Raw genomic sequence first — 115343 nt, 5'->3', positions numbered from 1 at the left:
GCCAGGATCTCGGATCATCCTCAAGCAGCGGAACAGGAGTCCCGGAGGCTGGATGAACTTCGGGCGGGATCGGACGCCCCGCGACTTTGCCGGGGCCCTGCCGCCCGGGGTCGGGTCGGGTCGGGTCAGCCGGCCCGGGCCGGGCGCCAGCGGGCGGCGGGGACGATGCGGCGGCCCGCCGCCGCCGTCGCGGCCCGGGGCGCGGGCGACCGGACGGGGCGGGCCCGCTCCGCGGCGGCGTACGCCTCGACGGCCAGCGCCCGGGCGGCCTCGGCGGCCAGCTCGGCGTCGCGCCAGGCAGCCCGCTCCCGGGCCGCCGCCGCCCGGTGGCCGGCCCGCCTCCCGTCCCGCACCGCCCGGGCCAGCACGACCTCCTGCTGGACCGGGTGCAGCCGGGGGTCCCAGCCGCCCCGGTGCGCGAAGACGTCGCAGAGCTGCCGGATGGACAGCTCGCCGCGCAGGTGGGCGGCCGTCGCGGCGTGGTGCAGCCAGCGCTCCCGGGCGGCGTACTCGGCGGGGGTTCGGGGGGTGCGCGGAGCCGGCAGGGACCCCGCGCCGGAGAAGCGCCGCGCGGCGGTCTCCGCCTCGTCGTACGCCTGCCAGGCCCGATCGAGGGCGGCCTGGGCGGTCAGCCACGCCTCGCGCCGCCGGCGGGCGGTCCGGGCGGCGCCAGCGGCGGCCACCCCCACCTCCTCGGCGTACCGACGCAGGTCGGTGGCCTCGTCGATGACCGGGTCGACGGCGGGCGGGGCGGGGTCGACCGCCGGCCGGTCCCGCTGCGGGCGGGCGACCAGGGCGGTGAGCACGCCGAGTGCCACCACGAGCAGCACCGACCAGATGGCGGCGGCCAGCGGCACCTCGACGAGGAACTGGTAGAGAACGATGTCCATGGTCGGCACCTCACGGAGGGCGGATGCGGGAAGCGGGCTCCGCGCGCCACCGGGCGGGGCGCGGGGGCGCCACCGGGCCGGGCGGACGGGTGCGGTGGTGAGGTTCGCGAGGGGGCGGTGTCGCGGGCGGGTCAGCCGCGCGGCGGCGCGCGGGACCCGGCGGTCGTCGGGGCGGGGCCGACGGGCATCCGGTACGCCGGGGCCGGGTCGACCACGGACCGGCCCGCCGGGCCGGCCGGGACCGCGCCGGAGTACGCGGGGGCGGCCGGGATGCCGGCGGCGACGGACAGGGTGCCGGTGGCGGCGGACAGGGTGCTGGCGGCGGCCCGGTCGGGGCCCGCCGCACACACCCCGGCTGCCAGAACGGGGCAGTGGTCGGACGCCCCGATGGCGGACGTGCTGCCGACCAGGGACCAGGCTGGCACGGGGCCGGCGTCGGGGGCCCCGATGACGGGCAGGCTGCCGGTCAGGGACCAGGCCGGGGCGTGGCCGCCCGGGGCGTCGGCGGGCGGCGCCGGGTCGAACGACAGCGATCCGGCGCCCAGCGAGAAGGCGACCGCGACGGCCAGGCTCGTGAGCATCCGGGCGGTCCAGCGCGCGACCCACCACAGGGGACAGACCGGCGCGACGGAGAGCACCCGCTCACGCTACCGAAGCCGGCGGCGGGGCGCATCGCTGGCGGGGCGTGTCGCGACGTCCCGATCGTCCGGCTCTCCCCGGCCCACCGGCCCGCCCGTCGCGGGCCCGTTGGCGGCACCCCGGCGGGCGGCGCGGGGACGGCCGGTCAGCGCCGCTCGGGCACGGCGACGTACTCGCGGGGGCGCTCCGGCCCGGGAGCGGCCGTCGTCGCCGGCGTGGGCGGCCCCGGCGGGTCGCCGGGGACGGTCCCGCGGCCGGGAGCCGGCGGGCGGGGTCGGCGGGGCGGCCCGAGCCGGCGGGTCAGCGGCATCTCGACCCACCGGTGCAGCAGCGCGGCCAGCCCCAGGTTCACCAGCAGGAAGCCGACCACGGCCAGCGGCCCCCACCAGCCGGGCAGCCCCACGCCGAGCCGGTCGGCCAGCCGCAGCACGGTGACCATGACGAAGACGTGCACCAGGTAGAAGGCGAAGGAGACCTCGCCGAGCCAGACCATCGGCCGGGACCGCCACGGCGTCCGCGCGCCGCGCACGTCCGCGTCGGCGGCGGCGGCGATGACCAGCAGGTACGCCGCCGCGAGCAGGGCCGTCCACAGCTCGGCGCGGATCCACTGCGAGGCGACGACCCAGGTCGCCACGAAGATCACGCTGGCCGCGGTGAGGCCGGGACCCCGCCAGCGCCCTCGGCGCAGCAACTCGGCGGCGGCGACGCCCATCCAGAACTCCAGGGACCGTACGACGGGGAAGACCTGGGTGAACCACCAGGTGCTCTCCTGCGGCACCAGGCGCTGACCGGGCCAGAGCGCCACGATCAGCAGCGGCACCGCGATCACCACCGCCCACAGCGCCCCGGGCCGCGCCCGGCGGACCAACGGCAGCGCGAACGGCAGGCAGAAGTAGAAGAACAGTTCGCAGGAGAGCGACCAGCTCACCGAGTTGACGCTGTAGAAGTAGCCGGGGGTCGGGTCCCAGGCCTGGAGCAGCAGGAGGTTCTCCACCGCGGCGCGGGGGTTGACCGGGTCGGCGAAGACCCACACGCCGGTCAGCAGCACCACACCCCACATCAGCAGGTGGTTGGGGTAGATCTTGGCGAGCCGGCGGCGCCAGAAGTCGCGTCGGCGGTCCCCGTCGCGGGCCGACCAGACCAACACGAAGCCGCTGAGGATGAAGAAGAACTCCACCCCGGACAGGCCCAGGGTGAACAGCCGGTCGATGACGGCCTGGTAGTCGGGCTCGGCGACGATCCGCATGGTGCCGACGTGGTACCCGAAGACCAGCAGGGCGGCGATCCAGCGCAGCCCGGTCAGCGAGGGCAGCCGGCTCGCCGGGCGGGCCGGCGGCTCGGATCGTACGACGGTCGGTGCGCTGGTCATGCCGGCGGCCCGTCCGTCCGCAGGGTCACCAGCACCGCGCCTCCTCGCCTCGTGTCGCCTCGGGCGGCCGCGCCGCTTCGTCGTGACAGGCCGGCGGGTGCCGCCCGCCGGGCACCCTACCCGCTGGGGCCGCCCGGCCCCCGCATCGGCGGTCGCCGGGGGACGCGAATGCCAGGAGCGGGCCTCCGATGGCCTACCATCGCGGTCTCGGAACCAACCGGCGTGCCCCGGCCTCGTCGGGCCACGCCGGGTCGGCGCCCACCGGCGCACCCCTGACGGGGCTGACACGACGAGAAGGACGGCACCGATGCACCAGCGGATCCTGCTCCGGGCCAAGAAGGGCCCGTTCGACGTCTACTCGCCGGAGGAGACATTCGAGCGCAACTGGATCGGCGACAACACCGGCAACCTCGTGTTCAGCCACTCGGCGCACAAGATCCTCCAGACCTCGACAGCGCAGATCACCCCGTCGGAGTTCCGGGCCAACCCGCGCGAGGCGGACGAGATCAGCGAGCGGTACGACGTCTTCGTGGTGCCGCTGGCGAACGCGTTCCGGCGCAGCTACGCCGCCCGGCTGGGCACCCTGACCCGGCTCATCGAGCGGCTGAAGATCCCGGTGGTGGTGCTGGGCGTCGGCGTGCAGACCGACGTCAAGGGCGACCGGGAGTACCTGCGACCGATCGACGAACCGGTGAAGGCGTTCGTGAAGGCGGTGCTCGACCGGTCGCACAGCATCGGCGTTCGCGGCGAGATCACCGAGGGGTATCTGCGTACCCTCGGCTTCTCCGCGGTCGACGTGATCGGCTGCCCGTCGATGTTCCTGCACGGCGACAGTCTGCGGGTGGAGAAGCGGAAGGCGACGCTCACCGTCGAGGACCGGGTGGCGCTGACCGTCTCGCCGTACGTCAAGTCGATGGCGAAGGTGATCAGCTCGCACCACCAGCGCTACCCGAACCTGCGCTACCTCCCGCAGGACCTCAAGACCCTCGGCACCCTGCTCTACGGCGACCTGCCCGAGGAGCGCGGCAAGACGGCCGCCATCCCGATCCACACCTCGCACCCGCTCTTCGTCGAGGACAAGGTGCGGATGTTCGTCGACCCGTGGACCTGGATGGACTACCTGTCCGGGTTCGACTTCAACTTCGGCACCCGCATCCACGGCACCATCACCGCGCTGATCGCCGGCACCCCGGGCTACCTGTTCGCGCACGACTCGCGCACGCTGGAGCTGGCCCGGTACTTCGACATCCCGCACCGGATCATGACGGACGTGCCGGCCGACGTGGACGCCGTCGCGCTCTACGACGAGGCGGACTACACCGCGCTGAACAACGGGCACAAGGCCCGATTCGACACGATGATGTCGTTCCTGGCGCGGCACGACCTCGGCCACACCTTCGCCGACGGCGACAGCGCGGCTCGCTTCGACCGGCAGGTCGCCGAGACGAGCTTCCCCCCGGCGGTCCGCGCCCAGACGGCCACCGACCCCGGCGAGCTGATCGCCCGGATCCAGTGGCTGCGCGACCGGAACCAGGAACTCGGGGAGAGCGTCGAGGAGCTGAACGCCCAGCGGCTGCGGACCCGGGTGCGGGCGGCGGTGGGCGGTCGGATGCGCAGGATGCTCAACCGCTGACCCTCCCGCTCGTACAGGCGTACGAAAGCGGCGTTAGGATGGGCGCATGTACGGTGCCGCCTACCAGCCGTCGATGCTCGACCTCACCACCGACGGGCCCGTGCTCGGCCGGCTCGCCGGTCGGCTGCGCCGGCACCGGCTCGACCGGGGCGCGTGGGTGGACCACCTGCCCGGCTGGGTCCTCGGCTCCGACCGGGTGCTGGACACCCTGCTCGCCGAGGTGCCGTGGCGGGCCGAGCGCCGCACGATGTACGACGCCGAGGTCGCCGTGCCCCGGCTGCTCTGCTGGTACGCCGCCCACCGGCCACTCCCCCACCCGGTGCTCACCGCCGCACGGGCCGCCCTGACCGCGCACTACGCGCCCGAGCTGGGCGAGCCGTTCGTGACGGCCGGAATGTGCCTCTACCGGGACGGGCGGGACAGCGTCGCCTGGCACGGCGACACCCAGGGCCGCTCCGCGCACACCGACACGATGGTGGCCATCGTCTCGTTCGGCTCGCCCCGGCCGCTGCTGCTACGCCCGCGCGGGGGCGGCGCGGGCCTGCGCTTCCCGCTCGGGCACGGCGACCTGGTGGTGATGGGCGGGTCCTGCCAGCGCACCTGGGAACACGCGATCCCGAAGACCAGCCGGCCCGTCGGGCCCCGGGTCAGCGTCCAGTTCCGTCCCGCCGGCGTCGCCTGACCCGCCGGGGCGCCCGACACCGTTCCGCCGGCACCGTTCCGCCGGTGCCCACTCCGCCCGGGTCCACCGGCCGAGCGGGAAGCGGAGACAACCCGGTCGGTTCCACCGCGACGGCCGTTCGGGCCAGGGCCCGCAGGACCGTGCGGCCGGAGACGATCCTGCGGGCGCACGGATCGGCGGGGCGGACCGAAAACGTAACGTGGTCGTCCACTTTCGGGTAACCACGGACTTCCAGGGCCGTGCTAGCTTGGCCGCGACCGTCACTCTCCGCATTGCTCTGGAGCTCTACGTACTCGTTGGACGCCCGACCACGCTAGACGCTGCGTTCGCTGGCCGAATGCGGCGTCGTCGGCGAGGTACTGGTCTCCGACAACGGCTCCACCGACGGCTCTCAGGAACTCGCCGAGCGGGCCGGCGCCCGGGTGGTGCACGCCCCCATCCGGGGCTACGGGGGTGCCCTGCTCAACGGCATCGACCAGGCCCGTGGGCGCTACATCATCATGGCCGATGGCGACGACTCGTACGCGCTGTCGGATCTCGGCCCCTTCATCGAGAAGCTACGCGCCGGGCACGACGTGGTGATGGGCAACCGGTTCCGGGGTGGGATCGCCCCCGGCGCCATGCCGCCCCTGCACCGCTGGCTGGGCAACCCGGCGCTGAGCTGGCTCGGGCGGATGCTGTTCGGGCTGTCCGGCGTACGGGACTTCCACTGCGGCATGCGCGGCTTCGACGCCGAGCGGATCCGCGCCCTCGGCCTCTGCATGCCGGGCATGGAGTTCGCCTCCGAGCTGGTGGTCCGCGCGTCGCTGGCCGGCTACGACATCGTCGAGGTGCCGACCACCCTGTCCCCCGACGGCCGGTCCCGCCCGCCGCACCTGCGCACCTGGCGGGACGGGTGGCGGCACCTGCGCTTCCTGCTGGTGTTCGCCCCGCGCAAGACCCTGGTCCGGCCGGGTGGCGCGCTGGCCCTGCTCGGGCTGGTCGGGGTGGGGGCGCTCACGCCCGGCCCGCTGGCTCTCGGCCCGATCAGGCTCGACGTCGCCTCTCTGGTCTACGCGTGCCTGATGGTGCTGGTCGGGGCTCAGCTCATGCTCTTCGGCGGCCTCGCCGAGATCTACGGACGGCAGGAGGGGCTGGCCCCGCCGCGCGCCTCGGACCGGTGGATCCGCCTGCTGCGGCTGGAGACCAGCGCCACCGTCGGCCTGCTGCTGCTCGCCGCGGGCGGGGCCGGCACCGGCGCGGCCGTCTGGTACTGGGGGCTCGACGGGTTCGGCGACCTGAACCCGCTCGCGACCCTCCGGGTGGTGCTGCCGTCGGCCACCGCCATCGCGCTCGGCGTGGTGGTGCTCTTCTCCGGGCTGGTCGGCAGCCTGCTCACGCTCCGCCCGACGCATCCGACGCCGGCCGTGGTGCGGCAGCCCCGCCGGGAGCCGGAGCTGCCCGCCACCGGCAGCTCCGACCAGCACGACGCCGCGACGGACTCGGTGCTCGCCGGGTAGCCGATCCCGGGCCGGCCTCCGGCGGCGGGGGCAGCGTGCCGCCGCCGGAGGCCGGCCTGCTAGAAACAACTCCCAGGGTCGTCCACGCCCCCGTCAGCACCTCGACGCGAAGGGCGCACCATGACCCAAACCCCCACCGAGCCGCGCTCCCGCTGGTCCCCGTGGTCCCTGCACGGCGACGGCCGGTCCGTCCGCCCCGGCGACGTGGTCCACCCCGACGAGCGGCTCTCCTGGCCGCGCACCCTCGGGATCGGCGTGCAGCACGTGGTGGCGATGTTCGGCGCCACCTTCACCGTGCCGCTGATCACCGGCTTCCCGCCGAGCACCACGATCTTCTTCTCCGGCATCGGCACCCTGCTCTTCCTGCTGCTCACCGGCAACCGGCTGCCGTCGTACCTGGGGTCGTCGTTCGCGTTCATCGCCCCGGTGCTGGCCGCGAAGGCCGGCGGGGACATCGGCCCCGCGCTCGGCGGGATCGTGGTGGCCGGCGTCGCGCTGGCCGTGGTCGGCGTGGTCGTGCAACTGGCCGGGGCGCGCTGGATCGACGCGCTGATGCCTCCGGTGGTCACCGGCGCGATCGTCGCCCTGATCGGGCTGAACCTCGCCCCGGTCGCCTGGGACGGCGACGGCAGCGGCACCGGAGTCAAGGCACAGCCGCTGATCGCGGTGATCACCCTGGCGGTGATCCTGCTCGCCACGGTGGCGTTCCGGGGCTTCCTGGCCCGGCTGTCCATCCTGCTCGGCGTGGTGGTCGGCTGGCTGCTGGCCGCCGTCCTCGGCGAGTTGGACCCGAAGGCCGTCGACGGGCTGCGCGAGGCGGCCTGGGTCGGCCTGCCCGACTTCCACGCACCGCAGTTCAGCCTGCGCGCGGTCGTGCTGGTGATCCCGGTGATCCTGGTGCTGATCGCGGAGAACGCCGGGCACGTCAAGGCGGTCGCCGCGATGACCGGCCGCAACCTGGACCGGGACATGGGCCGGGCGTTCCTCGGCGACGGCCTGGCCACCATGCTCGCCGGCTCCGGCGGCGGCTCCGGCACCACCACGTACGCGGAGAACATCGGCGTGATGGCGGCGACCCGGGTGTACTCGACCGCCGCGTACTGGGTGGCCGGGGTGGCGGCGGTGCTGCTCGGGCTCAGCCCCAAGTTCGGCGCGCTGATCCTCACCGTGCCGGCGGGGGTGCTCGGCGGCGCGACCACCGTCCTGTACGGCCTGATCGCCGTGCTCGGCGCCCGGATCTGGATCGAGAGCCGGGTCGACTTCCACAACCCGGTCAACCTGATGACCGCCGCCGTGGCCCTCATCGTCGGGGCGGCGAACTACACCCTCACCGCCGGCGACCTGTCGTTCAACGGCATCGCCCTCGGCACCGCTGCCGCCCTGGTCATCTACCACGGCATGCGCCTGATCGCCCACCTCCGAGGCACCACCCCGAAGCCCCACCAAACCCCCGAACCCGAACTCTGACCCCACCCCGCCCGCCCCTCCCCCTGCCAGGTTGATCAAGAGGTTTGCGTCGCCCGAGGAGCTTGGGCTGACGCAAACCTCTTGATCGACGCGGACTTGCGGGAGTGGAGGGGGTGGGACTAGTCGCGTTCGATCTGGTGGCCGATTGTTGAGGGGCCGAGCATGACGGCGAAGCCGCTGCCGTCGCGGCGGGGGTCGGACGGGGGCAGGTCGACCGGGTCGCCGGTCGCCGTCGCCCCGACCGGGCGCGGGCCGATCCAGGCCACCACCAGGTCCGTCTCGCCCCTGAGGAACCGCTGCGCGCGCACCCCGCCGGTCGCCCGCCCCTTGGCCGGGTACGCCCCGAACGGCGTCACCTTCACCGTCGCGCCCGTGGAGGTGACCACCATCGGCTCGCCGTGCCCCGGGTCGTCGGTGTGGATCGCCCCGAAGAAGACCACCCTGGCCTCCGCCGGCAGGTTGATACCGGCCATTCCGCCACCCTTGGGCCCCTGCGGGCGGACCAGCGACGCGGCGAAGCGCAGCAGCGACGCCTCGGAGGAGACGAAGGCGAGGGTCTCGGTGCCGTCGGCGAGCCAGCTAGCCCCGACCACCTCGTCGCCCTCGCGCAGGCCGATCACCTCAAACTCGTCCGAGCGGACCGGCCAGTCCGGCGAGCACACCTTCACCACGCCCTGCCGGGTGCCCAACGCCAGCCCCGGCGACCCCTCGGCCGGCGCACCGAGCGGGGCCAGGCCGACCACCGTCTCGCCGGGCTCCAGCGGCACCAGCTCGGCGGCGGACATGCCGCCGCGCAGCGACACCGTGCCCGCCTGCTCGGGGAGCACCGGCAGCGGCAGCACGTCGACCTTGAACGCCCGGCCCGCGCTGGTCACCAGCAGCACCCGGCCCCGGGCCGTGGAGTGCACGACCGCGCGTACCGCGTCGTGCTTGACCCGGCCGCTGCGCCGGCGCCCCTCGGATGCCTCCTCCGACTCGGCCGCGGTCCGGGCGACCAGCCCGGCGGCGGAGAGGATCACCTGGCACGGGTCGTCGGCCACCTCGAGAGGACCGGCCGGCGCGGACGCGGCCAGCACCTCCTTGAGGTCGCCGTCGACCAGGGTGGTGCGCCGATCGGCGCCGAACTGCTTCACCACGGCGGCCAGCTCGTCGGAGACGACCTTCCGCAGCACCTTCTCGTCGTCGAGGATGGTGGAGAGCTGGGCGATCTCCTTGCGGAGCTGCTCCTGCTCGGCCTCCAGCTCGATCCGGTCGAACTTCGTCAGCCGGCGCAGCGGGGTGTCCAGGATGTAGCCAGCCTGGATCTCGGAGAGCTTGAACTGGCGCATCAGGCCGTCCTTGGCGGCCTGGGCGTCGTCGCTGCCCCGGATCAGCCGGACCACCTTGTCGATGTCCAGCAGCGCGATGAGCAGGCCGTCGACCAGGTGCAGCCGCTCCTCGCGCTTGCGCCGGCGGTACGCGCTGCGCCGCGTCACCACCTCGTAGCGGTGCCGAAGGAAGACCTCCAGCAGCGCCTTCAGCCCGAGGGTCCGCGGCTGGCCGTCCACCAGCACCAGGTTGTTGACGCCGAAGGACTGCTCCAGCGGGGTGAGCCGGTAGAGATCGGCCAGCAGCGCCTGCGGATTCACCCCGACCTTGCACTCGATCACGAGCCGGGTGCCGTTCTCCCGGTCGGTGAGGTCCTTGACGTCGGCGATGCCGGTCAGCCGCTTGGTCTTGTTGACCTCGTTGGTGATCGCGGCGATGACCTTCTCCGCGCCCACGCCGTAGGGCAGCTCGACAACGGTGATCGCCTGCCGGCCCCGGCTGCCCTCCAGGGGGCCGATCTCCACCCGGCCGCGCATCCGGACCACGCCGCGCCCGGTCTCGTACGCCCGGCGCACCTCGTCCAGGCCAAGCAGCACGCCGCCGGTCGGCAGATCCGGCCCGGGGACGAACTCCATCAGCTTGTCGAGGTCGGCGTCCGGGTGGTTGATCAGCCACCGGGCGGCGGAGACGACCTCGCCCAGGTTGTGCGGGATCATGTTGGTGGCCATCCCGACCGCGATCCCGGACGCCCCGTTGACCAGCAGGTTCGGGAACGCGGCCGGCAGCACGGTCGGTTGGGTGAGCGAACCGTCGTAGTTCGGCTCGACGTCGACCGTGTCCTCGCCCAGCTCGCCGACGAGCAGCATCGCCTCCCGGGACATCCGGGCTTCGGTGTTGTGGTTGACGAAGCCGCCGGCGAGGAACGAGTGATCGGCCGTGTCGACCCGGACCGAGTAGACTTCGGCCGGCTCGCAGCTCACCACCTCGGTGACTCTCTCGAAGCGATAACCCGAGTCCATGATCGGCAGGATCGTCGTGAGGACCTCTGTCTGCTTGATCCGGTCGATGATGCGCAGACGTTCGGTCTCCCAGCGCTCGACCCGATCGAAGTTGTGCTTGGTCAGCCACTTCCGGCCGCTGCCCCGCCGATCGAAGTCCAGCGCGCCGCGAACATAGTCGCCGACGAACGGGACGTGGTCCTTGCTGAGGCGGTGCGGACGCAACGGCGAGTGGACCAGCAGCTTCTCCAGCTTCGCCTGCTTGGTGCGAAGGAAGCCGACCCGATGCGCGAACGCCCTGATGTTCCGCAGACCCGAGACAACCAGTCGGTGCTCGATGGAACCGCTCGAACGGGTGTACTTGCGCCGGCAGGCGATGACACCGAACTCCGCCAGCAGTTCCTGCACTTCCCGCACGAGTCGCTCGCTGTAGCTGGTGTATTGGATGGTGAAGCTCTCATTCGCCACCCGGACACCGCCGTCGCCCTCGAAGAGAGCCATGAGGAAGGCCCGCTTCACGCCCCATCCGCCGGTCCAGACGAATTGCGGGACGAACTTGTCCCGTGCCTGGTGGCCGATGAACTCGCCCAGTGGACCCGCCCGGAAGGCATCCATCCCCCCGGCGTGCTCCTGGACATCCAACTCCCAGATGCGCTTGCGGTCGCGGCGGGTGTGCCGTTCACTCACGTAACGCTGGCCGCCCACGATCTGGTCGTAGGCGTGCAGCACCTCGTCGAAGAAGTGCTCGTCGGTGTTGTTGAAACCAGCCCTGGAATCGCTCGCCCACCCCTCTGACGCCCAGGCGCCACCGAGCACACCGAGCATGTACTCCCTCGCCGTGGGAACCACCTGCGACCAGGCGTTCCGCGCGATACAAACGACCGCGCCGGGGGTGATCTCCTCGAGTCGCCGCCACTGGAACAGCGGCACGCCAAGCGGAGCCTCGAGACAGAGCACCAGATGATTCTCGCTTCCGCGCAGCGAGAAGCCCGAATCGGTACCGATGCGAATGGTGGAGTGCACACCGGAATTGAAGACCTTGGTCACCTGGACGGCTTTCCCGTCCTTGTCGAGGACCTCGAAGTCGACGTCCGCCTCGCTGTCCGGCGCAAGGTCGACGAGATCGGCGATCTGAGGGCTCGATCCGTCCGGCAGACGAATCCGGGTCTCGCCCGTGACGCAGTAGCGCGCGGCGGCCGGGCCGTCGTCGGGAGATCCGAAGTTGCCGTGCCCGTCGATGAGCGGGGCGTTGAGCGAGAAGTCCTGGGCCAGCCGGACCATCGCGTCGTAGATCGCGGTGTCGCCGTGCGGGTGGTACCGGCCCATCACGTCGCCGACCACCCGGGCCGACTTCACGTGCGCCCGGTCGGGGCGGTGACCCGCCTCGTGCATCGAGTAGAGGATGCGCCGGTGCACGGGCTTGAGGCCGTCCCGGGCGTCCGGCAGGGCGCGGGAGTGGATCACCGAGAAGGCGTACTCCAGGTAGGAGTCGGAGACCTCGGTGACCAGCGGATTGTCGAAGACCCGCGCGCCGGCCTGATCGAAGGCGGCAAGGTCGGCCCGGGGACCGGTGTTCTTACGGCGTGCCATGGTTCAGCTCTCTCCTCGGCGGGCCACGGTCGGGCGGCGCTGCCCCCGGGGGGCAACGGTCTGGCGGCGGGCGGCCCTCATGCGTCGATCGCGTCGCGGTCGACCCGGTCGGCGGACTCGATCAGCCAGTTGCGGCGCGGCTCGACCTTCTCCCCCATCAGCAGCTCCAGGATCCGCTCGGCGGCGTCGACGTCGTCGAGGGTGATCCGGCGGACCGCCCGGGTGGCCGGGTTCATCGTGGTGTCCCACAGCTCGTCGGCGTTCATCTCGCCGAGGCCCTTGAACCGGGGGATCGGGGTGACGATCTGCTTGCCGGCCTTCTCCAGCTTGCGGACCAACGCCTCCATCTCCGCCTGGGTGTAGGTGTAGGTAGTCTGCGGGTTGCGCCCCTTTGTGGTGATCTTGTGCAGTGGCGGCATCGCGGCGTAGAGCCGGCCGGCCTCGATCAGCGGGCGCATGTACCGGGCGAAGAGCGTGATCAGCAGGGTGCGGATGTGCGCGCCGTCCACGTCGGCATCGGCCATGATCAGCACCCGGCCGTACCGCAGCGTGGACAGGTCGAAGGTGCGGCCGGAGCCGGCGCCGAGCACCTGGACGATCGCCGCGCACTCGACGTTGTCGAGGACCTGCTGGAGGTTGGCCTTCTGCACGTTGAGGATCTTGCCGCGGATCGGAAGAAGCGCCTGGTACTCGGCGGATCGGGCGAGCCGGCCTGTTCCGAGGGCGCTGTCCCCCTCCACGATGAACAATTCACTTCTGTCGATGCCTGTCGCGCGGCAGTCGACCAGCTTCGGGGGCATGGACGCGCCCTCCAGGGCGGTCTTGCGGCGGGCGGCGTCCTTCTGCTGCTTCTGGGTCAGCCGGACCCGGGCCGCGTCCACGATCTTCTGGAGCACCGTGCGGGCCTCGGCCTTGTTGCGGCGGTCCTCCAGCCACGCCTTCAGGTGCGCCTCGATCAGCCCCTGGAGCACCTTGGTGATGCCGGCGGTGGACAGCTCGTCCTTGGTCTGCGAGGTGAACTGCGGCTCGGGGATCCGCACGTGCACCACGGCCGTCATCCCCTCCAGGACGTCGTCCAGGGTGGGCGCGTCCTCCTTGGGCCTGAGCAGGCCCCGGGCGCTGCGGGCCGCGTCGGCGAGGGTGCGGGCCATGGCGCGCTCGAAGCCCTTGCGGTGGGTGCCGCCGTGGGCGTTGCGGATGGTGTTGGTGAAGCACTCGACGGTGCGTTCGTAGCCGGTGCCCCAGCGGAACGCCACCTCGACCTCGGCGCGTCGCTGCACGTTGGACTGCATGACGCCGTTGGCGTCGGCCGCGTTCTCCCGGTAGGTGCCCTCGCCGGTGACCAGCAGGGTCCCGGAGACCGGCCGGTCGCCGGCCGGGGCGAGGAACTCCACCATGTCGGTCAGGCCGGCGGGGAAGTGGAACGTCTCCTCGACCGGCTCCTCACGGGTGAGGTCGCGCAGCAGGTAAGTCACGCCGGGGACGAGGAACGCGGTGTTGCGCAGCTTGAGCCGGACCGCCTCGGCGTCCAGCGTGGCGCCGGTCTCGAAGTATCGGGCGTCGTGCCAGTAGCGGATCGAGGTGCCGGTCCGCGCGCCGCGCTTCATCGCGCCGGCGACCTGGAGGCCCGGGCCGGCGGTGAACGTGGCGTCGGGGCCGGGGCCGTCGAAGGCCCCCGGCACGCCGTGCCGGAACGACATGCTGTGCACCTTGCCGTCGCGGCGGACCGTGACGTCGAAGCGCCGGGACAGGGCGTTGACGGCGGAGGCGCCGACGCCGTGCAGGCCGCCGGAGGTCTTGTAGCCGGAGCCGCCGAACTTGCCGCCGGCGTGCAGCCGGGTGAGCACCAGCTCGACGCCCGAGATGCCGGACTTGGCGTGCACGTCGGTGGGAATGCCCCGGCCGTCGTCGTCGACCTGCACCGAGCCGTCGGCGTGCAGGATCACCTCGACGCGGGTGGCATGACCCGCGACGCCCTCGTCGGTGGAGTTGTCGAGGATCTCGTTGACGAGGTGACCCACGCCACGGCTGTCGGTGGAGCCGATGTACATGCCGGGGCGTTTGCGGACGGCGTCCAGGCCCTCCAGGTGTGTCAGGTCGTCGGCCCCGTAGAGCATCTCAGGCTGTGCGGTCAACTTGGTCGTACTCCCAGGTCTCGGCGGTGTGGTGCCGCTCACCGGCTCGATCACATCGCGCGGCGCGCCGCAGCGAGCCTAACCGGGAGGTGGGACAGGACGTAGGCACCCCGCAGTGTGCGGGTCTCCCCGCCGCCTGCGGTCGCCCTGCCAACCGGGCGGCCCGGAGAACGCCCACCTCTGCGGCAACGCCACCGATCCCGGAATTCATCCCGGGCGGCCACCCCCGACGACACACCCGCGCCACAACCCGGCCCCCACCCGGCGGTGCCGGACACCCCGGCCCGAATCCCTGCGGGGACGCCCCGGACGTTGACGGTCGTCACTCGCCCGTGATGTGATCACCGCCTCATAGAAACTTTCATATTTCCATGGATTGATGGAGGACGCGTATGTCCGTGTTCCGTCGTACCGCGCTCGCGGTGGTGCTGACCGTCGCGGCGGCGGCGCTGTCGGCCGCCGTCGCGCCGCCCGCCCCGGCGGTGGCCGCCCTCCCCACCGCCGCCGTGGCGCTCGGCGACAGCTTCATCAGCGGCGAGGGGGCCGGGGCCTACTCCCCGGTCGTCGACGTCAACGGCCTCAGCCAGGGCTTCCCCGGCTGGACCGCGCCGAACAGCAACGCCTACTTCTGCCACCGGTCCCCCAACGCCTCGCTGTTCCAGGCCAACCTGCCGGGCATCCAGGACCGGTTCAACCTGGCCTGCTCGGGCGGGCAGCCGTACGACATCGGCAACGCGTCGGTCAACCGGACCAAGGGGCGCTCGGTCGCCTCCCAGCTCGACCAGCTCCGCGCGGTGGGCCAGACCCACGACATCGACCTGGTGCTGGTGGGCCTGGGCTCGAACAACAGCTCGTTCACCTTCGGCAGCGTGGCGGAGAAGTGCGCCAACCGGTTCATCGCCGACGCGTGGACCGGCTGGTGGGAGTTCTGGGCGTACCTCGGCGGGCCGGTGCCGCAGGAGCCGTGCAGCGACGCCGACCTGGCCACCGCGGCGCAGCTGAGCGCCGCGACCGCGGAGACCACGGCCGCCGTACGACAGATCCTCACCACCCTCGACCAGATCGACGCCGACGGCCAGCACCGGATCGTGTTCCAGGACTACACCAACCCGCTGCCGTTCGACCTCGCCTCGAACTACTGGGAGGAGGACGGCCGCCAGGACGACCGGGACAAGTTCCGGGACCTCGGCGCCGAGCGGTACGCGGCCGGCTGCCCGATCCACCGGGCCAGCCTGCGGCCCGGGCACAACTTCTCCGCCGGGCTGGGCACCCTGGTCAGCTCGGTGCGGACCACGCTGGCCAGCGAGTTCCCCGCCGCCGACCTGGTCTACCTCAACGTGCAGCGGGCGTTCGACGGCGCCCGGCTCTGCGAGCAGCCGACCAGCCCGTCCGGCTCGCTCGCCACGCCGATCCGGCTCCAGGACGGCGCGACCGGCACCTTCGTCACGAGTCTCGCCGGCAAGGACAAGATCGCCATCCAGCGGATCGCCAACACCTGCGTGAGCTACTTCCAGACGTGCCAGGAGTCGTGGCACCCCAACGTGGCCGGGCACCAGGTGCTGGGCCGCTGCCTGGCCGGGGCCGCCTCCACCACCGCCCGCGCGGTGGCCTGCGTCCGCGCCGGGGACGGGACGATCAGCGTCGGCTGACCGCCCGCCGCCGGCGAGAAGGGGCCCTCGTTGCCGGGGGCCCCTTCGTCAGCTCCGGCCGAGGGTGAGCAGGAGGGGGCCGGTCGGGCCGTCGACCAGGTCACCGAGCCGCGTCTCGTCGAGGACGGCGAGGAACGCCTCCTGCGCGCGGCGCAGCTGGCCACGCAGCCGGCAGCCGGCGACCAGGGGGCAGGCGGGCTGCTCGCAGGAGACCACCTCGTCGTCGCCCTCGAAGGCCCGCACGACCGCGCCGACGGTGAGCTCGCCGGCCGCCTCGGCGATGGCCACCCCGCCGGAGCGGCCCCGGATGGTCACCAGCACCCCGATCCTCTGCAGCCGCTGCACCACCTTGGCGACGTGGCTGCGCGGCAGCGCGAGCTGTTCGGCCAGCTCGTCCACCGTCGTACGGGCCTGGGAGGCGGCGGTCAGCATGGCGATCCGCAGGGCCATGTCGGTGGACCGGTTGAGCTTCACGCACCGACCCTAGCCACCGCGGACGCGCCGTGCCCCGGGCCGGACGACCCGCCCCCGGTGTGATCCGGGCGACTACGCAACCGGGACTTTCGACCCTGAAGAGGTATTTGAGATTCCTGTTTATTGGGCACGTCGTCGACGAAGGCGGGCGACACCGGACGACCGCAGGAGGACATGTCATGCTCACGGAGTCATCAGCGGCGGTGGTGCGGGCGACCCTGCCCGCCGTGCAGGCACACGGCGAGGCGATCACCGGCCGGTTCTACCGGCGGATGTTCGACGCCCATCCGGAACTGCTGGACCTGTTCAACCGGGGCAACCAGGCCACCGGGCAGCAGAAGGCCGCGCTGGCCGCCGCCGTCGTCGCGTACGCGGAGCACCTGGTCGGCGCCAGCGACGCGCCGTGGGGGCCGATCCTGGACCGGATCGCCCACAAGCACGTCTCGCTCGGCATCACCCCGGCGCAGTACACCGTCGTGGGCCGGCACCTGCTCGCCGCCGTCGGCGAGGTGCTCGGCGACGCGGTAACCCCGGAGGTCGCCGCGGCCTGGGACGAGACGTACTGGCTGCTGGCCTGCGAACTGATCGCCCGGGAAGCCCGGCTCTACCAGGGCGCCGGAGTGGCCGAGGGGCAGCCGGTCTGGCGGGCCTGGCGGGTTGCCGAGCGGGTCCGGGAGACCGCCGACGTCGTGTCGTTCGGCCTGGAGCCGGCCGACGGCGGCCCGGTGCCGGAGTTCGTCCCCGGCCAGTACGTCTCCGTCGCGGTCGACCTCGACGGCGGCCGGGGGCAGCAGATCCGGCAGTACAGCCTCTCCGGCCGGCCCGGCGCGGCGCGGTGGCGGATCACCGTGAAGCGGGTACGCGGCACCGCCGACGCGCCCGACGGCATGGTCTCCACGTTCCTGCACGAGCGGGTGGCCGTCGGCGACACGCTGCGACTCAGCCCGCCGTTCGGCGAGGTGAGCGCCGTGGCCGGGGACGGGCCGCTGGTGCTGGTCAGCGCCGGCATCGGGCTCACCCCCGCGATGTCCGCGCTGGAGCACCTCGCGGCCACCGCGCCGCAGCGGCCGGTGACGCTGGTGCACGCCGACCGGGCCGGCACCGCGCACGTGCTCCGCGACGAGCTGCCCCGGCTGCACCAGGCCCTGCCCAACCTGTCCACCGCGCTCTGGTACGAGAACACCGACGCCTCCGACGGGCCGTTCGCCGAACTGCCGGTGCGGGTCAGCCCGGGGCGCGTCGACCCGGAGCTGATCCCGCTCACCCCCGACGCCCACATCCACCTGTGCGGCCCGCTGCCCTTCATGAACCTGGTCCGCAGCACCCTGCTGCGCCGCGGCGTCCCCAGCGACCGGATCGCCTACGAGGTCTTCGGCCCCGGCATGCTCCGCGACGGGGCCTGACCCACCGCCGGCACCGCCCGCGCACCGGCGGTGCCGGCAGGGGTGGTGCCTCAGCCGGGGCGCTGGTCAACGGGCCGGCGGCGAGGCTGGGCGGGGGTGGGGCCGATCGGGCGGTTCACCCTCCGGATGCCCTCACGGATGACGAACAGCTCGCGCCGGGCGAGCGCGTCGCCCTTCTCATCCAGCTGGTAGCCGTCCAACCAGACCCAACCCTCGTAGGTGATCAGGTCGGTCCGAACCTTGATCAGCCGGAAGAAGATCGGTCGGATGAACTGAACGCTACAGACGCGAGTTACCTGGAGGACGTCGCCGGCCCTGAGTCCGATCATCGACGGGAACTGAGCCGTCGCCATGCCGTGATCCGGGCCCTGGCCGCCTGGACGAGAGGACACCAGCCGCTCGGGCTACAGGCGGAACAGCGGCGGTGTCGGTGCCATTCGAGCGTGCGCCAGGCGGCCAAGATCGACAGGGGCAGCCGACGTGCACTCACCTTGCCCTCGCCCGGCCCCGGCGCGCGACCGATCCGGCGGCACCGAATGCGCCCGCCGCACGGGCGGAGTCGAGTCGACCCTTGTCCCTCCAGAGCCAGACGACACAGGAGTCCCACCGAAAGTCCTGGTGCGGCTTCACGAGTTCGAGGTGCCGGGCGTCTCGCAACCTCATTTGTGCCTCCCTCAGGCCTGCCGAGTGCGGTCCACTGCGGCACCCCGCCCCACCGAGCCCAGCTCCACCAGGGCGGGGGTACCGCGTGATCGATCAGACACCGCCTGCTACCATCTTGTCAATCTGTAAGTGGCAAACGTAAACAGTGTGTCGTGCCTACGTTCAGGCTGTGAAGCGACCACGTCTGTACGGGCCTGGCGAGCTGGTCGCCCTGTTCGGCGTGTCCCGGCAGCGGGTCCTACAGATCACTCGTCGGCCCGGCTTCCCGGAACCCCTCGCCCGCCTGGTCGGGATGAACGTCTGGGACGCGGACGAGGTCGACGAGTGGGCCCGACACAACCGCCCACCCCGGCCGCCGGCGGACGAAGAAGAGCAGGGCTGACGACCGATCCCTCGTGGCCGCCCGCAAACGGAGAGGGCCGAGGGCGGGTGCCGCCCGCTACACCCGGGCCTCGTCAGCCTTCCGGTGAATCAGTCGTCGGCCTGGCCGTCCCCCACCCGCACTGACACTCCGGCGTCGCCACTGTGGACGGCGGCGGCGCGGCCTCCCCGGCTCCGGTGACCTGCTCGTCGACCGGTCGGGGCGCGACGGCGGGTCGACCCGAGGAGGTTAGGGGGCGAAGCCGAGGGTAGGGACCTGTCGTGCGCGTCCACGGACCCGGCCGGCTCGACAGGTCCCCGCCGACCGGGACGGGCGGATGGAGGAGGAAGAATGCGGATCGCGATGATCTCGGAGCACGCCAGCCCGCTCGCCGTCCTGCGCGGGGAGAGCAGCGGCGGGCAGGACACGCACGTGGCGGAGCTGGCGGCGGCCCTGGTCGACCGGGGCCACGAGGTGCACGTCTACACCCGCCGCGACGCCCCCACCCTGCCCGAGACGGTGGCCACCCCGGACGGCTACGAGGTGCTGCACGTGCCGGCCGGACCGCCGCGCCTGCTGCCCGGCGACGAGCTGCTGCCGCACACCGGCGAGTTCGGCCGGTGGCTGGCCGGGCACTGGCGCGACGCCTGGCTGCCCGACGTCGCGCACGCCCACTTCTGGCGCAGCGGGCTCGCCGCCGTGCACGCCGGGCGGCGCACCGGGGTGCCGGTGGTGCTGACCTACCACGCCCTCGGCACGGCGCAGCGGGGCACCCGGGACATCGGCCCACCGGGCCGGACCGGCTACGAGCGCGCGCTCGGCCGGGCTGCCGACCGGGTGGTCGTGCAGTCTCAGGACGAAATCGGTGAGCTGGTCCGCCTCGGGGTGCCCCGGTCCCGGATGTCCCTGGTGCCCGCCGGGGTCAACGAGCGGATCTTCCGCCCGGACGGCCCGGTCGCCCCGCGTGACCCGGCCCGTCCCCGGGTGCTGACCGTGGGGCGGCTGACGGAGAGCATGGGTTTCGAGGAGGTCGTCCGGGCCATGCCCGCGGTGCCGGAGGCCGAGTGCGTGATCGTCGGCGGCCCGCCGGCCGAGAAGCTGCCCACCGACGGCTCCGCCCGGCGCCTGACCGCGCTCGCCCGGTCCTGCGGGGTGGCCGACCGGGTCAAGCTGGTCGGCGGGGTGCCGCGCGAGGAGCTGGCCAGCTGGTACCGCTCGGCCGACCTGCTGGTCGCCGCCCCCTGGCACGAGCCGTTCGGCCTGACCGCCCTGGAGGGCATGGCCTGCGGCGTCCCGGTGGTCGGCACCGACGTGGGCGGCATCGCCGACACCGTCATCGACGGGCTCACCGGCGACCTGGTGCCGCCGCGCGACTCCCGGGCGCTGGGCACCGCGATCCGCCGTCTGCTCGGCGACAACGTGCGGCGCTTCGCGTACGCCACGGCGGCGCTGGACCGGATCCGCAGCCGGTACTCGTGGCGGCGCTGCGCCGAGCAGCTCAACCTCGTGTACGAGGCGGTTGCCACCGTCGCCCGGCCGGCCACGGCGGCGGCCTGACGACCGGCGGCCCGCTCACCGCCCACCCCTTACTACCCGCCGGTAGCTTACGGCCGTAGGCTGGTCCGGTGAGCGCGACCGAGGAGTACACGCAGGAGTTCGTCGACGTCGACGGCGCCCGACTCGGGGTGCAGGTGTATCCCGAGCCCGACGGCACGGCGGACGCCCCGGTGGTGGTGATCTGGCCCGCGATGGGGGTGCGGGCCCGCTACTACCGGCCGTTCGCCGCCGAGCTGCGGGCAGCCGGTCTCGCCGTGGTCGTCGCCGACCTGCGCGGCACCGGCGCGAGCACCCCACCCCCGAGCCGGGCCTGCCGGTACGGCTACGTGGAACTGGCCGCCGACGTCGGCGCGGTGCTCGCGGCGCTGAAGCCGAGGCTGGACGGGCGGCCCACGATCCTGCTCGGGCACTCCCTCGGCGGCCAGGCCGCCCTGCTGCACCTGGCCCTGCACGGCACGGACGCCGTGGACGGGCTGGCCCTGGTCGCCGTCGGCGTGCCGTACTGGCGCGGGTATCCGGGTCCCCGCCGGTACGGGGTGTTGCCGTACACCCAGGGGATCGCCGCGACCGCCCGGCTGCTCGGCGTCTGGCCGGGCTGGGGTTTCGGCGGCCGGCAGGCACGCGGGGTGATCCGGGACTGGGCGCACACCGCCCGCACCGGCCGCTTCCCCGCGCTCGACGGGGTGGACGCCGAGGCGGCGCTGCGCTCGCTGGACATCCCGGTCCTCGCGGTGAGCGTGGACGACGACCAGTACACCCCGCACGCCACCGTGGACCACCTCTGCGACAAGCTCGCCGCGGCCACCGTCGCGCGCGAGCGCTACACGACCGCGCAGGCCGGCACCCCACTCGACCACTTCGTCTGGGTACGCGCCAGCGCACCGGTGGCCGCCCGGGTGGCCGCCTTCGCCGCCGGGCTCCCCCACCGGGACTGACCCCGCCCGAGGATCGACCCGGCCACGGCGCGTACATGCGGGATCGGCGGGTATGCCGCACCGCCCGTACGGTGAAAGGGGATCAGATGTCCGAACGGCACACCGCACTGCGTTCGATGCACGACCTGGGCCTGGCGGCCTGGTTCGGCGGCTCCCTGATGGGGGCGCTCGGCGTCAACGGCGCGGCGGCACAGATCAGCGACTCGACCCAGCGACTTCCGGTGGCCTCGGCCGGGTGGGCCAGGTGGACCCCGGTCAACGCGGCGGCGATCGGCGCGCACCTCATCGGCGGCGTCGGCGAACTGGTGACCGAGAGCCCCCGGGTGCTCGCCCAGTCCGGGGTGGCCCGGATGAGCACGGTGAAGACGGCCCTGACGGTCGGCGCGCTCGCGGTCACCGGGTACAGCCGGCTGCTCGGGATGCGGTTGCAGAAGGCGGGCGGCCCGTCCGTCGAGGGGACGACCGAGCCGAACCCGCAGACGCCGACCGACGTGGCCTCCTACCAGCGGCAACTGAAGCTGCTCCAGTGGGCCGTCCCGGCGATCACCGGCGCGATGGTGGTGGTCACGGCGTACATGGGTGAGCAGCAGAAGCCGGGGCAGGTCCTCCGGGGCCTGCTCGGGCGCGCGGGCGGGCTGGCCAGCGCGCCCAGGGCGCTGGGGAAGGTGGCCGCCATGGGCGCGGCCAGGCGGCACATGGCCATGTCCGGCCGCTGACCGCCGCGCCGCCCGTGCCCGACCGGACCGGTGGGGCATGAGCGGCGCGCAGGCGGGCAATCAGCGCCCGTAGCACCGACCCGACCAGCGAGGTGGCCATGACGAGCAGGGACGGATCGACGACCGGCGGGGAGGAGCGCGGACCGGGGTCCGCCGCCCCGTTCGGCACCAGCGACGGGTTCGACGCCGGCCCGCCGTGGGGCGCCGGTGAGGACTCCCCGATGGACGAGGGCAGCGAGGAGACCGCCGTCCCGGAGGGGAGCCTCGGCGACCGGCGGGCCGGCGCACCCGCCGAACCCACCCCGCCGGCGGGGCGACACGGGTTCGGCAACGTCGAGGAAAGGCCGGTCGCCGAGGCCGGTCCGGGGGCACCGCCCGACCCGGCGCCGTCGCGGCGAGTGTTCCCGAACGACAGCGCCGGCGGGGACCTGCCGGACAACGCGCTCGAAGAGGCGACGGGGATGCACCCGGAGGGGATCAACCGGCGCGGCTGACCGGTACTTGTCCTGCTTGTCGCCGCCGGCCCAGGCGGCGCTGTGGCCGTGGAAGCGGACCACGGCCGGGTCGGCGGTGGTGACCAGGATCGGCGGCACCGACGAGACGAACCCCTGCGGCATGTCCACGCAGACATAGGAGAGGTCGTGCTCGCGCAGCAGGGCCAGCGTGCGCAGGACGGCGTCCTCGGTGAACCACGAGCCGTGCCGCAGCTCCACGCTCACCCGCCACGGCCGCAGCCGCTCGGCCAGGGCCAGGATGCGTCGCTCGGCCGCGGCGCTGCGGGCCAGCCATGGCGGGAACTGGAGCAGCACCGCGCGGAGCCGGTCGGCCGCCGCGATCGGCTCCAGCGCCGCCCGGAACCGGCCCCACAGCTCGTCGTACGCCCCGGCGGGCAGGTCCCGCCACCGGATCCGGGACGGGCCGCCGGCCGGCCGCAGGTCCCGGGGCAGCGCCGCGACCGGGGTGGGGTGGCCGGTGAAGAGGCTGAACGCCTTGACGTCGAAGGTGAACCCGGGCGGGGTGGCGGCCACCCAACCGGCGGTCGTCTCCGGCGTCGGCACCGCGTAGGACGACGTGTCCACCTCGACCAACCCGAACCGCTCGGCGTGGTGGCCGAGGCGGCCGGCGGGGGTGTCGGCCTCTCCTTCACCGACGTTGCCTGAGGGAGGGAAGGGGAGGCGGCGGACTGTAAGGATGCCGACCCGGCCGGACGGGTGGCGCCCATGGCCGCCCGCCCGTTTGTTCGGGCGGTGAAGGGGCAGGTCACAGGGGCAATGCCCGACGCGGAGAAACGGGAGACACGGATGCGCGCGCTGCGGTTGCCGGCATGGAAGTCCGAACCCGAGGTGGTCGAGGTGCCCGAGCCCACGCCGGGCCCGGGCCAGGTGGTGGTGAAGATCGGCGGTGCCGGCGCCTGCCACTCCGACCTGCACCTGATGGACGATTTCGAGGCCGGCTCGGTCCCCTGGAACCCGCCGTTCACCCTCGGCCACGAGAACGCGGGCTGGGTGCACGCCCTCGGCGCCGGGGTGACCGGCCTGGAGGTCGGCCAGCCGGTGGCCGTCTACGGCCCGTGGGGCTGCGGCACCTGCGCCCGCTGCCGGGTCGGCGTGGATCCGTACTGCGAGAACCCGGCCGGGGCGCCCGTGCCGGGCGGGGGCGGCGGGCTCGGCCTCGACGGCGGGATGGCCGAGTACGAGCTGGTCCCGGACGCCCGGCACGTCGTGCCGCTGCCCGAGGGTCTCGACCCGGTGGATGCTGCGCCGCTGACGGACGCCGGCCTCACCCCGTACCACGCCATCCGGCGGTCGTGGCACAAGCTGCCGCCGGACAGCACCGCCGTGGTGATCGGCGTCGGCGGTCTCGGGCACGTCGGCGTGCAGATCCTCAAGGCCACCACGGCGGCCCGGGTGATCGCGGTGGACACCCGCGCCGACGCGCTGAAGCTCGCCGAGGAGTACGGGGCCGACCTGACGCTGCGATCCGGCGACCAGACCGCCGAGGAGATCAGGAAGGCCACCCCCGGCGGCCGGGGCGCCGACGTGGTCCTGGACTTCGTCGGCGCGGACGCCACGCTGGCGCTCGGCGCGGCCGCCGCCCGCACCGTCGGGGACCTCACCATCGTCGGGATCGGCGGCGGCACGCTGCCGGTCTCGTTCTTCTCCGTGCCCTACGAGGTCAGCATCCAGAGCACGTACTGGGGCAGCCGGCCCGAGCTGATCGAGGTGCTCGACCTCGGCGCCCGCGGGCTGATCAAGCCGAAGGTCACCACCTTCGGGCTGGACGACGCGGTCGACGCGTACCGGCAGATGCGGGACGGGTCCCTGGAGGGCCGCGCAGTCGTCGTGCCGTGACCGGCGGTGGGGGCCCGCCCACGACGCGCGGCCCCGACCGGTCAGTCAGTCCGCCCCGAGCAGGCCTCGCACGTACGCGGCCTGGCCGACGTGTTGCAGGTCGTCCTCGACGACGCTGACCAGCCGGACCCCGAGGGTCACCGGCGGGTCCCACGCCTCGTCGACCACCCGGTCCAGGTCCTTCGGCCGCAGCCCGGCGAGGAGCCCCCGGGTCCGCTCGGCGACCGCGTCGAAGTAGTCGAGCAGCGCCTGGGCGTTGTCCGGCCGGACGGTGGCGACCTGCTCCGGGGTGTGCCCGAAGCCGATGTCGTCCGGGTCGGGGGGCAGCCCGAACCGGCCGGCCCAGTCCCCGCCGACCCACACCTGCTCCGCGTCGAGCAGGTCGGCGACGTGGTGGTCCTGGACCCTCGTCAGGTGCCACACCAGCCACCCCACCGGGTTCGCGCCGGGCGCCGGTGCCCGGCGCAGCTGCTCCGGCGACAGTCCGTCGACGGCGCCGCGGACCAGCCCGGGCAGCCGGCCGTATGCCTCGGTCAGCACATCACTCACGTCCACCCGGTCCTCCTCGACGTTGGGCTTTCCCGGCGCAGTACCGCGTCAGCGGGCCGCCAAACCTCGGGCCCTAGGGTGATCGGCGTGGTCGCGGCACTGGAGCTGTATCTGGACACCGACGCAACCCGGCGCATCCGGGTGCTGTGGGACGCCCTGGAGTCCGAGGGGGTGCAGAGCATGCGCTCCCTGCTGGAGCAGCGGCACCGGCCGCACCTGTCGCTGGCGGTGGCCCCCCGGCTGGACCCGGAGCTGGTCGTCGCCGCCCTCGCCGACACGGTGGTGGCGGCGCCGCTGCGGCTGACGTTCCAGCACGCCGGGCAGTTCGTCGGGCGGGTGCTGTGGCTCGGGCCGACCCCCACCGCCGAGCTGCTGGCCCACCACGCGCTCGTGCACGGCCGGCTCGCCGAGGCCGGCGTCGGGCTGGCCGAGCACTACCGGCCGGGGCACTGGGTGCCGCACTGCACGCTGTCCATGCGGGTGCCCAACGCCCTGCTGGCCGCCGCGGTGCGGCGCTGCCTGGAGGTGCTGCCGCTGGAGGCCACCGTGGTCGGCGCGGCGGTCACCGACCACGCCCGGGGCATCTGCCGACCGCTGCCCTGACCGGCACGGAGGGTCTGCCATCATCGTCACGATGCCCGCCAACCCGTCCGCGCCGACCGCCGACACCGCAGGCGCCCCGGTGCGGGGCAGCGTGCTCGAAGCGGTGCTGGAACGCGTCACCTACGCCAACGAGGAGACCGGGTACACCATCGCCCGGGTCGCCACCGACCGCTCCGGCGACGACCTGCTCACCGTCGTCGGCCCGCTGCCCGGCGCGCAGCCCGGGGAGCGGCTGCGGCTGGTCGGCCGATGGGGGTCGCACCCGCGCTACGGGCGGCAGTTCGAGGTGCAGCACTGCACCACCGTGCTGCCCGCGACGGTGCAGGGCATCGAACGCTACCTGGGCTCGGGACTGATCAAGGGAATCGGCCCGAAGATGGCGGCCCGGATCGTGGCCGCCTTCGGCGTGGACACCCTGCGGGTCATCGAGGAGGAACCCGGCCGGCTGGCCGAGGTGCACGGCCTCGGCAGGAAGCGCACCGCGGCGATCGGCGCGGCGTGGCAGGAGCAGAAGGCCATCAAGGAGGTGATGATCTTCCTCCAGGGCGTCGGCGTGTCCACCTCGCACGCCGTGCGCATCTTCAAGCAGTACGGCGACTCGTCGATCGCGGTGGTGCGCGACGACCCGTACCGGCTGGCCGCCGACGTGTGGGGCATCGGGTTCCGGACGGCCGACAGCATCGCCAAGGCCGTGGGCATCCCGCACGACAGCCCCCAGCGGGTGCGCGCCGGCATCCGCTACACCCTCTCCGAGGCCGCCGACGGCGGGCACTGCTACCTGCCCGAGCCGAACCTGGTCGCCGACGCCGCCGCGATCCTGGAGGTGCCGGCGGAGCTGGTCGCCGCCGGCCTGGCCGACCTGGTGTCCACCGAGGACGGCGTGGTCCGCGAGGCGGTGCCGAACCCGAGCAGCGAGGGCGCCGTCATCCCGGCGGTCTACCTGATGCCGTTCCACCGGGCCGAGTCGGCGCTCGCGGCGAGCCTGGTCCGGCTGCTGCGCGACCCGGTGGACCGGATGCCGGCCTTCGCCGACGTGGACTGGCCCAGGGCGCTGGTCTGGCTGCGGGCCCGCACGGGGGCCGAGCTGGCGGCGGAGCAGGAGCAGGCCGTACGGCTGGCGCTGACCTCCCGGGTGGCCGTGCTGACCGGCGGTCCCGGCTGCGGCAAGTCGTTCACCGTACGGTCGATCATCGAGCTGGCCGCCGCGAAGAAGGCGAAGATCGTGCTGGCCGCGCCCACCGGCCGGGCGGCGAAGCGGCTCACCGAGCTGACCGGCCACCCGGCCACCACCGTGCACCGGCTGCTCCAGCTCCGCCCCGGCGGGGACGCCACCTTCGACCGGGACAACCCGGTCGACGCCGACCTGATGGTGGTCGACGAGGCGTCCATGCTCGACCTGATCCTCGCCAACAAGCTGGTCAAGGCGGTCCCGCCCGGCGCGCACCTGCTGCTCGTCGGCGACGTCGACCAGTTGCCCTCGGTCGGCGCGGGCGAGGTGCTGCGCGACGTGCTGGCCGCCGACACCGTGCCCCGGGTCCGCCTCACCCGCATCTTCCGGCAGGCGCAGGAGTCCGGGGTGGTGGTCAACGCGCACCGGATCAACGCCGGCCGGGCCCCGGTGTTCGGCGAGCACCCCGACTTCTTCCTGTTCCCCAGCGACGAACCGGAGGTCACCGCCGAGCAGGTGGTCGACATCGTGGCCCGGCGGATCCCGCGCCGGTTCGGCCTGCGCCCCCGCGACGTGCAGGTGCTCACCCCGATGCTGCGTGGCCCGGCCGGCGCCGGCAACCTGAACACCCTGTTGCAGCAGGCGATCGCCCCGCACCGCGAGGGCGCCCCGGAGCGGCGGCACGGCGGCCGGGTGTTCCGGATCGGCGACAAGGTGATCCAGGTCCGCAACAACTACGACAAGGGCACCGCCGGGGTGTTCAACGGCACGGTGGGGGTGGTCACCGCCCTGGACCTGGACGACCAGACGCTGACCGTACGCACCGACGAGGACGAGGACGTGGGCTACGAGTTCCACGAGCTCGACGAGTTGCAACACGCGTACGCCATCACGGTGCACCGGTCGCAGGGCAGCGAGTATCCCGCCGTGGTGGTGCCGGTGACCATGAGCGCGTACACGATGTTGCAACGGAATCTGCTCTACACCGCGGTCACCCGGGCCCGGAAGTTGGTGGTGCTGGCCGGGTCGCGCAAGGCGCTCGCCATCGCGGTGCGTACCGCGGGCACCGGCCGGCGGCACACCGCCCTCACCCACCGGCTCTCCCCCGACCGGCCCTGAGCCGGGCCCCGGCCGGTTCGGTGGCCGACCGCGCCGGGCCGCCACCCGGTTCAGCGGGTCGCCGACGACCGCCCGGCGCTGCCTTCCGCTACTCGGCGATCCTGGTGCGGCCGGTCCAGCGGTAGACCACGGGCAGCTCGTCGGCGACGTGGACGGAGTCCCGTTCGAAGTGCTCGTACCCGCCGTAGTGGCTTACCTTGATCTTGTCCTCCACCGGGGAGATCCGGTGGCTGCGCTGCTCGGCGGGGAAGTTGTTCGGGCCGCCCTCCAGCACCACGTCGATGATGCTGGCGGCGTCCCCGCCGATGGGCGCCCGCGCGGACCAGGCGCTCAGGTCGTCATCGTTGACGATGCGGCCCGCCGTTCGGACACCGGTGGCGGAATCGGAAGAATCTGTCATCGCACGACCTCCGTCGCTTGTCGCTCCGCCCCGGACGCGTGAGACGTCGGTGCGGAGCGGGTATCCAGCGGGGGCGCCACCCCCCGCCCTGGTGACCAGCCTCGTCTAGGTAGAAAGTAATCCAGGTCACACTCACCGGACACCCTTAACGACCCCTAGCCAGGGCCCCCGTAGCGGCATCCACCGTCATGGGGGGTAAGTGCGGTAGCTGCGGCTTGATCGATCGATCGCGCCGAGAACCCTGACCATGTTTTGGGCCCTGGCCGACGTGGGTCGGCGGGTGAGGTGGGACAGGGGGCCGGCCGGCCGGCCGTCCGGCCGTCCGTCCGAGCGGCTGGGGTGCCGGGCGGGTAGTGCCACCTCGCCCCCTTTGCTCTGCTGCCGCCACCGCAACACCAGCACCGCCGTGCAACGACCAGCACCGCCGCGCGGCCCCAGCCCAGCACCAGTACCAGTACCAGCGTCGCGCAGCCGCTTGGCGTCGGGTGTCGGCACGAGAGTCGGCAGAACCGTAACGCTCCGCGAGCGTTGCACCGGGGGCAGCAGAGCAAAGGCGGCGCTGCGGGGTTGCCCGCCGGTCGGCGACGACGTCAGCGTCCACGTTCCCGCCCGGCGTGTCGTCTCACAAATCTGCAAACGATCACGCCACGACAGGCGCAGACGGGACGGGCCCTCCCCGCCACCCGGGCGGGAAGGGCCCTCGCATCCCGCTCGTCACTCCCAGCGGAAGAAGCGGGTGGCCAGCACGGATCCGAGCACCGCGGTGGCCGCCAGGACGAGGAGCTGCGACAGCGCCGGGCTGTCGCCGGCCCACGAGGCGGCGATGGTGTCCACCGTGGCGCCCAGCGGCGAGTAGTCGCCGATCCGGGCCAGCACGGTCGGCATCTGGTCGCGGGGCAGCCAGGCCCCGGCGAGGAAGAGCAGCGGGAAGAACAGCGCCGGGCCGATGGACTGCGCCGCCCGGGCCGACGGCGCGAGCGCGGCGATGAGCAGACCGATGGCGAACAGGCACGCCACGCCGAGCAGGAAGGCCAGCACGAAGCCGGGCATGTTCGCCGGGGACGACTGGTCCAGCAGGTACCGAACGCCGATTGCGGTGACCACCGCGCCGGCCACCCCCATCACCAGGTTCACCACGACCTGCGCGACCAGCAGCAGCCCCGGGTGGACCGGGGTGGTGGCGAGCCGGCGCAGCACCCGCCGCTCGCGGTAGACGCCCAGCGCCATCGGCAGGGTGAACAGCGCCAGCATGCCGATCGTGAGGGCCAGGGCCAGGGCCGGCAGGAAGGTCAGCTCGCCGTGCTGCCCGGCGCCCTGAGCTGACGATCCCCGCTGGGGCAGCCCGAAGACGAGCATCAGGCCGATCGGCAGCACGAAGACGAAGAACAGCGACACCGGTTCGCGTACGAACAGCTTCATCTCGACGGCGATGAGCTTGGTCAGGGCGTTCACGAGGACCTCTTGTCGGTCGGCGGCTGGGTGGCGGCGGCCCGGCCGGCGTGGCGACCGGTGAGCGAGACGAAGGCGTCGTCCAGGGTGGGCTGCTCGACCCGGAGGCCGGCGTACCGGACCTTGTGCTCCGCCAGCGCCGCGAGCACCGACTGGAGCACCTGCTCCGGGCCGGTCACGGTCACCTCGTCGCCGCCACGGCTGACCCCGGTCACCTCCGGCAGGGCGGCGAGCAGCGAGTCGTCCAGCTCGTCGAGCGGGCGGAAGTGCACCCGGTGCTCGGTGCCGACGCGGGCGAGGATGCCGGAGGGGGTGTCGATGGCGACGATGCGGCCGGCGTCGATGATGGCCAGCCGGTCGCAGAGCCGCTCCGCCTCCTCCATGAAGTGGGTGACCAGCACGACGGTGACGCCCCGGTCCCGGATCCGCTCGACCAGGTCCCAGGTGTCCCGCCGGCCCTGCGGGTCCAAGCCGGTGGTCAGCTCGTCGAGGATGGCCACCTCGGGGCACCCGACCAGCGCCAGGGCCACCGAGAGCCGCTGCTTCTGCCCACCGGAGAGCTTGTGGAAGGCGGTGTTGCGCTGCTCGGTCAGGCCCAGGTCGGCGAGCAGCTCGTCGATGTCGGCCCGCTGGCGGTAGAAGGAGCGGTAGAGGTCCAGCGCCTCGCGGACCCGCAGCTTGTCGGGGAGCTGGCTCTCCTGCAACTGGGCGCCGACGCGCTGGCGCACCTCGGTGCGGTCCCGGATCGGGTCCAGGCCGAGCACCCGCACGGAGCCGCCGTCGGCGCGGCGCAGCCCCTGCACGCACTCGACGGTGGTCGTCTTGCCCGCCCCGTTCGGCCCGAGCACGCCGAAGATCTCGCCCTGCTCGACGGTGAAGGACACATCGTCGACGGCCACCTTCTCCCCGTACCGCTTGTGCAGGTGCTCCACCTCGATGACCGGCATGGGCGTCGTCCTCCGTCACGTGCGGGTTGCCGTCGGGAGGGCGAACCCTGGAATCGCGGCTTGTCTTGCGGTACGCGGAATCGGTCGCGCGGCGACGACCGACGCCGGACATCATCCGGTGGTCTGAGTCACGAATCAACCCATCGACTGACGAACCGGGGTGTCATCCGGGGCCGACCGGCCCGACAGGGGTGCCCGCCGCGCACCGCGCGGGTCCGTCGCCGCGCCGGCCCGGCCGGGGGGCGTCCCGGGGCCCGGTGGCGGGCAGGTAGCGGCCCGGGTGCCGGCAGTATTCCTCGACCGGCGCCACCCCCTCGCCGACCACCTCGGCGTACGCGAGGGCGAACGCCTCCCGGGCCACGGCCAGGCTGTCCACCAGCACGCCGTCGAGGTCGAACACGACCGCCCGGACCTGGCCGGACGCGTCCCGCCGGCCTTTCGCCTCACCGGTCACCGGCGGCACCTCCTGAGCGACGTCGACGACACGGCCGGCGACGGCCGGTAGGGGTGGCCGGGCCGGGGGAACCCCGACTACGGTCGGGTCGTCCCGGGACCCGCCGTGCCGGGCCCCCGGCGACGACGCGCACCGCGCCGGCGCCCACGCGAACCCTACCGGCGACCCGGCCGGGCCGGCGGACCGCAAAGGTCCGGCGTGGCGTCGGCCCGGCGGGGCGTCGGCGCCGGATCCGAGCCGCTGGAGAGGGGCGCAGGGCATGACGTTGCTGCGTTGGCTGGCAGAGTCCGACGACGAGCGCCCGGGCGCGGTCCGGGTCGACGACCGGGTGGTGTCCTGGGTGGAGCTGCGCCGCCGGGCCTCGGCGGTCGCCGACGAGCTGCGCGGCGTCGACCGGGTGGCCGTCGAGGCCACCGCCACCCTGGAGACGGTGGTGGCGGTGGTGGGCGCGTTGACCGCCGGCGCGGCGGTCGTACCCGTGCCGCCCGACGCGGGCCCGATGGAGCGCGAGCACATCCTGCGCGACTCGGGCGCGGCGGCGCTGCTCGTCCCGGCGAACGGTCCGCAGCCGGTCGGCGGCGCCGGCCCGCCGGTGGTCCCGGTCGACCCGACCCGCGGGTCGGACACCGTCCACCCGGAGCCGGACCCGGCCGACACCGCGCTGATCCTCTACACCAGCGGCACGACCGGGGCCCCGAAGGGCGCGGTGATCTCCCGGGGGGCGGTCGCCGCCTGCCTGGACGGCCTCGCCGACGCCTGGTCCTGGACCCCGGACGACCTGCTGGTGCACGGCCTGCCGCTGTTCCACGTGCACGGGCTCGTGCTCGGCGTGCTGGGGCCGCTGCGGCTGGGCAGCCGGCTGCACCACGTGGGCCGCCCCCGACCCGACCGGTACGCCGCCGCGGCCGGCTCCGTCTACTTCGGTGTGCCCACCGTGTGGTCCCGGATCGCCGCCGACCCCGACGCGGCGCGGGCGCTGCGCCCGGCGCGGCTGCTCGTCTCGGGCAGCGCGGCCCTGCCGGCGGCGGTCTTCGCCGACCTCGCCACGCTCGCCGGCCACCGGGTGGTCGAGCGGTACGGGATGACCGAAACGCTGATCACGGTGAGCGCCCGCGCGGACGGGCCCCGCCGGTCGGGCACGGTCGGCGTGCCGCTGCCCGGCGTGCGAACCCGGGTGGTCGACGAGCACGGCGCGGCGCTGCCCGCCGACGGCGTGGCGATGGGCGAGCTCCAGGTGTGCGGGTCCACCCTCTTCGACGGATACCTCAACCGGCCGGACGCCGACGCGGCGACCCGCACCCCGGACGGCTGGTTCCGCACCGGGGACGTGGCCACCGTCGACCCGGACGGCTGGCACCGGATCGTCGGCCGGGCCGCCACCGACCTGATCAAGAGCGGCGGCTACCGGATCGGTGCGGGCGAGGTGGAGGACGCCCTGCTGGCGCACCCCGGCGTCCGGGAGGCCGCCGTGGTCGGCACCCCGCACCCGGACCTGGGCCAGCAGGTCACGGCGTACGTGGTGGGTGACGGGGTGGACGGGCCGGGGCTGATCGACTTCGTGGCCCGCCAGCTGTCCGCACACAAGCGCCCCCGCGAGGTGCGGTTCGTCGACGCGCTGCCCCGCAACGCCCTCGGCAAGGTGCAGAAGACGAGGCTGACGGCCGACTGACCGGCCGGGGCCGGCGGCGGTGCTCAGGCTGCGGGCACCGGGACGCTGATCGCGGTGAGCACCAGGCCCCGGCCCACCAGGAACCGGCCGGTGAAGGCGGTCACCGGCACGCCGCCCAGCACCGGGCCGGGCACCAGCAACTCGGCCACGAAGGTCCCGGCCGGGTCGACGACGATGTCCGCCTCGGCGAAGTCCAGCCACCGGCCGGTGAGCGGGAACCACGCCTTGTACACCGACTCCTTGGCGCTGAACAGCAGGCGGTCCCAGCAGACCGTGGGACGGGCTGCGGCCAGCCCGGCCGTGCGGATCCGCTCGGCCGGCAGGGCGATCGCGTCGAGCACCCCCTCGGGCAACGGCGCGTGCGGCTCCGCGTCCACCCCGATGGTGGCGTACGCCGCCGCCCGGCCGAGGACCGCCGCCCGGTAGCCGTCGCAGTGGGTCATGCTGCCGACGATCTCGGCCGGCCAGATCGGGGCGCCGCGCGCGCCGGAGAGGATCGGCACCGGCGCGACGCCCAGCTCACCGAGCGCCCGGCGGGCGCAGTGCCGCACGGTGGTGAACTCCCGGCGCCGCTTCTGCACCGAGTTCGCGACGAGCGCCTCCTCCTCGGGGAACAGGGTCAGTCCGGCGGGATCCTCGAAGGACTCGGACACGGCCACGGAGGGGGGGAGGATCTGCTCGATCACCCGCCGATGGTAGGTGCGCCGGGTCGCCGCGCCGCCCCCTGGGTGGTCGATAGGGGTAAGGTACGGGTGCCCGCCGCCCGGGCCGCCTGCCAGTCTGTGGGATGCCGGCCCAGGTGGCCGAGGCGTGCGGAGTGGTCGGACGGATGCGGGAAAGCGATGCTCAGAGGCAAAGTGGTGCGGTTCGACGAGGTGCGGGGTTACGGGTTCATCGCCCCGGACGACGGCGGTGACGACGTGTTCGTCCACGCGAACACCGTCGATGGCGACAAGTGGACGATGGTGCCCGGCGTGCCGGTGGAATACGAGGCGGTGGAGAGCGACCGCGGCCCGAAGGCGCTCACGGTGCGGGTGATCGGCGGCGCCCCCGCCGCCGAGCGGAGCGCCACGGCCGGTGCCGTGCGCGCCCGGGAGGTCCCGGCGGGAGCGGTGGACGAGGAGGGCCTGTGCGACGTGCTCTCCGAGCGGGCCCTCTCCGCGGAGACCACGGAGGCCCTGCTGACCGCCGTGCCGGACCTGACGGGTGCGCAGATCGTGGCGATCCGCGCCCGGGTGCTGGCGCTGGCCCGGCGGCACGGCTGGGTGGAGGGCTGACGCTCCGTCGCACCGGCCGGGGCGCGGGCGCGTTCAGCCTGCGGCGATCAGCAGCGACTTCCTGATCCGGCCCTGCACACTGCGCGGCAGCTCGTCGACGAAGTGCACCCGACGGGGCCGCTGGCAGGCCGACAGATACCGCCCGACGTGGTCGATGAGCGCCTGGGCGGTGAGCCCCTCGGCGGCGACGACGTACGCGGTGACCTGCTCGCCGAGGACCCGGTGCGGAATACCGACCACAGCGGCGTCGTGGACCCCCGGGTGACTCAGCAGCACCTCCTCGACCTGGCCGGCGTGCACGCGGACGGAACCGTGCACCACGTCCGTGCGGCGTCCGATGATCCGGTGTGACCCGTCCGCCGCCACGGTCGCGAGGTCGCCGGTGGCGTGCCACCCGTCGGCGCCGGTGCGCTGCCCGCGCCGGTCGACGTACCCGCTGAACAGCGTCGGCCCCCGGATGCTCAGCTCGCCGACCGCCTCGCCGTCGGCGGGCACCGGCAGGTCGTCCCGGCCCAGGACCCGGGCCTCCACCCCGGGCAGGGGCGCGCCGACCGCGCCGACGGCCGGTGGGGCGTCCACCCGCCCGGCCAGCGCGATGAGGGTCTCGGTGGTGCCGTAGCCCTGGATGAGCGAGTGCGAGGTGAGCAGCCGGACACGTTCGGACACGGCGGGCGCGAGCGGGGCGTCCCCGGAGACCAGGAGTCGGGCGCCGGCGAGGGTGCGCGCCCAGGGACGGTCCCGGGCGATCCTCGCCCACTGCCCGGGCACCGCCAGGTACAGGGTGCCGGCCGGGCCGGCGGCGGCCTCCCGGTCGAGGTGGACGAAGCGGCTGCCCACCCGCAGCGCGCCGAGCAGCCCGACCACCAGACCGTACGCCCGGAACAGCGGGGCGCCCTGGACCAGGACGTCGTCCCCGGTCCACCGCCACGCGTCGGCCAGCAGGTCCAGGCCGACGGCGATGGCCCGGCGGGAGATGCGCACGCCGCGCGGCGGCCCGCTGGTGCCTCCGGTGTAGAGGATCACCGCGTCGGCGCCCGGCTCCGGCTCGGGCTGCCGGGTCCAGGATCGCTGCCGCAGGTCGACCGGGACGGCCGGCAGGCCGAGGGTGCCGGGGCGGTCCCGGCCGAGGACCACGGTCACCCCGGCCTCGCGCAGGATGCGGCTGCGCTCCCGCTCGTCGGCGGCCGGCGGCACGGGCACCAGCGGCACGCCCGCGTGAACGGCGCCGACCATCCCGACCACCGCCTCCAGGCTGGGGGTCGCCTCGACGGCGACCGCGCCGGCACCCCGGATCCGGTCGGCGACCGCGTTCACGCAGCCGAGCAGCGCTTCGCTGGAGAGGATCCGCCCGGCGACCCTGACCGCGTCGGCCCGGTCGGTGCCGTGACCGCACAGTGCCGGCAGCAGTGTCATCTCCGTTAACCCCTGTCGGGGACGTGGTGGAGTCTCGGCAGTGGCTGGGACATCACGGCCACAGAACCCTTCGCGTCATGGGTGAGTGCAGCCCATATCCGGCCTTCCCCGCCGTCCGCGCGGGTGCTCCGAAATTAGGCTGCCCATTCGCTTGGCACAACCCCTAGCCGCGCGGGCCGGGGCGCTGCCGGCGGGCGGGCTGCCGGGGCGTGACGGGCCGACGGGCCAGGTAGGACGCGATCCGCGCCGGCTCGGCGGGCGACGCGGGGGCGGGGCCGAGGCCGGGGCCGGGCCCTGACGACGGCGGGGCGGCAGCGGGGCGAGCGGGCCGGTGCGGCGTATTCCGCCCGCGACGCACAGCCGGGAAAACCCGGTCCGGGCCGGGTGGGACCTAATTGGCGACGACCATTGCAGTAGAGTACGAATCAGATTCCGGCCGGATTTCGTGATATTGATGCCGGGCGTCTGGTCGAATGCATCGTGCGCCACTGCGGCAATCGCGCGAACGCGGCACACGAACATCCACTGAGGCCGCATATGTCTTAATTGACGTCTATCTCGCCTATCGGCCGTTAAAGGTTCGAATCGGGCAAGAGTGTGGCGATGTCGCCACTGCGGATCCTCCCGTTTCATCCACCGTTAACGACGTCCTCGAACACGGGCCGACCGGCGGCTGGCGCACACCCACAGGGCGGGCGCGACAGTGGCGGAAGGCGAATTCTTTTAACCTTTTGTCGATGGGGCACCGACCGCTCGGCAACCGGAAGGCGCACCGGGAGCCCCGGCCCTGGGCGCGCCGCCGACCCGCCGCCGACCCCACCCACCCGGGGGCCGGGGGCCCGAGTCCGCCGGCGGGGCACACCCGCCCGGCGCGCACCGGCCGGCAACCCGGCCCGCCGGCACCGGGCCACCCGATCGGGGCTCTTGAGCTGCACCTTCTTCACACACGGCGACGACTCCGGCACCGGCTGGGCCCGGGCCGCGACCGGCCACCCCGGGCATCGAACGCGGATTCCGGGCCGCCGCTCGCGCGGGCCGCCGGCGCCCGCCACGAAGCCGACGGGCGGGACGCCGGGGCCGCCGCCCGAGGACCCGCGACGGCGACGCGGGCACCGACGCCGAACGCCGCGACACCTCTCCCACCAATTCCCGGCAAGCGTCGAAAGCGCCCATGAGCAGCCCGCATCACGTTGCGAATTCGGCCGACGACTTTCCGTTGCGACGGGGGGCGACACCCCGTCGGTGCCGAACCGATGTTTGCCTATCCTTTACAACTTCCCGCTTGCCGCCCAATTCCGGGACTGACATACTCCACCATGCACGGCGATCGATAGCGGGGGGTGAGCCCCGAGGGGGCGGAAATTGTCGATGGCACTGGTGGGGCCGCGATTCGGAGGCGCCATGCAGTCAAGTTAATCGATGGCACGCCTCCACAATGAGACGGTCGTCTATATTCGCCAATATGGGAATGGGTCGAAAATTGCCGGTCTCCGATTTCGTCAGGCCCTTCGGCAGCCCTGGGAAGATGGCGCACCCGGCGCCGGCGGACATCGCGCTCGTTCCGAGGCCACGACCATGGAGTTGACCGAACGGCGCAGCCAGCTCGCCTTCCTGGAGCACCGGCTCGCCGACCTGCTCCGGCCGGCCGGCCGGCCCATCGACGACCGGCCGTTGACCGTCCTGACGGGCCCGGTCGGCGGGGGCAAGACCACGCTGCTACAGGCGTTCGCCCGGCAGGTCGCCGGATCCGGCGTCCGCTTCCTCGCCGCCGGTGCGTCCCGCGCCGAGCGCACCGTCCCGCTGGAGGTCATCCGTCAACTCGTCCGGGCCGCGCCGCTGAGCGACGGCGACCGTGACCGCCTCGGCCGGCTGATCGACCGGGGCGCCCTCACCTGGGGCGACGCCGACGACGGGAACCTGGAGGGCACCGCCCTGACCACCGCCGCGCTCGGCAGCGCGCTGGTGGAGCTGGCCGGCCGAGCACCCCTGGTCATCGCGATCGACGACGCCCACCACGCCGACATACCCTCACTACGCTGTCTGGACTACGCCGCGAGGCGGATCGCCGGCCTCCCCGTGCTGATCGTGCTCACCGAGTCGCCCCGCACCCGGCCGTGGTATCCCGAGGTGTACGCCGAGCTGCTGCAACCCACGCGGCTGCACCGCGTCCGGCTGCCCCTGCTCACCGCCGACGGGACGTACCAACTCCTCGCCACCCGGCTCGGCGCGCCCGCCGCCCGCCGCATCGCCGACGAGTGCCACGAGATCACCGCCGGCAACCCGCTGCTGGTGCGGGCGCTCAGCGACGACCACCTGGCCGCCACCGGGCAACGCCCGGACCGGCCAATCGTGGGTGAGGCGTTCCGGGAGGCCGTGCTGAGCTGCCTGTACCGCTGCGAGCACCTGGTGCTCAAGGCCGCCCGGGCGCTCGCGGTGACCGGGGAGCCGCTGCACGGGAGCCTGCTGCCCCACCTCGCCGACGTCCGCGCCGACTCGGCGCTGCGGGCGATCGACGGGTCGACCAGCGGCGGCCTGGTCACCGAGGACGGGCTGCGACATCCGACGGTGGTCCAGGCCGTGCTCGACGGAATGACGTCCGAGGAACGCGCCCGGCTGCACCGGAAGGCCGCCTGCCTGCTGCACGAGGACGGCACCGCGCCGGAGCGCATCGCGCGCCATCTGGTCAGGACCGAGGAACTGGGCGAGCCGTGGATGGCCCAGACCCTGCTGGACGCCGGAGAGCAGGCGCTGATCGACGGCGAGCCCGGCACCGCGCTGCGCTACCTGCGGCGGGCCAACCGCGACTGCACCGACGCCCGCCTGCGGGCCTGCATCCGCTCGGCCCTCGCCCGGGCCGAGTGGCGGCTGGACCCGCAGGCCGCGGTGCCCCACCTGCTCGGCGTCGCCTCCGCGGTGCGGGCGGGACACCTGAGCAGCCGGCAGGCCTCCGGCCCCATCCAGTTCCTGCTCTGGCACGGCCAGATCGACAAGGCCGTCGAGCTCGTCCACCACCTCGGCAGACGTGCCGACAGCGCCGACCCGAACTCCGCCGCGGCATTGGTGATCACCAAGGGGTGGATGGCCACCCTCTATCCCGGGGTGACGGCCAACCGGCCGATGCCCTCGCCGGCCGTCCGGGACCCACTGACCCTGGCCAAGGTCAAGCGGCGGCTCCACGGCGTGACCATGCTGACCTCCGTGCTCGAACGGGGCGACACCGGCGTGGTCGAGGACGCCGAACGGGTGCTGACCACCATCGGCCTCGACGACGAGCGCAACATGTGGACCGCCGTCTGTGCGCTCGTCGCGACGGTCTACGCCGACCGGCTGGAGCTGGCCGGCGACTGGTCCGAGAAGCTGGGCGACACCCCGGCGGCACACCGGCAGCCCACCCCGGCGGCGATGATCGCCGCCGTGAAGGCGGTGGTCGCCGAGCGCCTCGGCGACCTGAGCCGGGCCCGGGACCTGGCCGACACCGCGCTGACCCAGCTCACCCACAAGGGCTGGGGCGTGGCGATCGGGGTGCCGCTCGCCGTCCGGCTGCGGGTCCTCACCCTCATGGGGGAGCTCGACGATGCGGCCGGCTGCCTCCAGGTCCCGGTGCCGCAGGCGATGTTCGAGACGCCGTTCGGGCTGCACTACCTGCACGCGCGCGGCCTGTACGCCCTGGCCACGGGGAGCCCGGAGGCCGCCCTCGCCGACTTCCAGCTCTGCGGTCAGCTGATGACGTCCTGGCGGCTGGACCTGCCCGCCCTCGTCCCCTGGCGGACCGAGTCCGCCCGGGTGCTACTGCGGATGGGCCGCCGCGAACGGGCCGAGAAGCTGGTCCGCGAGGAGCTGACCCGGCTGCGACCCACGCACCTGCGGTACCGGGGGTTCGCGCTGCGGATCCTGGCCGCGACGGGGGAAGGGCCGGACCGGATCCAGCACCTGCGCGCCGCCGTCCGGCTGCTGCGCCAGAGCGGGGACCGGGCGGAACTCGCCCACAGCCTCATCGACCTCGGCCACGTCTACCAGGAGGTCGGCGACCTGCGGCAGGCGCGCAACGCCATCCGCGCGGCCCGCACCCTGGCCCAGGAGTGCGGCATCCCGCTGCTGCGGCCCAGCCTCGCCACCGGGGCCGCCGGGCCCGGCGAGGTCTCCTCCGACGTGGCGGTGGTGGTCGACGGCCTCAGCGACGCGGAGTCGCGGGTGGCCACGCTGGCCGCCCGGGGCCACACCAACCGGGAGATCGCCGAGAGGCTCTTCCTCACGGTCAGCACCATCGAGCAGCGACTGACCCGGATCTACCGCAAGCTCGACGTCAACTCCCGCAGCGACCTCGCCGTCCGGCTGCGCCTGGGCCGCCCCGGCCCGGCCCCGACGGGGCACGGCGACGCGCCGTCGACCCCGGGCGACCCGGAGCGCTAGCCCTCCCCCGCTCGCCGGACCCCCGCTCGCTTCCTTTTCCCCGTCGTCGGGCCGCCCCCTGTCGCTCGCCGTGGGCACACCCGACAGGCGTCGGCGACAGCGTTTCGACAACGCCAAGTCACAGTGGCGCCACGGACTGTCCATTATGTCTTCGATCGCCCCAGTCCTGGTCGGACACTCCCCTGACTGTCGTTCCGCAACCCCTACCGGCCAAAGGGATCCGTAGGTTTGAGGCGGGAACGGTGGGGTCTCAAGGACGTTGTCGCACACCCGACCCGGTGCCAGACTCGCCTGAGCATTCCGGTCCGCTCGCTGGGGAGCGCGGTCCGGAAGGGAACTTACAGGTCCACCCGGCACGGCTGCCCGGTGCGCCGCACCCCTATCCGGCGCGCCGGCTGGGGGCGGTGAGGGGGCTGCCGCGCGGCTCGGGAGGGGCGGTGTCGGTCAGCACCGGTAACCCGGTTCGGCGCCGCGTATGAGAAAGGCCGACCGAGTGGTGCTGGTGCAGCGGGACGAACAGATCGCCTTGCTCCGGAGGGCGTTCCGCGCCTGCGAGGAGCAGCAACGCGGACACGTGGCGCTGGTGACGGGCGCGGTGGGAAGCGGCAAGACGAGTCTGCTGGAGACGCTCGACGAGTGGGTGGTGGCCGCCGGGGGGCGGGTGCTCAACGCGGCCGGTTCGCGGGCGGAACGCGGACTCCGCCTGGGGGTGTTGGAGCAGCTGTTCCACAGCGCGCGGTTGGACCAGGAGGCGGCCGACCGGGTCGAGAAGCTGATGCGGGACGCCGCCTTCGCCGTACCGCTGCCGGAGCCCGGCGGTGAGGGGGTCGCCTCCGGGGAGCAGGTCTGGGCGCCCCTGCTGCACGGCCTGTTCACCGCGTTGCTCGACCTGACCAGGTCCGGGCCGCTGGTCCTCACCGTCGACGACATGCACCACGCGGACCCGGCCTCGCTGCACTGCCTGCTCTACGTCACCCGTCGGCTGCGGCACGCACGGATCATGATCGTGCTCGCCGAGGCGTCGACGCTGCGCCCGTCGCACCCGCTGTTCCGGGCGGAGCTGCTCAGCCAGCCGTACTTCTCCCGGATCAGCCTGCCGCCGCTGACCGTCGACGCCGTCGCCCGGCTGATCGGCGGCGGCACCGAGGCCGCGCAGGCCCGCGAGACGGCCGAGAGCCTGCTCAGCATGACCGGCGGCAACCCGCTGCTCACCCGGGCCCTGATCGACGAGCGGGGCCGGGTCGAGTCGGCCGACGGCGCCACCCCCGACCCGACCGCCGGCGACGGGTTCGACCAGGCCGTGCTCGGCTGCCTCTACCGGCACGAGCCGGGGGTGCGCCGGGTCGCCCAGGCGTTGGCGGTGCTGAACCGCCCGGCCCCGCCGGAGCTGCTCGGTCACCTCCTCGACGTGGTGCCCGAGTCCGCCGTGCCGGCGGTGCGGGTGCTGCGCGCGTCCGGGCTGATGGAGACCGACCAGCTACGGCACCCGCGCATCCTGCGCTCGATCCTGGCCGACATGTCCCCCGAGGAGCGTCGGGCCCTGCACCAGCGCGCCGCCGAGGTGTTGCACGAGCACGGCGCCGAGCCGGGGGTGATCGCCGAACACCTGGTCGCCGCCGGTTGGGCGGACGGCGCCTGGGTGGTGCCGGTGCTCTCCGACGCCGCCGGGCAGGCGCTGGCCTCGGGCCGCCCGGACCTCGCCGCCGCCTGCCTGCGCCTGGTCGGCCGCGCCGAGGTGGACGAGCAACAGCGCAGCACCACCACCGCGATGCTGGTCAACGCCCGCTGGCAGGTCAACCCGCTGACCGCCAACGGGCACCTGGCCGAGCTGGTGCAGACCGCGCGGGCTGCCGGGTGGTCCACCACCGCGGCCCTGTCCGCCGTGCCGTACCTGCTCTGGCAGGGCCGGGTGGACGAGGCCACCGAGGCGGTCAGCGGCTTCTCCCCCGACGACGACCACGGCGCCGCCACCGGGGCCGCCAGCCGGCTGCGGGCGATGCAGCTGCTGGTCTCCCTCTCCCACCCCGATCATCTGGCCACCGTCCGGGAGACCCCGAGCACCTGGAGCCGGGCGGCGACCGCGCCGACGACGATCAGCCCGCAGTTGCAGGCGGTGACCGTGCTCGGCACGGCGCTGATGCCGACCGCCGAGAACGACACCGTGGCCACCGCCGAGCAGCTGCTGCAACGGCACCACACCGACGACGGGGCGCTGGGCCTGCTCACCGCCCCCCTGCTGGCGCTGCTCTGGGCGGGCCGGGCCGACCGGGTGACGGTCTGGGGGGACGTGCTGCTCAACCGGCCGGCGGCCCGGCACGCCCCGGTGTGGCGGGCGATCGTGCGGGCGGTGCGGGCCGAGGCGGCGCTGCGCCTGGGTGACCTGCCGGGCGCGGAGCACCAGGCCCGGACGGCGCTGGCGGACCTGCCCGCCCCGGCGTGGGGGGTGGCGATCGCCGGCCCGCTGGCCACGCTGATCGGCTGCGCGACCGAGGCGGGCCGGTTCGCCGAGGCCGACCGGTGGCTGGCCCACCCGGTGCCGGCCGGCATGCTCCGCACCCCGCTGGGTGTGCACTACCTGGCCGCCCGGGGCCGGCACCACCTGGCCATGGGCCGGCCGCACGCGGCGACCACCGACCTGCGCCGGTGCGGCGAGCTGGTGCGCGCCTGGGGCGTCGACGTCGCCGGGCTGGTGCCGTGGCGACTGGAGCTGGCCCGGGTGCAGCTCAGCGTCGGCAACAAGACGCAGGCCACCCAGCTGTTGCAGGAGCAACTGCGGGGCGCCCACGGGGTCGACGACCGGACCCGGGGGCGGTCGCTGCGGCTGCTCGCCACGACCGCCGCCCCGGACCACCGGCGCAAGCTGCTCTCCGAGGCGGTGAACCTGCTGCAGTCCTGCGGGGACCGGCTGGAGCTCGTCCGGGCCCTCGGCGACACCGGCCAGACGCTGCAACGGGCCGGCGACTCCGCCCGGGCCCGGCTGCTGGTCCGCCGGGCGTACCAGCTGGCCCAGGACTGCGGGGCGTCGGTGCTGGCCCAACGGTTGATCCGGCGGGAGCCGGGCGGCGGGCTGCCGGCGTACCAGGCGAGCACCGAGCCGCAGGAACCGGACGACGGCCTGAGCGAGGCCGAGCGGCGGGTGGCCGCCCTGGCCGCCCAGGGACACACCAACCGGCAGATCTCCAGCAAGCTGTTCATCACGGTGAGCACCGTCGAGCAGCACCTGACCCGGGTCTACCGGAAGCTGGACGTCAAGCGACGCACCGACCTGCCGGCCCGGCTCATCGCGTTCGCGGAGCCGCTGGCCGAGGAGGCGCAGGGCGCGGCGTCCTGACCGGACGGCGAGAGGGGCGCCGGGTGGTCTCCCACCCGGCGCCCCTCTCGCGTACGCGTACGGCTAGTCCATGGATCTGCGCAGGAAGCCGCGGGTCCCGATCGCGGTGGCGACGACGAACACGCCGGCGAGGACGACCAGGTCCAGCCAGAGCGGCACCGACTCGACGCCGGGCGGGGCGACCAGCGACCGGGTGGCCTCGCTGACGTAGGTCAGCGGGTTCACCGCGCAGATCACCTGGAACCAGGGCAGGGAGTCCAGGGCCCGCAGCGGGAACTGGGTGGCGCCGGTGAACATCAGCGGCGTCATGATCACGGTGAACATGATCTGGATCCGGTGCGGCGGGACCAGGGTGCCGAACGTGAGGCCCAGGGCCGCGCCGACCAGCGCGCCGGCCGCCAGCACCACGATCACCTTGAGCGCCGTCAGCACGGGCCAGGTGACCCCCAGCATGAGCATGCCGATCGGGATCAGCACCAGGCCGGCGATCGTGCCGCGGATGGCCCCGAAGATGATCTTCTCGAAGGCGACCAGGGGGATCGCCAACGGGGAGAGCAGCCGGTCCTCGATCTCCCTGGTGAAGGAGAAGTCCATCACCAGCGGCAGGGCGGTGTTCTCCAGGCCGATCAGGAAGGCGTTCAGCGCGATGACGCCGGGCAGCAGGACGTTGGCGAAGTCGTTGCTGGCGTACCCCAGCTCGCCGAGCACCTTGCCGAAGATCAGCAACATGAACAGCGGCTGGATGAAGACCTGGGCCAGGAACGCACCCAGCTCGCGGCCGGTGACGAACAGGTCCCGCGTGAGCACCGCGCGGAACGTGGCGAGCTGGTCCAGCCAGCGCACGGAACGAGGCGCCGTGAACGCCCGCGTCGGCGCGGACGGGGCGGCGGGGGCGGTGACGCTCACCGAAGTTCCCTTCCGGTCAGGTGGATGAAGACGTCTTCCAGGCTGGGCTGGCCGATGCTGAGGTCGCGGACCTCGCAGCCCAGGTCGCTGAGGATTTTCAGCGCCATCGGCACGGCGTGGGCCGGCTGGGTGCCGGTGTAGACCCGGAAGGACAGGGTGGCGTCCGGGTCGGCCGGCGCGGCGGGCACGGGCATGGGCGGCATCCCGGGGAACGCCGGCATGCCGCCGCCCGCCCCACCGCGCAACTGCTCCACCCGCTCCACGTCCGCGATGTTGCCGAGCGCGGCCTGCACCTCCTCGGCCGGCGCGCCGGCGCCGACCACCAGGGTCAGCGTGCTGCTGCCCGGCAGGGTGCGGGTCAGCGCGGCGGGGGTGTCCAGGGTGAGCAGCTTGCCGTGGTCGATGATGCCGACCCGGTCGCAGAGCTTCTCCGCCTCGTCCATGTCGTGGGTCGTGACCACCACGGTCACGCCGTCCCGCTTCAGCTCGGCGATCCGGTCGTGCACGAACAGCCGCGACTGCGGATCGAGGCCGCTGGAGGGCTCGTCGAGGAAGAGCACCCGGGGCGAGTGCATCAGCGCCCGCGCGATCATCGTGCGCTGCGCCAGGCCGCCGGAGAGGAAGTCGGTGCGGAGCTTGGCGAACTCCGTGAGACCCATCTGCTCCAGCAGCTCGTCCGCCCGCCGGTTGCGCTCGGCCCGGGGCACGCGGTGGTACGCCGCGTGGAACACCAGGTTCTGCCGGACGGTCAACGCCCGGTCCAGGTTCACCCGCTGCGGCACGACCGCCAGCAACTGCCGGGCCACGGCCGGCGCGCCGATCACGTCCGCGCCACAGACGGTGGCCCGCCCCGAGGTGGCTCGCACCCGCGTGGTCAAAACCCCGATCGTCGTCGTCTTGCCCGCGCCGTTCGGCCCGAGCAGACCGAAGACCTCACCAGCGGTGACGGTGAAACTCAGTCCGTCCACCGCCGGTGGCATGCTGGGCTGGTACTGCTTGACCAGCTCCGTGACCACCACTGCCTCGTCCACGTCGTCATGCTCCCGTCCAGGTCATCTATGGGACAGATACGGATCTTTGAATAGGGGGCGTTAGGGGGAACCGCAGGGGCGCGGGCCCTCACAGGCCGTGCCCGGCCAGCCACCCCTGTAGGCTCGCGGCCAGCTCCGGGCCCCGGTCGGCGACCATGCTGAAGTGGTCGCCGGCCGCGTCCACCGTCTCGTGCGGGTACGGCCACCGGGACCGCCAGCCGTCGGCCTCCCCCGTCCACTGCCCCAGCGGCTCACTGGCCCGCACCAGCAGGGTCGCCGACGTCATCGGGGCGGGCTGCCAGTCCAGGAACAACGGCAGGTACCCGGCCCACGCGGTGGTCCGCCAGTCGTCCATCGGGGTGTACGCGCTGTCCCGCTCGGTCATCCCGTCGAGCAGCTCCGGCACCCAGCCGCCGAGCACCTCGCTGTCGGCCGGGTAGGTGTCCATCAGCACCACGGCGGCCGGCGGCCGGCCCTGGCGGTCCAGCTCACGGGCCAGCACGTTGGCGACCATCGCGCCGCCGGAGTGCCCGCCCAGCACGTACGGGCCGTCGCCGACGGCGCGCAGCACCGTGTCGGCGTGCACCCGAAGCAGGGCGTCCAGGTCGGCGGGCAGCTCCTCGCCCGCCCCGAAGCCGGGGTTGGGCAGCGCCCAGACGTCGCGCAGGCCACGGAAGCCGGACGCGAGCCGGGCGTACTCGTGCGCGCCGGAGAGCAACGACATGGTGCAGCAGAAGACCAGCGACGCGCCGCCGCCGCCCTCGGCCAGCCGGAGGATCCCGGCCGGCCGGGAGAGCTGCCCGGGGTCGGTGAAGGACGGCCGGAACTGGGCGAGCTTGACCAGCAGCTCGGCGTACCCGGCGGCGTCCTCGCGGGCCTTGGGCTGGTTGAACAGCCCGCCGAGCAGCCCGCCGCCGCCCGCCCCGCCGCCGTCCCCTGCTCCGGTCGCCGCGTCGCCGGCCGCGCCGAGGAGCTGGCCGAGCAGGTGCCGGGCCAGCGCCGTCGGGGTGGGATGGTCGAACAGCAGGGTCGCGGACAGCTCCGCCCCGGTCTCCTGGCGCAGCGCGTCGCGCAGCTCCAGGGCGGTCAGCGAGTCGAAGCCGAGCTCCAGGAAGTCCCGGTCGGCCTCGATCGCCCCGGGCGAGGCGTGCCCGAGCACCGTGGCCACCCGCGCCCGGATCAGGTCCAGCAGGATCCGCTGTCGGTCCGCGGCGGTGCTGCCGGTCAGCCGGGTCAGCAGCGCCCGGGCCGGGTCGCCGGCGTCGCCCCCGGCCGACCCGTCCGCCGCGGCGGCGGCCGTCGCCTCGGGAACGCCGCGCAGCAGCGGGCTGGGCCGTACCGCGGTGAAGGCCGGCACGAACGCGGGCCAGTCGATGTCGGCGACGGCGAGCTGGTCGTCGCCCCGGCCCACGGCCTGCTGCAACGCGGCGAGGGCCAGCCCGGCGTCGAGCGGTCGGACACCCCGGCGGAGCAGCTGCCCCGGCTCGGCAACCTCGTCGGCCCACGGCACCCAGGCCAGCACGGTGGCCGGCCGGCCGGCGGCCCGGCGGCGGGCCGCCAGCGCCTCCAGGCCCGCGCCGACGGCGGCCGTGACCGCCGCGCCGCCACCACCCCAGGTGGCGGCGGTGGAGGTGAAGACCACGAACTCGTCGACGGGCCGGCCGGCGCAGGCGGAGTCGAGCTGCTCCACGGCGGCGACCCGGGCGGCGACGGCGGCGGCCAGCTCCGCCGGGTCCAGGCCGGCGACCGGCTCACCCGCCCCGCCGGCGTCGGCGACGTGGACGACCGTGCGGACCGGGTGGCCGTCGGCGGCGAGCCGGTCCAGCAGGTCGGGCAGCGCGGCGGGATCGCCGGCACCGGTGACCTCGACGCCCCGCCCGGTCAGCTCGGCCACCGCCCCGGCGGGCAGGGCCGACCCGGTGAGGAGCAGGTGCGCCGCGCCCCGGTCGGCGAGCCAGCGCAGCACGTGCGGGCCCCGCGCTCCGGCCGCGCCGTCGACCAGCACCGCTCCCCTGGGACGCCAGTCCTCGTCGTCGGCGGCGGGGCCGGTCGGGGCGGGTTCCAGCCGCCGCGCGTACACCCCGGTGGGCCGGACCGCGAGCTGGTCCTCGTCGCCCCCGGCCGCGACGAGCCGGGCCAGCGCCGCGAGGGCGGCGTCGTCCGGCTCCGCCGGCAGGTCGACCAGGCCGCCCCACAGCCGCGGCATCTCCAGGGCGAGCACCCGGCCCAGACCCCAGACGTACGCCCCGGCGACGCCCGGCGCGGGGTCGTCCTGGTCGACGGCGACGGCTCCCCTGGTCACGCACCACACCGGCGCGCCGCCGTCGGCCGCGCCCAGGGCCCGCACCAGCGCGGCGGTGCCGGCCAGCGCGCCGGTGCCGGCCAGCGCGCCGGTGCCCGCCGAGGCGCCCGCCGCCAGCGCGCCGGTGCCGGTCGAGGCGCCCGCCGCCAGCAGCGACACCACGGCCGACGGGGCGTCCCCGGCGGGCAGGACGAGGTCGCCGGGGTCGTCGCCCACGGGCACCAGCACCGGCGACAGGCCCTCGGCGCGCAGCGCGGCCAACACGGGGTCAGCGTCCGCGCCGGTCGGGGCGACCACCAGGCAGGGGCCGGTCGGCGGGGCGGCGGCGGTCGGCGGGGCGATCCGCGTCCAGCCGGCCCGGTACCGCAGGCCGTCCAGCTCCGTACGTCGACGCTGCCGACCCCGGTACGCCCCCAGGACGGGCAGCAGCTCGGCCAGGGCGTCCCGCCGGTCGCCGTCGAGGCCGAGGACGGCGGCCAGCGCGGCGGGCTCGTCGGCCTCGACGGCGGCCCAGAAGTCCCCGTCCACGGGGTCCGCCGCCGGGGGCGGCACGAAGTGGAACCCGGGCGGCTCCGGCCAGTACCGCTCGTGGTGGAAGGCGTAGGTGGGCAGGTCGACGCGGGCGGCGTCGGTGCCGGTGAACAGGGCGGGCCAGTCCACGGCGGCGCCCCGCAGGTCCACGGCGGCGAGGGCGGCGAGCAGCCCGGCCGCCTCCGGCTGGTCCCGGCGGGCCACCGGCACGAAGGCCGTCGCGTCGGCGTCGGGCAGGCACTCCCGGCCCAGCGCGGTGAGCGCGCCGTCCGGGCCCAGCTCCAGGAAGGTGCCCACCCCGGCGGCGGCCAGGGTGGCGACGCCGGCGTGGAAGCGCACCGTGTCCCGCACGTGCTCGACCCAGTAGCCGGGGTCGGTGGCCTGCTCGGCGGTGAGCACGTCGCCGGTGCGGTCGGAGACGACCGGCAGCCTCGGCGGATGCCAGGTGACCTTCTCGGCGACCACCCGGAAGTCGGCGAGCATGGCGTCCATCCGGGCGGAGTGGAACGCGTGGCTGACCCGCAGTCGGCGGGTCCGCCGGCCCTGCGCGGCGAGGCGCTCGCCGGCCGCGAGCACGGCGTCGGCGTCGCCGGAGAGCACCACCGACGCGGGGCCGTTCACGGCGGCCAGGGCGACCCGGTCGCCGAGCTGCGGCGCCACCTCGGCCTCGGACGCCCGGACCGCCAGCATCGCCCCGCCGTCGGGCAGGGCCTGCATCAGCCGGCCCCGGGCGGCCACCAGGGTCGCCGCGTCGGCCAGCGACAGCACCCCGGCGACGTGCGCCGCGGCCAGCTCGCCGACGGAGTGCCCGAGCAGCTGCTGCGGGCGCAGCCCCCACGCGGTGACCAGCCGGTAGGCGGCCACCTCGTACGCGAACAGCGCCGGCTGGGTGAACTCGGTGCGGTCCAGCAGGGCCGCCTCGGGCGAGCCCGGGTCGGCGAAGACGACCTCGCGCAGCGGGCGGGCCAGGTGCCGGTCGAGTTCGGCGGCCACCTCGTCGAAGGCGGCGGCGAACACCGGGAACCGGCGGTGCAGCTCGGCACCCATCCCGGGGCGCTGCGCGCCCTGACCGGTGAAGAGGAAGGCGAGCTTGCCGGCCGGGCGGGCCACCCCGCGTACCACGCCGGGGGCCGGGTGGTCCTCGGCTACGGCCCGTAGGCCGGCGCGCAGCGCGTCGCCGTCCGCGCCCGTCACGGCCGCCCGGTGCGGCAGGGCCGCCCGGGTGGTGGCCAGCGAGTACGCCACGTCGGCCGGGGTCAGGTCGGGGTGGGCGGTCAGGTGGTCCAGCAGTCGGCGGGCCTGCCCCGCGAGCGCCGGCGCGGAGCGGGCGGAGACGATCCACGGCGCAGGCGGGGCGGGCGTCCCGGCGGGGCGGTGAGGCGGCACGTCGGCGGGGTCGGGCTGCTCGATGATGGTGTGCGCGTTGGTGCCGCTGACCCCGAACGCGGACACCCCGGCGCGGCGCGGCTGCCCGGTTTCCGGCCACGGCATCGCCTCGGTGAGCAGGGACACCGCCCCGGCGGACCAGTCGACGTGCGGGGTGGGCCGGTCGACGTGCAGGGTGGACGGCAGCGTCCCGTGCCGCATGGCGTGGACCATCTTGATGATGCCGGCGACCCCGGCGGCGGCCTGGGTGTGGCCGATGTTCGACTTCACCGAGCCGAGCAGCAGCGGCCGGTCCGCCGGCCGGTCCCGCCCGTACGTGGCGAGCAGCGCCTGCGCCTCGATCGGGTCGCCGAGGGTGGTGCCGGTGCCGTGCGCCTCCACCACGTCGACCTGGTCGGCGGTCAACCCGGCGTTGGCCAGCGCCTGCTTGATCACCCGACGCTGGGAGGGGCCGTTGGGGGCGGTGAGCCCGCTGCTGGCCCCGTCCTGGTTGACCGCGCTGCCGCGCACCACGGCGAGGACCCGGTGGCCGTTGCGGCGGGCGTCGGAGAGCCGCTCGACGAGCAGCATGCCGACCCCCTCGGACCAGCCGGTGCCGTCGGCGGCGGCGGCGAACGACTTGCACCGCCCGTCGGTGGACAGGCCACGCTGGCGGGAGAACTCCACGAAGACCGTCGGGGTGGCCATCACCGACACCCCGCCGGCCAGCGCCAGGGTGCACTCGCCCAGCCGCAGCGCCTGGCAGGCCAGGTGCAGCGCGACCAGCGACGACGAACAGGCGGTGTCCACGGTGACCGCCGGGCCCTCCAGCCCGAGGGCGTACGAGATCCGGCCGCTGGCCACGGCGGCGGCGCTGCCGGTGCCGAGGTACCCCTCGACGCCGCCGCCGACCCCGGACAGCAGGGCCGCGTAGTCGCCCTGGCTGCTGGTCGCCGCGTACACGCCGGTGGGTGCGCCGCGCAGCGTGGTCGGGTCGATCCCGGCCCGCTCGAACGCCTCCCACGCGGCCTCCAGCAGCAGCCGCTGCTGCGGGTCCATGGCCAGCGCCTCGCGGGGGCTGATGCCGAAGAACGCGGGGTCGAAGTCGCCGGCGGAGTAGAGGAACCCGCCCTCCCGCACGTACGAGGTGCCCCGGCTGTCCGGGTCGGTGTCGTACAGGGCGTCGAGGTTCCACCCCCGGTCGTCGGGGAACGGCGCCATCGCGTCGGCCCCGGCGGCGACCAGGTCCCAGAGCTGCTCCGGCGAGCGCACGCCGCCGGGGAACCGGCAGCTCATCCCGATGATCGCCACCGGTTCGGTGAGCGTGGCGGCGAGCTGCTGGTTCTGCTGCCTGAGCTTCTGGTTGTCGAGCAGGGACGCGCGCAACGCGCTGACGACCTCGTCCAGTGAGACGCTCATCGGGGGCTCCTTGCGGCCAGCAGGGTCACGAGTCGGAGCCTTCCAGTGCCATCCGGACCAGACCGGCGACGTCCAGTTCGCGGATCTCGGCCTCCGGCGCGGCCGGGGCGGCCACCGGCGCGTCCGCGACCGGTCCGGCCGCGCGGGCCAACTGGAGCAGTTGGTCGAGCAGCCCGGCCTGGCGTAGCTGGTCCAGCGGGATCGCGGCCAGCACCCGGCGGATGGACTCCTCGTCGCCGTCGCCGCCGGCCGCCGCGCCCGCGTCGGGGAAGAGCTCCTCGTAGAGGTGGTCGGCCAGGCCGGCCGCGGTCGGGTAGTCGAAGACGACCGTGGTGGGCAGCTCGTGCCCGGTCGCCGCGGTGAGCAGGTTGCGCAGTTCCACGGCGGTCAGCGAGTCGAAGCCGAGGTCGAGGAAGCCCCGGTCGGTCTCGATCACGTCGCCGGAGGAGTGGCCGAGCACCTTCGCCGCGTCCACCCGCACCATCTCCAGCAGCGCCGCCCGACGCTCCTCGCCGGGCAGCGCGCGCAGCCCGGCGAGCAGGTCCCGGGTCGCCGGCGCGGCCGGGGCGGGGCCGTCGGTGGCGGTCTCCGTCAGGGCCCGCACGGCCGGCAGGTCGGCCAGCAGCGGGCTGGGCCGCAGCGAGGTGAGCAGCGGCTGGAAGGTGGACCAGTCCACGTCGGCGACGGTGACGCAGACGTCCCCGGCGGCGAGGGCGTGCCGCAGCCCGGCCATCGCCACCCCCGGCGGCATCAGCCGCAGGCCCCGGCGGCGCAGCTGCTCCGGCGCGTCGTGGGCGAACATGCCCGACTCGGTCCACGGCCCCCACGCCACCGAGGTGGCCGGCAGGCCCCGGCCGCGCCGCTGCTCGGCCAGCGCGTCCAGGTACGCGTTGCCGGCGGCGTACGCGCCCTGCCCGCCGCTGCCCCACACCGCCGCGATCGACGAGAAGAACACGAACGCGTCCAGCTCGACGCCGTCGAGCAACTCGTCGAGCAGCTCCGCGCCCGCCAGCTTCGGGGCGATGACGTACGCGAGGTCCTCCAGGGTGGTGTCGGCCAGCGGCACCACCTCGCTGACCCCGGCGGCGTGCACCACCGCGCGCAGCGGCGGGCCCTCCCGCCGCAGCTCGGCGACGAGGTCGGTCATGGCGTCCCGGTCGGCGGCGTCGCACCGGGCCACCCGGGCGGATACGCCGAGGGCCTCCAGCTCGGCGAGCAGCTCGGCCGTGCCGGGGGTGTCGACGCCGCGCCGGCTGGTCAGCACCACCCGCTCCGCGCCGGCGCCGGCCGCCCAGCGGGCCACGTGCCCGCCGAGCGCCCCGGTCCCGCCGGTGATCAGCATGGTGCCCCGGGGTTGCCACGGCGCGGGCTCCCCGGCGGTGACGGCCGGGGCGAGCCGGCGGACCAGCACCCCGGAGTCGCGGACGGCGAGCTGGTCCTCCCCGACGTCGCCGGTGAGGATGCCGCCGAGCCGCATCGCCGTCCAGCTCCCCAGGGTGGCGGGCAGGTCGACCAGCCCGGCCCAGCGGGCGGGCTGTTCCAGCGCGGCCACCCGGCCCAGCCCCCACAGCATCGCCTGGCGGGGGTTGACCGGCACGTCGCCGACGCCGACCGCGCCCTGGGTGACGCACCACAGCCGGGCCGCCGCGTCGGTGTCGGCGAGTTCCTGGAGGAGCTGCACGGTCGCGGCGAGGCCGCGGGGCAGCACCGGGTGCTCGGCGTGCGGGGCCTCGTCCAGGCCGAGGAAGGACAGGATCGACAGCGTCCCGTCGGCCGCGGCGAGCGCCTCGCCGAGCACCTCGGCGAGCTGGCCGCCCAGCTCGTCGGGGTCGGCGTCGGTGTCGACGGGCACGATGGTCACGTCGCTGCCGAGGGTCCAGGTGCAGGCGTTCAGGTCCGGGTCGTCGACCCGCTCGGCGGGCAGCAGCACCAGCCAGGGGCCGGGATCCTGCTCCGTCGGCGTGCCGGCCAGCGGCTCCCAGACCGCCCGGTACCGGGCGCCGTCCACGAGGGAACGTTCCCGTCCGCGCCGCCGCCACGCGGACAGGGCCGGCAGCACCGCCCCGAACGGCTGGTCGCGGTTCACGTCCAGCTCGCGGGTCAGCGAATCGAGGTCCTCGGCCTCGACCGCAGCCCAGAACCGGCGTTCGACCTCGGTGCTGTCGTCCTCGACGCGGGCGAGGGCGGCCCAGTCCGGCGGCTCCGGCCAGTAGCGCTGCCGGTCGAACACGTACGTGGGCAGGTCCATCGGTTGGGCGCCGGTGCCCTCGTACAGGGCGGACCAGTCCGGGGAGACGCCGTGGGTGTGCAGCGCGGCGACGGCCCGCAGCAGGGCGGCCGGCTCCGGCCGGTCCCGGCGCAGCGTCGGCACGACCAGCGGGGCCCGGCCGCCGGCCGGGGCGCCCTCGGCGAGGACTGCCTGGGCGAGGGCGGTGAGCACCCCGTCCGGGCCGATCTCGACGTACCCGGTGCAGCCCTGGACCCGCAGGGCCGTGACGGCGTCGGCGAAGCGCACGGCGTCACGGGCGTGCCGCACCCAGTACGCCGGGCTGGCCACCTCCGCCGCGTCGACCACCGCGCCGGTGACCGTGGAGACCATCGGCACGGTCGGGGTCCGCTGCTCCAGCCGGGCGGCGACGGCGGCGAGGTCGTCGAGCACCGGGTCCATCAGCGGGCTATGGAAGGCGTGGCTGACGGTCAGCCGCCGGACGCGTACGCCCCGGGCCGACCACTCGGCGGCCAGCTCCTCGACGGCGTCGCCGGCCCCGGACAGCACCACGGCGGCGGGGCCGTTGACGGCGGCGACGGAGACCCGGTCGGCGCGGTCGCCGAGCGAGGCCAGCACGTCGGCCTCGGCGGCGGCGACCGCGAGCATCGCCCCGCCGTCCGGCAGCGCCTGCATGAGCCGGCCCCGGGCGGCGACCAGCTCGGCGGCCTCGGTCAGGCTGAGCATCCCGGCGGCGTGGGCGGCGGCGAACTCGCCGATGGAGTGCCCGGCGACCGCGTCGGGGCGGATGCCCCACGCCAGCAGCAGCCGGAACAGCGCCACCTCGACGGCGAACAGGGCCGGCTGGGTGTACTCGGTGCGGTCCAGCAGCTCCGCGTCGGCGGTGCCGGGCGAGGCGAACAGCGCCGGCCGCAGCGGCCCCGGCAGGTGCGGGTCGAGGGCGGCGCAGACCTCGTCGAGGGCGGCGGCGAAGGCCGGGAACGCGGCGGCCAGCTCGCGGCCCATCCCGGCCCGCTGCGCGCCCTGCCCGGAGAACAGGTACGCCACCTTCGGCCGGGGCGCGACCGCCCCGGTGACCACCAGCGGGGACTCCTCGCCGGAGCCGAGGGCACGCAGCCCGGTGCGCAGCGCGATCCGGTCGGTGGCGAGGACGACGGCCCGGTGCTCCAGCGCGGCCCGGGACACCACGGACGACCAGCCGACGTCGACCATCGGCGGCGCCTCCGGCCCGGTCACCAGGTCGGCCCACGGGCCGGCCTGGGCGGCCAGCGCGGACGCGGTGCGCGCCGACAGCAGCACCGGCACCACCGGCAGCCGGTCCGGGTCCCCGACCGGCTCGGCCGGCACGGGCAGCTCGGGGGCCTGCTCCAGGATGGTGTGCGCGTTGGTGCCGCTGATCCCGAAGGAGGAGACGGCGGCCCGCCGGGGGCGGCCGGTCACCGGCCAGGTCCGCCCCTCGTCGAGCAGCTCGACCGCGCCGACGCTCCAGTCGACCTGGTCGGTCGGCTCGTCGACGTGCAGGGTCTGCGGCAGGTAGCCGTACCGCAGGGCCAGGACCATCTTGATGATGCCGGCGACCCCGGCGGCGGCCTGGGTGTGCCCGATGTTGGACTTGATCGAGCCGAGCCAGAGCGGCTGGTCGGCCGGCCGCTCCCGCCCGTACGTGGCGAGCAGGGCCTGCGCCTCGATCGGGTCGCCGAGCCGGGTGCCGGTGCCGTGCGCCTCGACGGCGTCCACCTCGGCCGGGGTGAGGCCGGCGTTGGCCAGGGCCTGCCGGATCACCCGCTGCTGCGAGGGCCCGTTCGGGGCGGTGAGGCCGTTGGACGCGCCGTCCTGGTTGACGGCGCTGCCCCGGATCACCGCGAGCACGGGGTGGCCGTTGCGCTGGGCGTCGGAGAGCCGCTCGACCAGCAGCACGCCGAGGCCCTCGCCCCAGCTCGTGCCGTCGGCGGCGGAGGCGAACGCCTTGACCCGGCTGTCCGGGGCCAGGCCCCGCTGCCGGCTGAAGCCGACGAACACCCCGGGGGTGGACATCACGGTGACGCCACTGACGAGGGCGAGGGAGCACTCCGCCTGGCGCAGCGCCTGGCAGGCCCAGTGCAGCGCGACCAGCGACGAGGAGCAGGCGGTGTCCACCGAGACGGCGGGCCCCTCCAGCCCGAGGGTGTACGACACCCGGCCCGACAGCACGCTGCCGGCGTTGCCGGTCATCAGGTGGCCCTCGGCGCCCTCGGCGCTGTACATCAGGTTCCGGTAGTCCTGGTAGTTGGTGCCGACGAAGACGCCGGTGGGGCTGCCGCGCAGCGCCTGCGGGTCGATCCCGGCCCGCTCGATCGCCTCCCAGGACGCCTCCAGCAGCAGCCGCTGCTGCGGGTCCATGGCCAGGGCCTCGCGGGGGCTGATGCCGAAGAAGCCGGCGTCGAAGTCGGCGGCCCCGGCGACGAAGCCGCCCTCCCGGGCGTAGCTGGTGCCCTCGTTCTCCGGGTCGGAGTCGAACAGCCGGTCGAGGTCCCAGCCCCGGTCGGTGGGGAACTCGCCGATCGCGTCGCCGCCGGCGGCGAGGAGCTGCCACAGCCGCTCCGGGTCGTCCGCGCCGCCGGGGAGGCGGCAGCTCATCGCCACGATGGCGATCGGGTCGTCGTCCACCGCCGGGGCGGCCGGGGCGGGGGCGGTCACGGCCTGGGCGACCCCGGTGAGCAGCTCGTCCAGGTGCGCGGCGAGCACCGTCGGGTTCGGGTAGTCGAAGGCGAGTGTCGCGGGCAGCCGCAGGTCGGTGGCGGTCGCCAGGAAGTTGCGCATGTCCACGGCGGTCAGCGAGTCCAGGCCAAGGTCCCGGAAGGGCCGGGTGGTCGGGATGTCGTCGGCCGCGCCGTAGCCCAGCGCGGTCGCCGCGCACTGGCGGACCAGTTCCAGCAGCGCCTCGGCGCGTTCCGCCGGGGTGAGCCCGGCGAGCCGGCGGGCCAGCGCCCCGGACGGGGCGGCCGACTCCTCCTCGGTGGCCTGCGGCGTGGCCTCCCGGGCCGCCTCGCGCACCTCGGCGAGGTCGCCGATCAGCGGGCTGGGCCGGACCAGGGTGAACGCGGGGGCGAACCGGCCCCAGTCGATGTCGGCGATCAGCGTGCTGGTCTCGCCCCGGCGCAGCGCCCGGGCCAGGGCCTCGACGGCCAGGTCGGGATCCATGCCGACCATGCCGCCCCGGCGCAGCCGCTGCTGGGCGCGCTCGTTGTCGGCGGGCAGGCCGGCGCCGCTCCACGCCCCCCAGGCCACCGAGAGGGCGGGCAGGCCCTCAGCCCGGCGGCGCTCGGCGAGGGCGTCGAGGAAGGCGTTCGCGGCCCCGTACGCGCCCTGCCCGGCGTTGCCCGTGGTGCCGGCGACCGAGGAGAACAGCACGAAGGCGTCCAGGCCCAGGTCGCGGGTCAGCTCGTCCAGGTGCGCCGCGGCAGCGCACTTGGGGGCGGCGACGGTGTGCAGGCGCTGCGGGGTGGTGGTGTCCACGATGCCGTCGTCGAGGACGGCGGCGGTGTGCAGCACGGCGCTCACCGGGGCGTCCCCGTCGACGGTGGCCAGCAGGTCGGCGAGCTGCGCCCGGTCGGTCACGTCGCAGGCCGCGACGGTGACCCGTACGCCGAGGTCGGTCAGCTCCGCCTCCAGCTCGGCGGCGCCCGGGGCGTCCGGGCCGCGCCGGCTGGCAAGCAGGACGTGCGCGGCGCCGGAACGGGCCGCCCAGCGGGCCAGGTGCCCGCCCAGGCCGCCGGTGCCACCGGTGATCAGCACGGTGTCGCGCATCCGCCAGCCGTCGTCCGCCGGCTCGCCGGACGCGGTCGGCTCGGGACCGGTGATCCGGGTGAGCCGGCGGGCGAAGACCCCGGTGTCGCGGACGGCGAGCTGGTCCTCGCCGCCGTTGTCGCCGAGCGCCGCGCAGAGCCGCACCCCGGTCCCGGGGTCGAGGACGTCCGGCAGGTCGACCAGGCCGGCCCAGCGGCCGGGGTGTTCGAGGGCGACCGCGCGGCCGAGGCCCCAGACGGCGGCGGCGGCCGGGCTCGGCGCCGGGTCTCCGGCGTCGACGGCGACGGCCCGCCGGGTGGCGCACCACAGCGGCGCCTCGACGTCGAGCGATCCGAGCGCCCGCACGAGCAGGACCGTCCCGGTTACGCCCAGCGTGGTGGCGGGGTGTTCGGGGTGCGCCCGCTCGTCGAGCCCGAGCAGCGACAGCACCGAGGCGGGGCCGTCGGGCAGCGCGGCGCTCAGCAGGTCGGCCAGCGCCGCCGCGTCGGTGGTGGTGGTGTCCACCTCGACGGGTACGGCGTCCACGCCGACGCTGCCGAGCGCGGAGAGCACGTCCCGGACCAGCGGGTCCTCGCCCAGCCCGGCGGGAACCGGGACCAGCCAGGTGCCGGCGAGCCGGTCCAGTGGCAGGTCGGGCAGGGCGTCCCAGGTGACCCGGTAGCGCCACCGGTCGATGTCCGGCTCGTCGTCTGCACGGGCGAGGAAGAGCGGCGGCGCGGGCCAGTACCGGTGGTGGTCGAAGGCATACGTGGGCAGGTCGACGGTCGCCGTGGCGGCGAGGACCTTCGTCAGGTCGACAGGCAGGCCGATGGCGTGCGCGGTCGCCAGGTTCGTCAACAGCCGGGTCGCGTCGTCGTCACCCCGACGCAGACTGCCCAACGTGTGCCCGGTCGTACCGGCATCGTCCAGGATCGCCGTCACCGGCATCGTCAACACCGGATGCGGGCTGATCTCCACGAACGTGGAATGCCCCGCCGCGACCGCCACCCGGATCGCCGCGTCGAACTGCACCGTCTGCCGCAGGTTGTCGTACCAGTACTGCGCGCCCATGGAGGCCGGATCCACCCAGTCCCCGGTCAACGTCGACACCAACCGGACGTGACCGGCCTGCGGGGTCACGCCGGCCAGATCCGCCCGCAACCGCTCCGCGACCTCCTGCACCGACACCGAATGCGACGCGTAGTCCACCGGAATCAACCGGGCCCGGATACCGCCATCGATGCACGCCTGGACGAGGTCCGCCACCGGCTGCGGCGGCCCCGACACCACCACCGTGGCCGGACCGTTCACCGCCGCCACGCCCACACCTGGGAAGCCCGGCAGCCGCTCGGCGACCGCCTGCGCGGACAGGTCCACCGACGCCATCGCCCCCGTACCCCGCAGCGCGGCCAGGGCACGGGAGCGCAACGCCACCGTCTTCGCCGCGTCGTCCAGGGACAGGATCCCGGCGACACACGCCGCGCCGATCTCACCCTGCGAATGCCCGACGACCGCCTGCGGCACCACACCCGCGTGCCGCCACACCGCCGCCAGGGCGACCCCGACGGCCCACAACACCGGCTGCACCACCTCGACCCGGTCCAACCACGACTCGTCGCCACCCGTCAACACCGCGACCAGATCCACGTCCAGGTACGGGGCCAAAGCCCGCTGACACTCCGCCAGCCGCGCGTCGAACACCGGCGTCCGACCGATCAGACCCGCCGCCATCCGCGCCGACTGCGCACCCTGACCCGGGAACACGAACACCGGACCCGCGCCCGGACCCGCCGCCGCCCCGGAGACCACGTTCCCGGCCGGCGTACCCGCGCCGAGGGCGTCCAGGCCGGCCAGCAGCTCGTCGACGGTCGAGCCGAGCACGGCGGCCCGCTGCTCGAACGTCGACCGGGTGGCCGTCAGGGACCAGCCCACCGCTGCCGCGTCGAGGCCCTCGTGGGCGCGCACGTACGACGCCAGGCGGGCGGCCTGGCCGGCCAGGGCGGCCCTGGACCGGGCCGACACCGGCCACACCGACACGCCCGAGGCGACCAGCCCCGGACCCGTGGCGGGAACGGCGACCGGCTCGGCCGGCTCGTCGTCGGCCTGCTCGATGATCACGTGCGCGTTGGTGCCGGAGATGCCGAACGAGGAGACGGCGGCCCGCCGGGCCCGGCCCGTCTCGGGCCACGGCCGCGCCTCGGTGGTCAGCTCCACCGCGCCGGCCGTCCAGTCGATGTGCGGGGACGGCGCGTCGACGTGCAGGGTGGCGGGCACGATCCCGTGCCGCAGGGCCAGCACCATCTTGATGATTCCGGCGACGCCGGCCGCCGCCTGGGTGTGGCCGATGTTGGACTTGATCGACCCGAGCAGCAGCGGCGCGGCGTCGCCCCGGTCCTGCCCGTAGGTGGCCAGGAGCGCCTGCGCCTCGATCGGGTCGCCCAGCGTCGTGCCCGTGCCGTGCGCCTCCACCACGTCCACGTCGGCCGTGGACAGCCGGGCCGAGGCGAGGGCCTGGCTGATCACCCGCTGCTGCGCCGGCCCGTTCGGCGCGGTCAGGCCGTTGGACGCGCCGTCCTGGTTGACGGCGGATCCCCGGACCACCGCGAGGACGGGGTGGCCGTTGCGGCGGGCGTCCGACAGCCGCTCGACCATCAGCCAGCCGATGCCCTCGGAGAACCCGGCGCCGTCGGCGGCGGCGGCGAAGGACCGGCACCGCCCGTCCGGGGAGAGGGCGCGCTGTCGGCTGGAGCCGATGAAGAGGCCGGGGGTGGCCATCACGGTCACCCCGCCGGCCAGGGCCAGGTCGCACTCCCCCGCCCGCAGCGCCTGCACCGCGAGGTGCAGCGCCACCAGCGACGACGAGCAGGCCGTGTCGATGGAGACCGCCGGACCCTCCAGCCCGAGGGTGTACGACACCCGGCCGGACGCGACGGCCGCTGCGCCCCCCGTCATCGAGTGCCCCTCGTCGCCGTCGGGCGACATCATCAGCAGGGTGCCGTAGTCCTGCCCGTTGGTGCCGACGAACACCCCGGTCCGGCTGCCGCGCAGGGTGGCCGGGTCGATCCCGGCGGCCTCGACCGCCTCCCAGGACGTCTCCAGCAGCAGCCGCTGCTGCGGGTCCATGGCGAGCGCCTCGCGGGGCGAGATGCCGAAGAAGCTGGCGTCGAAGTCCCCGGCCCCGTCGATGAACCCGCCCTCCCGGGCGTACGAGGTGCCCGGGTGGTCGGGGTCGGGGTGGTAGAGCCGCTCCGGGTCCCAGCCCCGGTCGGTGGGGAAGGGCGCGATGGCGTCCCGGCCGTCCCGCAGCAGCTCCCACAGCTCGTCGGGGTTGCGCACCCCGCCGGGCAGCCGGCAGCTCATCGCCACGATCGCCACCGGCTCCAGTTCCTGGGACTGGACCTCGCTGAGTCGGCGGCGGGTGTCGTGGAGATCAGCCATGACCCGCTTGAGGTAGTCGCGGAGCTTGTCTTCATTGGCCATCGGGGTGCCGCTTCCTCGGGAGGGACGGGAGAGAGCCGGGGCGGGTCAGGAAATGCCGAGGTCCTTGTCCACCATCGCGAACAGTTCGTCGTCGGTGGCGTCGTCGAGGTGTCGGCCGATGGTGCCGCCGCCGTCCTGGCCGAGCCGGGACAGCATCGCCTGGAGCCGTACGGTGGCCCGCACCCGCGCCGCCTCGTCGCGCGCCACCACGTCGAGGCTGTCGGCGATCCGGTCGAGGTCGTCGAGGAGGGCGGTCGGGGTGACCACGTCGCCGTGGGCGACCTCGGCGAAGAGGTACTCCGCCAGCGTCGTCGGGGTCGGGTAGTCGAAGACCAGGGTGACCGGCAGGGCCACCCCGGTGGCCGAGCCGAGGCGGTTGCGCAGCTCGACGGCGGTGACGGAGTCGAAGCCCAGCTCCCGGAACGCCCGGTGCTCGTCCACCGACTCGGCGGACGCGTAGTTGAGCACGGCGGCGACCTGGCTGCGCACCAGGCCGAGCAGCACGGCGAGCCGCTCGGCGGCGGGCAGCCCGGCGAGCCGGTCCTGCAACGTTTCCGGGCCGTCGCCGGCCTCCACGCCGGCCACCGTCTTGGCCGTGGCGAGCCGGCGGACGTCCGGCAGGTCGCCGATCAGCAGGCCCGGCCGGGTGGCGGTGAACGCGACGGCGAACCGCTCCCAGGCGATGTCGGCAATGGTGAGGAACGCCTCGCCGTGGTCCACGGCCTGGTGCAGCGCGGCGATGGCCGCCTCGGGGGTCATCTCGGGTACGCCGTGCCGGTGCAGCAGCTCGCCGAGCGGCCCGTCGGCCATGCCGCCGCCGGCCCAGGCGCCCCAGGCGACGGAGGTGGCGGGCAGGCCGAGGCCGCGCCGGTGCTGGGCGAGCGCGTCGAGGAACGCGTTGCTCGGGGCGTAGTTGCCGACGCCGGAACTGGCCACGCTGCCCGCGAACGACGAGAACATGATGAACGCCGACAGGTCCAGGTCGAGGGTCAGCTCGTGCAGGTTGTACGCGACGTCGACCTTGGCCTGGAGCACCCGCTCGATCTGCTCCGGCCGGATGTCGTTGATCATCGCGTCGTCCAGCACGGCGGAGGCGTGCACGACCGTGGTGAGCGGGTAGTCGGCGGGGATCGCGTCGATCAGGTCGGCCAGCGCGTCCCGGTCGGCGGCGTCGCACTCGACCACGGCGGCCTGGGCGCCCAGCTCGGTGAGGTCGTCGACGAGCTGCTGCGCGCCCGGCGCGGCCGGGCCCCGCCGGCTGATGACGAGGATGTTCTCCACGCCGCTGCGGGCCAGCCAGCGGGCAGCGTGCCCGCCGAGCGCGCCGGTGCCGCCGGTGACCAGCGCCGTGCCGAACGGCTGCCACGGGTTCGCGGGCTGGCTGTCGCCGAGCGGGACCCGGGTGAGTCGGCGGGCGAGGACACTGCCGGGGCGTACCGCGATCTGGTCCTCCTCCCCGGCGGTGGTGAGGGCCGCGACCAGCAGGCCGGCGGAGCGCTCGTCGACGGCCTCGGGCAGGTCCACGAGGCCGCCCCAGCGCTGCGGGTGCTCCAGCGCGGCGACCCGGCCGAAGCCCCAGACCAGCGACTGCACCGGGGAGCGCAGCAGGTCGGCCCGGCCGACGGACGCGGCGCCGGAGGTGATGCTCCACATCGGGGCGCGCAGGCCGATGTCGCCGAGGGCCTGGAACAGCGCGACGGTGGCGGCGAAGCCGCCCGGCACGGACGGGTACAGCGGGTGGACCAGCTCGTCGAAGGCGAGCAGCGAGACCACGCCGGCCACCTCGACGGCCTCGCCGTCGCCGCCCGGCGCGGCGACGAGCGCCTCCCGCAGCAGCTTGCCGAGCAGGTCGCGGTCGACGTCGGGGGTGGAGACGGGCACCGGGACGAGGGTCGCGCCGGCCGCGGTGAGCGCCTCGACGCAGGCGTCCTGCCAGGGCTCGACGATGTCGCCGGTCGGCATGACGACGACCCAGGTGCCGGTCATGCCCCGATTGGCGACGCCGGGCAGCGGCTTCCAGGTGTCCTGGTAGCGCCAGCTGTCGATGTCGGACTGCCGGCGTCGCTGCCGGCGCCACGAGGTGAGCAGCGGCAGGGCCGGGAGCAGCGCGTCGAGGGCCTGGTCCGCCGGGGTGTCCTCGGTGGCGATGGTCTCGGCGAGGGCGGTGAGGTCGCCGCGTTCCACGGCGGCCCAGAAGCTGGCGTCGCTCGGGTCGGCCGCCTGCTGGAGCAGGCTCTCCAGGTCGGGGCCGCCGCTGCCGTCCAGCCAGAACCGCTGGTGGTCGAAGGCGTACGTGGGCAGCGGCACCACGTCGGTCTCCGCGAGCACGTGCGTCAGGTCGACGGGCAGGCCGATGGCGTGCGCGGTCGCCAGGTTCGTCAACAACCGGGTCGGGTCGTCGTCACCCCGACGCAGACTGCCCAGCGTGTGCCCGGTGACCCCGGCATCGTCCAGGATCGCCGTCACCGGCATCGTCAACACCGGATGCGGACTGATCTCCACAAACGTGGAATGCCCCGCCGCGACCGCCACCCGGACCGCCGCGTCGAACTGCACCGTCTGCCGCAGGTTGTCGTACCAGTAGTCGGCCGTCATGCTCGCCGGATCCACCCAGTCCCCGGTCAACGTCGACACCAACCGGACGTGACCGGCCTGCGGGGTCACGCCGGCCAGATCCGCCCGCAACCGCTCCGCGACCTCCTGCACCGACACCGAATGCGACGCGTAGTCCACCGGAATCAACCGGGCCCGCAGCCCCTCATCGGTGCACGCCTGCACCAGGTCCGCGACGGGCTGCGGCGGGCCGGACACGACCACCGTGGCCGGGCCGTTCACCGCCGCGACACCCACCCCGGGGAACTGCGCGAGGCGGGCGGTGACCGCGTCGGCGGACAGGTCCACCGACGCCATCGTCCCCGTGCCCCGCAGCGCGGCCAGGGCACGCGAGCGCAACGCCACGATCATCGCCGCGTCGTCCAGGGACAGGATCCCCGCCACGCACGCCGCGCCGATCTCGCCCTGCGAGTGGCCGACGACGGCGTCCGGGACGACGCCGGCCGCGCGCCAGACGGCGGCGAGGGCGACGCCGACGGCCCACAGCACCGGCTGGACGACCTCGACCCGGTCCAACCACGACTCGTCGTCTGCGGTGAGCACCGCGACGAGGTCCACGTCGAGGTGCGGGGCGAGGGCCCGCTGACACTCGGCAAGCCTCGCGTCGAATGCGGGGGCCCGGCCGACGAGGCCGGCGGCCATCCGCGCCGACTGGGCGCCCTGGCCGGGGAAGACGAACACGGGACCAGCGCCGGAGCCGGTTACCGTGCCGGTGACGAGGTTGCCGGCCGGCTGACCGGCGGCCAGGGCGTCCAGCCCGGCCAGCAACTCCTCGGCGCCCGCGCCGACCACGGCGGCGCGGTGGTCGAACGTGGACCGGGCGGTGGCCAGGGACCAGCCGACCGCCGCCGGGGCGAGGTCGCCGTGGCCGCGCACGTGCCGCGCGAGCCGGGCGGCCTGACCGGCGAGGGCGGCCTTCGACCGGGCCGACACCGGCCAGATCGTCACGTCGGAGGCGACCAGGCCGGGCCGGTGCGCGGCCTCGACGGCGGTGGCCTCGGCGGCCTCCTCCCCGTCGACGGTGCCCGGGCCGGCGACGCGGGGCCGGTACTCCTCCAGGATCACGTGGGCGTTGGTGCCGCTCACCCCGAACGAGGAGACGCCGCCACGGCGGGGGCGATCCAGCTCAGGCCACGGCTTGCGCTCGGTGAGCAGCGACACCGCCCCGGCGGTCCAGTCCACGTGCTGGGACGGCTCGTCGACGTGCAAGGTCTCCGGCATGACGCCGTTGCGCAGCGCCATCACCATCTTGACCAGCCCGGCGACGCCGGCGGCGCTCTGCGTGTGGCCGATGTTCGACTTCACCGAGCCGAGCCACAGCGGCCGGTCGGCGGGGCGGTCCTGCCCGTACGTGGCGATGAGCGCCTGCGCCTCGATCGGGTCGCCGAGGGTGGTGCCGGTGCCGTGCGCCTCCACCATGTCGACGTCGGCGGTGCCGAGCCGGGCGTTGGCGAGGGCCTGCCGGATGACCCGCTGCTGGGAGGGGCCGTTCGGGGCGGTGAGCCCGTTGGACGCGCCGTCCTGGTTGAGGGCGCTGCCCCGGATCACGGCGAGGACCGGGTGGCCGTTGCGCTCGGCGTCGGCGAGCCGCTCCACGACGAGCACGCCGCCGCCCTCGCCCCACCCGGTGCCGTCGGCACCGTCCGCGAACGCCTTGCACCGGCCGTCGACGGACATGCCGCGCTGCCGGGAGAAGACGACGAAGACTCCGGGGGTGGCCATCACGGTGACGCCGCCGGCGATGGCGAGGTCGCACTCGCCCCGGCGCAGCGCGTTCACGGCGAGGTGCAGGGCGACCAGCGACGACGAGCAGGCGGTGTCCACCGTGACGGCCGGGCCGTTGAGGCCGAGGGTGAACGAGATCCGGCCGGACGCGACGCTGGTGGTGTTGCCGGTGCCGAGGTACATGTCGACGCCCTCGGGCACGTTCGGCAGCCCGATGCCGTAGTTGGAGGTGCTCAGCCCGACGAAGACGCCCGTGGAGCTGCCGCGCAGCGACAGCGGGTCGATGCCGGCCCGCTCGACGGCCTCCCAGGACGTCTCCAGCAGCAGCCGCTGCTGCGGGTCCATGGCCAGGGCCTCGCGCGGCGAGATGCCGAACAGGGTCGGGTCGAAGTCACCGGCGCCGTCGAGGAACCCGCCGACCCGGGTGTAGCTCTTGCCCGGCTTGTTCGGGTCCGGGTCGTAGAGCGCGTCCAGGTCCCAGCCCCGGTCGCCCGGGAACTCGGTGAGGGCGTCCCGGCCGTCGGCGACGAGGTCCCACAGGTCCTCCGGCGACCGGACGCCACCGGGGAAGCGGCAGCTCATCGAGACGATGGCCAGGGGCTCCTGGTCGCGCGCCTCGACGGTCTGCAGCTTGCGCCTGGTGTCGTGCAGGTCGGCGGTGACCCGCTTGAGGAAGTACCGGAGCTTGTCGTCGCTCATCGGGTCACACCTGCCTCGATCAGGAATTCGGTCATCTCAGGAGATTCCAAACTCTTTGCTGATGAAGTCGAAGATCTCGTCGTCGCTGGCCGAGTCGAGATCGGGCCGGTCCTCGGCGGCGGGCCCGGCGGCCAGGTCGGACGCCTTGGCGAGCAGGTCCTGCATCCGGGCGGTGAACCGGTCCCGGGCCACCGGGTCGAGCGGGATGGAGTTGAGCAGGCTCTCCACGGTGTCGATGCCCTGGAAGAGGGGCTGGGTGGAGGGCGCGGAGTCGGCGGCGATCTCGCTGGTCAGCTTCTCGGCGAGGGCGGTCGGCGTCGGGTAGTCGAAGACCAGCGTCGCCGGCAGCCGCAGCCCGGACAGGGCGTTGAGCCGGTTGCGCAGGTCCACGGCGGTGAGCGAGTCGAAGCCCAGGTCGGTGAAGAGCCGGCCGGGGTCGACCGCGTCGGCGCCGGCGTGGCCGAGGACGGCGGCGATGTTCGCCCGGACCACGTCGAGCACCACCTTCAGCCGCTCCGGGCCGGCCAGCCCGGCGAGCCGCTGGCCGAGCGACACCCCGCCGGAGCGGGCGCCGGTGGCGTCGACGGAGCGGCGCAGCGGCACCCGGACCAGGGCGCGGAGCAGCGGCGCGAGGGCACCGGACTCCGCCTGACCCCGCAGCGTCCCGACGTCGAGCCGCATCGGTACGACGGCCGCCGCGTCCAGCCGCCAGGCGGCGTCGAACAGGTCCAGCGCCTGCGCGGTGGCCAGGCCGGCGGCGCCCTGCTCGGTGATGCGCCGCACGTCGGCGTCGGCGAGGTGGCCGGTCATGCCGCTGGCCTGCTCCCACAGGCCCCACGCGAGGGAGATGCCGGCGAGCCCGCAGGCCCGGCGGTACGCGGCGAGGGCGTCGAGGAAGGCGTTGGCCGCCGCGTAGTTGGACTGGCCGGCGCTGCCCAGCGTGGCCGCCGCCGAGGAGAACAGCACGAACGCCGCGAGGCCCAGCCCTTCGGTGAGCCGGTGCAGGTGCCAGGCCGCGTCGATCTTCGGCACGGCCACCGCGTCGACGCGGTCGGGGGTCATCGACTCCAGCACCCCGTCGTCGAGGACGCCGGCGGCGTGCACCACGGCGGTCAGCGGGTGCGCGGCGGGGACCCCGGCGAGCAGCGCCGCCAGGGCGTCCGGGTCGGCGGCGTCGCAGGCGGCGACGGTCACCTCCGTACCGTGGTCGGCGAGTTCGGCGACCAGGTCGGCGATCCCCTCGGCCGCCGCCCCTCGCCGGCCGGCGAGCAGCAGGTGCCGCGCGCCGTGGGTGGTGGCGAGGTGACGGGCCAGGATCCGGCCGAGCACGCCGGTGCCGCCGGTGATCAGCACGGTGCCGTCGGGGTCGATGCCACCCGGCAACGGCTCCACGCCGGCCGGGACCCGGCCGAGGCGCGGGGTGCGGACCTGTCCGGCCCGCACGGCGAGCTGCGGCTCGCCGGAGGCGATCGCGGCGGCCAGCACGCCGGCGCTGCCCGGCTCGTCGTCGAGGTCGACGAGTTGCAACCGGCCGGGGTGTTCGAGCTGGGCGGTGCGCAGCAGGCCCCACACGGGGGCCTGGCGCAGGTTGACCGCCGACTGCTCCCCCGCCGCGACCGCGTCGCGGGTGACCAGCACGAGCCGGGACCCGGCGAACCGGTCGTCGGCGAGCCAGGTCCGCAACGCCGCGAGGGTACGGTGCGTCGTGGCCCGCGCCCGCGCGGCGAGGGCCGGGTCCGCGTCGTCGTCGGCGCCGCCGCCGACCGGGACGACGACCGCCTCCGGCGCGGGCTCGCCCCCGGCGAGCAGGTCACCGAGGGAGTCCAGGTCGACGTCGGCGCGCACCCGCGTCCCCGCCGACTCGCAGGCGGCGCTGAGGGCGAGGTCGTCGCCGCCGAGCACCACCCAGCGGGTGGCCGCCGGGACCGGGCCGGTGGGCACCGGCAGCACCGGCCAGTCCACCTGGAACAGCGACTCGTGCCGGCCGGAGCGGGCCGCACCGAGCGAGTCACCGGAGACCCGCCGCATGATCAGCGAGTCGACGTGCAGCACCGGCGCGCCGGTGGCGTCGGCCACCTGGAAGGCCACCCCGACCTCGCCGGCCGCAGCGACCCGCACCCGCAGGGCGGTGGCCCCGGCGGCGAGCAGGGAGACCCCGGTCCAGGCGAACGGCAGCCGGGGGGCGGTGGCGTCGGCGCCGTCGCCCATCCGGCCGAGGAAGCCGCCGATCGACATGGCCTGCAACGCGCCGTCGAGCAGCGCCGGGTGCACCCCGAACCGGCCCGCCTCGGCGTGGTGGTCGGCGGGCAGTTCCACCTCGGCGAAGACCTCGTCGCCCCGGGTCCACGCGGCGCGCAGGCCGCGGAACGCCGGGCCGTACCCGAAGACGGTCGCCTCGATGCCGGCGTAGAAGTCGTCGGACTCGACGCGGGTCGCGCCGGGCGGCGGCCACACCCCCAGGTCGAAGGCGGGCGCGTCGGCCGGCTGCGGGGCGAGCAGGCCGGTGGCGTGGCAGGTCCAGGCCACGTCGGCGAGGATCTCGTCCGATCCGTCCCGGTACGGCCGGGAGTACAGCTGCACGCCCCGCCGGCCGTCGTCGTCGCGCTCGCCGACCGAGAGCTGCACCTGGAGGGAGCCCAGCTCGGGCAGGACCAGCGGGGCGAGCAGGGTCAGCTCCTCCACCGTCGGGCAGCCGGACTGCTCGCCGGCGTACGTCGCCAGCTCCACGAACGCGGTGCCGGGCAGCAGGATGTTGTTCATCACCCGGTGCTCGCCGAGCCACGGGTGGGTACGCACCGACAGCCGCCCGGTGAACACCATCCGCTCGCTGTCGGGGAAGGTGAGGGTGGCGCTGAGCAGCGGGTGCCCGGCGTCCTGGAGGCCGGCGGAGGCGACGTCCTGCGCCCGGTGCACGGGCGGGTCCACCCAGAACCGCTGGTGCTCGAAGGCGTACGTGGGCAGCGGCACCACGTCGGTCTCCGCGAGCACGTGCGTCAGGTCGACGGGCAGGCCGATGGCGTGCGCGGTCGCCAGGTTCGTCAACAACCGGGTCGGGTCGTCGTCACCCCGACGCAGGCTGCCCAACGTGTGCCCGGTCGTGCCGGCGTCGTCGAGGATCGCCGTCACCGGCATCGTCAACACCGGATGCGGGCTGATCTCCACGAACGTGGAATGCCCCGCCGCGACCGCCACCCGGATCGCCGCGTCGAACTGCACCGTCTGCCGCAGGTTGTCGAACCAGTAGTCGGCCGTCATGCTCGCCGGATCTACCCAGTCCCCGGTCAACGTCGACACCAACCGGGTGTGACCGGCCTGCGGGGTCACGCCGGCCAGGTCCGCCCGAAGCTGCTCGGCGACCTCCTGCACCGACACCGAATGCGACGCGTAGTCCACCGGAATCAACCGGGCCCGAAGGCCCTCGGCCTGGCACGCCTGCACCAGATCCGCCACCGGCTGCGGCGGACCCGACACCACCACCGTGGCCGGACCGTTCACCGCCGCGACACCCACCCCGGGGAACGCGCCCAGCCGCTCGGTCACCGCGTCGGCGGACAGGTCCACCGACGCCATCGCCCCGGTGCCGCGCAGCACGGCGAGGGCCCGCGAGCGCAGGGCGACGGTCTTCGCCGCGTCGTCCAGGGACAGGATGCCCGCCACGCACGCGGCACCGATCTCGCCCTGCGAGTGCCCGATCACCGCCTGCGGGGTGACGCCCGCGTGCCGCCAGAGAGCGGCCAAGGCGACGCCGACGGCCCACAGCACCGGCTGCACGACCTCGACCCGGTCCAACCACGACTCGTCGTCACCCGTCAGGACCGCGACGAGATCGACGTCCAGGTACGGGGCCAGGGCACGCTGGCACTCCGCCAGCCGCGCGTCGAACACCGGCGTCCGACCGATCAGACCCGCCGCCATCCGCGCCGACTGCGCACCCTGACCCGGGAACACGAACACCGGACCCGCGCCGTGGGACGCGGCCACGCCCGTGACCGCGTTGCCGGCCGGCGTGCCCGCCGCGAGGGCGTCCAGGCCGGACAGCAACTCCTCGACCGTCGAGCCGACCACGGCGGCCCGCTGGTCGAAGACCGCGCGGGTGGCCGTCAGGGACCAGCCCACCGCCGCCGCGTCGAGGCCCTCGTGGGCGCGCACGTACGACGCCAGGCGGGCGGCCTGGCCGGCCAGGGCCGCCCTGGACCGGGCCGACACCGGCCACACCGTCACGCCCGAGGCGACCAGCCCCGGGCCCGTGGCGGGAACGGCGACCGGCTCCGCCGGCTCGTCGTCGGCCTGCTCGATGATCACATGCGCGTTGGTGCCGGAGATGCCGAACGACGACACCGCCGCCCGCCGCGGCCGGTCCACGGCCGGCCACGGGGTGGCCTCCGTGACCAGCGAGACGGCGCCCGCAGCCCAGTCGATGTGCGGGGACGGCTCGTCGACGTGCAGGGTGGCGGGCACGATCCCGCGCCGGATCGCCTGCACCATCTTGATCACCCCCGCGACACCGGCGGCGGCCTGCGCGTGCCCGATGTTGGACTTGATCGAGCCGAGCAGCAGCGGCCGGTCGGCGGGCCGGTCCTGCCCGTACGTGGCCAGCAGCGCCTGCGCCTCGATCGGGTCGCCCAGCGTGGTGCCGGTGCCGTGCGCCTCGACCACGTCCACGTCGGCCGTGGCGAGCCCGGCGGTGGCGAGGGCCTGCCGGATCACCCGCTGCTGCGACGGGCCGTTGGGGGCGGTCAGCCCGTTCGACGCGCCGTCGGAGTTGACGGCGGAGGAGCGGACCACGGCGAGGACCTGGCGGCCCTGGCGGCGGGCGTCGGAGAGCCGCTGCACGAGGAGCATGCCGACGCCCTCGGACCAGCCGGTCCCGTCCGCCGACGCGGCGAACGACTTGCACCGGCCGTCGGTGGCGAGGCCGCGCTGCCGGGAGAACTCGACGAACGCCGTCGGGGTGGCCATCACCATCACGCCGCCCGCGAGGGCCATGTCGCACTCGCCGCGCCGCAGCGCCTGGCCGGCCCAGTGCAGGGCGACCAGGGACGACGAGCAGGCGGTGTCGAGGGAGACGGCCGGCCCCTCCAGGCCGAACGTGTACGCCACCCGGCCGGAGATGACGCTGCTGGTCATCCCGGTCAGCATGTAGCCCTCGGCGGCCTCCGGCGAGTACGCCAGCAGCGAACCGTAGTCCTGGCCGCTGGTGCCGACGAACACGCCGGTGCTGCTGCCCCGCACGGTGGCCGGGTCGATCCCGGCGGACTCGAAGGACTCCCAGGTGGTCTCCAGCAGCAGCCGCTGCTGCGGGTCCATGGCCAGCGCCTCGCGGGGGCTGATTCCGAAGAAGCCGGGGTCGAACCGGTCGACGCCGCCCAGGAAGCCGCCGCCCCGGGCGTAGAAGGTGCCGCTGGCGTCCGGGTCGGGGCTGTAGAGGGTGTCGAGGTCCCAGCCCCGGTCGGTGGGCAGGTCGCTGATCGCGTCGACGCCGTCGGCGACGAGCCGCCACAGGTCCTCGGGCGACCACACCCCGCCGGGCAGTCGGCAGGCCATGCCGATGATGGCGAGGGGCTCGTCGTCGCCGACGGCCACGGCGGTGGTCGTGGGCCGGACCGGCACGGGGGCACCGGCGATCTCCGTGCCGAGGTGGACGGCCAGGTCGTGCGGGGTCGGGTAGTCGAAGACGAGGGTGGCCGGCAGCCGCATGCCGAACGCGTTGTTGAGCCGGTTGCGCATCTCCACGGCGGTGAGCGAGTCGAAGCCGAACTCGCTGAACGCCCGGCGCGGCTCGATCGCGGCCGGGTCGGGGTAGCCGAGCACGGCGGCGGCCTGGCCCCGGACGATCTCCACGAGCGCGGCGACCCGGTCGGCGTCGCCGAGCGCGGCGAGCTGCTGGACCAGGGACGCGCCCGTGCTCACGGCGGCGGCGCGGGCGGGGGTGCGGATCAGCGCCCGGTACAGCGGCGGCACGCTGCCGCCCGCGAACTGCGCCTTTATCGCGGCGAGGTCGAGGTGGGCGGGGACGAGCGCGGCGTCGGGGGTGCGGCAGGCGGCGTCGAAGAGGGCGAGGCCCTCCTCGGCCTCCATGGCGGCGACGCCGGAGCGGGAGATCCGGTTGAGGTGGACGTCGTCCAGCTCGGTGGTCATGCCGCTGCGGTCGGCCCAGAGGCCCCAGGCGAGGGTGAGGGCGGCGAGGCCGCGCGCCTTGCGGTGGTGGGCCAGCCCGTCGAGGAAGGCGTTGGCGGCGGCGTAGTTGCCCTGGCCGGGGCCGCCGGCGGTGGCCGCGAGCGACGAGTACGAGACGAACGCCTTCAGGTCGTGGCCGGCGGTCAGCTCGTGCAGGTTCCAGGCGGCGTCGACCTTGGGCCGCAGCACGCCGTCCATCCGCTCGGGGGTGAGCGAGGAGATGACGCCGTCGTCGCGTACCCCGGCGGCGTGGATGACGGCGGTGAGCGGGTGCTCCGCCGGGATGCCGGCGAGCAGCTCCGCGACCGCGTCCCGGTCGGCGACGTCGCAGGCGGCGACGGTGACGGTCGCGCCCAACGCCTCCAGCTCGGCGCAGAGCTCGGCGACGCCTTCGGCGGCCCGGCCGCGCCGGCTGGTGAGGATCAGGTGCCGGACGCCGTGCACGGTCACCAGGTGCCGGCTCATGAGCTGGCCGAGGGTGCCGGTGGCGCCGGTGATCAGCACGGTCCCGTCGCCGTCGAACGGGGCGGCGGGCGGCTCCGCGAGGGCCGGGACGCGGGTGAGCCGGGACCCGGCGGCGACGCCGGAGCGGATCACGACCTGCGGCTCGTCGGTGCCCACGGCCGGGACCAGGGCGGCGGCGGAGCCGGCCACGTCGTCGACATCGACCAGCACGAACCGGTCGGGGTTCTCCGACTGGGCGGAGCGGAGCAGCCCGATGACGGCGGCGCCGGCCAGGTCGGTCACGTCGGCGGCGGCGGCGGTGGTGGTGGCAGCGGCGGTGGCGGTATTGGCGGTGGCGACGGCGACTGCGCCCCGGGTGAGCACGACGAGCCGGGAGTCGGCGTACCGGTCGTCGGCGAGGAACCCCTGGAGCACGGCGAGGGCCCGGTGGGTGACCTCGGCGACGGCCCGGGGCACGTCGGCCGCAGGCGGGTCGAGGAACGGCACGAGCAGCACGCCGGGCGCGTCCGCCCCCTCGTCGAGCGCGGCGGCCAGGGCGGTCAGGTCGGGGTACGCCGCGACGGCCGTACCGGTGGCGGCGACGGCGTCGGCGAGGCCGGCGGCGTCGCCGACGACCGCCCAGCCGGCGGTGGACGGGCCGGCCGGGAGGGCGAGCGGGGCCCACTCGATCCGGAACAGCGACTCGGTGCCGCCGCCCCCGGCGACCCGGAGCTGGTCGGCGGAGACGGGCCGCAGCACGAGGGAGCCGACGGAGATGATCGGGGCGCCGGTGACATCGGCGAGCAGCAGCGAGACGCTGTCGGCGCCGGTGTGCGAGACGCGGACCCGGGCCGCCGCCGCGCCGGCCGCGTGCAGGGCGACGTCGTTCCAGGAGAACGGCAGCCGGCCGTACCCGGGGGGCATGTCCGCGCCGGACGGCTCGCCGGCGGGCGTGGTGAGGCCGAGGGTGTGCAGGGCCGCGTCGAGCAGGGCCGGGTGCAGGCCGTACCCGCCGGCTTCGGCGGCCGGGGACTCGGGCAGGGCCAGCTCGGCGAACAGGTCGTCGCCGCGCCGCCAGGCGGAGCGCAGCGCGATGAAGGACGGGCCGTAGTCGTAGCCCTGGGCGGCGAGGTTCAGGTACAGGTCGTCGGTGCCGACCTCGGTGGCACCGGGGGGCGGCCAGGCGGTCAGGTCGGACCAGCCCTGCGGGCCGCCCGGGGTCGCCGGGCCGCCGGCCAGCACGCCGCTGGCGTTGCGGGTCCAGGGTCGCTCGCCGGTGCCCTCGGCGGGCTCGCCGTCGGCGGCGGAGTGCAGGGAGACGGTCCGGCAGCCGGTCTCGTCGGCCGGGCCGATCCAGAGCTGGATGTCGACGCCGCCGGTCTCCGGCAGGATCAGCGGCGACTCCAGGGTCAGCTCGCGGACGTGGTCGGCGCCGACGTGCGCGCCGGCCTGGAGGGCCAGCTCCACGAAGCCGGTGCCGGGCAGCAGCACGGTGTCGAAGACGACGTGGTCGGAGATCCACGGGTGGGTGCGCCGGGCCAGCCGCCCGGTGAACAGGAAGCCCTCGGCGTGCGCGACGCCGACGGCGGCGCCGAGCAGGGGGTGCTGGGCGGGGCGCAGGCCGACGGCGGTGATGTCGCCGGTCCACCCGGCCCCGGCCTCGGGCCAGTACCGCTGGTGCTGGAACGCGTACGTCGGCAGGTCGACCCGCCGCGCGCCGGTCTCGGCGAACCACGGCTGCCAGGTGACGGGGACGCCGTGGACGTGCAGCTCGGCCAGGGCGGCGAGCAGGGCGTGGGTCTCGGGCCGGTCCCTGCGCTGGGCGGCGACGGCCAGCACGCCGTCGTCGCCGGGCAGGACGTCGGCGGCCATCGCGGTGAGCACGCTCTGCGGGCCGACCTCCAGGAACGTGCCCGCGCCGGCCGCCCGCAGGGCGGTGACCCCGTCGGCGAACCGGACGGCCTCCCGGACGTGCCGCACCCAGTACTCGGGGGTGCGGATCTCCTCGGCGTCGGCGAGCGCGCCGGTCAGGTTCGACACCACCGGCAGCGTCGGCGCGGCGAAGCTCAGGGTGCCCAGGACGGCCCGGAACTCGTCGAGCATCGGCTCCATCAGCGGGCTGTGGAACGCGTGGCTCACGGTCAACCGGCGGGTCCGGGCGCCCCGGTCCCGCCACGCCTGCTCCAGCTCGTCGAGGGTGTCGACCGCCCCGGACACGACGACGGCCGACGGGCCGTTCACGGCCGCGATGCCGACCCGGTCGGTCAGCCCGTCCAGGCTGGCCGCCACGTCCGCCTCCGGCGCGGCCACCGCCAGCATCCCGCCGCCGGCCGGCAGCGCCTGCATCAGCCTGCCCCGCGCCGCCACCAGAACACACGCGTCGGCCAGGGACAGCACGCCGGCCACGTGGGCGGCCGTGATCTCGCCGATCGAGTGGCCGCCGACCAGGTCCGGCGCGACCCCGAACGACTCGACCAGCCGGAACAGCGCCACCTCGACGGCGAACAGGCCCGCCTGGGTGAACACGGTCCGGTCCAGCAGGCCCGCCTCGGCGGTGCCCTCCTCGGCGAACAACACCGGCTTCAGCGGCTGCGGCAACAGCGGGTCCAGCCCGGCGCACACCTCGTCCAGCACGGTGGCGAACCCTGGGAAGTACCCGTACAACTCCCGGCCCATGCCGGCGCGTTGCGCGCCCTGGCCGGAGAAGAGCACCGCGAGCGCCCCCCGGTCGGCCGCCTGGCCCGCGACCACCGTGCCCGACGGGTCCCCGGCCGCCAGCGCCCGCAGCCCGGCGATCAGGTCGTCGCGGCCGGTCGCCGGCACCACGGCGCGGCTGTCCAGGGCGGATCGCGAGGTGACCGACGAGAAGGCCACGTCGAGCGGGCTCAGGTCGGGGTCGGCGTCCAGCCACGCGGCCCACCGGCCGGCCTGCGCGGCGAGCGCGGCGGCGTCCCGGGCCGACACCGGCACCGGCACGACCGGCCGTTCGACGGTCGGCGCGGCGTCGGCCGGCGCGGCCTCGGCGGCGGGGGCCTGCTCGACGATGATGTGCGCGTTGGTGCCGGACACCCCGAACGACGACACCGCGGAGCGGCGCGGCCGGTCCACCGCCGGCCACGGCGTGACCTCGGTGACCAGCTCGACGGCGCCGGCGTCCCAGTCCACCTCGGGGGTCGGGGCGTCCACGTGCAGGGTGGGCGGGACGACGCCGTGCCGCATCGCCAGCACCATCTTGATCACCCCGGCGACGCCGGCGGCGGCCTGGGTGTGCCCGAGGTTCGACTTCACCGAGCCGAGCAGCAGCGGGCCCGAGTCGCCCCGGTCCTGCCCGTACGTGGCCAGCAGCGCCTGCGCCTCGATCGGGTCGCCGAGCCGGGTGCCGGTGCCGTGCGCCTCCACCACGTCCACGCCGCCGGCGGCGAGGCCGGCGTTGGCCAGGGCCTGCTGGATCACCCGCTGCTGGGACGGCCCGTTCGGGGCGCTCAGGCCGTTGGACGCGCCGTCCTGGTTGACGGCGCTGCCCCGCACCACGGCGAGAATCGGGTGGCCGTTGCGCTGGGCGTCCGACAGCCGCTCCAGCAGCAGCACGCCGACGCCCTCGGACCAGGAGGTGCCGTCGGCGGCGGCGGCGAACGCCTTGCACCGGCCGTCCTCGGCGAGGCCGCCCTGCCGGGAGAACTCGACGAAGGCGGCCGGCGTGCACATGGCGGTGACCCCGGCGACGATGGCCAGGGTGCACTCCCGCTGGCGTAGCGCCTGACCGGCGAGGTGCAGCGCGACCAGGGACGACGAACAGGCGGTGTCGATGGTGACCGCCGGGCCCTCCAGCCCGAAGGTGTAGGAGATCCGGCCGGAGACGACGCTGCCGGCGTTGCCGGTCATCAGGTGGCCTTCGAGGCCCTGCGCGGCGCCCATCAGCACGCCGCCGTAGTCCTGGCCGGTGCTGCCGGCGAAGACCCCGGTGCGGCTGCCGCGCAGCGAGTGCGGGTCGATGCCGGCCCGCTCCAGGACCTCCCAGGACGCCTCCAGCAGCCACCGCTGCTGCGGGTCCATCGCCAGGGCCTCCCGGGGGGAGATGGCGAAGAAGCCCGGGTCGAAGTCGGCCAGCTCGGGCACGAAGCCGCCCTGCCGGGTGTACGAGGTGCCCGACCGCCCGGGGTCGGCGTCGTACAGCGAGCCGAGGTCCCAGCCCCGGTCGTCCGGGAAGTCGCTGATCACGTCCCGGCCGGACGCGACGACGTCCCACAGGTCCTCCGGCGTCCGCACGCCGCCCGGGAAGCGGCAGCTCATGGAGACGATGGCGACCGGTTCCTGCTCGCCGGCCTCCACCTCGCGCAGGCGTTGCCGCACCTGGTGCAGGTCGGCGGTGACCCGCTTGAGGTAGTCGAGAAGCTTCGCCTCGTCAGCCATGGACCGCCCACTCCTTGTGTTGACCCGTCGACTCAGCAGCGATCACGTCAGGACACCCCCAGCTCCCGGTCGATGAAGTCGAAGACCTCGTCCGGCGTGGCGTCCTGGAGCTTCTCGGCGACGGTGTCCCCGCCGCCGCCCGGGGCGTCGTCCTCGTTCAGGGAGGCGAGCAGCGCCCGCAGCCGCTCGGTGATCCGAATCCGGGCGCTGCGGTCCGGCGCCGAGCCGGTGAGCGCCGCTTCCAACCTGTCCAGCTCGCCGAAGACCGGCGCGACACCGACCACCCCGCCGTCGACGATCGCCGCCCGGACGTACTCGGCGAGGCCGGCGGCGGTCGGATAGTCGAAGACCACCGTGGCGGGCAGCCGGACGCCGGTCGTCGCGGACAGCCGGTTGCGCAGCTCCACCGCGGTCAGCGAGTCGAAGCCCAGCTCCCGGAAGGCCCGGTCCGGCTCGACGGCGTCCATCGAGGCGTGCCCGAGCACGGCGGCGGCCTGGCCGCGTACCAGTTCCAGCAGCGTCTTGCGCCGCTCGGCGTCGGTCTGCCCGGCGAGCAGGGCGGCCAGCGACTCGGGGGACGCCCCGGAGTCGTCGGCCCGCTCGGCGACGGCCCGCTGCGCCTCGGCGACGCCCGTGAGCAGTGGGCTGGGGCGGACGGCGACGAACCCCGGCACGTACCGGGCCCAGTCGATCGCGGCGACCAGCGTGGCCGGTTCGCGCCGCGCCACGCACCGCTCCAGCGCGGCGAGGGCGGGCGCGGTGTCGAGGCGGGCCACGCCCGTGCGGCGGCGACGCTCCTCCACGGCCGGGTCGGTGGTGGCCATCCCGCCGGCCGCCCAGGGACCCCAGGCGATCGAGGTGGCCGGCAGCCCCTGCCGGTGCCGCTGCTCGGCGAGGGCGTCGAGGTACGCGTTCGCGGCGGCGTAGCTGCCCTGGCCGGCCGCGCCGAGCTGGCCCGCCATCGCGGAGAACAGCACGAACGTGCGCAGGTCCCGGCCGACGGTCAGCTCGTGCAGGTGCAGCGCGCCGAGCACCTTGGGCCGCAGCACGGTGGCGATCCGGTCGGCGGTGAGGCCGTCCAGGACCCCGTCGTCGAGGACGCCCGCCGCGTGCACGACACCGGTCAGCGGCGCGTCGGCGGGCACGTCGTCGAGCAGCTTCGCCAGCGCCGCCCGGTCGGCCACGTCGCAGGCCGCGACGGTGACCCGGCTGCCCGCGTCGGTCAGCTCCCGGGCCAGCTCGGCGGCGCCCGGCGCGTCCGCACCCCGGCGGCTGACCAGCAGCAGGTGCTCGGCGCCCCGGGCGGCCAGCCAGCGGGCCACCTCCGCGCCGAGCGCGCCGGTGCCGCCGGTGACCAGCGTGGTGCCCGGGTGGTCGGGCGCGTCGGCGGCGGGGGGCCCGGCGGGAGCCCGGACCAGCCGGCGGACGAGGACGGTGGCCCCGTCGACCGCGAGCTGGTCCTCGCCGTCGAGGCCGGCGAGGGCGGCGCAGAGCAGGTCCCAGCCGTGGTCGTCGAGGGTGGCCGGCACGTCGACCAGGCCGCCCCAGCGCTCGGGGTGTTCCAGGGCGACGACCCGGCCGAGGCCCCAGAGCAGCGACTGCTCCGGCCGGTCGACGGTCCCGCCCCGGGTGGTGCCGGCGGCGCCCCGGGTGACGCACCACAGCGGCGCGGACACGTCGAGGTCGCCGAGGGCCTGGATCAGGGCCAGCGAGCGGGCGAGGAACGGCGGCACCGGCTGGGTGTCGTCGACCGCGCCGTCGGCGAGGGCGAGCAGCGACAGGACGCCGTCCGCCGGGGCGGTGTCCCCGTCGGCGGTGCGGGTGGCGGCGGCCAGGTGCTCGGCGACGGCGGCCCGGTCGGCAAGCCGTTCGGGCAGCAGCACCAGCCGGGCGTCGGCGCCCCGGCGGGTCAGCTCGGCGACCGCCGTCTCGCCGTCGGCCGCGTGCCGCTCGTCGGCGAGGACCCACCAGGCGCCGGGGATGAAGCTGACGGGCGTCCCGGTGTACGGCTGCCAGACGCTGCGGTAGCGCCAGTCGTCGAGGGTGGAGCGTTCCCGCTGCTGCCGCCGCCAGGAGGCGAGCACCGGCAGGGCCGCGCCCAGCCGTTCGAGGGATTCGGCGGCGCTCTGCGCGGTGAGTTCCGCCAGCGCGGGGAGGTCCTCCCGCTCGACGGCGGCCCAGAACGCGGAGTCGACGCCGGTGGGCGCGTCGTCCTGACCGGGCTGCCCGGCAATCGCGGTCGGCCAGAACCGGTCCCGGTCGAAGGCGTACGTGGGCAGCGGCACCACGTCGGTCTCCGCGAGCACGTTCGTCAGGTCGACGGGCAGGCCGATCGCGTGCGCGGTCGCCAGGTTCGTCAACAACCGGGTCGGGTCGTCGTCACCCCGACGCAGGCTGCCCAACGTGTGCCCGGTCGTACCGGCGTCGTCGAGGATCGCCGTCACCGGCATCGTCAACACCGGATGCGGACTGATCTCCACAAACGTGGAATGCCCCGCCGCGACCGCCACCCGGACCGCCGCGTCGAACTGCACGGTCTGCCGCAGGTTGTCGTACCAGTACTGCGCGCCCATGGAGGCCGGGTCCACCCAGTCCCCGGTCAACGTCGACACCAACCGGACGTGACCGACCTGCGGGGTCACGCCGGCCAGATCCGCCCGCAACCGCTCCGCGACCTCCTGCACCGACACCGAATGCGACGCGTAGTCCACCGGAATCAACCGGGCCCGCAGGCCCTCGTCCGTGCACGCCTGCACCAGATCCGCCACCGGCTGCGGCGGCCCCGACACCACCACCGTCGCCGGGCCGTTCACCGCCGCCACCCCGACACCCGGGAAGCCCGGCAGCCGCTCGGACACCGCGTCGGCGGACAGGTCCACCGACGCCATCGCCCCCGTACCCCGCAACGCGGCCAGGGCACGCGAACGCAACGCCACCGTCTTCGCCGCGTCGTCCAGGGACAGGATCCCGGCGACACACGCCGCACCGATCTCACCCTGCGAATGCCCGACGACCGCCTGCGGCACCACGCCCGCGTGCCGCCAGACGGCCGCCAGGGCGATGCCGACGGCCCACAGCACCGGCTGCACCACCTCGACCCGGTCCAACCACGACTCGTCATCACCGGTGAGCACCGCGACCAGATCCACGTCCAGGTACGGGGCCAAAGCCTGCTGGCACTCCGCCAGCCGCGCGTCGAACACCGGCGTCCGACCGATCAGACCCGCCGCCATCCGCGCCGACTGCGCACCCTGACCCGGGAACACGAACACCGGACCCGCACCGTGGGACGCGACCACGCCCGTGACGGCCGTCCCCGCAGGCGCACCCGCACCCAGGGCGTCCAGGCCCGCCAGCAACTCCTCGACACTCGACCCGACGACCGACGCCCGGTGGTCGAACGCCGACCGGGTCGTCGCCAGGGACCACGCCACCGCAGCGGGCGCGACGCCGTCGTGCTCACGCACGTACCGGGCCAGGCGGGCGGCCTGGCCGGCCAGGGCACCCCTGGACCGGGCCGACACCGGCCACACCGTCACGCCCGAGGCGACCAGCCCCGGGCCCGTGGCGGGAACGGCGACCGGCTCCGCCGGCTCGTCGTCGGCCTGCTCGATGATCACATGCGCGTTGGTGCCGGAGATGCCGAACGACGACACCGCCGCCCGACGCGCCCGGCCCACGGCCGGCCACGGGGTGGCCTCCGTGACCAGCGAGACAGCGCCCGACGCCCAGTCGATGTGCGGCGAGGGCCCGTCGACGTGCAGGGTCGCCGGTACGACGCCCTCCTGCATGGCGAGCACCATCTTGATGATTCCGGCGACGCCGGCCGCCGCCTGGGTGTGGCCGATGTTCGACTTCACCGAGCCCAGCAGCAGCGGCTCGTCCCGGCCCTGCCCGTACGTGGCCAGCAGCGCCTGCGCCTCGATCGGGTCGCCCAGCGTCGTGCCCGTGCCGTGCGCCTCCACCACGTCCACGTCCGCCGTGGTCAGTCGCGCCGAGGCGAGGGCCTGCCGGATCACCCGCTGCTGGGACGGGCCGTTCGGCGCCGTCAGACCGTTGCTGGCACCGTCCTGGTTGACCGCGCTCCCCCGCACGATCGCCAGGACCCGGTGCCCGTTCCGCCGCGCGTCGGCAAGCCGCTCCACCAGCAGCACGCCGACGCCCTCACCCCAGCCCGTGCCGTCCGCGCCCGCCGCGAACGCCTTGCACCGCCCGTCGGCGGCCAATCCCCGCTGCCGCGAGAACTCCACGAACAACCCGGGCGTGGCCATCACCGTCACGCCGCCCGCGAGCGCCAGGTCGCACTCGCCGCGCCGCAGCGACTGCACCGCCAGATGCAACGCCACAAGGGACGACGAACACGCCGTGTCCACCGACACCGCCGGCCCCTCCAAACCCAACGCGTACGCCACCCGACCCGACACCACACTCGCCGCATTCCCCGTCCCCGCGAACCCCTCCACCTCATCCGCAGACACCATCAACAGGGCCCCATAGTCCTGACCATTCGTCCCCACGAACACCCCTGTTCGCGAACCCCGCAACCCCCCCGGATCAACCCCTGCCCGCTCCACCACCTCCCACGACGCCTCCAACAACAACCGCTGCTGCGGATCCATCGCCAGCGCCTCACGCGGCGAGATCCCGAAGAAGCCCGCATCGAAGTCCGCCGCCTCGTACAGGAAGGCGCCGTTGCGTACGTAGGAGGTGCCGGTGGAATAGGGGTCGGGGTCGTACAGGCGCTCGACGTCCCAGCCCCGGTCGCCGGGCAGGTCGGAGACGGCGTCCCGACCGGCGTGCAGCATCTGCCAGAACCGCTCCGGGTCGCCTGCGCCGCCGGGGAACCGGCAGGACATGGCGACGATCGCCACCGGCTCGTCGTCGCTGAGCGTCACACGCGCGGTCTCCACCGGGGCGTCGGCCCCGCCGCCCAGTTCCTCGTGCAGGTGCCGGGCGAGCGCGGTGGCGGTGGGGTAGTCGAAGACCAGGGTCACCGGCAGGCGCAGCCCGGTGGCGGTGGCGAGCCGGTTGCGCAGCTCCACGGCGGTCACCGAGTCGAAGCCGAGGTCCCGGAACGCGTGGTGCGGGTCGATGGCCTGGCCGCCGTCGTACTTGAGGACGGTGGCGGCCTGGTCGCGGACCAGGTCGAGCAGCGCCTGCTGACGCTCGGCGGCGCTCATCCGGGTGAACGCCCCGGCCGGGCCGGCCTCCTCCGCCTCCTTCGCCTCGACGAGGCCCTTGGTGGCCGCCAGGCGCTGCGCCTCGGGGATCTCGGCGATCAGCGGCCCGGGCCGGGTGGCGGTGAACGCGACGTAGAACCGGTCCCACGCGATGTTGGAGATGGTCAGGAAGGTCTCGTCGTGCTCGACGGCCTGGTGCAGCGCGGCGACGGCGAGCCGGGGATGCATCTCGGGCGCGCCGTGGCGGTGCAGCATCCGGCCGAAGTCGCCCTCGGCCATGCCGCCGCCGCCCCACGCGCCCCAGCCGATGGAGGTGGCGGGCAGGCCGAGGCCGCGCCGGTGCTCGGCGAGGGCGTTGAGGAACGCGTTGCCGGGGGCGTAGTTGCCGACGCCGGAGCTGCCGACGGTGCCGGCCATCGAGGAGAACAGGATGAACGCGTCGAGGTCGAGGTCACGGGTCAGCTCGTGCAGGTTGAGCGCGGCGTTGACCTTGGCGCTCAGCGCGTAGCCGACCTGTTCCAGGGTGAGCGAGTTGATCACGGAGTCGTCGAGGACGGCGGCGGTGTGCACGACGGCGGTCAGCGGGTGCTCGGCGGGCACGTCGGCGATGACGGCGGCGAGCGCGTCACGGTCGGCGGCGTCGCAGGCGGCCACGGTGACCCGGGCGCCCAGGCCGGCCAGCTCGGCCTCCAGCTCGGCGATCCCCTCGGCCTGCCGGCCGCGCCGGCTGAGCAGCACCAGGTGGGACGCGCCGTTGGTGGCGAGCCAGCGGGCCATGTGCCCGCCGAGGGCGCCGGTGCCGCCGGTGACCAGGGCGGTGCCGGAGGGCCGCCAGGCCCGGCTGGCGGGGGCGTCGCCGAGCGGGGCGCGCAGCAGCCGGCGGCCGAACGCGCCGGCCCGGCGCAGGGCCACCTGGTCCTCGCCGTCGACGCCGGTGAGGACGCGGACCAGCCGCCGGCCGGCGGCGGCGTCCAGCTCGTCGGGGAGGTCGACGAGGCCGCCCCAGCGGTCGGGGTGTTCCAGGGCGGCGACCCGGCCGAAGCCCCAGGCGAGCTGCTGCACGGGGTGCGGCAGCGGGTCGGCGGGGTCGGTGGAGACGGCTCCGCAGGTCAGCGTCCACAGCGGGGCGCGGACGCCGGCGTCGCCGAGGGCCTGGGTCAGGGTGACCGTGCCGGCGAAGCCGACCGGCGCGGACGGGTGTGCCGGGGCGGGCGTCTCGTCGAGCGCGAGCAGCGACACGATCCCGGCGACCGGTCCCGCCGCGGCGAGGTCGCGCAGCCGGTCGGCGAGGGCGGCGCGGTCCGTCCGCTCGGCGTCCAGGGCCAGGGGTACGACGGTGCCGCCGCGCCGGTCGAGGGCGTCCCGGCAGAACGCGGCCTGCGCGGTGTCGGTGTCGTCGGGCCCGGTGACCAGCCACCAGGTGCCGGCGGCGGTGGGTTCGCCGGGCCCGTCGGCGGCGACGGGCAGCCAGGCGTCGCGGTACCGCCAGGAGTCCACGGTGGCCTGGTCGCGGTGCCGGCGGCGCCACGCGGCGAGGGCGGGCAGCACGCCGGCGACGGCCGCCTCGGGCAGCGCGTCGGTCGCGTCGGCGGCGAGTTCGGCGGTGAGGGCGGTCAGGTCCTCGGCCTCGACGGCGGCCCAGAACCGGGCGTCGACCTCGTCGCCCTCGACCGGGCCGGCGGAGGCGGCCGGGGCGGACGCCGGGGCCGGCTGCGGCCAGTAGAGCTGCCGCTGGAAGGGGTACGTGGGCAGGTCGCGGCGGTGCGCGGCGAGCCCGGCGAACGCGGGCCGCCAGTCGACGGGCGTACCCCCGGCGTAGACCTCGGCCACGGCGCGGAGGAACCGGCCGAGGCCGCCCTCGTTACGGCGCAGCGTGCCGGTGACGGTGACCGCGCCCGGGTCGGCGGCGGCCAGCTCGACGCTCTCCTGCACGGCCATGGTGAGCACCGGGTGGGCGCTGACCTCGACGAAGGTGTGGTAGCCGGCGGCGACGAGGCTGCGCACGGCGTCGTCGAAGCGGACGGTCTGCCGCAGGTTGCGGTACCAGTAGTCGGCGTCGAGGCCGGCGGTGTCGAGCCAGTCGCCGGTGACGGTGGACCGGAACCGGATCTCGCTGGTGCGCGGGGTCAGCCCGGCGAGGAGTTCCCGGAGCTGGTCGCGCAGCGGCTCGACGTGGGCGGAGTGCGAGGCGTAGTCGACGGGGATCCGGCGAACCCGCACCTCGCGGGCCTCGTAGTGGGCAACCAACTCGTCGAGGGCGGCGCCGTCGCCGGACACGACGACGGAGGTGGGGCCGTTGACGGCGGCGAGGGCGACCCGGCCGTCCCACCGGGCGACGGTGCCGGCGGCCTCGTCGGCGGTGGTGGCGACGGAGACCATCCCGCCGCCCCCGGCGATGCCGGCGATGATCCGGCTGCGCAGGGCGACCACGGCCGCCGCGTCGTCGAGGGTGAGGGCGCCGGCGACGTGCGCGGCGGCGATCTCGCCCTGCGAGTGGCCGACGACGGCGGTCGGGCGGACGCCGTACGACTCCCAGAGCGCGGCGAGGGAGACGCCGACCGCGAACAGGGTGGGCTGGACGACGTCGACCCGGTCCAGGGAGGGTGCGTCGGGTGCGCCGCGCACCACGTCGGCCGGCGACCAGTCGACGTACGGGCGCAGCGCCTCGGCGCAGGCGGCGAACTTCTCGGCGAAGACTCCGGCGGTGTCGAGCAGCTCGGCGGCCATGCCGACCCACTGGGAGCCCTGGCCGGGGAAGACGAAGGCGACCTCGCCCGGCGTACCGGCTCCCCGGGTGACGGTCTCCGGGGTGGGCCGTCCGTCGGCGAGCGCGCCCAGCGCGGCGGCCAGGCCGTCCCGGTCGGCGGCGAAGACGACGGCCCGGTGGTCCTGTGCGGCCCGGGTGGCCACCAGGGACCAGCCGACGTCGGCGAGCGCGGCGTCGGCAGGCCCGCCCTCGGCGAGGGTGGCGAGGTGGTCGGTCAGGTCGCGGGCGCGGGCGGCCAGGGCGGCGGCGGTACGCCCGGACAGCACCCAGGGCAGCTCCCCGGTCGGCCCGCCGGCGGTCGGGGCGGGCTCCTCGGCGGGGGCCTGTTCCAGGATGGTGTGCACGTTGGTGCCGCTGATGCCGAACGAGGAGATCCCGGCGCGGCGGACGCCGTCGGCCGGCTCCCAGGGGCGGGCGGCGGTGAGCAGCTCGACGCTGCCTGCGGACCAGTCGACGTGCGGGGTGGGCTCGTCGACGTGCAGGGTCGGGGGCAACACCCCGTGCCGCATGGCGAGCACCATCTTGATCACCCCGGCGACGCCGGCTGCTGCCTGGGTGTGGCCGATGTTCGACTTGATCGAGCCGAGCCACAGCGGCCGGCCGGCGGGGCGGTCGTGGCCGTACGTGGCGATGAGCGCCTGCGCCTCGATCGGGTCGCCGAGGGTGGTGCCGGTGCCGTGCGCCTCGACGGCGTCGACCTGGTCGGCGGTGAGCCGGGCGTTGGCCAGGGCCTGCCGGATGACCCGCTGCTGGGCGGGGCCGTTGGGGGCGGTGAGCCCGTTCGACGCGCCGTCCTGGTTGACGGCGCTGCCCCGCACGATCGCGAGGACCGGGTTGCCGTCGCGGCGGGCGTCGGAGAGCCGCTGGAGGACCAGCAGGCCGACTCCCTCGCCCCAGCCGGTGCCGTCGGCGGCCCCGGCGAACGGCTTGCACCGGCCGTCGGCGGCCAGCCCGCGCTGCCGGGAGAAGCCGACGAAGATCCCGGGGGTGGCCATCACGGTGGCGCCGCCGGCCAGGGCCAGGTCACACTCCCCCGCCTGGAGGGCCTGCGCGGCGAGGTGCATGGCGACCAGCGACGACGAGCAGGCGGTGTCGACGGTGACGGCGGGGCCGTGCAGCCCGAACGTGTACGCCAGCCGGCCGGAGATGACGCTGGCGGAGGTGCCGGTGGCGAGGTAGTTCTCGTCGACGCCCCCGGCGGCCATCAGCAGCGAGCCGTAGTCCTGGCCGTTGGTGCCGACGTACACGCCGGTGCGGCTGCCGCGCAGCGCGGTCGGGTCGATCCGGGCCCGCTCGAACGCCTCCCAGGTGGTCTCCAGCAGCAGCCGCTGCTGGGGGTCCATGGCCAGGGCCTCGCGGGGGCTGATGCCGAAGAAGGCGGGGTCGAACTCGCCGGCCCCGGCGACGAAGCCGCCCTCCCGGACGTAGCTGGTGCCGAGGTGTTCGGGGTCGGGGTGGTACAGCTCGGCGACGTTCCAGCCGCGCTCGCCGGGCATCAGGGTCATCGCGTCGGTGCCGCCGGAGACCAGGTCCCACAGCTGCTCGGGCGAGGACACCCCGCCGGGGAAGCGGCAGCTCATCGCGACGATGGCGATCGGCTCGCGGTGCAGGTCGGTGCCGTCGGCGACCACCTCGCCGGGTGCCTGGCCGGCGGTGCGGTCGTGCAGGTGGGCGGCCAGCTCGGCGACGGTGGGGTGGTCGAAGACGAGGGTGGCGGGCAGGGTCATGCCCGTCTCGGCGGTGAGCCGGTTGCGCAGCTCGACGGCGGTGAGCGAGTCGAAGCCGAGGTCGCGGAAGGTCCGGTCGGGCAGGGGCTGGCCGGCCGGGTAGCCGAGTACCACGGCGGCCTGGGTGCGGACCAGCTCGGTGAGCTGCGGCAGGGACCGGCCGACGACCACGGCGCGGACGGGGCCGGCGGGCGCGGCGGGCACCCCGGCCAGGGCGGCGATCAGCGGGGTGGGCCGGCCCCAGGCGGCGGCAAGGCGTCCCCAGTCGACGTCGGCGACGGTGAGGGCCGGCTCGGCGGCGTTGACGAGGCGGCCGAGCGCGGTGACCGCCTCGGCGGCGGGCAGCGGGTTGATGCCGCCCCGGGTGAGCCGGGCGGTCAGCGCGGCGGTGGTCGCGGCCATCCCGTCGGAGGCCCAGGCGCCCCAGGCGAGCGCGGTCGCGGGCAACCCCTGGCCGCGCCGCCAGGCCGCGAACGCGTCGAGGTACGCGTTGGCCGCCGCGTAGTTGCCCTGGCCGGCGCTGCCGACGACCCCGGCGAGGGACGAGAAGAGCACGAACGCGTCGAGGTTCCGGCCGGCGGTGGCCTCGTGCAGCACCCGGGCGGCGCGGACCTTGCCGTCGAGGACGGTCTGCATCCGGGCCGGGTCGAGGCCGTCGAGGACGCCGTCGTCGACGACCCCGGCGGTGTGTACGACGGCGGTCAGGTCCGGCAGGCCGGCGACCAGCGCGGCGACGGCCTCGGCGTCGGTGACGTCGCAGGCGACGACCCGCACCGTGCCGAGGTCGGCGAGGTCGCCCACCAGCTCGGCGGCGCCGGGGGCGTCGGGGCCCCGCCGGGAGGCGAGGACCACCTCGGCGGCCCCGTTGGCCAGCAGCCACCGGGCGGTGTGCCGACCCAGCGCGCCGGTGCCGCCGGTGACCAGCACCGTGCCCGACGGCCGCCAACCCGGCCCGACGGGCGGGGCGGCCGGGACGAGCCTGCGGGCGAAGGTGCCCTGCGGGCGGATGGCCACCTGGTCGTGGCCGGCGTCGGCGAGGACGGCGAGCAGCGCGTCCCCGGTGGCCCGGTCGAGGCGGTCCAGGCGGTCGGCGGTCCCGCCCGTCGGGGTGGCGGCACCGGGCCCGGTGCCGTCGGCAAGCCGGTCGGTGTGGGCGGGCAGGGCGGTGCCGACTGACAGGGCGGGCATCGCGGCGCCGACTGGAAGGGCGGGCAGGTCGATCAGGCCGCCCCAGCGGTCGGGGTGTTCCAGGGCGACGACCCGGCCGAGACCCCAGGCCGCCGCCGACGCCGGGTCGGTGACGCTCTCGCCTCCGCCGACGGACACCGCGCCCCGGGTGACGCACCAGAGCCGGCCAGGCAGGCCGGTGTCGGCGAGGGCCTGGACGAGGGCAAGCAGCAGCGCGGTGCCGGCCGGCACGGCGGGGGCGTCCGGCAGGCCCGGGTCCCTCTCGGGCAGCACGCACACCACCCCGGCCCAGCCCGACTCGCCGCACTGCCGCAGCGCCTCGCCCAACTCCCCACGACCAACCCCGGCGGGCACGACGAGCCGATCAACGCGCGCCCCCGCACCCCCCAGCACGCCCGCGACCCCCGCCCGCTCCACGCGATCTTGCACTTCGGGCCCCGACGAAGGCCGCGTAACGCCCGTATCGGGGGCCCCAACTGCAAGATCGGTGGGGGTGGGGGTGGGGGTGGGGGTGATGAGGAGCCAGCGGGACGTAAGGGACGGGGTGGGGGTGGGGCGGACGGGTTCCCAGTCGACGCGGTACGACCAGGCGTCGAGGGCGGCGTCGCGGAGGCGGGCCTTGCGCCAGGACGACAGGACCGGCACGGCCGGGGCGAGGGCCTCTACGGCGGCCGGGTCGTCCTGCACGGCGAGGTGGGACGCCACTGCGGGCAGGTCCCCGCGTTCCACGGCCGCCCAGAAGTCGCCCTCGGCGACGTCGGCCCGCCCCGTCGGCTCGGCGGCGGGGGCGAACTCGGGCCAGTAGCGCTGGTGCTGGAACGCGTACGTGGGCAGGTCGACCCGGGTCGCCCCGGTGTCGGCGAACCACGGCTGCCACGTGACGGGGACGCCGTGGACGTGCAGCTCGGCGAGGGCGGCGAGCAGGGCGGCGGCCTCGGGCCGGTCGGCGCGCTGGGCGGCGACGGCGAGGACACCGGCGTCACCGAGCAGCGCGCCACCGGGCAGCGCGTCGACAGGCAGCGCGTCGACAGGCAGCGCGTCGACAGGCAGCGCGTCGGCGGTCAGTGCGGTGAGCACGCTGCGCGGCCCGATCTCCAGGAACGTGTCGACGCCGGCGGCGCGCAGCGCGGTCACCCCGTCGGCGTACCGGACGGCCTCCCGGACGTGCCGCACCCAGTACTCGGCCGTGCGGATCTCGTCGGGGTCGGCGAGCGCGCCGGTCAGGTTCGACACCACCGGCAGCAGCGGGGCGGCGAACGTCAGCCTGTCGAGCACCGCCCGGAACCGGGCCAGCATCGGCTCCATGAGCGGGCTGTGGAAGGCGTGGCTGACGGCGAGCCGGCGGGTGCGGGTGCCCCGGTCCCGCCAGGCCCGCTCGACCTCGTCGAGGGCGTCGGCGTCGCCGGACACGACGACGGCCGTCGGCCCGTTGACGGCGGCGATCCCGACCCGGTCGGTCAGCCCGTCCAGCGTTGCCACGACGTCGGCCTCCGGCGCGGCGACGGCGAGCATCCCGCCGCCGGCCGGCAGGGCCTGCATCAGCCGGCCCCGGGCGGCGACCAGCGCGCAGGCGTGTTCGAGGGAGAGCACCCCGGCCACGTGGGCTGCCGTGATCTCGCCGATCGAGTGGCCGCCCACGAAGTCCGGCGCGATCCCGAACGACTCGACCAGCCGGAACAGGGCCACCTCGACGGCGAACAGGCCGGCCTGGGTGAACACGGTCTGGTCCAGCAGAGCAGCCTCGGGGGTGCCGTCGGCGGCGAACAGCGCCTCCCGCAGGGGGCGCGGCAGGGTCCGGTCCAGGTGCCCGCACGCCTCGTCGAGGGCGGCGGCGAACACGGGGAAGGTCTCGTACAGCTCCCGGCCCATGCCGGCGCGCTGCGCGCCCTGGCCGGAGAAGAGGACCGCGAGCTGGCCGCGGGTCGAGCCCGTGCCGGTGAGCACGGTGCCGGCCGGCGAGCCGGCGGCGAGGGCCCGCAGCCCGGCCAGCAGGTCGTCCCGGCCGGTGGCGACGACGACAGCGCGGGTGTCCAGGGGGGACCGGGAGGCGACCGACGAGTGGGCGACGTCGAGGGGACGCAGGCCTGCGTCGGCGTCCAGCCACCCGGCCCAGCGGCCGGCCTGCGCGGCGAGCGCGGCCTCCGACCGGGCCGACAGCAGCACCGGTACGACCGGACGGCCGGCCGTCGGGGCGTCCTCGCCCACCTCCGTGGCGGGGGCCTGCTCGACGATGGTGTGCGCGTTGGTGCCGGACACCCCGAACGACGACACGGCCGCCCGGCGGGGCCGGTCCACGGCGGGCCACGGGGTCGCCTCGGTGACGAGGCTGACGGCCCCGGCGGTCCAGTCGATGTGCGGGGACGGCTGGTCGACGTGCAGGGTCGGCGGGACCACGCCGTGCCGGATGGCCAGCACCATCTTGATCAGCCCGGCGACACCTGCGGCGGCCTGGGTGTGGCCGATGTTCGACTTGACCGAGCCGAGCAGCAGCGGCGCGGCGTCGCCCCGATCCTGCCCGTACGTGGCCAGCAGCGCCTGCGCCTCGATCGGGTCGCCGAGCCGGGTGCCGGTGCCGTGCGCCTCGACCACGTCGACCTGCTCGGGGGTGAGCCGGGCGTTGGCCAGGGCCTGCCGGATGACCCGCACCTGGGAGGGGCCGTGCGGGGCGCTCAGCCCGTTGGACGCGCCGTCGGAGTTGACGGCGCTGCCCCGCACCACGGCGAGGACGGGGTACCCGTGGCGCTGGGCGTCGGTGAGGCGGGCGAGCAGCAGCATGCCGATGCCCTCGGACCAGGAGGTGCCGTCGGCCCCGGCGGCGAACGCCTTGCACCTGCCGTCGGCGGCGAGGCCGCGCTGCCGGGAGAAGCCGACGAAGACCGCCGGGGTGGGCATGACCGTCACGCCGCCGGCCAGGGCCAGCTCGCAGTCGCCGTTGCGCAGCGCCTGCGCGGCGAGGTGCACGGCGACCAGCGACGACGAGCAGGCGGTGTCGACGGTGACCGCCGGCCCTTCGAGACCGAGGGTGTACGCGACCCGGCCGGAGATGACACTGGTGGCGTTGCCGGTGAGCAGGTGCCCCTCGCCGTTCTCGGCCTGGGCCTGGGCCATCATCGCGTCGTAGCCGTGCGACGCGGCGCCGACGAACACGCCGGTGCGGCTGCCCCGCACCGCCGGCAGCGGCAGCCCGGCCCGCTCGAACGCCTCCCAGGACGTCTCCAGCAGCAGCCGCTGCTGCGGGTCCATGGCGGCGGCCTCGCGGGGCGAGATGCCGAACACGTCGGCGTCGAAGTCGGCGGCGTCGTAGACGAAGCCGCCCTCGGACACGTAGCTGGTGCCCGGGTGGTCGGGGTCGGGGTGGAACAGCCGGTCGAGGTCCCAGCCCCGGTCGACGGGGAACGGGCCGATGCCGTCCCCGCCGTCGCGGACGAGGTCCCAGAGCTGCTCCGGTGAGGAGACGCCGCCGGGGTAGCGGCAGCTCATCGCCACGATGGCGATGGGCTCCTGCGCCCGGTCCTCCAGCTCGCGCAGCCGCCGCCGGGTGCGCCGCAGCTCCGAGGTCGTACGCTTCAGGTACTCGACGTACTTCTCGTCCTCGTTGCTCACCGTGGACCCACCTCACTCGGCATGCCGTGGTCGTTGCGGCTGGTCACGACGTCTCCAGCTCGCGGTCGATCAGGTCGAAGATGTTCTCGGCGGTGGCCGACTCCAGGTCGTCGTCGCCGTCCGCCTCCGACTGCCGCTCGGCCAGCCGGTCCAGCAGGCCGTGCAGCCGGTCGGTGATCCGGCGGAACTCGTCGTCGGCCGGGTCGAGGCCGGAGAGCGCCGCCTCGAGGCGGTCGAGTTCCCGCCCGGCCACCGCCGAGGTGTCCGCCGCGCCGGCGGGGGCGAACTGCCCGGCGAGGTGCGCGGCGAGTGCCGCCGGCGTCGGGTTGTCGAAGACCAGCGTCGCGGGCAGCCGCAGCCCGGTGGCCGCGCCGAGCCGGTTGCGCAGCTCGACCGCGGTGAGCGAGTCGAAGCCGAGTTCCCGGAACGCGCGGGTCGGTTCGATGCCGGCCGGGTCGCCGTGGCCGAGGACGACGGCCACGTGCGACAGCACCAGGTCGCGCAGGGCGCGTACCCGCTTGTCGTCGGAGAGGCCGGCCAGGGTCGCGGCGAGCGCCTGCCCGTCGGCGGCCTCACCGGCGGCGGCCCGGCGGCCGGCGGCGCGGACCAGGCCGGCCAGCAGCGGATGGACGGGCACGCCCGGCGCCGCCATCCCGGTGCTGATCCTCGCCGGCATGAGGACGGGGCGTTCGGACCGCCAGCCGGCGTCGAACAGGGCGAGGGCCTCGTCGTTGGACAGGGCGGCCATGCCGCCCCGGTCGAGCCGGCGGATGTCGGCGGCGTCGAGGTGCCCGGTCATGCCGCTGGCCTGCGCCCACCGGCCCCAGGCGAGGGCGACCGCCGGCAGGCCGAGGGCCCGGCGGTGCTCGGCGAGGGCGTCGAGGAACGCGTTGCCGGCGGCGTAGTTGCCCTGCCCGGGGCCGCCGAACACGCCGGCGGCGGCGGAGAACAGCACGAACGCGGTCAGCTCGTGGCCGAGGGTGGCCCGGTGCAGGTTCCAGGCCGCGTCGACCTTCGGCCGCAGCACCGCGTCGAGCCGGTCGGGGGTGAGCGAGGAGACGGTGGCGTCGTCGAGGACCCCGGCGGCGTGCACGACGGCCCGCAGCGGCTGCCGGGCGTCCACCATGGACAGCACGTCGGCGACGGCGTCCGGGTCGGCCAGGTCGGCGGCGACGATCGACACGTCCGCGCCGAGCGCCTTGAGGTCGGCCAGCAGCTCGTCGGCGCCCTCGGCGTCGGGGCCGCGCCGGCTGACCAGGAGGAGCTGCCGGGCGTCGTGCGCGGTGACCAGGTGCCGGCAGAGCAGCGCGCCGAGGGTGCCGGTGGCGCCGGAGACCAGGACGGTGCCGTCGAGCCGGGGCGGCTGCGGGATGCTCAGGGCGAGCTTGCCGACGTGCCGGGCCTGGCTGAGGAAGCGGAACGCCTCCGGGGCCCGCCGCACGTCCCAGGTGCGCCGGGGCAGCGGGCGCAGCGCGCCGGTGGCGAACAGCGCCATCAGCTCGCCGAGCATCCGACCGATCTCGGCCGGCCCGGCCTCGATGAGGTCGAAAACCTGGTAGCCGACGCCGGGGTGGGCCTCGGCCACCTTCTCGGGATCGCGCTTGTCGGTCTTGCCCATCTCGACGAACCGGCCGCCGGGGGCGAGCAGCCGCAGGGACGCGTCGACGTAATCGCCGCTGAGCGCGTTGAGCACCACGTCGACGCCCCGCCCGCCGGTGCGGTCGCGGAAGGTGTCGACGAAGTCGAGGGTGCGGGAGGAGGCGAGGTGCGCGTCGTCGAAGCCGGTGGCGCGCAGCGCCGGCCACTTGCCGGGGCTGGCCGTGCCGTAGACCTCCGCGCCGAGGTGGCGGGCGATCTGCACGGCGGCCATCCCGACGCCGCCGGCCGCCGCGTGCACCAGCACGGACTCCCCCGCCGTCAGCCGGCCCAGCTCGGCCAGGCCGTACCAGGCGGTCAGGAACACCACCGGCACGGCGGCGGCCTCGGCGTACGACCAGTCGTCGGGGATGCGGGTGAGCAGGCGACGGTCGGTGGCCGCGACGGAGGAGAACGAGCCGGAGAAGATGCCCGTCACCCGGTCGCCCGGGGCGAGGTCGGTGACCCCCGGCCCGACGTCGAGCACCACGCCGGCCCCCTCGTTGCCCAGCACCTCCTGGTCGGGCACCATGCCGAGGGCCAGCACCACGTCGCGGAAGTTCAGGCCGGAGGCGCGCAGCGCGACGAGGACGTGGCCGGCCGGCAGGTCGCCCTGCGCCGGGGCGGGCAGCAGGGCGAGGTTCTCCAGCGTCCCCTTCTCGGTGACGTCGAGCCGCCACGGCGCGTCGTCGGCGGGCAGCGGCAGCGCCCCGGCGTCGCGGGCCCGGACCAGCCGGGGCGTCAGCGGCGCGCCGTCGCGGACCGCGAGCTGCGGCACGCCGGAGGCGACGGCCGCCGGGACGGCCGCGAGCGAGGCGGCGGCGCCGTCGGTGTCGAGCAGCGTGAACCGGCCCGGGTGCTCGGACTGGGCCGACCGGACCAGCCCCCACACGGCGGCGCCGGCCAGGTCGCGGGGGGCCTCGCCGGGGGCCGCGCCGACCGCGCCGGCGGTGTGCAGGACCAGCCGGGCCCGCTCCAGCCGGGGCTCGCCGAGCCACGCCTGCACGAGGGCGAGGGCGTCCCGGGCGGCGTCGTGCGCGGCCTCGGCCGCCCGCGCCGGGTCCGCGTCGGCCCCCAGGTCCACCACCACGTCGGGTACGTCCCCGGAGCGCTCGATCGCGGCGACCAGGGCCGCCAGGTCGGCGTGGCCGTCGACGGGGTGCCCGGCGGCGGTCAGCGCGTCGCCGAGGCCGGGGGTGTCGTCGCCGAGCAGCGCCCAGCGGGTCGTCCCCGCCGCCGCGTCGGCCGGCGGCAGCGGCGTCCAGTCCAGGTGGAACAGGGCGGTGCGGCGCAGCGTGGCGGCCTCGTCGGCGCGGCCGGCGGCGACCGGGCGGAAGGTCAGCGACTCGACGGTGGCGACCGGCTGGCCGGCGGTGTCGGCGAGGGTGACCGTGACGGTGTCCGGGCCCAGCGACCGCATCCGCACCCGCAGCCGGGTCGCGCCGTGGGCGTGCAGGTCGACCGCCCGGAAGGCGAACGGCATCCAGCCGGTGCCGGCGGCGGCGTCCTCGCCCAGCAGGTCGGTGAGCCCGCTGGCCTGGAGGGCCGCGTCGAACAGGGCCGGGTGCAGCCCGAACCGGGGCGCCTCGGCGGCGGCGGAGTCGGGCAGCGCCACCTCGGCGTAGACCTCGTCGGCGCCGCGCCACACCCGGCGCAGGCCCCGGAAGGCCGGGCCGTAGCCGAGACCTCCCTCGGCCATCCCCGCGTACCAGGCGTCGAGGTCGGCGTCGACCTCGACCGCGTCGGCCGGCGGCCACTGGCCGGCGACGACCACCGGGGCGGGAAGCTGCGGGAGCAGCAGGCCCTCGGCGTGCCGGGTCCACTCGCCGGAGCCGTCCTCCTCGGGCCGGGAGTGCACGGTGACGGCCCGCTCGCCGGCGTCGCTCGGCGCGCCGACGAGCACCTGCACCTGCACGGCGCCGCCGGGCGGGAGCACGAGGGGGCTGATCAGCGTCAGGTCGCCCACGTGTCCGGCGTCGACCTCGTCGCCGGCCCGGACCACCATGTCGACGACGCCGGTGCCGGGGACGATCACCGCGCCGCCGACGGCGTGATCGGCCAGCCACGGGTGGGTACGCACCGACAGCCGGCCGGTGAGCACCACCGTCTGGTCGTCGGCGACGGGGATCGCCGCGCTGAGCAGCGGGTGGCCGGCGTCCTGGAGGCCGGCGGAGCCGACGTCCCGGACCCGGTGGGCGGGCGCGTCCAGCCAGTACCGGCCCCGGTCGAAGGCGTAGGTGGGCAGGTCGACGGTCGCCGTGGCGGCGAGGACCTTCGTCAGGTCGACGGGCAGGCCGATGGCGTGCGCGGTCGCCAGGTTCGTCAACAACCGGGTCGCGTCGTCGTCACCCCGACGCAGGCTGCCCAACGTGTGCCCGGTCGTGCCGGCATCGTCGAGGATCGCCGTCACCGGCATCGTCAACACCGGATGCGGGCTGATCTCCACAAACGTGGAATGCCCCGCCGCGACCGCCACCCGGACCGCCGCGTCGAACTGCACCGTCTGCCGCAGGTTGTCGTACCAGTACTGCGCGCCCATGGAGGCCGGGTCCACCCAGTCCCCGGTCAACGTCGACACCAACCGGGTGTGACCGGCCTGCGGGGTCACGCCGGCCAGATCCGCCCGCAACCGCTCCGCGACCTCCTGCACCGACACCGAATGCGACGCGTAGTCCACCGGAATCAACCGGGCCCGCAGCCCCTCATCGGTGCACGCCTGCACCAGATCCGCCACGGGCTGCGGCGGGCCGGACACCACCACCGTGGCCGGGCCGTTCACCGCCGCCACCCCGACACCCGGGAAGCCCGGCAGCCGCTCGGTCACCGCGTCGGCGGACAGGTCCACCGACGCCATCGCCCCGGTGCCCCGCAGCGCGGCCAGGGCACGGGAGCGCAACGCCACCGTCTTCGCCGCGTCGTCCAGCGACAGGATCCCCGCCACGCACGCCGCACCGATCTCGCCCTGCGAATGCCCGACGACCGCCTGCGGCACCACCCCCGCGTGCCGCCACACCGCCGCCAGGGCGACCCCGACGGCCCACAACACCGGCTGCACCACCTCGACCCGGTCCAACCACGACTCGTCGCCACCCGTCAACACCGCGACCAGATCCACGTCCAGGAACGGGGCCAAAGCCCGCTGACACTCCGCCAGCCGCGCGTCGAACACCGGCGTCCGACCCACCAGACCCGCCGCCATCCGCGCCGACTGCGCACCCTGACCCGGGAACACGAACACCGGACCCGCACCGTGGGACGCGACCACGCCCGTGACGGCCGTCCCCGCAGGCGCACCCGCACCCAGGGCGTCCAGGCCCGCCAGCAACTCCTCGACACTCGACCCGACGACCGACGCCCGGTGGTCGAACGCCGACCGGGTCGTCGCCAGGGACCACGCCACGGCGGCGGAGTCGAGGTCACCGCGTCCCCGGAGGTGGGCGGCGAGGCGGGCGGCCTGGCCGGCGAGGGCCGCCCTGGACCGGGCCGACACCGGCCACACCGTCACGCCCGCGCCGACCAGGCCCGGGGCCACGGCGACGACGTCCGGATCGGCGGGCTCGTCGGCCTGCTCGATGATGATGTGCGCGTTGGTGCCGGACATGCCGAACGACGACACCGCCGCCCGCCGCGCCCGGCCCGTCTCCGGCCACGGCGTGGCCTCGGTGACGAGGGCGACCGCCCCGGCCGTCCAGTCGATGTGTGAGGACGGCGCGTCGACGTGCAGCGTCGCGGGTACGGTCCCGTGGCGCATCGCCTGCACCATCTTGATGATTCCGGCGACGCCGGCCGCCGCCTGGGTGTGGCCGATGTTCGACTTGATCGACCCGAGCAGCAGCGGCGCGGCGTCGCCCCGGTCCTGCCCGTACGTGGCCAGCAGCGCCTGCGCCTCGATCGGGTCGCCCAGCGTCGTGCCCGTGCCGTGCGCCTCCACCACGTCCACGTCCGCCGTGGACAGCCGGGCCGAGGCGAGGGCCTGCCGGACCACCCGCTGCTGCGACGGGCCGTTCGGCGCGGTGAGGCCGTTGGACGCGCCGTCGGAGTTGACCGCGCTCCCCCGCACGACCGCCAGCACGTGATGCCCGTTGCGGCGAGCGTCGGACAGCCGCTCGACCAGCAGCACGCCGACGCCCTCACCCCAGCCCGTGCCGTCCGCCGCCTCCGCGAACGGCTTGCAGCGGCCGTCGGCGGCGAGGGCCCGCTGGCGGGAGAACTCGGCGAACGTGCCGGGGGTGGTCATCACGGTGACGCCGCCGGCCAGGGCGAGGTCACATTCGCCGCGCCGCAGCGACTGCACCGCCAGATGCAACGCCACAAGGGACGACGAACACGCCGTGTCCACCGACACCGCCGGCCCCTCCAACCCCAACGCGTACGCCACCCGACCCGACACCACACTCGCCGCATTCCCCGTCCCCGCGAACCCCTCCACCTCATCCGCAGACACCATCAACAGGGCCCCATAGTCCTGACCATTCGTCCCCACGAACACCCCTGTTCGCGAACCCCGCAACCCCCCCGGATCAACCCCTGCCCGCTCCACCACCTCCCACGACGCCTCCAACAACAACCGCTGCTGCGGATCCATCGCGGAGGCCTCCCGGGGCGAGATGCCGAAGAACCCGGCATCGAAGTCCGCCGCGTCGTACAGGAATCCGCCCTGGTCGGAGTACGTGGTGCCTGGGTGCGCCGGGTCGGGGTCGTAGAGGCGGTCGAGGTCCCAGCCCCGGTTGGTGGGGAAGTCGCCGATGGCGTCGACGCCGTCGGCGACGAGCCGCCACAGCCGGTCCGGGTCGTCGGCGCCGCCCGGGTAGCGGCAGGACATGGCGACGATGGCGATCGGCTCGTCGTCGTCCACGGTGGTCGGGGCGGCGGTCGGGGCCGGCGCGTCGGCGGCGCCGAAGAGGCCGGTGAGCAGGCGGCGGGCCAGCACGACCGGGGTGGGGTGGTCGAAGACGAGGGTGGTGGGCAGCGCCTGCCCGGTGGCGGCGACGAGCCGGTTGCGCAGCTCCACGGCGGTCAGCGAGTCGAAGCCGAGGTCCCGGAACGCCGTGCCGGGCGGGACGGCGGCGGCCCCGCCGTCGTGGCCGAGCACGTCGGCGGCCAGTTCCCGGACCAGGTCGGCGACGGTCTCCTCGCGCCGGGCGGCGGTCAGCCCGGTCAGCCTGCGGCGCAGGGTCGCCGCGGGGCCCTCGTCGCCGTCGTCGACGGGTGCGCCGCCGTCGAGGGCGGCCTTCGCCTCCGGTACGCCGTCGAGCAGCGGTCGCCGCCGCGCCGACGCGTACGCGGGGGCGAAGCGGGACCAGTCGACGTCGGCGACGGTGAGGGTGACGTCGTCGTGGTCGAGGGCCTGCTGCAACGCGCCCATGGCGACGGCGGGGTCCATGGCGGGCAGGCCCCGGCGGCGCAGCCCCTGGTCGGAGGCGGCCCCGTGCATGCCGCCGTCGGCCCAGGGGCCCCAGGCGATGGCGGTGCCGGCGTACCCGTCGGCCCGACGCTGCTGCACGAGCGCGTCGAGGTAGGCGTTGCCGGCGGCGTACCCGACCTGGCCGGCGCTGCCCCAGGTGGCGGCGATGGAGGAGTAGACGAGGAAGGCGTCCAATTCCCGGCCGGCGAGCAGGTCGGCGAGGTGGGTGGCGCCGGCAGTCTTGCCGGCGGTGACCTCGGCCAGTTCGGCGGCGGTGACCGCCATGAGCGGGGTGGTCTGGGCGATGCCGGCGCTGTGCACGACGACGCGGACGGGTGGGCCGTCGGCCTCGACGCGGTCGAGCAGGGCGGCGAGGGCGGCGCGGTCGGCGATGTCGCAGGCGGCCACGGTGACCCGGGTGCCGAGGGCGGTCAGCTCGGCCTCCAGCTCGGCGGCGCCGGGGGCGGCGGGTCCGCGCCGGCTCACCAGCACGAGGTGTTCGACGCCGGTGGCGGCGAGCCAGCGGGCGGCGCGGGCGCCGAGGCCGCCGGTGCCGCCGGTGATCAGCGCGGTGCCGGTGGGCGTGAACCGGCGTACCGGGGGGCGGTCGCCGACGGCGGCGCGGACCAGGCGGCGGGCGAAGACGCCGGGGCCGCGTACGGCGAGCTGGTCCTCGCCGCCGGGGCCGGTGAGGATCGCGGCGAGCCGGCCGGCGGCGCGGTCGTCGGGGTGGGTCGGCAGGTCGACCAGGCCGCCCCAGCGGTGCGGGGCCTCGACGCCGACGACCCGGCCGAGGCCCCAGATCGCGGCCTGCGCGGGGTCGGCGAGCCGGTCGTAGGAGGCGGCGGCCACGGCGCCCCGGGTGACCAGCCACAGGGGGGCGTCGAGGCCGGCGTCGCCGAGCGCCTGGACCAGGGCGAGGGTGGCGGGCAGGCCGGGCAGGGCGGCCCGGTCGGCGGAGGGTTCCCAGGCGAGCAGGGAGACCACCCCGGCGACGTCGGCGGCGGCCTCGGTCACGGCGGCGGCGAGGGCGGCCCGGTCGGCGTCGGGGTCGACGGTCAGCGGCAGCGGTTCGGCCCCGGCGACGGTGAGCGCGGCCCGGACGGCCCGGACGGCCGGGTCGTCGTCCGCGCCGGCGGGCACGGCGAGCAGCCAGGTGCCGGCGAGGCGGCCGGGGGCGGGTTCGGCGGTGGCCTGCCAGTCGGCCCGGTAGCGCCAGCCGTCGAGGACGGAGTGCTCCTGCCGCTGCCGCCGCCAGTCGGCGAGGACGGGCAGCAGGGTGCGCAGGGACTCGGCGGCGGCCTCGTCGTCGACGGCCAGGGTGTCGCGCAGGGCGTCGAGGTCGGCCCGTTCGACGGCGTCCCAGAAGCGCCGGTCGAGCAGCCCGGTCGCGGCGGTGGCCGGGTCGGCCGGTTCCTCGGCCGGCACCCAGTAGTGCTGCCGCTCGAACGGGTAGGTGGGCAGGCCGACGAGGCGGCCGGGCCGGTCGGCGAACAGATCCGCCCAGGCCACCGGCGTGCCGGCGACGTGCAGCCGGGCGAGCGCGCCGAGCAGGGTGCGGCGTTCCGGGCGGTCGCGGCGCAGCACCGGCACGACCACGGCGGGGGCGACGTCGGTGGCCGCCTCGACGGTGGCGAGGGTCTCCTCGGCGCTGGCGGCGAGGACGGCGTCCGGGCCGACCTCGACGAACGTGCCGACGCCGTGGGCGCGCAGGGTGCGCACGCCGGCGGCGAAGCGGACGGCCTCCCGGACGTGCCGCGCCCAGTACCCGGGGGTGCGCAGCTCCGCCGGGTCGGCCAGTTCGCCGGTCAGGTTGGACACGACGGGCAGGATCGGGGCGCGCAGGTCGAGGCCGGCGACGACGGCGGCGAACTCGGCGAGCATCGGCTCCATGAGGGGGCTGTGGAAGGCGTGGCTGACCCGCAGCCGCCGCACCTTCGCGCCCCGCCCGGCCCAGAGTTCGGCCAGCTCGTCGACGGTCGCGCCGGCGCCGGAGACGACGACGGAGGCGGGCCCGTTGACGGCGGCGACGGCGACCCGGTCGGTCAGCCCCTCCAGGGTGGCGGCGACGTCGGCCTCGGTCGCGGCGACGGCGAGCATCGCCCCGCCGGCCGGGAGGGCCTGCATGAGCCGGCCCCGGGCGGCGACCAGGGCGCACGCGTCGTCGAGGGTGAGCACGCCGGCCACGTGGGCGGCGGTGACCTCGCCGATGGAGTGCCCGGCGACCATGTCGGGGGTGATCCCCCAGGAGCCGAGGAGCCGGTGCAGGGCCACCTCGACGGCGAAGAGCCCGGCCTGGGTGAAGACGGTCTGGTCGAGCAGCGCCGCGTCGTCGGTGCCGGGCTCGGCGAACATCACCGCACGCAGCGGCCTGGGCAGCCGGTGGTCGAGGTGGGCGCAGACCTCGTCGAGGGCCTGCGCGAAAACGGGGTACGCCTGCGACAGCTCGCGGCCCATGCCGGCGCGCTGGGCGCCCTGGCCGGAGAAGAGGAAGGCGACCGCGCCGCGTTCGGCGGCGGCGCCGGTGACCAGGCCGGGGGCGGGCCGGTCGTCGGCGAGGGCGGTCAGGGCGGTGAGCAGGGTGTCCCGGTCGTCGGCGAGGACGACGGCCCGGTGCTCCAGGGGGGTCCGGGAGACGGCCGAGGACCAGGCCACGTCGGCGAGGCACGGGTCGGCGGCGGCGACGTGCCCGGACCACTGCTCGGCCTGGCGGCGCAGCGCGGCGCGGGTGCGGCCGGTGAGCAGCACCGGCGCGGGCGTGGGCAGGTCCGGCCGGTCCGTCTCGGCGGGGGTGTCCTCGGGCTGTTCGAGGACCAGGTGGGTGTTGGTGCCGCTCATCCCGAACGAGGAGACGGCGGCCCGGCGGGGCCGGTCCACGGCCGGCCAGGGGGTCGGTTCGGTGACCAGGGTGACCGCGCCGGCGGCCCAGTCGACGTGCGGGGTGGGCTGGTCGACGTGCAGGGTGGCGGGCACGGTGCCGTGCCGCATCGCCATGATCATCTTGATGATCCCAGCGACGCCGGAGGCGGCCTGGGTATGGCCGATGTTCGACTTGATCGAGCCGAGCAGCAGCGGCGCGGCGTCGCCCCGGTCCTGGCCGTAGGTGGCGAGCAGCGCCTGGGCCTCGATGGGGTCGCCGAGGGTGGTGCCGGTGCCGTGCGCCTCCACCACGTCGACCAGATCGGGGGTGAGCTTCGCGCCGGCCAGGGCCTGCCGGATGACCCGCTGCTGGGAGGGGCCGTTGGGGGCGGTGAGGCCGTTGGACGCGCCGTCGGAGTTCACGGCGGAGCTGCGGATGATCCCGAGGACGGGGTGGCCGTTGCGGCGGGCGTCGCTGAGGCGTTCGAGCAGCAGCATGCCGGCGCCCTCGGACCAGCCGGTGCCGTCGGCGGCGGCGGCGAACGACTTGCACCGGCCGTCGGCGGCGAGGCCGCGCTGCCGGGAGAACTCGACGAACGGTCCGGGGGTGGCCAGCACGGTCGCGCCGCCGGCGAGGGCGAGGCCGCACTCGCGCTCGCGCAGGGCCTGGCAGGCGAGGTGGACGGCGACGGACGACGACGAGCAGGCGGTGTCCACGGTGGCCGTGGGGCCCTCCAGCCCGAACGTGTAGGCGAGCCGGCCGGAGACGACGCTGGCGGCGGTGCCGGTGAGCACGTACCCCTCGACGCCGGGGGCGCGGTGCAGCACGGCCGCGTAGTCCTGCCCGGAGGTGCCGACGAAGACGCCGGAGCGGCTGCCGCGCAGCGACAGCGGGGCGATACCGGCCCTTTCGAACAGCTCCCAGGTGACCTCCAGCAGCAGCCGCTGCTGCGGGTCCATGGCGACCGCCTCGCGGGGGGAGATGCCGAACAGGGCGGCGTCGAACCTCCCCGCGTCGTGCAGGAACCCGCCGGAGCTGGTGGTCGAGGTGCCGGGCCGGTCGGGGTCGGGGTGGTGCAGCCGGTCGAGGTCCCAGCCCCTGTCGGTGGGGAACCCGCCGATGGCGTCGCCACCGGCGGAGACGAACGACCAGAGGTCCTCGGGTGAGGCGATGCCGCCGGGGTAGCGGCAGCTCATCGCGACGATGGCCACCGGCTCGGACTCCTCGGCGGTGACCTCGCGGAGCCGCTGGCGGGTCTGGTGCAGCTCGGCGATGACCCGCGTCAGGTACTCGCGCAGCCTCTCTTCGTCCGCCATGGTTGATCTCGCTCCCTCGTGTTCCACCGGTACGTGACGCGTGACTCAGGAAAGCCCGAGGTCCCTGTCGACAAGATCGAAAAGCTCCTGGTTGCTGGCCACCCGCAGCCGGTCGGCCACGTCGGCGGCATCGTCGGGCCGCTCCGCGGCGCCGAGGCGCTCCAGCAGCCGATGCAGCCGCACGGTGACCCGCACCCGGCCGAGGTCGTCCTGCTCGCGCCCGGCGAGGGCGGCCTCCAACTGGTCCAGCTCGTCGATGGTCGGCAACGCCTCCACCGACGCCTCGCTGACCAGCTCGGCGCGCAGGTGCTCGGCGAGGGCCTGCGGGGTGGGATAGTCGAACACCACCGAGCTGGCCGGGTTGAGGCCGGTGCTCTTCGCGAGCCGGCCGCGCAGCTCCACCGCGGTCAGCGAGTCGAAGCCGAGGTCCCGGAACGGCCGGTCGGCCTCCAGGGCGTACGGACTGTCATGGCCGATGACCTCGGCGGCGGCGGTGCGGATCAGGTCGACCAGCAGCCGGTTCTGCTCGGCGGCGGTGAGGTCGGCGAGCCTCTTGCGCAGCCCGGTCAGGGCCTCGTCGCCGTCGACGGCCGGGTCGGGGCCGGCGCGCAGGGCCGCCACCTCGGGCAGGTCGCTGATCAGGGGCCGGGGCCGGGCGGAGGCGAAGACGGGGGCGAAGCGAGCCCAGTCCACGTCGGCGACCGTGAGCACGGTGCCGTCGCCGGAGATCGCGGCGCGCAGGGCGGCCATCGCCGGTTCCCGATCGAGCAGGGAGACGCCGCGCCGGCTCATCGCCACGGCGTGCTCGTCGCTGACCATGCCGCCGCCGGCCCACGGGCCCCAGTTGACCGAGAGCACCCGAGCCCGGCCGGCGGGCCGGGACTGCGCCCACGCGTCGAGGAAGGCGTTTCCTGCGGCGTACGCGCCGTGGTCGCCGACGCCCCACGCGGCGGCGATGGACGAGAAGTAGACCACCAGCTCCAGGTCGTCGTGGTCGAGGAACTCGTCGAGGTGGCGGGCCCCGGCGGTCTTGCCCGCGACCACGTCGGCGAGTTCGGCGGTGTCGACGACGCTGACCGGGTTGAGCCGGCCGACGCCGGCGGCGTGCACGACGGCGTGCACGGTCTCGCCGTCGCGGCGCAGCCCGGCCACGAGGGCGGCGACGGCGTCCCGGTCGGCCAGGTCGCAGGCGACCGCCCGAGCCTGCGCGCCGAGTCCGGCCAGCTCGGCCAGGGTGTCGGCGACACCGGGGGCGTCGGGGCCGCGCCGGCTGACCAGGATCAGCCGTTCCGCACCGTGCCGGGCCAGCCAACCGGCGGCGTACCGGCCGATGGCGCCGGTGCCGCCGGTGATGAGCACGGTGCCGGGCGGCTGCCAGGCCGGGTCGTCGGGCAGTTCGGCGCGGGCGGCCCGGGCGAGCCGCCGCAGGTGCGTCCCGAGGGGACGCACGGCGAGCTGGTCCTCGGCTTCGGTGTTGGTCAGCGCCCGCAGCAGGTGCTCGGCGGCGGCCGGGTCCAGCTCCGCCGGCAGGTCGAGCAGGCCGCCCCGGTGCGCGGGGTGCTCCAACGCGGTGACCAGGCCGAGACCCCAGGTGGTGGCCTGGGCGGGGTGGGCGATCGGGTCGCCGGGGCCGGTGCTGACGGCCTGCCGGGTGAGCAGCCAGAGCGGCCCGGCCGGGGCGGCGTCGGTGACGGCCTGGATCAGGGCGAGGTTGCCGGTGAGGCCGGCGGGCACCGCCGGGTGGTCGGGGTGGGGCCGCTCGTCCAGGGCGAGCAGCGAGACGATCCGGGCGGCCGGGCCGACGGCCAGCCGCTCGGCCAGCCCGGCCCGGGTGGCCGTGGCCGCGTCGACCGCGAGGGTGTGCACGGTGCCGCCGTGGTCGCCGACCAGCTCGGCGATCCGCTCGGCGGTCTCCGTCGCGGCCCCGGCGGGGACGACCAGCAGCCAGTCCCCGGTGGCCGGGCCGGCGGTGAGCTGCCGCTGCGGCCAGGTGATCCGGTAGCGCCAGCCGTCGACCAGCGCGTCGGTCTGCCGCTGCCGGTGCCAGCGGGCGAGGGTGGGTAGCTGGGCGCGCAGCGGCCGGTCCGGGTCGACGCCGAAGCGGGCGGCCAGCCCGTCGCCGTCGTCGTCGGCCACGGCCTGCCAGAACGCCTCGTCGGCGGCGACGGCCACCGGGGCGGCCGGCTCGGCCGTGCTGACCACGTCGCCGTCGCCGACCGGCCAGAACCGCTGGTGCCGGAACGCGTACGTGGGCGGGACGACCGGGCCGACGGCGGGCAGCAGCGCCGCCCAGTCGACCCGTACGCCGTGGCAGTGCAGCCGGGCCAGCGCGCCGAGCAGGGCGGCCGTCTCGCCCCGGCCACGGCGGGACGTGCCGGTGACCAGGGTGCGCCCCTCGTCGGGCAGCGCCTCGGTGGCGAGGGCGGTGAGCACGGTGTCGGGGCCGACCTCCAGCAGGGTGGCCACCCCGAGGGAGTGCAGGTGGGTGACGGTGTCGGCGAACCGGACGGCCTCCCGGGCGTGCCGCACCCAGTACTCGGGGGTGCCGACCAGTTCGGGGTCGACGAGCCGGCCCGTCAGGTTGGACACCAGCGGGACGGCCGGCGGGGCGTAGTCGAGGGTGGCGGCGACCGCGGCGAACTCGGCGAGCATCGGCTCCATCAGCGGGCTGTGGAACGCGTGGCTGACGTTCAGCCGCTTGGTGCGTACCCCGAGGGCGGTGAAGTGCTCGGCCAGCTCGGCGAGCGTGTCGCCGTCGCCGGAGACCACCACGGCGGCCGGGCCGTTGACGGCGGCGACGGCGACCCGGTCGGCGTACGGGGCGAGCGTGCCGGTGACCTCGGCCTCGCCTGCCGCGACGGCGAGCATCCCGCCGCCGGCCGGGAGGGCCTGCATGAGCCGGCCCCGGTTGCCGACCAGGGCGCAGGCGTCGGCGAGGCCGAACACCCCGGCGACGTGGGCGGCGGCGATCTCGCCGACGGAGTGCCCGGCCACCAGGTCGGGCCGGATCCCCCAGGTCTCCAGGAGCCGGTGCAGCGCCACCTCGACGGCGAAGAGCCCGGCCTGGGTGAAGACGGTCTGGTCCAGCAGGTCGGCCTCGGCGCTGCCCTCGGCGGCGAACAGCACCGCCTTCAGCGGTTGGGGCAGGTGGACGTCGAGATGCTGGCAGACCTCGTCGAGGGCCTCGGCGAAGGCGGGGAACGTGTGGTACAGCTCCCGGCCCATCCCGGCGTGCTGGGCGCCCTGGCCGGAGAAGAGCACGGCGAGGGTGCCGCCCGGCTCGGCCACGTCCTGGGTGAGGGCCGGGTGGCTCTGCCCGGCGGCGAGCGCCCGCAGCCCGGCCAGGTACCCGTCCCGGTCGGCGGCGAGCAGCACGGCCCGGTGCCGCAGGTGGGACCGGCTGGTGGCCAGCGCCCGGGCGACGGCGGCGACGGCGGCGGGCTCGGCGGCGGCCCAGTCGGCGAGCCGGGTGGCCTGGGCGCGCAGCCCGCCGTCGTCGTTGCCGGAGATCACCCAGGGCAGCAGCGGCGGCGCGGGCTGCGGCCCGGTGGTCTCCGGGTCCTCGGCGTCGGCCGGGGGTGCCTGTTCGAGGATGACGTGGGCGTTGGTGCCGCTCACCCCGAACGCCGACACCGCCGCCCGGCGCGGCCGGTCCTCCTCGGGCCACGGCGTGGGCTCGGCGAGCAGCGCGACGGCTCCCGAGGACCAGTCGACGTGCGGGGTGGGCTCGTCCACGTGCAGGGTGGGCGGGAGCAGGTCGTGCTGGAGCGCCATCACCATCTTGATCACGCCGGAGACCCCGGCGGCGGCCTGGGTGTGGCCGATGTTGGACTTGACGGAGCCGAGCAGCAGCGGCCGGTCGGCGGCCCGGTCCTGCCCGTACGTGGCCAGCAGGGCCTGGGCCTCGATCGGGTCGCCGAGCCGGGTGCCGGTGCCGTGCCCGTCGACGACGTCGACGTCGGCGGTGGTCAGCCGGGCGTTGGCCAGGGCCTGCCGGATGACCCGCTGCTGGGCGGGGCCGTTGGGGGCGGTGAGCCCGTTGGATGCGCCGTCGGAGTTGGTGGCGGAGCCACGGACCACGGCAAGGACGCGCCGGCCGTCCCGCCGCGCGTCGGAGAGCCGCTGGAGGAGCAGCAGGCCGGCGCCCTCGCCCCAGCCGGTGCCGTCGGCGGCACCGGCGAACGACTTGCACCGGCCGTCGGCGGCGAGGCCGCGCTGCCGGGCGAACTCCAGGAACGGGCCGGGGGTGGCCATCACGGTCACGCCGCCGGCGAGGGCCAGCTCGCACTCGCCGGCCCGCAGCGACTGCACGGCCAGGTGCAGCGCGACCAGCGACGACGAGCAGGCGGTGTCGACGGTGACCGCCGGGCCCTGGAGGCCGAAGGTGTAGGAGAGCCGGCCGGAGACCACCGCCGCGGCGTTACCGGTGGCCTGGTAGCCCTCGGTCTCGGCCCGTGCGGCCATGAGCAGGGTGGCGTAGTCCTGGCCGTTCGTGCCGACGAAGACGCCGGTGCTGCTGTCCCGCATGTCGACGGGGGCGATGCCGGCCCGTTCGAACAGCTCCCACCCGGTCTCCAGCAGCAGCCGCTGCTGCGGGTCCATCACCAGCGCCTCGCGCGGGGAGATGCCGAACAGCCCGGCGTCGAACCCGCCGACGTCGGCGACGAAGCCGCCCTGGAGCACGTATGAGGTGCCGGGGGTGTCGGGATCCGGGTCGTAGAGGGCGTCGAGGTCCCAGCCCCGGTCGGCGGGGAACCCGGCGATCGCGTCGCGGCCCTCGGCGACCAGCCGCCACAGGTCCTCGGGGCTGGCCACCCCGCCGGGGTAGCGGCAGCTCATCGCGACGATGGCGATCGGCTCGTCGAGGGCGGCGACCGCCTGGGTGGGCTCGGCGGCCTGCTCGGTGACGCCGAGGATGCGGTCGGCCAGCCAGCCGGCGAGCAGCTCCGGGGTGGGCCGGTCGAAGACCAGCGTGGCGGGCAGTCGCAGCCCGGCGGCCTCGCCGAGCCGGTTGCGCATCTCCACGGCGCTGAGCGAGTCGAAGCCGATCTCCCGAAACGGCCGGTCCGCGCTGATCGCCTCAACGGAGGCGTGCCCGAGCACCGCCGCCGCGTGCACCCGGACCAGCTCCAGCAGGGTACGGCGGCGCTCCGGCTCGGCCAGGCCGACCAGCCGGCCGCGCAGCGGGGACTCCTCGGCCGACTCGTCGTCGTCCCGGGCCCTGGCGGCGGCGAGGATCCGGGCCACCTCGGGGATGTCCTCGATCAGCGGCCGGGGGCGGGTCATCGCGAAGGTCTGGTGGAACCGGTCCCAGGCGATGTCGGCCACCGTGAGGGTGGTCTCGTCCTGGGCGAGGGCCTGGGCCAGCACGGAGACGGCCAGGTCGGGGCGCATCGGGCGGACGCCGGCGCGGAACATCTGGTCGGCGGCGCCCTCGGACTCGACCATGCCGCTGCCCTCCCACGCGCCCCAGGCGACGGCGGTGGCGGCGAGGCCGCGGCGGCGCCGGTCCTCCGCGAGGGCGTCGAGGAACGCGTTGCCGGCGGCGTAGCCGCCCTGGAGGCCGCCGCCCCAGACGCCCGCGCCGGAGGAGAAGAGCACGAACGCGTCGACCTCGCCGCCGAAGGTCTCGTCGAGGTTGACCGCGCCGGCGACCTTGGCGTGCAGGCTGTCGGCCAGCTCGGCCAGGTCGGTGCCGGCGAGCAGACCGGCGTGGGCCACCCCGGCGGCGTGGAACACGGCGTCGACCGTGACGCCCTCGCCGGCGAGCCGGTCGACGAGGCCGCGCAGCGAGTCGGGGTCGGCCACGTCGCAGGCGGCCACGGTCACCGTCGCGCCGAGCCCGGTCAGCTCCGCCTCCAGCTCGGCCGCGCCCGGCGCCGCCGCGCCCTGCCTGCTGGTCAGCACCAGGTGGGACGCGCCCTCGCGGGCCAGCCAACGGGCCACGTGCGCGCCGATCGAGCCGAGGCCGCCGGTGACCAGGGCGGTGCCGGCGGGTCGCCAGCCGGTGTCCGCCGGCACGCTGTCCGTACCGGCGGGGGCAAGCCTGCGGGCGAACAGGCCGGAGGGGCGGACGGCGATCTGGTCCTCGTGGTCGACGCCGGCGAGGACGGCGGCGAGCCGGCCGCGCGCCCGCCGGTCCAACTCGACCGGCAGATCGACCAGGCCGCCCCACCGGTCGGCGTGCTCCAGGGCGACGACCCGGCCGAGGCCCCAGACGAGGGCCTGCCGGGGGTGGCCGAGCGGGTCGGCACGCCCGGTGGAGACCGCGCCGCTGCTGGCGCACCACAGCGGGGCGGGAATCCCGGCGTCGCCGAGGGCCTGCACGAGGGCGAGGGTGCCGGCGAGGCCGACGGGAACGACGGGCCGGTCCGGGTGGGCGGACTCGTCGAGGGAGAGCAGGGAGAGCACCCCGGCGACGGCGGCGGTGTCGACGGCGGCGAGTTGCCCGGCCAGCGCCGCCCGGTCGGGGTCGGCGACGGTCACCGGGACCACGTCGGCCCCGGCCTCGCCGAGGGCCGCGACGGCCTGCCCGACCAGCGGGTGGCCGGCGTACGCGGCCGGCGCGACGAGCAGCCAGGTCCCGCCGAGGGTCGTGGTGGAGGGGGCGACGGTGAGCGGCGTCCACCGCACCCGGTAGCGCCAGGCGTCCACGGTGGACTCGTCGCGCCGCCGCTGCCGCCAGGAGGAAAGCAGCGGCAGCGCCCCGTCGAGCGTCCGGGCCTCGGTCTCGTCGATCCGCATCGCGGCGGCGAGGGCCTCGGCGTCGGCCCGCTCCACGGCGTCCCAGAACTGGCGGTCGACCTGGTCCTCGACGGCTGCGGCCGGGCCGGTCCGCACCGGCGCCTGCGGCCAGTACCGCTGCCGGTGGAAGGCGTACGTGGGCAGCGGCACCGCCGGGCCGGTGCGGACGCCGCAGACCGCGTTCCAGTCCGCCTCGACACCGCGCACGTGCAGCTCGGCGAGGGCGGTGAGCATCCGGGCCCAGCCGCCGGCCCCCCGGCGCAGGGTGGACACCACGGCCGCGTCGTGGTCGCCGGCGTCGATCGTCTCCTGCATGCCGAAGCTGAGCACCGGGTGCGGGCCGACCTCCAGGAAGACCTGGTGGCCGTCGGCGAGCATGCTGCGCATGGCCCGCTCGAAGTTCACGGTCTCCCGCAGGTTGCGATACCAGTAGCCGGAGTCGAGGGCGGTGGTGTCGATCAGCTCGCCGGTGAGCGCGGAGTAGAACGGCAGCTCGGTGGGGCGGGCGGTGATCCCGTCCAGGCTGGCCAGGAGCCGGTCGGCGACCGCCTCGACCTGTGGCGAGTGAGAGGCGTAGTCGACGTCGAGGGGGCGGGTCCGCACGTCGTCGGCCGCGCAGCTTGCGACGAGTTCGGCGAGGGCGTCCAGGTCGCCGGCCACCACCACCGACCCGGGTCCGTTGATCACGGCGACGGCGAGCCGGCCCGGCCACCGCTTCAGCATCTCGCGGGCCCGGTCGGCGGGCAGGGCGACCGAGACCATGCCGCCCTTGCCGGCGATGTCGACGAGCACCTGGCTGCGCATGGTGACGATCCTGGCGGCGTCCTCCAGGGAGAGGGCGCCGGCGACGCAGGCGGCGGCGATCTCGCCCTGCGAGTGCCCGACCACCCCGCCCAGGCGTACGCCCAGCGAGCGCCACAGCCGGGCCAGGGAGACCATCACCGCCCAGAGGGCGGGCTGCACCACGCCCGAGGCGACCAGTGGCGGGGCGCCCTCGGCGCCGCGCAGCACGTCGGTCAGCGACCAGTCCACCCAGGGCGTGAGGACGGCCTCGCACTCGGCGATCGACGCGGCGAAGACCGGGGAGGAGTCCAGCAGGTCGAGCGCCATCCCGGGCCATTGCGAGCCCTGCCCGGAGAAGACGAAGACGGGGGCGGTGTTGCGCAGCGCCGCACCGGTCACCACGGTGGCCGTCGACTCGCCGTCGATCAGCGCGGTCAGGCCCTGGGTCAGCTCGAACTGGTCCTGGCCGAGGACGACGGCCCGCTGCGGGAACGCCGCCCGGGTGGTGGTCAGGGCGTACGCCACCCCGGCGGGCTCGAGCTCCGGGTGGGCGGCCAGGTGTGCGCGCAGCCGGAAGGCCTGCTCCCGCAGGGCGGGACGGTCCACGGCGGAGAGCACCAGCGGGACGAGCCCGGCGTCGGCGGCGGCACCGGGCTGGGCGTCCGCCGCGACGACCGGCTCGGGGGCCTGTTCCAGGACGACGTGCGCGTTGGTGCCGGAGATGCCGAACGAGGAGACGGCCGCGCGGCGGGGCCGGTCCACGGCCGGCCAGGGGGCCGACCCGGTCGTCAGGGCGACCGCGCCGGCGGTCCAGTCGATGTGCGGGGACGGCTCGTCGACGTGCAGGGTGGCGGGCACGATCCCGTACCGGATGGCCTGCACGATCTTGATCACCCCGGCGACCCCGGCGGCGGCCTGGGTGTGGCCGATGTTCGACTTGATCGAGCCGAGCAGCAGCGGCCGGTCGGCGGCCCGGTCCTGCCCGTACGTGGCCAGCAACGCCTGCGCCTCGATCGGGTCGCCCAGCGTCGTGCCCGTGCCGTGCGCCTCCACCACGTCCACGTCCGCCGTGGACAGCCCGGCGTTGGCGAGGGCCTGTCGGATCACCCGCTGCTGCGAGGGGCCATTGGGCGCGGTCAGCCCGTTCGACGCGCCGTCGGAGTTCACGGCGGTGCCCCGCACGACCGCGTAGATCCGGCGGCCCTCGCGCTGGGCGTCGGAGAGGCGCTGCACGAGCAGCATGCCGACGCCCTCGGACCAGCCGGTGCCGTCGGCGGCGGCGGCGAAGGACTTGCACCGCCCGTCCCGCGACAGTCCCCGCTGCCGGGAGAACTCGATGAACGTCCCCGGCGTGGCCATCACGGTGACGCCGCCGGCCAGCGCGAGGTCGCACTCGCCGGACCGCAGCGCCTGCGCGGCCAGGTGCAGGGCGACCAGCGACGAGGAGCAGGCCGTGTCGACGGTGACCGCCGGCCCTTCCAGGCCGAACGTGTAGGCGACGCGCCCGGAGAGGACGCTGCCCGAGTTGCCGGTCCCGATGTACCCCTCGACCTCGTCGGAGACCTCCATGAGTCGGGAGGCGTAGTCGTGGTACATGACGCCCGCGAACACGCCCGTTCGGCTGCCCCGCAACCGCTGCGGATCCACGCCGGCTGACTCGAACGACTCCCACGACGCCTCCAGCAGCAACCGCTGCTGCGGGTCCATCGCCAGGGCCTCACGCGGCGAGATCCCGAAGAAGGCCGGGTCGAACTCGGCCGCGTCGTACAGGAAGCCGCCGTGCCGGGTGTACGAGCTGCCGCTGCTGTTCGGATCCGGGTCGAACAACGACTCCAGGTCCCAGCCCCGGTCCGCCGGGAACTCCCCGATGCCCTCGCCACCGGCGGCCAACAGGGTCCACAGCTGCTCCGGCGTCTCCACCCCGCCCGGGTAGCGGCACGCCATGCCGACGATGGCGATCGGCTCGTCGGGGCCGGTGCTGGTGCGCGTGCCCGACGCGGCCACGGCGGCGCCGTCGGCCCCCGCGAGTTCGTCGTGCACGTGGGCGGCCAGCACCTGCGGCGTCGGGTAGTCGAACACCAGCGTCGACGGCAGCCGCAGGCCGGTGGCCGCGTTGACCCGGTTGCGCAGGTCCACCGCCGTCAGCGAGTCGAAGCCCAGTTCCCGGAACGCCCGGTCCGCCGGCACCGCCTCCGCGCCGCCGTGACCGAGGACCTGGGCGACGAGCCCCCGGACCAGCGCGTCGATCTGGGCGCGGGCCTCTCCGGCGGCGAGGCCGGCGATGCGGGTGGCCCAGGTGACCCCCTGTCCCGCCTGGCGGCGGCCCGTGGTCGCCCCGACCAGGGTCCGCAGCATCGGCGGCACCATGCCGGAGCCGGCCGAGGCGCGCAGGGCGGCCACGTCGATCACGGCCGGCACCAGCGCCGGCCGGTCTGCGGCGACCGCCGCGTCGAACAGCGCCAGCCCGGTCTCGGCGCTCATCGCGGCGACGCCGCCCCGGGCCGACCGGGTCCGCTCGGCCTCGCCGAGGGACGCCCCCATCCCGTCGGTGTCCCACATGCCCCAGGCGAGACTGACCGCCGGCAGGCCCGCCTGCCGGCGGTGCGCCGCCAGCGCGTCCAGGAACGCGTTGCCCGCCGCGTACGCCGCCTGACCCGGCGATCCCAGCACCCCGGCGATGGACGAGAACAGCACGAACAGGTCCAGGTCGAGGTCGGCCGTGGCCTCGTGCAGGAACCAGCCGGCCGACACCTTCGGCGCCAGCACACCCGCCAACCGCTCCGCCGACAAACTCTCCACGACGCCGTCGTCCAACACGCCGGCCGTGTGCACCACACCCGCCAGTCGACCCGCCGACGTGATCTCCGCGACCAGCCCGGTGACCTGCTCCCGGTCGGTGACGTCACACGCCACCACCCGCGCCGACGCGCCCAACCCCGCCAGCCGCTCCACCAGCGCGTCCGCTCCGGCCGCCCCGGGGCCCCGCCGCGACACCAGCACCAGCGACCGCACCCCGTGCGCGACCACCAGATGCTCCGCCAGCAGCGCGCCCAACGCGCCCGTGCCGCCGGTCACCAGCACCGAGCCCTCGCCCACCACCGGAGCGGGATCCGGCGTCGACGCCGACATCGACGCGCGCACCAGACGTGGCGCGTACACGGCGCCGGCCCGCACCGCGACCTGGCCGCCCGAGGGGAGCGGCTCGTCCGCCACCCCGGCCAGCAGGTCCAGCGTCGCCAGGTCGGCGTCGCCGTCGACGTCCGCGAGGACGATGCGGCCCGGATGCTCCGACTGCGCCGACCGCAGCAGACCCCACGCCGCCGCACCCGCCAGGTCGGTCACCTCGTCACCGTCCCGGGCCGCCACCGCGCCCCGGGTCACCACGACGAGCCTCGACTCCGTCAGGGTCTCGGCGGCCAACCAGGACCGCACGGTCGCCAGCACGGCGGACGTCACGTCGCGCACCGAGTCCGGCACCGCCGCCCCGAAGGCGACGGCGGAGACCGGCAGCACCAGCGCGGGCGGCACCGCCGCGCCCGCCGCGACCGCGTCCACCACCGCGACCACATCCGGATACGACGCCAGCCCGCTGTTGGTCGTCAGCTCCCCGGCCAGCCCGGCGACACCCTCGCCGCCGACACTATGGAGCTGCCCCGTCTGTGCTACCAGCAGCGCCCAACCGGCCGCGTCGCCAGCGGAGACAGCCTCCTCCGACTGCCACACCACCTCGAACAGCGACCGCGCTGCCGCACCCGGCGCAACGACCCCGGCCATCTCCCGCAGCACCAGCGAGTCCACCGACACCACAGCCGCACCCGAGGAGTCCACCGCGACCAGCCGCACCCCGGAGCCCTCGCGGGTCAGCCGCACCCGCAACACCCGCGCCCCCGACGCGTACACCTGCACACCCTCGAACGCGAACGGCACCCGGGGGCCGTCCGACTCCGCGCCGGAAAGCAGCAGCCCGATCGGGTGCAGGGCGGCGTCCAGCAGCGCCGGATGCACCCCGAACGCCGCCGCCTCCCCCGCCACCTCGTCCGGCAACGCCACCTCGGCGAACACCTCACCACCGGAAGCCCACGCCCGCCGCAGTCCCTGGAACACCGGCCCGTACACCAGGCCACGGTCCGCGACCGCCGGGTACCAGCCGGCGAGGTCCACCTCGGACGCGCCGGCCGGCGGCCACTCCCCCAGCACCGGCTCCTCGGCCGACACCGGCTCCAGCGTGCCCTCGGCGTGCCGGACCCACTCGGGGTCGGCGTCCTCCTCCGGCTGCGAGTGCACCGTCACCGACCGCACGCCGGAGGCGTCGGCCGCGCCGACGCGCACCTGCACCCGCACCCCACCCGAGGCGGGCAGCACCAGCGGCGCGGCCACCGTCAACTCCCGCACCCGCGACGCGCCCACCTCGTCACCGGCCCGCACCGCCAACTCCACCAACGCCGTCCCCGGCACCACCACCACACCACCGACCACATGATCGGCAAGCCACGCGTGCGTCGACACCGACAGCCGGCCGGTCAGCACGACCATGTCCTCGCCGGCCACCGACACGGCGGCGCCGAGCAGCGGGTGCCCGGCCGCGCCGAGGCCCGCCCCGGAGACGTCCATCCACCGGCCGGCCGGCTCCAGCCAGTACCGCTGGTGCTGGAACGCGTACGTCGGCAGGTCGACCCGCCGGCCGCCCGCGAGCAGACCCGCCCAGTCGACGGCCAGGCCGTGGACGTGCAGTTGGGCGAGGGCCTCCAGGACGGCCTGCGGCTCGGGCCGGTCGCGGCGTCCCGCCGCGACCAGCAGGGGCGCGGGCTCGTCCCCCGGCAGGTCGGCGAGGCAGCCCTGCGCCATCGCGGTGAGCACGCCGCTCGGACCCAGCTCCAGGTACGTGCCGACCTCCTCCGCGTGGAGGGAGGCGACGGCGTCGGCGAAGCGCACCGTGCCACGGACGTGCCGCACCCAGTAGCGGGGGTCGCGGAGCTGCCCCGGCTCGGCGACCCGGCCGGTCAGGTTGGACACGACCGGGATGGTCGGCGCGTGGTAGGTCAGCCCCTCGGCGACGGTCGCGAACTCCGCCAGCATCGGCTCCATGCGGACGCTGTGGAAGGCGTGGCTGACCCGCAGGCGGCGGGTGGGGACTCCCTGCTCGGACCAGGTCTGCTGGAGCTCGTCCAGGGCGTCGACGTCCCCGGCGACCACCACAGCGGTGGGGCCGTTCACGGCGGCCACGTCGAGCCGGTCGGCCAGCCCGGTCAGGGACGCGGTGACCGATGCCTCGTCGGCGGCGATCGCGAGCATCCCACCGCCTGCGGGCAGCGCCTGCATCAGCCGGCCCCGCGCGGCGACGAGGGCGCACGCGTCGGCCAGGGAGAACACCCCGGCCACGTGCGCGGCGGTTATCTCCCCGATCGAGTGCCCGGCGACGAGGTCCGGGTTGATGCCGAACGACTCCACGAGCCGGAACAGCGCCACCTCGACGGCGAAGAGCCCCGCCTGGGTGAACACGGTCTGGTCCAGCAGCTCCGCGTCGGGCGTTCCCGGCTCGGCGAACATGACCTCGCGCAGCGGGCCCGGCAGCAGCGGATCGAACTGCGCGCACGCCTCGTCGAGCGCGGCGGCGAAGACGGGGAACGCCTCCGACAGTTCCCGGCCCATCCCGGCGCGCTGCGCGCCCTGGCCGGAGAAGAGGAAGGCCACCCGGCCGCGCGGGGATGCCGCCCCGGTGGTGACCGTGCCGTTCGGCTCGCCGTCGGCGAGGGCCCGCAGCCCGGCGAGCAGGTCGTCGGAGTTCTCGGCCAGGACGACGGCCCGGTGTTCGAGGCCGGAGCGGCTGATCGAGGAGACGGCGACGTCCACCGGTCGGGGGGCGTCGTCGGCGGCGGCGAGGTGGTCGACCCACCGGGCCGCCTGCCCGGCGAGCGCCTCGGCGGTGCGGGCGGA

General features: G+C 75.3%; 37 protein-coding genes and 7 pseudogenes (1 of these 44 cut by a window edge). 18 read left to right on the top strand and 26 right to left on the bottom strand.

All coding sequences use genetic code 11. The annotated features are described in order from the left end of the window. Window positions 1-125 precede the first annotated feature (125 nt). The 3 genes from GVV04_RS26810 to GVV04_RS26800 all read right to left on the bottom strand — a co-directional run bounded on the left by GVV04_RS26810 (window position 126) and on the right by GVV04_RS26800 (window position 2898). Window positions 126-890, bottom strand: a complete 765-nt coding sequence (locus tag GVV04_RS26810; RefSeq protein WP_161691741.1) for a hypothetical protein — start codon at window positions 888-890, stop codon at window positions 126-128. 131 nt (window positions 891-1021) lie between these two features. Beyond that, a complete protein-coding gene (locus GVV04_RS26805) occupies window positions 1022-1528 on the bottom strand; it encodes a hypothetical protein (RefSeq protein ID WP_161691739.1) in 507 nt (168 codons plus the stop codon). A 146-nt stretch (window positions 1529-1674) separates the two neighbouring features. Next, on the bottom strand, window positions 1675-2898 hold the full coding sequence (locus tag GVV04_RS26800) for an acyltransferase family protein (RefSeq protein WP_161691737.1): 1224 nt from the start codon (window positions 2896-2898) through the stop codon (window positions 1675-1677). 307 nt (window positions 2899-3205) lie between these two features. Between GVV04_RS26800 and GVV04_RS26795 the strand changes: the two genes are divergently transcribed. The 4 genes from GVV04_RS26795 to GVV04_RS26780 all read left to right on the top strand — a co-directional run bounded on the left by GVV04_RS26795 (window position 3206) and on the right by GVV04_RS26780 (window position 8179). Then, window positions 3206-4531 (top strand): polysaccharide pyruvyl transferase family protein, encoded by a 1326-nt coding sequence (locus GVV04_RS26795; RefSeq protein WP_161691735.1) that lies wholly within the window; start codon window positions 3206-3208, stop codon window positions 4529-4531. Between the two features lie 46 nt (window positions 4532-4577). Then, window positions 4578-5213 carry an alpha-ketoglutarate-dependent dioxygenase AlkB gene (locus GVV04_RS26790; RefSeq protein ID WP_161691733.1) on the top strand — a complete coding sequence of 212 codons (636 nt, stop codon included), beginning with the start codon at window positions 4578-4580 and terminating at the stop codon, window positions 5211-5213. A 320-nt stretch (window positions 5214-5533) separates the two neighbouring features. Then, entirely contained in the window at window positions 5534-6712 is a 1179-nt protein-coding gene (locus GVV04_RS26785) for a glycosyltransferase family 2 protein (RefSeq protein WP_161691794.1), read from the top strand. 120 nt (window positions 6713-6832) lie between these two features. Continuing rightward, window positions 6833-8179, top strand: coding sequence for a uracil-xanthine permease family protein (locus GVV04_RS26780; protein ID WP_161691732.1), 1347 nt, complete (start codon window positions 6833-6835; stop codon window positions 8177-8179). 119 nt (window positions 8180-8298) lie between these two features. Here GVV04_RS26780 and GVV04_RS34595 read toward each other — a convergent pair. From GVV04_RS34595 to GVV04_RS26770, 4 pseudogenes are all read right to left on the bottom strand, one after another. Further along, window positions 8299-10630, bottom strand: a pseudogene (locus tag GVV04_RS34595) (DNA gyrase subunit A); the annotation flags it as partial. 143 nt (window positions 10631-10773) lie between these two features. Further along, window positions 10774-11415 (bottom strand): annotated as a pseudogene (locus GVV04_RS34590) (LAGLIDADG family homing endonuclease); the annotation flags it as partial. Window positions 11416-11448: 33 nt separating this feature from the next. Next, a pseudogene (locus tag GVV04_RS34585) lies at window positions 11449-12075 on the bottom strand (DNA gyrase subunit A); the annotation flags it as partial. 77 nt (window positions 12076-12152) lie between these two features. Then, window positions 12153-14421: pseudogene (locus GVV04_RS26770) on the bottom strand (DNA gyrase/topoisomerase IV subunit B). A gap of 181 nt (window positions 14422-14602) precedes the next feature. Between GVV04_RS26770 and GVV04_RS26765 the strand changes: the two are divergent. Then, window positions 14603-15859, top strand: coding sequence for an SGNH/GDSL hydrolase family protein (locus GVV04_RS26765; protein WP_161691726.1), 1257 nt, complete (start codon window positions 14603-14605; stop codon window positions 15857-15859). Between the two features lie 48 nt (window positions 15860-15907). On the opposite strand, the gene GVV04_RS26760 is transcribed toward GVV04_RS26765, so the two are convergent. Then, a complete protein-coding gene (locus GVV04_RS26760) occupies window positions 15908-16333 on the bottom strand; it encodes an RrF2 family transcriptional regulator (RefSeq protein WP_161691725.1) in 426 nt (141 codons plus the stop codon). Between the two features lie 179 nt (window positions 16334-16512). Here GVV04_RS26760 and GVV04_RS26755 point away from each other — a divergent pair, with 179 nt between their 5' ends. Continuing rightward, window positions 16513-17736 (top strand): globin domain-containing protein, encoded by a 1224-nt coding sequence (locus tag GVV04_RS26755; RefSeq protein WP_161691723.1) that lies wholly within the window; start codon window positions 16513-16515, stop codon window positions 17734-17736. A 50-nt stretch (window positions 17737-17786) separates the two neighbouring features. On the opposite strand, the gene GVV04_RS26750 is transcribed toward GVV04_RS26755, so the two are convergent. Next, a complete protein-coding gene (locus GVV04_RS26750; RefSeq protein WP_235967086.1) occupies window positions 17787-18089 on the bottom strand; it encodes a hypothetical protein in 303 nt (100 codons plus the stop codon). A 479-nt stretch (window positions 18090-18568) separates the two neighbouring features. Here GVV04_RS26750 and GVV04_RS26745 point away from each other — a divergent pair, with 479 nt between their 5' ends. The 5 genes from GVV04_RS26745 (at window position 18569) to GVV04_RS26725 (ending at window position 22462) form a co-directional block, all read left to right on the top strand. Next, window positions 18569-18781 (top strand): DNA-binding protein, encoded by a 213-nt coding sequence (locus GVV04_RS26745; RefSeq protein ID WP_161691721.1) that lies wholly within the window; start codon window positions 18569-18571, stop codon window positions 18779-18781. Between the two features lie 330 nt (window positions 18782-19111). After that, window positions 19112-20317, top strand: a complete 1206-nt coding sequence (locus GVV04_RS26740) for a glycosyltransferase (RefSeq protein ID WP_161691719.1) — start codon at window positions 19112-19114, stop codon at window positions 20315-20317. 68 nt (window positions 20318-20385) lie between these two features. Continuing rightward, complete coding sequence (locus GVV04_RS26735) at window positions 20386-21252, top strand: alpha/beta hydrolase family protein (RefSeq protein WP_161691717.1); 867 nt, start codon at window positions 20386-20388, stop codon at window positions 21250-21252. An 86-nt stretch (window positions 21253-21338) separates the two neighbouring features. Next, a complete protein-coding gene (locus tag GVV04_RS26730; protein ID WP_161691715.1) occupies window positions 21339-21968 on the top strand; it encodes a hypothetical protein in 630 nt (209 codons plus the stop codon). A 98-nt stretch (window positions 21969-22066) separates the two neighbouring features. Further along, the gene (locus tag GVV04_RS26725) at window positions 22067-22462 is read left to right on the top strand and encodes a hypothetical protein (RefSeq protein WP_161691713.1); all 396 of its coding nucleotides are present in this window, start codon (window positions 22067-22069) and stop codon (window positions 22460-22462) included. A gap of 63 nt (window positions 22463-22525) precedes the next feature. On the opposite strand, the pseudogene GVV04_RS26720 reads toward GVV04_RS26725, so the two are convergent. After that, window positions 22526-23047: pseudogene (locus GVV04_RS26720) on the bottom strand (DUF72 domain-containing protein); the annotation flags it as partial. Window positions 23048-23269: 222 nt separating this feature from the next. On the opposite strand from GVV04_RS26720, the gene GVV04_RS26715 reads away from it, so the two are divergent. After that, window positions 23270-24319: an NAD(P)-dependent alcohol dehydrogenase gene (locus GVV04_RS26715; protein ID WP_161691711.1), complete on the top strand. Its 1050-nt coding sequence runs from the start codon at window positions 23270-23272 to the stop codon at window positions 24317-24319. Between the two features lie 45 nt (window positions 24320-24364). On the opposite strand, the gene GVV04_RS26710 is transcribed toward GVV04_RS26715, so the two are convergent. After that, window positions 24365-24874: a mycothiol transferase gene (locus GVV04_RS26710; RefSeq protein ID WP_161691709.1), complete on the bottom strand. Its 510-nt coding sequence runs from the start codon at window positions 24872-24874 to the stop codon at window positions 24365-24367. Window positions 24875-24955: 81 nt separating this feature from the next. Between GVV04_RS26710 and GVV04_RS26705 the strand changes: the two genes are divergently transcribed. Next, the gene (locus tag GVV04_RS26705; RefSeq protein WP_161691707.1) at window positions 24956-25471 is read left to right on the top strand and encodes a 2'-5' RNA ligase family protein; all 516 of its coding nucleotides are present in this window, start codon (window positions 24956-24958) and stop codon (window positions 25469-25471) included. A 31-nt stretch (window positions 25472-25502) separates the two neighbouring features. Continuing rightward, window positions 25503-27758 carry an SF1B family DNA helicase RecD2 gene (recD2, locus tag GVV04_RS26700; protein WP_161691705.1) on the top strand — a complete coding sequence of 752 codons (2256 nt, stop codon included), beginning with the start codon at window positions 25503-25505 and terminating at the stop codon, window positions 27756-27758. 88 nt (window positions 27759-27846) lie between these two features. Here recD2 and GVV04_RS26695 read toward each other — a convergent pair whose 3' ends face one another. The 4 genes and pseudogenes from GVV04_RS26695 to GVV04_RS33580 all read right to left on the bottom strand — a co-directional run. After that, the gene (locus GVV04_RS26695) at window positions 27847-28158 is read right to left on the bottom strand and encodes a DUF5988 family protein (RefSeq protein ID WP_235967084.1); all 312 of its coding nucleotides are present in this window, start codon (window positions 28156-28158) and stop codon (window positions 27847-27849) included. Between the two features lie 714 nt (window positions 28159-28872). Continuing rightward, window positions 28873-29610, bottom strand: a complete 738-nt coding sequence (locus tag GVV04_RS26690) for an ABC transporter permease (protein WP_161691703.1) — start codon at window positions 29608-29610, stop codon at window positions 28873-28875. Next, a complete protein-coding gene (locus GVV04_RS26685; protein WP_161691701.1) occupies window positions 29607-30554 on the bottom strand; it encodes an ABC transporter ATP-binding protein in 948 nt (315 codons plus the stop codon). The genes GVV04_RS26690 and GVV04_RS26685 overlap by 4 nt, the downstream gene beginning before the upstream one ends. A gap of 262 nt (window positions 30555-30816) precedes the next feature. Continuing rightward, window positions 30817-31008: pseudogene (locus GVV04_RS33580) on the bottom strand (hypothetical protein); the annotation flags it as partial. A 259-nt stretch (window positions 31009-31267) separates the two neighbouring features. Between GVV04_RS33580 and GVV04_RS26675 the strand changes: the two are divergent. Further along, window positions 31268-32677, top strand: a complete 1410-nt coding sequence (locus GVV04_RS26675) for an acyl-CoA synthetase (protein ID WP_161691700.1) — start codon at window positions 31268-31270, stop codon at window positions 32675-32677. Between the two features lie 23 nt (window positions 32678-32700). Here the strand turns inward: GVV04_RS26675 and GVV04_RS26670 are convergent, their stop codons facing one another. Further along, window positions 32701-33363, bottom strand: coding sequence for a 4'-phosphopantetheinyl transferase family protein (locus GVV04_RS26670; protein ID WP_161691698.1), 663 nt, complete (start codon window positions 33361-33363; stop codon window positions 32701-32703). 156 nt (window positions 33364-33519) lie between these two features. On the opposite strand from GVV04_RS26670, the gene GVV04_RS26665 reads away from it, so the two are divergent. Then, complete coding sequence (locus tag GVV04_RS26665) at window positions 33520-33954, top strand: cold-shock protein (protein ID WP_161691696.1); 435 nt, start codon at window positions 33520-33522, stop codon at window positions 33952-33954. A 33-nt stretch (window positions 33955-33987) separates the two neighbouring features. Here GVV04_RS26665 and GVV04_RS26660 read toward each other — a convergent pair whose 3' ends face one another. Next, the gene (locus tag GVV04_RS26660; RefSeq protein ID WP_161691694.1) at window positions 33988-35367 is read right to left on the bottom strand and encodes an AMP-binding protein; all 1380 of its coding nucleotides are present in this window, start codon (window positions 35365-35367) and stop codon (window positions 33988-33990) included. Between the two features lie 1575 nt (window positions 35368-36942). Here GVV04_RS26660 and GVV04_RS26655 point away from each other — a divergent pair. Further along, on the top strand, window positions 36943-39777 hold the full coding sequence (locus GVV04_RS26655; protein WP_161691692.1) for an AAA family ATPase: 2835 nt from the start codon (window positions 36943-36945) through the stop codon (window positions 39775-39777). 475 nt (window positions 39778-40252) lie between these two features. Continuing rightward, a complete protein-coding gene (locus GVV04_RS26650; protein ID WP_201754206.1) occupies window positions 40253-43108 on the top strand; it encodes a helix-turn-helix transcriptional regulator in 2856 nt (951 codons plus the stop codon). Between the two features lie 63 nt (window positions 43109-43171). Here the strand turns inward: GVV04_RS26650 and GVV04_RS26645 are convergent, their stop codons facing one another. From GVV04_RS26645 to GVV04_RS26605, 9 genes and pseudogenes are all read right to left on the bottom strand, one after another. Beyond that, on the bottom strand, window positions 43172-44014 hold the full coding sequence (locus GVV04_RS26645) for an ABC transporter permease (RefSeq protein WP_161691690.1): 843 nt from the start codon (window positions 44012-44014) through the stop codon (window positions 43172-43174). Continuing rightward, a complete protein-coding gene (locus tag GVV04_RS26640; protein WP_161691688.1) occupies window positions 44011-45045 on the bottom strand; it encodes an ABC transporter ATP-binding protein in 1035 nt (344 codons plus the stop codon). The genes GVV04_RS26645 and GVV04_RS26640 overlap by 4 nt, the downstream gene beginning before the upstream one ends. Window positions 45046-45133: 88 nt before the next feature. Then, window positions 45134-50662 (bottom strand): annotated as a pseudogene (locus tag GVV04_RS34580) (type I polyketide synthase); the annotation flags it as partial. Window positions 50663-50687: 25 nt separating this feature from the next. Beyond that, entirely contained in the window at window positions 50688-60134 is a 9447-nt protein-coding gene (locus GVV04_RS34575; RefSeq protein ID WP_161691684.1) for a type I polyketide synthase, read from the bottom strand. Between the two features lie 45 nt (window positions 60135-60179). Next, entirely contained in the window at window positions 60180-65171 is a 4992-nt protein-coding gene (locus tag GVV04_RS26625; RefSeq protein ID WP_161691682.1) for a type I polyketide synthase, read from the bottom strand. Window positions 65172-65207: 36 nt separating this feature from the next. Continuing rightward, window positions 65208-76202 carry a type I polyketide synthase gene (locus GVV04_RS26620; protein ID WP_161691680.1) on the bottom strand — a complete coding sequence of 3665 codons (10995 nt, stop codon included), beginning with the start codon at window positions 76200-76202 and terminating at the stop codon, window positions 65208-65210. 47 nt (window positions 76203-76249) lie between these two features. Next, window positions 76250-90667, bottom strand: coding sequence for a type I polyketide synthase (locus tag GVV04_RS33545; RefSeq protein ID WP_161691678.1), 14418 nt, complete (start codon window positions 90665-90667; stop codon window positions 76250-76252). Between the two features lie 43 nt (window positions 90668-90710). Beyond that, a complete protein-coding gene (locus GVV04_RS26610; protein ID WP_456238326.1) occupies window positions 90711-101909 on the bottom strand; it encodes a type I polyketide synthase in 11199 nt (3732 codons plus the stop codon). Window positions 101910-101927: 18 nt separating this feature from the next. Further along, a protein-coding gene (locus GVV04_RS26605) for a type I polyketide synthase (protein WP_161691674.1) crosses the window boundary here: on the bottom strand, window positions 101928-115343 show its 3' portion. The gene runs 1515 nt beyond the window's last position; the window shows 13416 of its 14931 coding nt (coding positions 1516-14931); its start codon lies off the right edge, out of view; its stop codon occupies window positions 101928-101930.

The organism is Micromonospora rubida (assembly GCF_009908295.1).
GTDB lineage: Bacteria > Actinomycetota > Actinomycetes > Mycobacteriales > Micromonosporaceae > Micromonospora > Micromonospora rubida.
The sequence above is the reverse complement of the archived record's forward strand: the minus strand, read 5'-3'. Positions and strand labels throughout refer to the sequence as shown.

Coding starts and splice junctions, on each gene's coding strand:
- recD2 (WP_161691705.1), top strand. CDS start 25,503: ATGCCCGCCAACCCGTCCGCGCCGACCGCCGACACCGCAGGCGCCCCG.
- GVV04_RS26650 (WP_201754206.1), top strand. CDS start 40,253: ATGAGAAAGGCCGACCGAGTGGTGCTGGTGCAGCGGGACGAACAGATC.
- GVV04_RS26730 (WP_161691715.1), top strand. CDS start 21,339: ATGTCCGAACGGCACACCGCACTGCGTTCGATGCACGACCTGGGCCTG.
- GVV04_RS26660 (WP_161691694.1), bottom strand. CDS start 35,367: ATGACACTGCTGCCGGCACTGTGCGGTCACGGCACCGACCGGGCCGAC.
- GVV04_RS26750 (WP_235967086.1), bottom strand. CDS start 18,089: ATGGCGACGGCTCAGTTCCCGTCGATGATCGGACTCAGGGCCGGCGAC.
- GVV04_RS26790 (WP_161691733.1), top strand. CDS start 4,578: ATGTACGGTGCCGCCTACCAGCCGTCGATGCTCGACCTCACCACCGAC.
- GVV04_RS26685 (WP_161691701.1), bottom strand. CDS start 30,554: ATGCCGGTCATCGAGGTGGAGCACCTGCACAAGCGGTACGGGGAGAAG.
- GVV04_RS26725 (WP_161691713.1), top strand. CDS start 22,067: ATGACGAGCAGGGACGGATCGACGACCGGCGGGGAGGAGCGCGGACCG.
- GVV04_RS26695 (WP_235967084.1), bottom strand. CDS start 28,158: ATGACAGATTCTTCCGATTCCGCCACCGGTGTCCGAACGGCGGGCCGC.
- GVV04_RS26795 (WP_161691735.1), top strand. CDS start 3,206: ATGCACCAGCGGATCCTGCTCCGGGCCAAGAAGGGCCCGTTCGACGTC.
- GVV04_RS26655 (WP_161691692.1), top strand. CDS start 36,943: ATGGAGTTGACCGAACGGCGCAGCCAGCTCGCCTTCCTGGAGCACCGG.
- GVV04_RS26800 (WP_161691737.1), bottom strand. CDS start 2,898: ATGACCAGCGCACCGACCGTCGTACGATCCGAGCCGCCGGCCCGCCCG.
- GVV04_RS26740 (WP_161691719.1), top strand. CDS start 19,112: ATGCGGATCGCGATGATCTCGGAGCACGCCAGCCCGCTCGCCGTCCTG.
- GVV04_RS26620 (WP_161691680.1), bottom strand. CDS start 76,202: ATGGCTGACGAGGCGAAGCTTCTCGACTACCTCAAGCGGGTCACCGCC.
- GVV04_RS26715 (WP_161691711.1), top strand. CDS start 23,270: ATGCGCGCGCTGCGGTTGCCGGCATGGAAGTCCGAACCCGAGGTGGTC.
- GVV04_RS34575 (WP_161691684.1), bottom strand. CDS start 60,134: ATGGCCAATGAAGACAAGCTCCGCGACTACCTCAAGCGGGTCATGGCT.
- GVV04_RS26675 (WP_161691700.1), top strand. CDS start 31,268: ATGACGTTGCTGCGTTGGCTGGCAGAGTCCGACGACGAGCGCCCGGGC.
- GVV04_RS26625 (WP_161691682.1), bottom strand. CDS start 65,171: ATGAGCGACGACAAGCTCCGGTACTTCCTCAAGCGGGTCACCGCCGAC.
- GVV04_RS26810 (WP_161691741.1), bottom strand. CDS start 890: ATGGACATCGTTCTCTACCAGTTCCTCGTCGAGGTGCCGCTGGCCGCC.
- GVV04_RS26755 (WP_161691723.1), top strand. CDS start 16,513: ATGCTCACGGAGTCATCAGCGGCGGTGGTGCGGGCGACCCTGCCCGCC.
- GVV04_RS26765 (WP_161691726.1), top strand. CDS start 14,603: ATGTCCGTGTTCCGTCGTACCGCGCTCGCGGTGGTGCTGACCGTCGCG.
- GVV04_RS26665 (WP_161691696.1), top strand. CDS start 33,520: ATGCTCAGAGGCAAAGTGGTGCGGTTCGACGAGGTGCGGGGTTACGGG.
- GVV04_RS26780 (WP_161691732.1), top strand. CDS start 6,833: ATGACCCAAACCCCCACCGAGCCGCGCTCCCGCTGGTCCCCGTGGTCC.